115 protein-coding genes, 1 pseudogene and 1 riboswitch (2 of these 117 cut by a window edge) are annotated in these 114646 nt (G+C 69.5%); of the genes and pseudogenes, 73 read left to right on the forward strand and 43 right to left on the reverse strand.

The genetic code is table 11. From position 1 onward, the window contains the following. The 4 genes in view from LOK44_RS00540 to LOK44_RS00555 are tightly spaced (at most 15 nt apart) and all read left to right on the forward strand, a layout consistent with a single transcriptional unit that may run on beyond the window. Positions 1-519, forward strand: the 3' portion of a protein-coding gene (locus LOK44_RS00540) for an alpha/beta fold hydrolase (RefSeq protein ID WP_237568038.1). The gene continues 318 nt to the left of window position 1, outside the view; only the last 519 of its 837 coding nucleotides appear in the window; the start codon falls outside the window, past its left edge; it ends in the stop codon at positions 517-519. A 15-nt stretch (positions 520-534) separates the two neighbouring features. Then, positions 535-1623: an NADH:flavin oxidoreductase/NADH oxidase gene (locus tag LOK44_RS00545; RefSeq protein WP_237568039.1), complete on the forward strand. Its 1089-nt coding sequence runs from the start codon at positions 535-537 to the stop codon at positions 1621-1623. Next, positions 1620-2777, forward strand: a complete 1158-nt coding sequence (locus LOK44_RS00550) for an FAD binding domain-containing protein (protein ID WP_237568040.1) — start codon at positions 1620-1622, stop codon at positions 2775-2777. Before LOK44_RS00545 ends, LOK44_RS00550 begins: the two co-directional genes overlap by 4 nt. Further along, positions 2777-3391 carry a hypothetical protein gene (locus LOK44_RS00555; protein ID WP_237568041.1) on the forward strand — a complete coding sequence of 205 codons (615 nt, stop codon included), beginning with the start codon at positions 2777-2779 and terminating at the stop codon, positions 3389-3391. Before LOK44_RS00550 ends, LOK44_RS00555 begins: the two co-directional genes overlap by 1 nt. A 19-nt stretch (positions 3392-3410) precedes the next feature. Here the strand turns inward: LOK44_RS00555 and LOK44_RS00560 are convergent, their stop codons facing one another. Then, positions 3411-5132: a helix-turn-helix domain-containing protein gene (locus LOK44_RS00560; RefSeq protein WP_237568042.1), complete on the reverse strand. Its 1722-nt coding sequence runs from the start codon at positions 5130-5132 to the stop codon at positions 3411-3413. Positions 5133-5237: 105 nt separating this feature from the next. Here LOK44_RS00560 and LOK44_RS00565 point away from each other — a divergent pair, with 105 nt between their 5' ends. The 15 genes from LOK44_RS00565 to LOK44_RS00635 all read left to right on the forward strand — a co-directional run bounded on the left by LOK44_RS00565 (position 5238) and on the right by LOK44_RS00635 (position 17497). Next, positions 5238-6281, forward strand: a complete 1044-nt coding sequence (locus tag LOK44_RS00565) for an ABC transporter substrate-binding protein (RefSeq protein WP_237568043.1) — start codon at positions 5238-5240, stop codon at positions 6279-6281. Then, entirely contained in the window at positions 6278-7114 is an 837-nt protein-coding gene (locus LOK44_RS29645) for an ABC transporter permease (protein WP_237568044.1), read from the forward strand. The genes LOK44_RS00565 and LOK44_RS29645 overlap by 4 nt, the downstream gene beginning before the upstream one ends. Beyond that, entirely contained in the window at positions 7111-7908 is a 798-nt protein-coding gene (locus LOK44_RS00575; RefSeq protein ID WP_237568045.1) for an ABC transporter permease, read from the forward strand. The genes LOK44_RS29645 and LOK44_RS00575 overlap by 4 nt, the downstream gene beginning before the upstream one ends. A gap of 47 nt (positions 7909-7955) precedes the next feature. Beyond that, a complete protein-coding gene (locus LOK44_RS00580) occupies positions 7956-8699 on the forward strand; it encodes an ABC transporter ATP-binding protein (RefSeq protein WP_237568046.1) in 744 nt (247 codons plus the stop codon). Further along, positions 8696-9688 carry an amidohydrolase family protein gene (locus tag LOK44_RS00585; protein WP_237568047.1) on the forward strand — a complete coding sequence of 331 codons (993 nt, stop codon included), beginning with the start codon at positions 8696-8698 and terminating at the stop codon, positions 9686-9688. The genes LOK44_RS00580 and LOK44_RS00585 overlap by 4 nt, the downstream gene beginning before the upstream one ends. Beyond that, positions 9681-10892 carry an FAD binding domain-containing protein gene (locus tag LOK44_RS00590; protein WP_237568048.1) on the forward strand — a complete coding sequence of 404 codons (1212 nt, stop codon included), beginning with the start codon at positions 9681-9683 and terminating at the stop codon, positions 10890-10892. The genes LOK44_RS00585 and LOK44_RS00590 overlap by 8 nt, the downstream gene beginning before the upstream one ends. A gap of 11 nt (positions 10893-10903) precedes the next feature. Next, positions 10904-11338: a cupin domain-containing protein gene (locus LOK44_RS00595; protein ID WP_237568049.1), complete on the forward strand. Its 435-nt coding sequence runs from the start codon at positions 10904-10906 to the stop codon at positions 11336-11338. 81 nt (positions 11339-11419) lie between these two features. Continuing rightward, a complete protein-coding gene (locus tag LOK44_RS00600; RefSeq protein WP_237568050.1) occupies positions 11420-11812 on the forward strand; it encodes an ester cyclase in 393 nt (130 codons plus the stop codon). 52 nt (positions 11813-11864) lie between these two features. After that, positions 11865-12575 carry a hypothetical protein gene (locus LOK44_RS00605; protein WP_237568051.1) on the forward strand — a complete coding sequence of 237 codons (711 nt, stop codon included), beginning with the start codon at positions 11865-11867 and terminating at the stop codon, positions 12573-12575. Beyond that, positions 12533-12979, forward strand: coding sequence for a hypothetical protein (locus LOK44_RS00610; RefSeq protein ID WP_237568052.1), 447 nt, complete (start codon positions 12533-12535; stop codon positions 12977-12979). Before LOK44_RS00605 ends, LOK44_RS00610 begins: the two co-directional genes overlap by 43 nt. A gap of 65 nt (positions 12980-13044) precedes the next feature. After that, the gene (locus tag LOK44_RS00615; RefSeq protein ID WP_237568053.1) at positions 13045-14010 is read left to right on the forward strand and encodes a tripartite tricarboxylate transporter substrate binding protein; all 966 of its coding nucleotides are present in this window, start codon (positions 13045-13047) and stop codon (positions 14008-14010) included. A gap of 119 nt (positions 14011-14129) precedes the next feature. Then, positions 14130-14990 carry an SDR family oxidoreductase gene (locus tag LOK44_RS00620; RefSeq protein WP_308192684.1) on the forward strand — a complete coding sequence of 287 codons (861 nt, stop codon included), beginning with the start codon at positions 14130-14132 and terminating at the stop codon, positions 14988-14990. Beyond that, on the forward strand, positions 14987-15886 hold the full coding sequence (locus LOK44_RS00625) for a DMT family transporter (protein WP_237568054.1): 900 nt from the start codon (positions 14987-14989) through the stop codon (positions 15884-15886). The genes LOK44_RS00620 and LOK44_RS00625 overlap by 4 nt, the downstream gene beginning before the upstream one ends. Then, entirely contained in the window at positions 15883-16767 is an 885-nt protein-coding gene (locus LOK44_RS00630; protein WP_237568055.1) for a DUF8686 domain-containing protein, read from the forward strand. The genes LOK44_RS00625 and LOK44_RS00630 overlap by 4 nt, the downstream gene beginning before the upstream one ends. Before the next feature lie 91 nt (positions 16768-16858). Further along, positions 16859-17497, forward strand: a complete 639-nt coding sequence (locus tag LOK44_RS00635) for a GPR1/FUN34/YaaH family transporter (protein ID WP_237568056.1) — start codon at positions 16859-16861, stop codon at positions 17495-17497. A gap of 3 nt (positions 17498-17500) precedes the next feature. On the opposite strand, the gene LOK44_RS00640 is transcribed toward LOK44_RS00635, so the two are convergent. Beyond that, on the reverse strand, positions 17501-18421 hold the full coding sequence (locus LOK44_RS00640; RefSeq protein WP_237568057.1) for a hypothetical protein: 921 nt from the start codon (positions 18419-18421) through the stop codon (positions 17501-17503). A 100-nt stretch (positions 18422-18521) separates the two neighbouring features. On the opposite strand from LOK44_RS00640, the gene LOK44_RS00645 reads away from it, so the two are divergent. Further along, the gene (locus tag LOK44_RS00645; RefSeq protein ID WP_237568058.1) at positions 18522-19856 is read left to right on the forward strand and encodes an acyltransferase family protein; all 1335 of its coding nucleotides are present in this window, start codon (positions 18522-18524) and stop codon (positions 19854-19856) included. On the opposite strand, the gene LOK44_RS00650 is transcribed toward LOK44_RS00645, so the two are convergent. The 3 genes from LOK44_RS00650 to LOK44_RS00660 all read right to left on the reverse strand — a co-directional run bounded on the left by LOK44_RS00650 (position 19817) and on the right by LOK44_RS00660 (position 21793). Next, positions 19817-20098, reverse strand: a complete 282-nt coding sequence (locus tag LOK44_RS00650) for a thiocyanate hydrolase (protein ID WP_237568905.1) — start codon at positions 20096-20098, stop codon at positions 19817-19819. The genes LOK44_RS00645 and LOK44_RS00650 overlap by 40 nt on opposite strands. Positions 20099-20195: 97 nt before the next feature. Continuing rightward, positions 20196-20858 (reverse strand): thiocyanate hydrolase subunit gamma, encoded by a 663-nt coding sequence (scnC, locus tag LOK44_RS00655; RefSeq protein ID WP_237568906.1) that lies wholly within the window; start codon positions 20856-20858, stop codon positions 20196-20198. Positions 20859-20956: 98 nt separating this feature from the next. After that, positions 20957-21793 (reverse strand): SH3-like domain-containing protein, encoded by an 837-nt coding sequence (locus LOK44_RS00660; protein WP_237568059.1) that lies wholly within the window; start codon positions 21791-21793, stop codon positions 20957-20959. Positions 21794-21948: 155 nt separating this feature from the next. On the opposite strand from LOK44_RS00660, the gene LOK44_RS00665 reads away from it, so the two are divergent. Next, positions 21949-24306, forward strand: coding sequence for a Tex family protein (locus tag LOK44_RS00665; protein ID WP_237568060.1), 2358 nt, complete (start codon positions 21949-21951; stop codon positions 24304-24306). 4 nt (positions 24307-24310) lie between these two features. Here LOK44_RS00665 and LOK44_RS00670 read toward each other — a convergent pair whose 3' ends face one another. Beyond that, on the reverse strand, positions 24311-27163 hold the full coding sequence (locus LOK44_RS00670) for an MMPL/RND family transporter (RefSeq protein WP_237568061.1): 2853 nt from the start codon (positions 27161-27163) through the stop codon (positions 24311-24313). Between the two features lie 172 nt (positions 27164-27335). On the opposite strand from LOK44_RS00670, the gene LOK44_RS00675 reads away from it, so the two are divergent. Together LOK44_RS00675 and LOK44_RS00680 are read left to right on the forward strand one after the other, a co-directional pair. After that, the gene (locus LOK44_RS00675) at positions 27336-27719 is read left to right on the forward strand and encodes a DUF4267 domain-containing protein (RefSeq protein ID WP_237568062.1); all 384 of its coding nucleotides are present in this window, start codon (positions 27336-27338) and stop codon (positions 27717-27719) included. 9 nt (positions 27720-27728) lie between these two features. Next, entirely contained in the window at positions 27729-27917 is a 189-nt protein-coding gene (locus tag LOK44_RS00680; RefSeq protein ID WP_163917490.1) for a hypothetical protein, read from the forward strand. On the opposite strand, the gene LOK44_RS00685 is transcribed toward LOK44_RS00680, so the two are convergent. From LOK44_RS00685 to LOK44_RS00715, 7 genes are all read right to left on the reverse strand, one after another. After that, complete coding sequence (locus LOK44_RS00685) at positions 27914-28573, reverse strand: TetR/AcrR family transcriptional regulator (protein ID WP_237568063.1); 660 nt, start codon at positions 28571-28573, stop codon at positions 27914-27916. The two genes, LOK44_RS00680 and LOK44_RS00685, sit on opposite strands and share 4 nt — an antisense overlap. A gap of 69 nt (positions 28574-28642) precedes the next feature. After that, on the reverse strand, positions 28643-29605 hold the full coding sequence (locus tag LOK44_RS00690; protein WP_237568064.1) for a glycine betaine ABC transporter substrate-binding protein: 963 nt from the start codon (positions 29603-29605) through the stop codon (positions 28643-28645). Positions 29606-29610: 5 nt separating this feature from the next. Next, positions 29611-30369 carry an ABC transporter permease gene (locus LOK44_RS00695; RefSeq protein WP_237568907.1) on the reverse strand — a complete coding sequence of 253 codons (759 nt, stop codon included), beginning with the start codon at positions 30367-30369 and terminating at the stop codon, positions 29611-29613. A 17-nt stretch (positions 30370-30386) separates the two neighbouring features. Continuing rightward, a complete protein-coding gene (locus LOK44_RS00700) occupies positions 30387-31580 on the reverse strand; it encodes an ABC transporter ATP-binding protein (protein ID WP_283817702.1) in 1194 nt (397 codons plus the stop codon). Next, positions 31573-32220 carry an ABC transporter permease gene (locus tag LOK44_RS00705; RefSeq protein WP_237568909.1) on the reverse strand — a complete coding sequence of 216 codons (648 nt, stop codon included), beginning with the start codon at positions 32218-32220 and terminating at the stop codon, positions 31573-31575. Before LOK44_RS00705 ends, LOK44_RS00700 begins: the two co-directional genes overlap by 8 nt. A 129-nt stretch (positions 32221-32349) precedes the next feature. Continuing rightward, positions 32350-32982 (reverse strand): C40 family peptidase, encoded by a 633-nt coding sequence (locus LOK44_RS00710; protein ID WP_237568065.1) that lies wholly within the window; start codon positions 32980-32982, stop codon positions 32350-32352. A gap of 286 nt (positions 32983-33268) precedes the next feature. Continuing rightward, a complete protein-coding gene (locus LOK44_RS00715; protein ID WP_237568066.1) occupies positions 33269-34048 on the reverse strand; it encodes an SDR family NAD(P)-dependent oxidoreductase in 780 nt (259 codons plus the stop codon). A 38-nt stretch (positions 34049-34086) separates the two neighbouring features. On the opposite strand from LOK44_RS00715, the gene LOK44_RS00720 reads away from it, so the two are divergent. Continuing rightward, positions 34087-34566: an SRPBCC family protein gene (locus LOK44_RS00720; RefSeq protein WP_237568067.1), complete on the forward strand. Its 480-nt coding sequence runs from the start codon at positions 34087-34089 to the stop codon at positions 34564-34566. Positions 34567-34713: 147 nt separating this feature from the next. Next, positions 34714-35298: a hypothetical protein gene (locus LOK44_RS00725; protein WP_237568068.1), complete on the forward strand. Its 585-nt coding sequence runs from the start codon at positions 34714-34716 to the stop codon at positions 35296-35298. Here the strand turns inward: LOK44_RS00725 and LOK44_RS00730 are convergent. The 3 genes from LOK44_RS00730 to LOK44_RS00740 all read right to left on the reverse strand — a co-directional run bounded on the left by LOK44_RS00730 (position 35250) and on the right by LOK44_RS00740 (position 37893). Next, a complete protein-coding gene (locus LOK44_RS00730) occupies positions 35250-36914 on the reverse strand; it encodes an acyl-CoA synthetase (protein ID WP_237568069.1) in 1665 nt (554 codons plus the stop codon). The genes LOK44_RS00725 and LOK44_RS00730 overlap by 49 nt on opposite strands. 79 nt (positions 36915-36993) lie before the next feature. Then, entirely contained in the window at positions 36994-37416 is a 423-nt protein-coding gene (locus tag LOK44_RS00735) for a hypothetical protein (RefSeq protein ID WP_237568070.1), read from the reverse strand. A gap of 114 nt (positions 37417-37530) precedes the next feature. Continuing rightward, positions 37531-37893: an Rv0313 family protein gene (locus tag LOK44_RS00740; protein WP_237568071.1), complete on the reverse strand. Its 363-nt coding sequence runs from the start codon at positions 37891-37893 to the stop codon at positions 37531-37533. Between the two features lie 122 nt (positions 37894-38015). Between LOK44_RS00740 and LOK44_RS00745 the strand changes: the two genes are divergently transcribed. The 3 genes from LOK44_RS00745 to LOK44_RS00755 are packed head-to-tail and all read left to right on the forward strand — an operon-like array spanning position 38016 to position 39882. After that, complete coding sequence (locus LOK44_RS00745; RefSeq protein WP_237568072.1) at positions 38016-38849, forward strand: nuclear transport factor 2 family protein; 834 nt, start codon at positions 38016-38018, stop codon at positions 38847-38849. A gap of 54 nt (positions 38850-38903) precedes the next feature. Further along, positions 38904-39467, forward strand: coding sequence for a hypothetical protein (locus LOK44_RS00750; protein WP_163917480.1), 564 nt, complete (start codon positions 38904-38906; stop codon positions 39465-39467). A 37-nt stretch (positions 39468-39504) separates the two neighbouring features. Next, a complete protein-coding gene (locus LOK44_RS00755; protein WP_237568073.1) occupies positions 39505-39882 on the forward strand; it encodes a DUF732 domain-containing protein in 378 nt (125 codons plus the stop codon). On the opposite strand, the gene LOK44_RS00760 is transcribed toward LOK44_RS00755, so the two are convergent. Together LOK44_RS00760 and LOK44_RS00765 are read right to left on the reverse strand one after the other, a co-directional pair. After that, on the reverse strand, positions 39868-40689 hold the full coding sequence (locus LOK44_RS00760) for an SGNH/GDSL hydrolase family protein (RefSeq protein WP_237568074.1): 822 nt from the start codon (positions 40687-40689) through the stop codon (positions 39868-39870). The two genes, LOK44_RS00755 and LOK44_RS00760, sit on opposite strands and share 15 nt — an antisense overlap. A 24-nt stretch (positions 40690-40713) precedes the next feature. Continuing rightward, positions 40714-41490, reverse strand: a complete 777-nt coding sequence (locus LOK44_RS00765; RefSeq protein WP_237568075.1) for an LmeA family phospholipid-binding protein — start codon at positions 41488-41490, stop codon at positions 40714-40716. 87 nt (positions 41491-41577) lie between these two features. Here LOK44_RS00765 and LOK44_RS00770 point away from each other — a divergent pair, with 87 nt between their 5' ends. Then, positions 41578-42045 (forward strand): NUDIX hydrolase, encoded by a 468-nt coding sequence (locus tag LOK44_RS00770; RefSeq protein WP_237568076.1) that lies wholly within the window; start codon positions 41578-41580, stop codon positions 42043-42045. Between the two features lie 46 nt (positions 42046-42091). Here the strand turns inward: LOK44_RS00770 and LOK44_RS00775 are convergent. From LOK44_RS00775 to lysA, 7 genes and pseudogenes are all read right to left on the reverse strand, one after another. Next, a pseudogene (locus LOK44_RS00775) lies at positions 42092-42511 on the reverse strand (nuclear transport factor 2 family protein); the annotation flags it as partial. Continuing rightward, entirely contained in the window at positions 42475-43380 is a 906-nt protein-coding gene (locus LOK44_RS00780) for an LLM class F420-dependent oxidoreductase (protein WP_237568077.1), read from the reverse strand. The pseudogene LOK44_RS00775 and the gene LOK44_RS00780, both read right to left, overlap by 37 nt. A 27-nt stretch (positions 43381-43407) precedes the next feature. Further along, entirely contained in the window at positions 43408-44514 is a 1107-nt protein-coding gene (locus tag LOK44_RS00785; RefSeq protein ID WP_237568078.1) for a PDR/VanB family oxidoreductase, read from the reverse strand. Beyond that, entirely contained in the window at positions 44514-45413 is a 900-nt protein-coding gene (locus tag LOK44_RS00790) for a metal-dependent hydrolase (protein ID WP_237568079.1), read from the reverse strand. The genes LOK44_RS00785 and LOK44_RS00790 overlap by 1 nt, the downstream gene beginning before the upstream one ends. Before the next feature lie 82 nt (positions 45414-45495). Next, on the reverse strand, positions 45496-45912 hold the full coding sequence (locus LOK44_RS00795) for a hypothetical protein (RefSeq protein ID WP_163917475.1): 417 nt from the start codon (positions 45910-45912) through the stop codon (positions 45496-45498). A 65-nt stretch (positions 45913-45977) separates the two neighbouring features. Continuing rightward, positions 45978-48125, reverse strand: coding sequence for a 4-alpha-glucanotransferase (gene malQ, locus LOK44_RS00800; protein ID WP_237568080.1), 2148 nt, complete (start codon positions 48123-48125; stop codon positions 45978-45980). Between the two features lie 51 nt (positions 48126-48176). Beyond that, positions 48177-49472 carry a diaminopimelate decarboxylase gene (gene lysA / locus LOK44_RS00805; RefSeq protein WP_237568081.1) on the reverse strand — a complete coding sequence of 432 codons (1296 nt, stop codon included), beginning with the start codon at positions 49470-49472 and terminating at the stop codon, positions 48177-48179. 21 nt (positions 49473-49493) lie between these two features. On the opposite strand from lysA, the gene LOK44_RS00810 reads away from it, so the two are divergent. Next, the gene (locus tag LOK44_RS00810; protein ID WP_237568082.1) at positions 49494-50693 is read left to right on the forward strand and encodes an MFS transporter; all 1200 of its coding nucleotides are present in this window, start codon (positions 49494-49496) and stop codon (positions 50691-50693) included. On the opposite strand, the gene LOK44_RS00815 is transcribed toward LOK44_RS00810, so the two are convergent. After that, a complete protein-coding gene (locus LOK44_RS00815) occupies positions 50662-50988 on the reverse strand; it encodes a DMT family transporter (protein ID WP_237568083.1) in 327 nt (108 codons plus the stop codon). The genes LOK44_RS00810 and LOK44_RS00815 overlap by 32 nt on opposite strands. Beyond that, a complete protein-coding gene (locus LOK44_RS00820) occupies positions 50985-51326 on the reverse strand; it encodes a DMT family transporter (protein ID WP_237568084.1) in 342 nt (113 codons plus the stop codon). Before LOK44_RS00820 ends, LOK44_RS00815 begins: the two co-directional genes overlap by 4 nt. 173 nt (positions 51327-51499) lie before the next feature. Here LOK44_RS00820 and LOK44_RS00825 point away from each other — a divergent pair, with 173 nt between their 5' ends. The 6 genes from LOK44_RS00825 to LOK44_RS00850 all read left to right on the forward strand — a co-directional run bounded on the left by LOK44_RS00825 (position 51500) and on the right by LOK44_RS00850 (position 57666). Beyond that, a complete protein-coding gene (locus tag LOK44_RS00825) occupies positions 51500-52147 on the forward strand; it encodes a vWA domain-containing protein (protein WP_237568085.1) in 648 nt (215 codons plus the stop codon). Continuing rightward, positions 52144-53727, forward strand: a complete 1584-nt coding sequence (locus tag LOK44_RS00830) for a carboxylesterase/lipase family protein (protein WP_237568086.1) — start codon at positions 52144-52146, stop codon at positions 53725-53727. Before LOK44_RS00825 ends, LOK44_RS00830 begins: the two co-directional genes overlap by 4 nt. A 46-nt stretch (positions 53728-53773) precedes the next feature. After that, entirely contained in the window at positions 53774-54733 is a 960-nt protein-coding gene (locus LOK44_RS00835; RefSeq protein ID WP_237568910.1) for a sterol desaturase family protein, read from the forward strand. Between the two features lie 42 nt (positions 54734-54775). Beyond that, positions 54776-56182: an NAD(P)/FAD-dependent oxidoreductase gene (locus LOK44_RS00840; RefSeq protein WP_237568087.1), complete on the forward strand. Its 1407-nt coding sequence runs from the start codon at positions 54776-54778 to the stop codon at positions 56180-56182. An 81-nt stretch (positions 56183-56263) separates the two neighbouring features. Next, entirely contained in the window at positions 56264-57001 is a 738-nt protein-coding gene (locus tag LOK44_RS00845) for an Rv1815 family serine proteinase (protein WP_372481145.1), read from the forward strand. Positions 57002-57057: 56 nt separating this feature from the next. Next, entirely contained in the window at positions 57058-57666 is a 609-nt protein-coding gene (locus LOK44_RS00850) for a SecDF P1 head subdomain-containing protein (RefSeq protein ID WP_237568088.1), read from the forward strand. Position 57667: 1 nt separating this feature from the next. Here LOK44_RS00850 and LOK44_RS00855 read toward each other — a convergent pair whose 3' ends face one another. Next, complete coding sequence (locus LOK44_RS00855) at positions 57668-58108, reverse strand: nitroreductase/quinone reductase family protein (RefSeq protein WP_237568089.1); 441 nt, start codon at positions 58106-58108, stop codon at positions 57668-57670. A 107-nt stretch (positions 58109-58215) separates the two neighbouring features. On the opposite strand from LOK44_RS00855, the gene LOK44_RS00860 reads away from it, so the two are divergent. From LOK44_RS00860 to LOK44_RS00870, 3 genes are read left to right on the forward strand one after another with little or no spacing between them, the layout of a single operon-like run. Further along, positions 58216-58893, forward strand: coding sequence for a TetR/AcrR family transcriptional regulator (locus LOK44_RS00860; RefSeq protein ID WP_237568090.1), 678 nt, complete (start codon positions 58216-58218; stop codon positions 58891-58893). 55 nt (positions 58894-58948) lie between these two features. Then, positions 58949-59446, forward strand: a complete 498-nt coding sequence (locus LOK44_RS00865; protein ID WP_237568091.1) for a VOC family protein — start codon at positions 58949-58951, stop codon at positions 59444-59446. 28 nt (positions 59447-59474) lie between these two features. Next, on the forward strand, positions 59475-60962 hold the full coding sequence (locus tag LOK44_RS00870) for an FAD-binding protein (protein WP_237568092.1): 1488 nt from the start codon (positions 59475-59477) through the stop codon (positions 60960-60962). On the opposite strand, the gene LOK44_RS00875 is transcribed toward LOK44_RS00870, so the two are convergent. Further along, entirely contained in the window at positions 60959-62884 is a 1926-nt protein-coding gene (locus tag LOK44_RS00875) for an ABC transporter ATP-binding protein/permease (RefSeq protein ID WP_237568093.1), read from the reverse strand. The two genes, LOK44_RS00870 and LOK44_RS00875, sit on opposite strands and share 4 nt — an antisense overlap. A 173-nt stretch (positions 62885-63057) precedes the next feature. Between LOK44_RS00875 and LOK44_RS00880 the strand changes: the two genes are divergently transcribed. The 12 genes from LOK44_RS00880 (at position 63058) to gcvP (ending at position 75423) form a co-directional block, all read left to right on the forward strand. Next, on the forward strand, positions 63058-63897 hold the full coding sequence (locus LOK44_RS00880) for a GNAT family N-acetyltransferase (protein ID WP_237568094.1): 840 nt from the start codon (positions 63058-63060) through the stop codon (positions 63895-63897). Positions 63898-63931: 34 nt separating this feature from the next. Further along, a complete protein-coding gene (gene secA2, locus LOK44_RS00885) occupies positions 63932-66298 on the forward strand; it encodes an accessory Sec system translocase SecA2 (protein WP_308192686.1) in 2367 nt (788 codons plus the stop codon). Between the two features lie 10 nt (positions 66299-66308). Then, positions 66309-66959, forward strand: coding sequence for a CDP-alcohol phosphatidyltransferase family protein (locus LOK44_RS00890; protein ID WP_372481176.1), 651 nt, complete (start codon positions 66309-66311; stop codon positions 66957-66959). A gap of 4 nt (positions 66960-66963) precedes the next feature. Next, positions 66964-67872, forward strand: a complete 909-nt coding sequence (locus tag LOK44_RS00895; protein WP_237568096.1) for a DUF881 domain-containing protein — start codon at positions 66964-66966, stop codon at positions 67870-67872. Between the two features lie 10 nt (positions 67873-67882). Then, on the forward strand, positions 67883-68215 hold the full coding sequence (locus tag LOK44_RS00900) for a small basic family protein (protein WP_237568097.1): 333 nt from the start codon (positions 67883-67885) through the stop codon (positions 68213-68215). A 1-nt stretch (position 68216) separates the two neighbouring features. Then, entirely contained in the window at positions 68217-69011 is a 795-nt protein-coding gene (locus LOK44_RS00905) for a DUF881 domain-containing protein (protein ID WP_372481146.1), read from the forward strand. 49 nt (positions 69012-69060) lie between these two features. Next, positions 69061-69456, forward strand: coding sequence for a glycine cleavage system protein GcvH (gene gcvH / locus LOK44_RS00910; protein WP_163917456.1), 396 nt, complete (start codon positions 69061-69063; stop codon positions 69454-69456). Positions 69457-69628: 172 nt separating this feature from the next. Next, complete coding sequence (garA, locus tag LOK44_RS00915; protein ID WP_237568914.1) at positions 69629-70060, forward strand: glycogen accumulation regulator GarA; 432 nt, start codon at positions 69629-69631, stop codon at positions 70058-70060. After that, complete coding sequence (gene ftsR, locus LOK44_RS00920) at positions 70060-70803, forward strand: transcriptional regulator FtsR (protein ID WP_237568098.1); 744 nt, start codon at positions 70060-70062, stop codon at positions 70801-70803. The genes garA and ftsR overlap by 1 nt, the downstream gene beginning before the upstream one ends. Positions 70804-70850: 47 nt before the next feature. Beyond that, on the forward strand, positions 70851-71345 hold the full coding sequence (locus LOK44_RS00925) for a bifunctional nuclease family protein (protein ID WP_163917454.1): 495 nt from the start codon (positions 70851-70853) through the stop codon (positions 71343-71345). Between the two features lie 223 nt (positions 71346-71568). Beyond that, positions 71569-72192, forward strand: a complete 624-nt coding sequence (locus LOK44_RS00930; RefSeq protein WP_308192688.1) for a MerR family transcriptional regulator — start codon at positions 71569-71571, stop codon at positions 72190-72192. A gap of 71 nt (positions 72193-72263) precedes the next feature. After that, positions 72264-72361: riboswitch (glycine riboswitch) on the forward strand. Between the two features lie 230 nt (positions 72362-72591). Continuing rightward, positions 72592-75423 (forward strand): aminomethyl-transferring glycine dehydrogenase, encoded by a 2832-nt coding sequence (gcvP, locus tag LOK44_RS00935; protein WP_308192689.1) that lies wholly within the window; start codon positions 72592-72594, stop codon positions 75421-75423. A gap of 84 nt (positions 75424-75507) precedes the next feature. On the opposite strand, the gene LOK44_RS00940 is transcribed toward gcvP, so the two are convergent. From LOK44_RS00940 to LOK44_RS00980, 9 genes are all read right to left on the reverse strand, one after another. Continuing rightward, the gene (locus LOK44_RS00940) at positions 75508-77610 is read right to left on the reverse strand and encodes a substrate-binding domain-containing protein (protein WP_237568099.1); all 2103 of its coding nucleotides are present in this window, start codon (positions 77608-77610) and stop codon (positions 75508-75510) included. 118 nt (positions 77611-77728) lie between these two features. Then, positions 77729-79948 (reverse strand): malate synthase G, encoded by a 2220-nt coding sequence (locus LOK44_RS00945; RefSeq protein ID WP_237568100.1) that lies wholly within the window; start codon positions 79946-79948, stop codon positions 77729-77731. 48 nt (positions 79949-79996) lie between these two features. After that, complete coding sequence (locus LOK44_RS00950) at positions 79997-80893, reverse strand: 3-methyladenine DNA glycosylase (RefSeq protein WP_237568101.1); 897 nt, start codon at positions 80891-80893, stop codon at positions 79997-79999. Further along, positions 80886-81938, reverse strand: coding sequence for a hemolysin family protein (locus tag LOK44_RS00955; protein ID WP_237568102.1), 1053 nt, complete (start codon positions 81936-81938; stop codon positions 80886-80888). The genes LOK44_RS00950 and LOK44_RS00955 overlap by 8 nt, the downstream gene beginning before the upstream one ends. Further along, positions 81938-83302 carry a hemolysin family protein gene (locus tag LOK44_RS00960; protein ID WP_237568103.1) on the reverse strand — a complete coding sequence of 455 codons (1365 nt, stop codon included), beginning with the start codon at positions 83300-83302 and terminating at the stop codon, positions 81938-81940. The genes LOK44_RS00955 and LOK44_RS00960 overlap by 1 nt, the downstream gene beginning before the upstream one ends. A gap of 233 nt (positions 83303-83535) precedes the next feature. Next, positions 83536-84972, reverse strand: a complete 1437-nt coding sequence (locus LOK44_RS00965) for a GuaB1 family IMP dehydrogenase-related protein (RefSeq protein ID WP_237568104.1) — start codon at positions 84970-84972, stop codon at positions 83536-83538. Positions 84973-85010: 38 nt separating this feature from the next. Then, positions 85011-86465, reverse strand: a complete 1455-nt coding sequence (gene gnd, locus LOK44_RS00970) for an NADP-dependent phosphogluconate dehydrogenase (RefSeq protein WP_237568105.1) — start codon at positions 86463-86465, stop codon at positions 85011-85013. A 67-nt stretch (positions 86466-86532) separates the two neighbouring features. Further along, a complete protein-coding gene (locus tag LOK44_RS00975) occupies positions 86533-87486 on the reverse strand; it encodes a M56 family metallopeptidase (protein WP_237568106.1) in 954 nt (317 codons plus the stop codon). Between the two features lie 14 nt (positions 87487-87500). Further along, positions 87501-87914: a BlaI/MecI/CopY family transcriptional regulator gene (locus LOK44_RS00980; protein ID WP_163917443.1), complete on the reverse strand. Its 414-nt coding sequence runs from the start codon at positions 87912-87914 to the stop codon at positions 87501-87503. 229 nt (positions 87915-88143) lie between these two features. Here LOK44_RS00980 and LOK44_RS00985 point away from each other — a divergent pair, with 229 nt between their 5' ends. The 8 genes from LOK44_RS00985 to LOK44_RS01020 all read left to right on the forward strand — a co-directional run bounded on the left by LOK44_RS00985 (position 88144) and on the right by LOK44_RS01020 (position 94038). Further along, the gene (locus tag LOK44_RS00985) at positions 88144-88923 is read left to right on the forward strand and encodes an iron reductase (RefSeq protein ID WP_237568107.1); all 780 of its coding nucleotides are present in this window, start codon (positions 88144-88146) and stop codon (positions 88921-88923) included. A 191-nt stretch (positions 88924-89114) separates the two neighbouring features. Then, entirely contained in the window at positions 89115-89537 is a 423-nt protein-coding gene (locus LOK44_RS00990; protein ID WP_235887408.1) for a PaaI family thioesterase, read from the forward strand. 157 nt (positions 89538-89694) lie between these two features. Beyond that, a complete protein-coding gene (locus LOK44_RS00995; RefSeq protein WP_237568108.1) occupies positions 89695-89997 on the forward strand; it encodes an urease subunit gamma in 303 nt (100 codons plus the stop codon). A 7-nt stretch (positions 89998-90004) separates the two neighbouring features. Next, positions 90005-90352 carry an urease subunit beta gene (locus LOK44_RS01000; protein ID WP_237568109.1) on the forward strand — a complete coding sequence of 116 codons (348 nt, stop codon included), beginning with the start codon at positions 90005-90007 and terminating at the stop codon, positions 90350-90352. Further along, the gene (locus LOK44_RS01005) at positions 90349-92070 is read left to right on the forward strand and encodes an urease subunit alpha (protein WP_237568110.1); all 1722 of its coding nucleotides are present in this window, start codon (positions 90349-90351) and stop codon (positions 92068-92070) included. Before LOK44_RS01000 ends, LOK44_RS01005 begins: the two co-directional genes overlap by 4 nt. 14 nt (positions 92071-92084) lie before the next feature. Next, positions 92085-92720: an urease accessory protein UreF gene (locus LOK44_RS01010; RefSeq protein WP_237568111.1), complete on the forward strand. Its 636-nt coding sequence runs from the start codon at positions 92085-92087 to the stop codon at positions 92718-92720. Between the two features lie 10 nt (positions 92721-92730). Further along, a complete protein-coding gene (ureG, locus tag LOK44_RS01015) occupies positions 92731-93405 on the forward strand; it encodes an urease accessory protein UreG (protein WP_237568112.1) in 675 nt (224 codons plus the stop codon). A gap of 6 nt (positions 93406-93411) precedes the next feature. Further along, positions 93412-94038 carry an urease accessory protein UreD gene (locus LOK44_RS01020; protein WP_237568113.1) on the forward strand — a complete coding sequence of 209 codons (627 nt, stop codon included), beginning with the start codon at positions 93412-93414 and terminating at the stop codon, positions 94036-94038. 34 nt (positions 94039-94072) lie between these two features. Here the strand turns inward: LOK44_RS01020 and LOK44_RS01025 are convergent, their stop codons facing one another. The 3 genes from LOK44_RS01025 to LOK44_RS01035 all read right to left on the reverse strand — a co-directional run bounded on the left by LOK44_RS01025 (position 94073) and on the right by LOK44_RS01035 (position 97275). After that, a complete protein-coding gene (locus LOK44_RS01025; protein ID WP_237568114.1) occupies positions 94073-95458 on the reverse strand; it encodes a type II NADH:quinone oxidoreductase Ndh in 1386 nt (461 codons plus the stop codon). Between the two features lie 127 nt (positions 95459-95585). Continuing rightward, on the reverse strand, positions 95586-96515 hold the full coding sequence (locus LOK44_RS01030) for an LLM class F420-dependent oxidoreductase (protein ID WP_237568115.1): 930 nt from the start codon (positions 96513-96515) through the stop codon (positions 95586-95588). 85 nt (positions 96516-96600) lie between these two features. Beyond that, the gene (locus LOK44_RS01035) at positions 96601-97275 is read right to left on the reverse strand and encodes an SDR family oxidoreductase (RefSeq protein WP_237568116.1); all 675 of its coding nucleotides are present in this window, start codon (positions 97273-97275) and stop codon (positions 96601-96603) included. Between the two features lie 130 nt (positions 97276-97405). Between LOK44_RS01035 and LOK44_RS01040 the strand changes: the two genes are divergently transcribed. The 4 genes from LOK44_RS01040 (at position 97406) to LOK44_RS01060 (ending at position 100915) form a co-directional block, all read left to right on the forward strand. Further along, positions 97406-98215, forward strand: coding sequence for an ABC transporter permease (locus LOK44_RS01040; protein ID WP_237568117.1), 810 nt, complete (start codon positions 97406-97408; stop codon positions 98213-98215). Further along, on the forward strand, positions 98205-99332 hold the full coding sequence (locus LOK44_RS30045; protein ID WP_372481147.1) for a sulfate/molybdate ABC transporter ATP-binding protein: 1128 nt from the start codon (positions 98205-98207) through the stop codon (positions 99330-99332). Before LOK44_RS01040 ends, LOK44_RS30045 begins: the two co-directional genes overlap by 11 nt. Before the next feature lie 199 nt (positions 99333-99531). Continuing rightward, the gene (locus LOK44_RS01055; RefSeq protein ID WP_237568118.1) at positions 99532-100497 is read left to right on the forward strand and encodes an APA family fibronectin-binding glycoprotein; all 966 of its coding nucleotides are present in this window, start codon (positions 99532-99534) and stop codon (positions 100495-100497) included. A 118-nt stretch (positions 100498-100615) separates the two neighbouring features. Then, positions 100616-100915 (forward strand): GlsB/YeaQ/YmgE family stress response membrane protein, encoded by a 300-nt coding sequence (locus LOK44_RS01060; protein ID WP_163917429.1) that lies wholly within the window; start codon positions 100616-100618, stop codon positions 100913-100915. A 2-nt stretch (positions 100916-100917) separates the two neighbouring features. On the opposite strand, the gene LOK44_RS01065 is transcribed toward LOK44_RS01060, so the two are convergent. Next, entirely contained in the window at positions 100918-101400 is a 483-nt protein-coding gene (locus LOK44_RS01065; RefSeq protein WP_237568119.1) for a hypothetical protein, read from the reverse strand. Between the two features lie 95 nt (positions 101401-101495). Between LOK44_RS01065 and LOK44_RS01070 the strand changes: the two genes are divergently transcribed. Further along, positions 101496-102080: a CGNR zinc finger domain-containing protein gene (locus LOK44_RS01070; RefSeq protein WP_237568120.1), complete on the forward strand. Its 585-nt coding sequence runs from the start codon at positions 101496-101498 to the stop codon at positions 102078-102080. A 6-nt stretch (positions 102081-102086) separates the two neighbouring features. Here the strand turns inward: LOK44_RS01070 and LOK44_RS01075 are convergent, their stop codons facing one another. Next, positions 102087-102857: a CPBP family intramembrane glutamic endopeptidase gene (locus LOK44_RS01075; protein WP_237568121.1), complete on the reverse strand. Its 771-nt coding sequence runs from the start codon at positions 102855-102857 to the stop codon at positions 102087-102089. 104 nt (positions 102858-102961) lie between these two features. On the opposite strand from LOK44_RS01075, the gene LOK44_RS01080 reads away from it, so the two are divergent. The 9 genes from LOK44_RS01080 to LOK44_RS01120 all read left to right on the forward strand — a co-directional run. Further along, on the forward strand, positions 102962-105352 hold the full coding sequence (locus LOK44_RS01080) for a CaiB/BaiF CoA-transferase family protein (protein WP_237568122.1): 2391 nt from the start codon (positions 102962-102964) through the stop codon (positions 105350-105352). Positions 105353-105377: 25 nt separating this feature from the next. After that, complete coding sequence (locus LOK44_RS01085; protein ID WP_237568123.1) at positions 105378-106853, forward strand: acetyl-CoA acetyltransferase; 1476 nt, start codon at positions 105378-105380, stop codon at positions 106851-106853. An 85-nt stretch (positions 106854-106938) separates the two neighbouring features. Further along, positions 106939-107277 carry an L-rhamnose mutarotase gene (locus LOK44_RS01090; RefSeq protein WP_237568124.1) on the forward strand — a complete coding sequence of 113 codons (339 nt, stop codon included), beginning with the start codon at positions 106939-106941 and terminating at the stop codon, positions 107275-107277. A gap of 38 nt (positions 107278-107315) precedes the next feature. Then, positions 107316-108695, forward strand: a complete 1380-nt coding sequence (locus LOK44_RS01095) for an MFS transporter (protein ID WP_237568125.1) — start codon at positions 107316-107318, stop codon at positions 108693-108695. Then, complete coding sequence (gene rhaI / locus LOK44_RS01100) at positions 108692-109840, forward strand: L-rhamnose isomerase (protein ID WP_237568126.1); 1149 nt, start codon at positions 108692-108694, stop codon at positions 109838-109840. The genes LOK44_RS01095 and rhaI overlap by 4 nt, the downstream gene beginning before the upstream one ends. A gap of 10 nt (positions 109841-109850) precedes the next feature. Continuing rightward, positions 109851-111893 carry a bifunctional aldolase/short-chain dehydrogenase gene (locus LOK44_RS01105; protein WP_237568127.1) on the forward strand — a complete coding sequence of 681 codons (2043 nt, stop codon included), beginning with the start codon at positions 109851-109853 and terminating at the stop codon, positions 111891-111893. Continuing rightward, positions 111890-113341 carry a rhamnulokinase gene (locus LOK44_RS01110; RefSeq protein WP_237568128.1) on the forward strand — a complete coding sequence of 484 codons (1452 nt, stop codon included), beginning with the start codon at positions 111890-111892 and terminating at the stop codon, positions 113339-113341. The genes LOK44_RS01105 and LOK44_RS01110 overlap by 4 nt, the downstream gene beginning before the upstream one ends. A gap of 5 nt (positions 113342-113346) precedes the next feature. Continuing rightward, positions 113347-114600: an alpha-hydroxy acid oxidase gene (locus tag LOK44_RS01115; protein ID WP_237568129.1), complete on the forward strand. Its 1254-nt coding sequence runs from the start codon at positions 113347-113349 to the stop codon at positions 114598-114600. Positions 114601-114627: 27 nt separating this feature from the next. After that, a protein-coding gene (locus LOK44_RS01120) for a LacI family DNA-binding transcriptional regulator (protein ID WP_237568918.1) crosses the window boundary here: on the forward strand, positions 114628-114646 show its start. 986 nt of this gene lie beyond the right edge of the window; the window shows 19 of its 1005 coding nt (coding positions 1-19); the start codon lies at positions 114628-114630; its stop codon lies off the right edge, out of view.

A 114646-nucleotide genomic window follows, 5' to 3' on the forward strand; every position in this document is an offset into this window, starting at 1 on the left:
CGCCACGGCCAGACCCGCGCCGCCAAAGCCGTGCTCATCAGTGCCGTCCCCCCGCTGATGGTCCAGACCGACGCCAACCCCGACGGCCTGCCCAAGAGCGTGTTCGACGACCTGCAGGCCCAGTTGGCCGCCAACCGCTCGGTGTTCTACCGCGCGCTGCCCGCGGGCCCGTTCTACAACTTCGACCAACCCGGCGCCGAACCCGCCGAGGACCAGCGCGAAGCGATCATCGCCAACTGGTGGCGCCAGGGAATGATGGGCGACGCCCTGTCGCACTACGACGGCATCGTCGCGTTCTCCCAGACCGACTTCACCGACGACTTGAAGGCGATCACGCTGCCCACCCTGGTCATGCACAGCCAGGGCGACCAGATCGTCCCCTACGTGGCCTCGGGTCCCAAGTCCGCCGAACTGCTCGCCAACGGCACGCTGAAGACCTACCAGGACTTCCCGCACGGCATGCCCACCACCCACGCGCAAGAAATCAACGCCGACATCCTGGCATTCCTGCAGTCCTGACCGAACGGTTCTCCGATGCCACATCTGTTCACTCCCTTGACCTTGCGCGACGTGACGTTCGCCCACCGCGCATGGATGTCCCCGATGATGCAGTTCGCCGCGGTACCTGCAGGCGACGACACCGGCACGCCCACCGACTGGCATCTGCAGCACCTGGGCTCGCGCGCCGTCGCAGGCGCGGCGCTGACGATGGTCGAAGCCACCGCCATCGACCCCACCGGCCGCAGCAGCGACTACGACCTGGGGCTGTGGAACGACAGGCAGGCCCAGGCGTTCTCCCGCCTGACCGCGTTCACGAGTTCGCAGGGCGCCGTGCCGGGGATCCAACTGGTTCATGCCGGGCGCAAGGGTTCCACCGGCCGCCCATGGCCCGACCCGGAACGCGAGCAAGGGTTCTGGCCGACGGTGGGGCCGAGCGAGCTGGCGTTCGGCCGGCTGCCCAGCCCCGCGGAACTCAGCGTCGACGACATCGGCCGCATCGTCACGTCATTCGGCGACGCTGCCGGGCGCGCTGCAGTAGCCGGCTTCCGCGTCCTCGAAATCCACGGTGCGCACGGCTATCTCATCCATCAGTTCCTGTCACCGCACTCGAACGACCGCACCGACCACTACGGCGGGTCGTTCGAGCACCGGATCCGGTTCGCACTCGAGGTCGTCGACGCGGTGCGTGCCGCCTGGCCGGCCGAGTTGCCACTGTTCTTCCGCGTCTCGGCGACCGACTGGCTCGGCGGGGACACCGATGACGTCAGGCCTGGATGGACGGTCGCGGACACCATCGACCTCGCCGCGCATCTCAAGCGTCGCGGTGTCGACCTCGTCGACGTCTCGTCCGGCGGGTCGGCACCCGACGCCGCGATCCCGGTCGGCCCCAGCTATCAGGTGCCGTTCTCGGCTCGCGTGCGCAAGGAAGTCGAGATCCCGACCGCCGCAGTCGGATTGATCACCGAGCCGCAGCAGGCCGACGGCATCATCGCCGAGGGGGAGGCCGACGCCGTGTTCCTCGCGCGGGTCCTGCTGCGCAACCCGAACTGGATCCGCCAGGCCGCCGACGAACTCGGCCATTCGCTGCCGCACCCGGTGCAGTACTCCCGGGCCTTCCGGTGACGGGTTCCGACAAGGCGGTCCCGGTGTTGCGGGCCGCCGTCGTCGGTGGCTCGCTCGGCGGGCTGGCCGCGGCCCACGAATTGCGTTCGATCGGTGCCGAGGTCGCCGTATACGAGCGGTCCGTGGGACGCACTGATCCGCGCGGTGCGGGCATCGTCATGCAGCCCGAGGTCGCGTCGCTGCTCGCGCGGCTCGACAGGACCGTACCCTCGGTCAGCGTCCAGCTGATGGAACGTCAACAGCTGCATCGCAGTTCACATCCGACGCGGCACTACGCCCCGCAGTGGATGTCGGCATGGGACACTCTCTACGAGGCACTGCGGGCCCCGCTCGGCGACGTCTGCATGCGTCTGGACAGCACGCTGACCGACCTCCGGGCCGGCGCAGACGGCGTGACCGCCGAGTTCGGCGACGGCTACACCACCACGGCCGACCTGGTGGTGGGAGCCGACGGCATCGGCTCGGCCACCAGGCGGATTCTCACCGGCCGCGACGACCTGCAGTACTCCGGTTACGTTGCGTTTCGCGGACTCGAGCCGGAATCGACTCTGCCTGGGCACCTCCGGGACCTGCTCGCGGAACGCTTCACGTCCTTCGCCGTGCCGGGGATGCAAATGCTGTGCTACCTCGTGCCCGGCGAGCGTGGCGCGACCGAGCGACGGGTCAACTGGGTCTGGTACGTCAACACTGCAGCGGCGCGACTGCCCGGACTGCTCACCGGGAGGTCCGGCCATCGCTTCGACTTCTTCCTGCCCCCTGGCGAACTCGACGCCGAGTCGCGTGACGCGCTGATGGATCTGGTCGACCGCACGCTGCCCGAACCGTTCGCCGAGCTGGTGCGGCTCTCGGCAGTGTTCATGCAGCCGGTGTTCGACCTGCCGCCCACCGGCATGGTCGGCGACCGGGTCGTGCTGCTCGGCGATGCGGCGGGAACGGTCCGGCCGCACACCGCGTCCGGAACGTCGAAGGCTCTCGGTGACGCCGCAGAACTGGCCGACGCTCTCCGAGGCTGGCGGCGGGACGAGCCGCTGCCGCGCGAACGTCTGCAGGCGTGGGAGGCCGACCGGCTCGGCCATCTGCGCGCGGTGGCCGACGTCGGCGTGCGGCTGGCCGCCCATTCGTCGCTGGGCGTCGACGCGCCCGCGTTCCTGTGATGGTCCGCGCCGGCCTGGCCGCCGCGCTGGCGGGAGTGCTGCTCACCGGCTGCGGGGGACCGGGCGCCGTGCTGGAACCGATGTCGATACCCGGGGGGACCGAGACGACGCCGTCGACCGCTTCCCCGACGACGAGTCCGACGGCAGCCGCACCGGTCGACTTCACCCCGCTCTTGCTCGCACCCGGCGACGTATACGTACCGGGCGACGGGTATTCGGCGCCACCGCCCATCCGGGATCCCGACGGGGTGCACGGCGCCGAGGAGCTGATGACCAACGGGGACCAGACCCGGGCGATCGGCATCACGATCGTGGTGCTGCCCGACGTCGCCACGGCGTCGGCCGAATTGACCCGGGCACAGCAGACGCTGTCCACGGTGGTCCCGACGCAGCCGTCGCAGCCCGTGCCGGTCGGCACCGGCGCCGTTGCGGTGACGGGCCAGTCGCACGATTCGTCGAAGGCCGTGACCGCGCTGGTCTTCGGCGAGGGTCGCGCGATCGTGCGCATCGACTTCTACAGTGCCGTCGGCCAACCCACGCCCGTGGACTTCGCGATCGGCGTCGGCAAGATGCAGGCGCTCGCGCTGCGGGTCGGCCTGACCCGGCCCGACTAGGTGCCCGCTCTTGGTCGTGTCATCCGAGGCCCGCAACCCGGGCCACCGTCAGCGCCGACGTGAGCCGCAGCAGGTCGCGGGGCCGGCTCAGGTGCAGACCGGTCAGCGCCTCGAGGCGGCGCATCCGTTGCGCCACGGTGTTGGGGTGCAGGTGCAGCGCATCGGCCGTCGACCGGCGGTCCATGTCGCGGTCGAGCAGCACCCGCGCCGTCCGCAACAGCTCGCTGGAGTGGTCGCGGTCGTAGTCCAGCGCCGGGCCCAACACGGATACCGCGAAGGCGCGCAACCTCTCCGGGTCGTCGAGCTGCAGGAGCAGATGGTCGATCGCGACGTCGCGCAGGTCGATCACCGCGTCGCCCGCCCCGTCCGCCGCAAGATCGAGCGCACCGCGCAAGGTGCGGAACAGGTCGGGAAGTTCGCGGACCGCAACGGCGGGCGTCACCCCTGCCACCGCCTTCCCGACCTCCCTCGCGTCGGTCAGATACTCGACCAGACGACGCGCAATCGCCGCCGCACCGCTGACCCGCCCCCCAGCAGTCGCGCCCGGCGCGGCGATCAACAGCAGATCGCCCCGGTACACGGCGACCAGCGGGCGGGGCGTGATGGTCGACGCGAACCGGTCGGCGCCTGCCAGCAGCCGGTCGGTAGCGGGCCTGGAGTCGCCGGCCGTGGGGGCGATGCTCCGCACCGAGATCAACGACTGGTCGCCCGACAGGTCCCAGCCGAGCCGCCGGGCGCGATCGAGCAGTGCGGGCATGTCGGCGCCGTCGGTGCTCAGCAGGTCGGCGACGAGCGAACCACGAAGGCGCTGTTCGACTTCCGCTGCGGTCCGGTCGCGCATCAGCTCGAGCGCCGTCACCACCGTTGCGTGTTCGACGGCGCGTATGTCGAGCCGCGACAGCGTGTCGTCGGTGGCATCGACGCGGACGTGGGCGACCACCTCGCCGCCGAGCGTGACGTCCGCCGACACACCGTCGTCTCGCGACTCGACGCGTCCATCCGATCCGCCCGGCGCCCAGTCCACGGCTGCGAGGGCGTTGCCGTAGACGTCCTCGATCAGCACGGGCCGGGCGAGCAGTTCCGCCAGCGCCGCGGCCACCCCAGAGACGCCCTCGCCGCGCAATGCGGTAGCCGTCAACAGTCCGTGCACCTCTTCGGCGCGGCGCAGCTCCCGGATCGTGTCCTGCTCGCGGGACCGCAGTTGGGCCGTACGCAGCGCGACGGCGACCTGGGAACCCAGCGTCGTCACCAATCCGACCTCCACGGCGTCGAACCGGTGGGGCTCGGTGCGGTAGCCGTTGAGCGCTCCGACGATCGACCCGGCACGACGCAGCGGCACCGACACCAGTGCGCGGTAGCCCTGCTCGTGGGCGACCCCACCCCACGGTCCGATCCCCGGCATCGTCTCGATGTCCTCGAGCGTGACCACCTCGCCGGTGCGGAAGGCCACGCTGGTGGGCGCCTCCTCGGCGCCGCTGACGTCGAGCAGGATCGGCCGGTCCGCGTTGACCTGCGCGATGTAGTCGGGCGACAGGCCGTGCGATCCGACGATCACGAGCGCCCGGCCGTCCTCGGTGGGAAGGAACACCGCGCAGAAGTCGTAGTCGAGCAGGTCGCACGCGGTACGAGCGACGCGGTCGACGAGGTCGGCGACGGGCTCGTCGCCACCCACCGCCTCGCCGATGTCGGCCAGCGCGTCGAGCCAGCGCTCGAGGTCGGGCCTCAGTGTCTGCGGTGACATGGAAGAGAGCATAAGTGTGTGTCGGGAGACATTGCCGCGTTTGGCCCGCTGCCTCAGGCTGAATCTCGACGGTGACAGCCGTCACATGACATCGAGGAGGTTCCCGTGCGACGTAGCACTCGGGTGATGCGCAACGCGGTGGCCGTCGCGGCGGCGGCGATGATGACGTTGACGGCGGGATGCTCGGCCGGCCTTGGCGGGCCCGCGTCGTCCCGGGCGGCCCGCGACGGCGTCATCCGGTTCACATTCGCTCCGGACCCCATCTGGGACTACATGAACGAGACGGGCATCGTCGACGAGTGGCAGCGCGAGTCCGGCTACTCCATCGAGACCAGCGCGACGTGGGACGAGTTCGGCCTCTTCGCCGGCGGCCACGCCGACATCATCTCCACGGCCTCGTTCGAGGTGCCGGGCCTCGAGGAGCAGACGCAGCGTGAAACGGTCATCATCGGCCGGTACAACGCCGAGCGCAGTCGCATCCTGGTGCGCACCGACGACCCCGCACAGACCCTGGCCGACATGAAGGGCAAGCGACTCGGGGTCTTCACCACCGTGTCCGGCACCCTGGTGTGGAGCGCCCTGCTCAAGCAGATGCACGACGTGGATCTCGCTGGCGACTACGAGGTGGTGGTCGCAGACATCCAGAACCTCTCGAACCTGTTGGCACGCGGTGAAATCGACGCCTGCATCTGCTACCCCGACCTCTCGGCCCGCGATCTGCGCCAGGGCACAGTCCGCCCACTGTACGACGGCAAGTCGTCGGCGGAGATCTTCGCCGAACTCGACGCCCCCGGGCACGACGGCCCGATGGGCAACGTCTTCGTCGCCCGCAAGGACTGGGTCGACGGTCATCCAGGCGAGGTCTCGGCATTCCTGGACCTGTGGGAACGCGGTCTCGGCGAATGGCAACGGCACCGCGACGAGATGATCGAACGCTACCCACAGCACTTCGCGGTCGACACTCCCGAGGACATCGCGTTCATGAAGGCCTATGTCGCCGAACACGACTGGGTCGTCGGCGACGTGCGATTCGACCAGAAGTGGGCCGACGACGAGAGCTCGATCTTCGACCTCATGCGCGAGACCGGCGTCATCGGTGACGACGTCGATGACCCACAGTTCCTCCCCACCGAAGGAGTCCGTCAGTGACGCAGACCATTACGCCGCCGGACGCAGATCCGGCGCGGCGGGATCCGGCCCCACGCTCCCGCCGGAACCGCTCGGGAACCCTCGGCCCACGCAGGTGGCTGGTGTCGGGCATCGCGCTCGTCCTCGCGATCGGGGCGTGGGCCGTGCTCGCCGCAGTGGTCGACGATCCGATCCTGCCCAAGCCGCTGCAGGTGTTCGAGCGGGTCGTCGCGATCGTCGTGTCGGGGGAGGCGTTCACCAACTTCGCCTCCAGCATCGGCAAGATCGCGGCAGGCTTCGCCCTGGCGATGATCGGTGGCCTGGTCATCGGATTCGCCATGGGCCGCTCACGATTCGCGTCGAGCTACTTCTCGCTGCCGCTGTTCGTTCTCGGCAACATGCCCGGCCTGACCTACGCGGTGTTCGGACTGCTCATCTTCGGCGTAGGGGCAGGTGGACCCATCGTCGTCTCGGCGCTGGTCGCGCTGCCCTTCATCGCGATGAACGTCGCCGAGGGGGTGCGCTCGGTGGACGGGAACCTACTCGCCATGTGCCGTGCCTTCGAACGCAACCGGCGCGACGTACTGCAGCACCTGTACCTGCCCGCGCTCGTGACGTTCGTCTTCGCCGGCGTGCGCTACGGCTTCGCCATGGCCTGGAAGGTCGAGGCGCTCACCGAGGTGTTCGGCGCCAGCGACGGCGTCGGATTCATGATTCGAAAGGCCTACCAGGAGTTCCAGGTAGGCGACATGTTGGCCTGGACCACGCTCTTCATCGTCGCCATGGTCTTCATCGAACGCGGCCTCGCCTACCTGGAGAACCGCTTCTTCGCCTGGCGGAAGGAAATCGCATGACCATCGAGGCACTCTCGGCACCCGCGCCCGCATGGCGCCGCCAGCTCCGCGGACAGACGTCCTCGGCGGTCGCCATCGCCGCCGCACTTCTCACCATCGTCGGCGCCTGGCAACTGGCCGTCGTGATCGGCGACCGCATCCCGTCGCCTGCGCAGACCCTCGACAGCTTGTTCGCCGAGGCCGCGATCGGCGAACTGTGGCAGAACCTGGCCATCAGCATGAACCGCTTCGCGCTCGGCCTGGTGCTCGCACTGGTGGTCGGCGCGGCAATCGGGGTGTGGATGGGCTCGTCGCGGTGGGCCGACCTGGCGTTCTCGGACCTCACTGCCGCCGGACTCGCGATCCCCGCCGTCATCTGGGCGCTGCTCACCACCATGTGGTTCGGCTTCGGCTGGCTCACCCCGGTCGTGACGGTGTTCCTGTCCGGCCTGCCGTTCGTGGTGGTCAACATCGCCAAGGCCACCCGCGCGGTGCCCGCCGACCTGGTGCTGATGGCGGGGGCCTTCGGAGTGCCGAGGCGAAACGTGCTGCGGCACATTGTCGCTCCCGCGGTGGCCGGCTCGACGGTGGCCGCCGTGCGCTTCGCGATCATGAGCGCGTGGAACGGCCTGCTGCTGGCCGAGTGGTTCGGCGCGACCTCGGGCGTCGGCTGGCGGTCACGCTACTGGTACGACGCCAACCAACTCGACGGTTTCTTCGCCTGGGTGCTGGTGTTCATCGTCGTGCTGGTCATCGCCGACCTGCTGCTCCTCGGCCCCATCGAGCGGTACGTGACCCGTTGGCGCACCGCCTGATCCGCCCGGCCTGAACCCAACCCCCTCTACCTCGAAAGCGAGACATCATGGCCTCCATCGAAATCCGCGACCTGGTCAAGGACTTCCACGACCGCAGCGGCAACCGCACCCGCGTCATCGACGGCATCGACCTCACCATCTCCGGCGAAACCTTCGTATCGGTCGTCGGACCGTCGGGGAGCGGCAAGACCACACTGCTCAACATCGTCTCCGGCATCGAGACGCACAGCTCCGGCACCGTCGACCTCGTCGGCAAGGACGGCAGCGACGCCCGCGTCGGATACGTCTTCCAAGACCCGCGGCTGCTGCCGTGGCGCACCGTCATGGCCAATCTCGGCTTCGTACAACACGAACGACCCGGCTGGGAGGACCGCGCCCGGCACTACCTCGACCTGGTCGGGCTCAGCCACTGCGCCGACCGCTACCCGGCCCAGCTGTCCGGCGGTCAGCAGCAGCGCATCGGCATCGCCCGAGCGTTCGCCGTCGAGCCCGACATCCTGCTCATGGACGAGCCGTTCAGCCACCTCGACGCCATGACGTCACGCACGCTGCGGGAGCACCTCGAGCGCATCTGGCTGGAGTCCCGGCGCACCGTGATGTTCGTGACGCACGACGTAACCGAGGCCGTGCAGCTGTCCGACCGCATCGTCGTGCTGGCACCCGGCGGGACGGTGCACGAGATCATCGACGTCGACCTGCCCCGTCCCAGAAGGGCTTCCGACCCGGCCGTGGCCGTGCTGCAGGCCGAGATCCTGGCCCGGTTCGAGGCTCTCGAGGCGGCGGCGGCATGACCTCCACCATTCGGTCGGGGCCCATCGACGTCCACGCCCACTGGCTCCCCGAAGACCTATTCGGACTGCCACCGGGTTCCCCGGTGCCCCCGCTCAACGGACGCGACGGCCAGCTGCACCTCGGGGATCTCCCGCTGTCGATCGAGACCGCAGCGATGAGTGACCCCGCCCGCGTGCTGGCCGACACGGACGCCGCCGGGCTCGGGGCGCGCGTGATCTCGGCACCCCCGTTCGCCTTCCCGGTCGCCGACGCCCCCGGCGTCGACGACTACGTGGGTGCGTTCAACGACGAACTGGCCAAGGTGTGCCGCGACAGTGGCGGCAGGTTGCTCGGACTGGGGCTGGTGTCACTGCACGATCCGGATGCGGCCCGCAAGCAGATCGAGGCCATGGCCTCGACGGGCGTGGTGCGCGGCATCGCGGTTCCACCGCTGCTGGGACACACCTCGTTGGACGTGGCGCCGATGCGCGACGTGGTGGCCATCGCGGCGGAGAACGACGCGGCGGTGCTGGTGCACCCCATGCAGCTGCCGCGGCCGGAGTGGTCGTCGTACTACCTGACCAACCTCATCGGAAACCCCGTCGAAACGGCAACCGCCGCGGCGTCGTTGGTGCTCGGCGGCGTGCTCGAGGAACTGCCGTCGCTACGCATCTGCATGCTGCACGGCGGAGGTTGCGCTCCTGCGCTGGTGGGCCGGTGGCAGCACGGCTGGTCGCAGCGCGCCGACGTGCGCAGTGCCCAGACCCGGTCGCCGCGCGAGGGTTTCGCCGGCCTGTGGTTCGACACCCTCACCCACGACGGCCCGGCGCTCGACCTACTGCGCGCGCACGCCGATCCGGGACAGCTGATGTGCGGCAGCGACTATCCGTTCGACATGGGCGTCGAGCTTCCGCTCGATTTACCGCACTCGGTCGGCATCGACGACGCCGCCCTCGAAGACAACGCCCGACGCTTCCTAGGGCTTGATGAAGGAGAGAACCGTGTCTGAACGTCTCGACACCCGCCATGACTGGAGTGGTCACCGCGCGTTGGTGATCGGTGGCTCCATCGGTGGCTTGACGACGGCGCTGCTGCTGCGCCGGCTCGGATTCGACGTGTCGGTCTTCGAGCGCACGCCGACCAACCTGGACGGTCGCGGCGGCGGCATCGTGCTCCAGCCCGACACGCTGCGCTGGTTCGTCGAGTGCAGTGACCAGCACCCCGAACAGGTCAGCACTTCAACGCACTACGTGCAGTACCTCGGGCCGGGCAACGCCGTCGTGCACCGCGAGAACGCGCCATGGAGCTACACGTCGTGGGGCACCTTCTACCGGGCACTGCTTGCCGACTTCGGCACCGACGACTACCACCTCGGCGAGTACGCGGCAGGCTTCGACGAGGACGCCGACGGGGTCGAGGTGCGCTTCACCTCCGGCCGCCGGGAACGCGCCGATCTCGTCGTGTTCGCCGACGGCATCGGATCGCCCAGCAGGCGGCGCATCTCGCCGGACACCAAACTCGAGTACTCCGGCTACGTCGGGTGGCGCGGCACCGTGCCCGAGCGCGAGGTGTCCCCGGAGACGTTCGAGCTGCTGCACGACTCGATCACCTACAGCGTCGCGCCGCACACCCACATCAACGTCTATCCGATCCCGTCGACGGACGGCGGCCTCGCCGTGGGGGAGCGGCTGCTCAATTACGTCTGGTACCGCAACGTGCCGGAGGGACACGAACTCGACGAGCTCATGACCGACAAGCGCGGCTTCCTCGCGGGCGTATCGCTGCACCCGGGGGCGGTGCAGGACCGCTTCGTCGAGGAAATGCGCTCGGCAGCAACCGAACTGCTCGCACCCGCGGCCGCAGAGGTGGTGTTGCGCACCGAACAGCCGTATCTGCAGGCGGTGTACGACGCGGTGACCAACCGGATGGCGATGGGGCGCGTGGCTCTCGTCGGGGACGCTGCCAGCGCCGCCCGACCGCACGCCGCGGCGGGGACCGCCAAGGCCGCGGCCAACGCTTGGGCGCTGTACGACGCACTGTCGGACAGCGGCGACATCGCCGAGGCCCTCGCCAAGTGGGAGCCCGGCCAACTCGAACTCGGGCAGCGGCTGATGCGCCGCGTCAAGGAGATGGGCGCCCGTTCCCAGTTCGACTGCACCTGGGTCCCCGGCGACCCGGACAACCGCTTCGGCCTCTACGGCCCCGGACACTAGGAGATTCTCACATGACCCAGAACGCCGAATTCCTAACCGACGCCCCCCTCGCAGGCACGCTCGTCGGCACCGACTTCGACGGCTGGAGCGACGATCTGCGCGCCGAGTTCGACGCGCATGCCCACGACGGGCACGTCGGTTCGCGGCTGCTCAGCCAGAACGAGCGAGTACGGGTGTGGGAGATCCGCCTCGCCCCCGGCGACCGCTTCCACGCCCACCGGCACGTGCTCGACTACTTCTGGACCGCGGTCGTCGCAGGCACCAGCCGCCAGCACACGGCCGACGGCACCACCCGCGAGGTGTCCTACTCGGCGGGGGAGACGCGACACTTCACCTTCGCCGCGGGTGAATTCCTACTGCACGACATCGAGAACGCCGGTGACGACGAGTTGATCTTCACCACGGTGGAACACCTCGACTCGGCGAACCCGCCGCTCGAGCTGTAGGGATACCGGCTCGTTCTCGATCGCGCCGTGGATCGACCAAGATGAGCGGGGCAAGCGACGACACGTGAGGCGGCGACCACCATGACCCTGCACGACGACTACCGAGCCCCGTACCAGTCCTACCTCGGGTACTGCAACGCGCACGACTTCGATTCGATGGCCGCGTTCTACGCGCCGGGCATCACCGTCAATGGGTCACCGATGGACCCGGGCGCCGTCACGGCGCAGTTCGAGCCGCTCATCTCCGCGTTCCCCGACTGGCACTGGGACGTCGCCCACCTCGTCGTGGACGACGAGAACATCGTGGTGCACTTCTCGGTCACGGGCACCCACCGCGGCGCGTTCGCAGGGATCGAGGCGACCGGACGCCGGGTGGACGTCTCGGAGTTCACGCTGTACCACCTGGAGGACGGCAAGTTCGCCGCCGTCTGGGATCTGCTCGACATGGACTCGTTGATCAGACAGATCAGCTAGCTCGCGTCTAGTGTTCCTGCATCGACCGCCCTTCGAGACCACCCGCCGCACCGTGACTGCAGGAGACGGTGATCGCGACGCTGCGCAGGCCTGGTTCCTCGAGCGGGGCCTGCCCGCGGCGCTGACGGCACGCAACCGCTCCCGGCACGTGCTGCCCCGATCGGCGCCCGGGCTGGCCGGATACGCGACGATCGTCGTGGCGCTGCTGGTGATCTTCCTCGTCACCGGTTCCAGCGACGTCTACGTCGACGGCGCGCCGACCCCGGCCGAGACGGTCGTGCTGGGCGTGATCGTCCTGCTCGTCCCGCTGGCGCTGGTCGTCGGCCGCGTGGTCTCCAGGATCCAGAGCCGCCGCACCCAAGCAATCGTGTCCGTCGTCTCCGTCGCGGTGGCCGCGTGCGCCAGCGTGATTCAGGACGGGCTCGCCGAACTACCCGCCACGGTCGTCGTCGTGGTGATCGTCCTCATCGCCACCGCCACGGGGGTCGGCGCGGTACTCGGATGGGCGTTGCGATTGACCGTCACCCAGCTCGCGGCGATGGGCGCCCTCTTCGTCAGCGCGCTCCCGGTGATGCTGCTGACCGTCGTGGTGTTCTTCAACGGCTACGTGTGGATGCTGTCCTCGACCATCAGCCAGTCCCGCCTGTTCCTCGCGCTGTCGTTCCTGTTCTCCGTCACCGCGGCGTTCATCGTCTCCAGTAGCCGGTCGGGGTGCGCCCCATGCTCGAGTCGATCGGCAGGCCCGGCGGCGCCGACGACCTGAGCGGTACGCCGTTCGCCGCCATGCCCGAACGGCCGACCCCCGAACCGCTGACCCGAGCGGAACGCGTCAACGTCGTCCTAGTGATGGCAGCCACGCAGATCGCACACCTGCTCGTGGTCGCGATCTGCACCGCATCGATCTTCTTCACCCTTGGCCTCATCGTGCTGAGTCCCGAACTCCTGGCCAAGTGGAGCGGTGGTGGCCCCAGCGACGGAACCATCTTCGGCGTCACCCTTCCGGTGCCGCAGTCGCTCATCCACATGACCCTCGTACTGTGCGCGCTGACGTTCATGTACGTCAGCGCCCGCTCGGTCGGCGACGACGAGTACAAGCGAGACTTCCTCGACCCGCTCATCGAGGACCTGCACACCACGCTCGTCGCCCGCAACCGATACCGGGTGTGACGTTCCCGCGAGTCTTCCCGGAACCGGGACGCGAACGCCGCCGTGCGTGTACTCCTTCTCCAGTGATGAAAACCGCCGTCGGCGCCGTGCTGGCCGCCTCCCTGGTGCTCACCGGATGTCAGTCCTCCGAGCCGGCCGCCGAGGCGCCGAGCTACCCCGCCGGGCCCATCACGATGACGGCGGGCGCCAACCCGGGTAGCGGATTCGACATCACCATCCGATCGGTCGTCGAAGCCCTCGAGCAGGAGGGCATCGTGAAAGTGCCGCTGCCCGTGCAGAACAAGCCGGGTGGCAGCGGAGCAGACTTCCTGGCCACCATGGTCGAGCAGTACGAGGGCGCCGACGATCAGGTGTCGGTGACGTCCCTGGCGATGATGATCAACGAGCTGCGCGGCGCGTCGAAGTACGGCTACGACGACGTCACCATGATCGCCCGGCTGGTGACGGAGTACTTCGTCGTCGTCACCGCGCCCGGCGCGCCCTACACGAACCTCACCGATGTCATGACCGGGATCGAGAATGGCCCCGGACAGGTCGCCGTCGCCGCCGCGAACGACGATCAGGCGCCCTTCGACCTCCTGGTGACCGCGGCCGGCGGCGATGCCTCATCGGTGAACTACGTCCCGTTCGAAGGCGGAGGAGACCAGATCACTGCGCTTCGCAGTGGTGACGTCGACGTCGCGATCGGCGGAGTCAGTGAGTTCGTCGACCTCATCGACGGGGGAGAACTGAAGGCACTGGGCGTGTTGTCGGAGGACCGCCTCCCGGGGCTCGCCGCTGCGACGGCCAAGGAGCAGGGATTCGACGTCACGCTGTCGAACTGGCGTGGGCTCTACGGGCCGCCGGGCATGCCGGAGGTTGCGGTCGCGTACTGGCAGCAGGCACTCGGCGAGATGGTGAAGACGCCGGCATGGGAGCAGATCGCGCAGCGGCACCACTTCACGACGACCTTCGCCACCGGCGACGAGTTCCAGACCTTCCTCGCCGACACCCAGGCGGACGTCAAGGCGGCGTTGGACGAGCAGGGCTGACAGGGCCCTCACCGTTTGCTGACGATTGGGTAGATTCCGCCGCGTCCGAACCGTCCGCACCCTAGATTGACTGACCGGAGCGGTCACCCCAGGTACCGACGCGAACGAAGGTGCAGGCCGTGATCCCCAACATCCGCAAGACGCTGCGGCTGGCGGGAATGCGTCCGATGCCCCGATGGCCCGCCCGCGCGTCGATTGACCTGCGAGGCAAGCGAATTCTGCTGACCGGCGCGTCGTCGGGCATCGGTGCGGTCGCCGCGGAGCGACTCGCCGCGGAGGGGGCGACGGTGATCGCGGTCGCGCGCCGGGAGAACCTCCTCGCCGAACTCGTCGACCGCATCACAGCCGCAGGCGGCACTGCGACCGCCGTACCGGCCGACCTCTCCGACCTGGCCCGGATCGACGAATTGGTGGAGGAGGTCGGGCCCGTCGACGTGCTCATCAACAACGCTGCCAGGTCCATCCGCAGGCCCCTGATCGACTCGCTGGAACGGTGGCACGACGTCGAACGCGTCATGGCGCTCAACTACTTCGCCCCGCTGCGGCTCATCCGGGGCGTTGCGCCGGGCATGATCGAACGCGGCGACGGACACATCGTCAACATCGCCACCTGGCGCGTGCTGCCGGAAGCCTCGCCGCTGTTCGCCGCCTACAACGCGTCGAAGGCGGCGCTCAGCGCCGTCAGCCGTGTCATCGACACCGAACTCGGCACGGCCGGTGTGCACTCCACCACCATCTACTATCCGTTGGTCGCGACGCCGATGATCGCGCCCACCCGCGCCTACGACGGGGTGACGGCACTCTCGTCGGCCGAAGCGGCCGAATGGATGGTGACGGCGGTGCGCACCCGGCCGATCCGCATCGCACCGCGAAAGGCGCTGGCTCTTCGCGCCGTCGACGTCGTGGCGCCTCGCAGACTCAACCGCATCCTCGAGGCCGAGACCGACCGCATGAACGCCAGAGCGTACGCGCTGCCGTGACCGGCGCCGTCACGGGCCACCGGCCCGAGAACCTGCCGTTGGCAGCGGGTCTCACGACCGCAGCGTTCTTCTGCGTCGCTCTCGTCGGTGCCCTGGCGAAGGTCTCGGGGCAGTACACGTCGACCGGCGTCCTGCTGCTGTTCCAGAACCTGATCTGCTTCCTCTTCATCGTGCCCGTCGTCCTGCGGAACGGACCGTCGTCGCTGCGGACTTCCAAGATCGGGCTGCACGTGCTGCGCGCCGTCGCGGGCACCGCCTGCTGGTACGCACTGTTCTTCGCCATCGCCCGCATTCCGCTCGCGAACGCGACCCTGCTGACCTACAGCGCGCCACTGTGGATGCCGCTCGTCGCGTGGCTCGTCACGCGGCAGAAGGCGTCGACGGCAACCTGGGCAGGCGCCGTCCTCGGCTTCGCCGGTGTCGTGCTGGTGTTGCAGCCTCAGGGGCACAGCTTCGACGTCGGCGAACTATCCGCTTTCGCCGGAGCGATTCTGCTTGCCGTGGCGATGATGTCGGTCCGCTGGCTGGGCGCGACCGAACCCATCACCCGTGTCCTGTTCTACTACTTCCTGCTGTCGACCGTCCTGTCCGTCCCGATCGCGGTCGTCGACTGGGAGCCGATCCCCCCGCAGGCCCTCGGTTGGTTGATCGGGCTCGGCTTCGCCCAGCTGTCGTCGCAGATCCTCATCGTGCTGGCCTACCGCTACGCCTCGGCGGAGAAGGTCGGCCCGTTCATCTACAGCGTGATCGTGTTCACCGCGGTACTCGACTGGATCGTATGGGGCCAAGTACCCTCGGCCACCACGTATTTCGGCATGGTCCTGGTGATCGGTGGCGGCCTGGTCGCCGTCCGGGCGAGGCGCGCGCCGACGGCTCCGGAGGAGGCAACTCGATGACGGCCAACCCGACGATGCGCAACGGACGGCGTTGGATCGCCAGAGGACTGGCCCTATGCCTGGCGGTGATCCTGACGATCGCACTGAGCCTCGGCGGCTATCTCGCGAGTCGCGAGGCCACCGAGCAGCCCTCGATCATCTTCGGCGAAGACGAGACCAACGCCGATCGCGTCGACGTCGCGGCATGGGTGACCCGGGTCGACGTCGAGAGTCAGACCGTCGCCATCACGGTGGCCGACGTGCGGCCCCAGGGCTCACTGGCCCGACCCGACGGGACGTTCGCCGAAGGCGCGAGGCTCGAGACCAACGCGGTGCGCAACGAACCCGTCGACGTGGCAGCCGGTGACTGGGTGCCGAACCTGGAGCAGTCCTTCGCCATGAACGGGACCGTCACCGACTTTCCGTTCGACCGGTACACGTCGTACCTGTCCTTCCGCATGACCGGGGCGGACGGCAGCGAGATCCCACTGGCGGTGACCATCTGGAGCACCGACGCGTTCTTCGTCATCTCCCCGGACTACGACCCAGAACAAGACGACTGGCTCAACATCGACCTCGACGTCAAACGCAGCTCGCCCACGATGATCTTCGGCGTCTTCATCATGGTGCTCATGCTGGGGCTGTCCTTCGCCGCCGCGCTTGCCGCCTACTACGTGATCCGCCACCGCCAGGGCTTCGACTTCAACGCCTACGGGGTGATGGCTGCCCTGCTCTTCGCAATGGTGCCGCTGCGCAACGCGATACCGGGAGACCCGCCGATCGGCTCGGTGATCGACTTCATGGCCTTCTTCATCGCCGAGGCCATCATCTCCATCTCCCTGATCACCAGCGTCGTGGTCGGCTACCGGCATCAGATGCAGATCGACCGCACGGTCCGGTGACCGGCGGCGCGCCCCGTGCCCCCGAGTCGACTTCCACTGACGCCGATTACAACTGTGGGCCGGGCGGCCGAGGCGCTCCTACTGTGCGGACATGACCAGTGTCGTGGACCGAATCGAAGCCCCATTCACAGCCGACCACCCCGTCGAGCCACCGAAACCCGAGGGCAACCCAGGGCTCATCGGTCTACCGCTCATCATCCCGGGCGCCATCGGGCTGGGTGCGACGAACACCGGTCTCGTAAGTGTCTCTGCGGCAGCGATACCCGTCCTCGTCTCCGCGACGGCGATCGGCCTGCTGGTCACCACCATCTGGTCGGCGGCCCTACGTCAGAACGTCAACGCGACGATCTACGGCACGTTCTTCGGCTTCTACGGCAGCTACGGCGTTCTGGCACTTGGCTTCGCCCACGACTGGTTCGGCATCGCCGAGGCTGACGTCCGTCAGACCACCGCGCTGTGGCTGGCCAGCTGGCTGCTGTCGATCGGCCTGCTGACCGCCCTGACGATCCGGCTGCCGTGGCTCTACCCGGCCGTTCTGGCGATCGTGGACCTGGCGCTGGTGCTGCTCCTGATCGGCAACCAGACCGGGAGCACCGTGGCGAACCAGGCCGCAGGCTGGCTGATCTTCGCCTTCGCGGGCATCGTCGTCTACTTCTACTTCGCCGCGCTGTGGGAGGAACTGGGGGGCACGGCGCTGCCGCTCGGCCGCGTCCTGGTCGGCTCGGACTGACCGCTAGCCGCCGAACGTCGTGGTTCCCTCCGGACCCACCTGGAAGCCTTGGGTGGCGCCTGCCAACGTCCCGTAGCAGGCGACTCCGCCGGTCACGGCCATGCAGGTGGAGCCCGACCCGTTGACGCGGTAGCCGACCGGCAGCTGGCGTACGTTGCCCGGGTAGGCCGGCTGGTCGAACTTCGGGTCGTCAGTCCGGCGGATCCCCGCGCTGCCGGGCAGCTGCGCGAACACCTCGTTCTCGCCGGCCGCCACACCGGGAAGGGCTCCGTTGCAACCGATCTCGCCGCCGCTGAACACGACGATCGAACACGTCAGGCCGCCGTCGACGGTGAACACCGGGAACAGGTTCTTGGCTCCGGTGCCGACGATGTAGGTGTCGTCGCCCACGACGAAGTCGTTGGGGTCCGGAAATCCCTGGGGCAGACCGTCGGTCGCCGGGCCGATGCCGGTGCGGCCGGGGGAGACGATCATCCACTGGGCAGCCGGGCTGCCCTTCGTGCACGCCGTACGCGGTCCCGGGCCAACGGCGCACTCGAAGTCGCCGAACACGAGTTTCTGACCGTCGTGCAGCACCGGGGCGGCGTCACCGGACGCCTTGACGAAACGGGGATTGGACGTGGCACGAAGTCCGCGGGCATTGACGTCGGCAGCCAGGACGATCTCGTTGACGCCGATCAGCGTCGCAGGCAGCTTGCCGTCGCAGCCTGCGGTTCCGCGAGAAGGCTGTATCGAGCACAGCAGCCCGTCCGGGGTCTGGAAGTAGGCCTCACCGTCGGCGACGAACGCATCTGGCGCGACCGTCGCGTAACCACTCAGATCGGGCATCGGAGCCTCGGCCCGGGCGGATGGGGCCATGGACGTGGTGACGGTCGCCGCCGTCATGGCGAGGACCGAGGCCAGGAGTACCAGTGCAGATCGCATTGCCTAGCAATGTAGGCGATGCCGAGCGCCAGCCCGAATTCTCGAAGAACGCGTAGTCCTACTCGTGGGCATCGCCGCGCCGGCCCGGCATGCTGATGTCATGGCCTTCACCAAGCCCGCGTCGGACGTACCCGAGGTCGCAGGCGAGACCAACCCGGGACGCGACCGCGCCGTGGACGTCGCCCGGCTCGGCGCCCTGGTGGTCGTCATGTTCGGGCACTGCGCGCTGCTGCTCGCGACCATCGACACCCGCGGGCTTCGCATCGGCAACCTGCTCGGCGAGATACCCGATCTCGCCCCGCTCACGTGGGTCGCGCAGATCATGCCGCTGTTCTTCCTCGCAGGTGGCGCTGCCGGCGCCTACGGGTGGCGGCCCGGTACGCCCTGGGGTGCCTGGCTGTTCACCCGCGCTCAACGCCTGTGCCGACCCGCGTTCTGGTACCTGGCGGCCTGGACGGTGGGCGTGCTCGTCGTCCGCGTCGTGCTCGGCCCGGCATCCGCGGCAGGCATCGGGCGCGAATCCGTGGCGCTGCTGTGGTTCCTCGGCGTCTACCTGGTCGCCCTGGCGTTCGTACCGGCGCTGATGCGCCTCGGATCGTGGCGCGGCGTCGCCGCCGTGGTCGTGGGTCTCATCGCAGCCGCGGCGGTCGTCGACGGGATCCGCATCGCGGTCGGCACACCGTGGGCCGGCGCGGCCAACCTGCTGATCGTCTGGCTGATCCCCGTGGTCATCGGCGTGGGCTACGCCAAGAAGCTGGTGCTGCCGCGCCCGGCGCTGGCGGTGGCGGCCGCCGCGCTGGCCGCCCAGGTGGTCGTCGCGCTGGCGGGACCCTACGAGGTTGCCCTGGTGGTGACCGGCGCCGAGCGGATGTCCAACGTGTCACCCCCCACGCTGCTGCTCGCGCTGCACTGCACCTGGATGTCATGCGCCTTCGTCGCCGCGTCCGGCCCGATCCGGCGATGGGCGAGCCGGCCGCGGGTCTGGCGGGTGGTCGCCACGGGCAACGGCGGAGCGATGACCATCTACCTCTGGCACATTCCGGCGATCGCCGCCGCCACCTTCGCGCTACACGCCTTCGGCCTCGACGCCTACGAGGTCGACGCCCCGGGGTTCTGGGGCCTGCTCGCCTTGCGGGCCGTGGTGTTCGCAGTGGTCATGGCAACCGCGTTCTGGCTGCTCTCGCCGCTGGAACACCTTCGATTGCCATGGTGGGATGCCACCAGCAGCGCAACCGGGGTCAGGTCGACCGTTGGCGGTGTGCTGGTCTGCGTGGCGGGTGTCGCGCTGGTGCTGATGGCGAAGAACGGGCTGACCGGCGTCGACGGCTGGGCCACGCTGGGGTGCTTCCTCGCAGCCGCGGTGGCAGCCCGGGTCAGCATCGGGTCGTCGGCGACTCAGGACTCCAGCCGCGCCCGCACCGCAGCCAGCCGCTGACGGAGTTCCGGCTCGGTGATGATCCCGCGGACCATCAGTGAATGGGCCAGCGACATCAACTGGCTCTCCGGGTAGGGCAGCGCGGAGTACACGCTCGCCGACAGCGCATCCTCCTCGTCGCGGCGCGCGGTGAAGTCGGGAGCGATCGATCCGCACGACGACTGGTCGAGGGCATCGCAGAGCCCGTCGAGACTGGTCTTCCAGGGCGGTACCGGGTTCTCGACGCCGTACTTGGCCGCCATCTTCGGCCACACCTGGCCGCGCTCGACGATGCTCTGCAACGTCTCGCTCTCGACGGGCCCGATCTCGCGGGATGTGCTCACGATGTGCTCCCGGCGGTCATTCGGCGGCGGGGTGGACGGCGGGACGGGTGTCGACGATCACGTTCGACGTGACGCCGGGCTTCGGCAGGGCAACGCCGATGAGACTGTCCCGGGTGACGATCTCGGCGAGCTGGTCCTCGGACCAGCCGTCGGTGCCGTCGGGACGCATCGGCATCACCATGAAGCGGTGCTTCTGGTTCGAGTCCTGGACGCGCACCTCGACGTCGTCGGGCAGGTAGAGGCCGAACTCGGCGAGCACCTGCCGCGGCCACCGGACGAGGCGACGGCGGTAGTTCGGCGTGCGGTACCACTCCGGCGAGTTGCCGAGGATGGGCCGGGGGTAGCACGAACACAGAGCGCAGACGATGACGTTGTGCACCGTCGGGGTGTCCTCCAGGATCGAGAACGCCGTGAAGTCGCTGGGCGTGCCGAAGCCGGTCGGCTCCATCCAGTCGACGCCCACCTCCTTGCTGGCCGTCATCGGCTCCGCCAGGGCGAGGGCCTTGAAGTCGGGGTCGAGCCACGCGCGGGCAACCAGGCGGGCGGCCGGTGCGGGCCCGATCTGTTCGGCGAACTCGGTGAAACGGCGGTGCTCCTCGGCGGTGAAGATGCCCTTCTCGATGCACAGTTCGCGCAGCGCGATCTCGAGCACTTCGAAGTCGGTGATCTCGTCGACCATCGGTTTCACGGTCCGGTCGTGGTCGTGGTCGTGATCGTGGCCGTGGCCGTGGCCGTGATCGTGTGTCACGTGCTCTCCTCGGTGTTGCGGTGGCGCGCTCAGGCCGGCCGCAGCCAGCGTTCGGGAATCTCGGTGCGTAGGGAGTCGGTAGCCGTGCCCGTGTAGCCGTGCCACAGGTCGGCCATGGTGAAGCGCACGACGTAGAACCACTCGGGTTGGGCGTCGGGGCGGTCCCACGTCTCGTCCTCGGCTGCCGGGCTCTCATAGGCGACCGCTGCGATCTCGCCGGTGGCGCCGCGGACGTACTCCGGGGTGCGGGTGTAGAACAGCACCGGCAGTTCGCGCACGACGACGGCGTCGCCGACGGCGAAGCGGGGTTCACCGGCCTTGCCGGCGTAGACCTGTGGGTCGCCCTTGCCGACGGCGTGCAGGTGGTGTGCGTTGCGCTTCACCGCCGAGCCGTCGCCCTCGAACTTGGGCCGGGCCTCGGGGCGTCGGCCGTCGAGCCCGCCCGCGTAGCGGTCGGCCACCTCGGCCATGCGTTCGCTCAGCTCGGTCAACCCGATGTGATGCTTCTCGACGAGGATCCGCGCCACCGAGAGCAACCAGCGCCCGTAGTACGGCAGGCCCAGGTAGACCGCGCGGCCCACGTCGACGTTGCCCATCCGCCGGCGCTCCTCGGAGAGCCAGATGCCCCGCCAGGCCAGCACCTCGCAGATGACGTAGGTCATGTGCTCCCACAGTTCGTACTGCTTGTTCTCGTACTTCATGGGAGCGTCGGGTTCCCCGCCGACGTCGTGCACCGGCTTCAGGTACGCGGTGAGTCGTGCGTGGTCGAGCAGATCGGGCGTGGGAGCGTCGGGGAGTTCGGGATAGGCGGACTCGAGCCGGGCGACCAGGTCGAGTTGAGCGGCACGTTCTGCGGCAGTACTCATGGCGTCCCCGGCCTCTCCCCGGTCGCTTCGCTCGCCCCGGGTGTTTCAACACTGGCTAGCGGGCCAAATCTAGATCAACCAAGGGCCGAGGCGGCAGGAATCGGCCGAATCCGTACCCGCGCGGACCCGTCGGAGTCGTTCGGTAGGGTCGCCGCGTGACTTCGACCCCGCCCGTCAAGACCGTAAACGCCCGTCTCGCTGCGGAACTCGCCGTGGGGGAGGCCCAGGTGGCAGCCGCGGTCCGGCTGCTCGACGAGGGTTCGACCGTCCCGTTCATCGCGCGCTACCGCAAGGAGGTCACCGGCAGCCTCGACGACGGCCAGCTGCGCACGCTGGAGGAACGTCTCGGCTATCTGCGCGAACTCGACGCCCGCCGGGTCGCGGTGCTGGCGTCGATCGAGGAGCAGGGCAAGCTCACCGACGAGCTGCGGACGGCGCTTTTGACTGCCGACACGAAGTCGCGGGTGGAGGACATCTACCTGCCGTACAAGCCCAAGCGAAGGACGAAGGCCCAGATCGCGCGCGAGGCCGGTCTCGAGCCGCTGGCCGACCGCCTGCTCGCCGACCCGACGCTGGTCCCGGACGACGTGGCGGCAGAGTTCCTCAACGACGACGTGGCCGACGCCGCGGCGGCGCTCGACGGGGCGCGGCAGATCGTCATCGAGCGTGCCGCCGAGAACGCCGAGCTGGTCGGTGCGGTCCGCGCGAAGTTCTGGGCGGACGGCACGTTGCGCACGGCGCCGTCGTCGGAGGAGGTGGGTAGGAGCGCCGCGGCGCAGAAGTTCCGCGACTACTTCGACTACTCCGAGCCGTTGGAGAAGATGCCGTCGCACCGCGTGCTCGCCGTGATGCGCGGCGAGAAGGAGCAGGTGCTGGCGCTGACGTTCGACGGCGGCGACGACGAGCCCTACCAGGTGCTGGTGGCCCAGGCGCTCGGCGTCGACCTCAGTGCGCCGGGCGCCGCGACGCCGTGGTTGGCCACCACCGTGCGCTTCGCGTGGCGGGTCAAGCTCATGGTCTCGGCCTCGGTCGACGCGCGAATCAAGCTGCGGCAGCGAGCCGAGCTGGACGCGGTGGCGGTCTTCGCCCGCAACCTGAAGGACCTGTTGCTCGCCGCGCCGGCAGGCACTCGCACGACGCTGGGTCTGGACCCCGGTTTCCGGACCGGAGTGAAGGTCGCCGTCGTCGACGGCACCGGCAAGGTGGTCGACACGTGTGCGGTGTTCCCCCACCAGCCGCAGAAGCAGTGGGACGCCGCGAAGGCAACGCTCGCCGCGCTCGTCGCGCGCCACGGCGTCGAGCTGATCGCCATCGGCAACGGCACGGCGTCGCGCGAGACCGACGCGCTGGCAACGGAACTCATCACCGACATCCGGTCGGCCGGTGCCGCTGCGCCCGCGAAGGCCATCGTCAGCGAGGCCGGAGCCTCGGTGTACTCCGCATCGTCGTATGCCGCACACGAACTGCCCGACCTCGACGTCACCATCCGCGGGGCGGTGTCGATCGCGCGCCGCCTGCAGGACCCGCTCGCCGAACTCGTCAAGATCGATCCGAAGTCCATCGGCGTCGGTCAGTATCAGCACGACGTGACGCCCGGCATCCTGGCCCGCAGCCTCGACGCGGTCGTCGAGGACGCCGTCAACGCGGTCGGAGTCGACCTCAACACCGCGTCGGTGCCGCTGCTGGCCCGGGTCTCCGGCGTGACGGACACCCTGGCCGAGGCCATCGTCGCGCACCGGGAGAAGGCGGGGCGATTCGACAGCCGCAAGGCGCTGCTGAAGGTTCCGCGGCTGGGGCCCAAGGCATTCGAGCAGTGCGCGGGCTTCCTGCGGATCAACGGCGGCACCGACCCCCTGGACGCCTCCGGCGTACACCCCGAGGCGTACCCGGTGGTGCGGCGCATCCTGGACCGCTCGGGCGTGACGCTCGCCGAACTGATCGGTGACGAGCGGTCGCTGCGGTCGCTGCGGCCCGCCGACTTCGCCGACGACCGCTTCGGCATCCCGACGGTCACCGACATTCTCGCCGAACTCGAGAAGCCGGGACGCGACCCGCGACCGGCGTTCACCACGGCCACGTTCGCGGCGGGCGTGGAGAAGGTGTCCGACCTCGAGCCGGGGATGATCCTCGAAGGCGTGGTGACCAACGTCGCGGCCTTCGGCGCGTTCGTCGACGTGGGCGTGCACCAGGACGGCCTCGTCCACGTCTCGGCGATGTCCGACCGCTACGTCTCCGACCCACACGAGGTGGTCAAGTCGGGTCAGGTGGTCAAGGTCAAGGTCCTCGAGGTGGACGTCGACCGGCAACGCATCGGCTTGAGCCTGCGACTCAACGACACACCGCAGCGCGAGCAGGGCAAGCGCACCGACCGCGGTGGCCAGCCCCGTCGCGACCGGCCGCAGGCCGCGGAACAACGCCGCAACCCGAGGGCGGGCAACGACTCTCGCAAGAGTGCGCCCGCCGCATCGGGGGCGATGGCCCAGGCGCTACGCGACGCCGGCTTCGGCCGGTGACCCGCTAGCGGCTGATCGGGGACGCCGACAGCGGGCGCTTGCGCACCACCTGCGGCCACCAGAACCAGCGGCCCAGCAGGGCCGCGATGGCCGGCGTCATGAACGCCCGGATGACCAGGGTGTCGAACAGCAGGCCGAGCCCGATGGTGGTACCCACCTGAGCCACCACGGTCATCTCGCTGACCATCATCGCCATCATGGTGAAGGCGAATACGAGGCCGGCGGCGGTGACCACGGAGCCGGTTCCGCCCATCGCCCGGATGATCCCGGTGTTGATCCCGGCGTGCAGTTCCTCCTTGAGGCGCGCCACCAACAGCAGGTTGTAGTCCGCGCCCACCGCCAACAGCACGATGACCGCCATCGCCATCACCATGAAGTGCAGCGGCACCCCGAGCACGTGCTGCCACACCAGCACCGACAGCCCGAACGACGCGCCGAGCGACACCACGACGGTGCCGACGATGACCGCGGCCGCGACGAGGCTGCGCGTGATCAGCAGCATGATGATGAAGATCAGCGTCAGCGCCGAGATCCCAGCGATCAGCATGTCGTAGCCGTTGCCGTCCCGCATGTCCTTGAACGCCGACGCGGTACCACCGAGGTAGACCTTCGAGCCCTCGAGCGGAGTGCCCTTGATGGCCTCCTTGGCGGCCAGCTTGATCGCATCGATGCGCTCGATGCCGCTGGCCGACAACGGATCACCCTCGTGGGAGATGATGAACCGCACCGACGTGCCATCGGGGGAGATGAAGCTCTCCATGCCGCGCTTGAAGTCATCGTTGTCGAAGATCTCCGGCGGTAGGTAGAAGGTGTCGTCGTTCCAGGAGTCGTTGAACGCGTCGCTCATCGCCGTCTGGTTCTCCGACGCCGCCGCCTGCTGATCCTGCACGCCACTCTGGGTGGCCTGCATCTTCAACATCATGTCGCGCTGGTTGCGCATCGACTCGATCTGTCCGGGCAGCAGCGCCTCGAGTTGTGGCAGCAGAGTCGCGAGCCGCTCGAGCGTGGGCACCAGCATCTGGATGTCCTCGGTCGTGGTGTTCACGCCGTCGAGCAGGTCGAAGATCGACCGCATCGCCCAGCAGACCGGGATGTCGTAGCAGTGCGGTTCCCAGTAGAAGTAGTTGCGGATGGGGCGGAAGAAGTCGTCGAAGTTCGAGATGGAGTCCCGGATCTCGGCGACGTCGACCGCCATCTGCTTGGTCTTGACGACCATCTCCTGGGTCACCGCGTTCATCTGACCCATCAGCGACGCCATCTTGGTCATCGTGTCGATGGTGTTCTGCATCTCGTCGGCCTGAACCAGCATGTCGGCCATCCGGTCCTGGCTGTACTTGCGGTTGAGCTCCTGGCCGATGCCGGACAGACCCATCTGCGCGGGGATGGTGCTGAACTCGATCGGCTTGCCGTCTGGCCGGGTGATCGCCTGGACGCTCCCGATGCCCTCGACGCGGAACACTGCCTTGGCGATCTTGTCGATCACCAGGAAGTCCGCGGAGTTGCGCAGGTCCCGGTCGCTCTCGACCAAGAGCAACTCGGGGTTCATCCGCGCGGGATCGAAGTGTCGTTCGGCGGCGGCGAAGCCCTGGTTCGCCGGCAGATCGGTGGGCAGGTAGTTGCGGTCGTTGTAGTTGGGTTGGTATCCGGGCAGGGTGAGCAGTCCGATCAGGGACAGGGCCACCGTTCCGATCAGCACCGGACCGGGCCACCGGACGATGACCGCGCCGATCTTGCGCCACCCGCGGATGCGCATGGCGCGCTTCGGTTCCAGCCACCCGAACCGGCTGGTGACGGTGATCAGCGCGGGCCCCAGCGTCAACGCGGCCAACACCGCGATCGTCATGCCGACCGCCAGTGGGACGCCGAGCGACTGGAAGTACGGCAAACGGGTGAACGACAGGCAGAACGTCGCGCCGGCGATCGTCATGCCCGACCCGAGCACCACGTGGGCCGTGCCGTGAAACATCGTGTAGTACGCGGACTCCCGGTCCTCGCCCATGGTTCGGGCTTCCTGATATCGGCCGATCAGGAAGATCGCGTAGTCCGTGGTCGCGGCGATCGCCAGCGTCACCAACAACTGGGTGGCGAACGTCGAGAGCCCGATGAGGTCGTGATAGCCGAGGAAGGCCACGACGCCCCGCGATGCCGCCAGGCCCAGCACCACCAGCACCAGCGTCAGGAACACCGTGCGCAGCGACCGGTACACCAGCAGAAGCATCGAGATGATGACGCCGAACGTCGCGAGTTCGATGATGCGCACGCTGCGGTCGCCCGCGATCTGCTGGTCGGCGGCCAACGCCGAGCCGCCGGTGACGTGCACGGTGACGCCCGGCGGGGGAGTGAGCCCGTCGACGATCCCCTGGATCGCCTCGACCGACTCGTTGGCCAGTGCCTCGCCCTGGTTGCCTGCGAGGTACACCTGGACGTAGGCGGCCTTCAGGTCGTCGCTCTGCGCCCCGGCCTCGGTGAGGGGGTCGCCCCAGAAGTCCTGCACGTGTTCGACGTGCTGGTCGTCGGCCTCGAGCCGGTCGACCATGTCGTTGTAGAAGCGGTGTGCCTCGTCGCCGAGCGGCTTGTCGCCCTCGAGCACGATCATGGCGGAGCTGTCGGACTTGAATTCCTCGAACACCGTGCCGACGCGCTTCATCGCGATCACCGACGGTGCGTCGGCCGGGCTCATCGAGACCGACTGCATCTGACCGACGACCTCGAGCTGAGGCACCGTCAGATTCAGTGCGGCGACGAGCAGGACCCAGCCGATGATGATCGGAACGGCCAGCCTGCGGATCCACTTCGCCAGGCCGGAGCGGTGCTGATCGGTGCTCGGCGGGCGCGGGTCGGTGATCCCGGTGGTCATGGGTGCGTCACCGGTCGCGACTCCTCACTCGGCAGCGTTAGGACAGCCTTACTCGATCGCCTTAGTAAAGCAGACTAGGTAACCCGGGTGCGACCGTCGCTGAGCGGCTTCTCAGGTTCCGTGGTCGACCAATCCGCGGTGGCGCCGGGTCGGGGCGACCTAGGCTCCAGCCATGCCGACAGATCGCGCCGCCCTGGTGGCGGGCAGCATCCGCCTCGCGTCCGGAGTGTCCTTCCTCGTCGACCCGCTACGAGCGAACCGGTTGTGGGGTGAGCCCGACGATCCGGGCCCCTCGGCGCGTCTGCTGCTGAGGTCGATGGGCTACCGCGACGCTCTGATCGGCGGCCTGCTGCTGGCCGCGGCGCTGCGCGGTGACGACACCCGCGGGTGGTTCCTCGCCTCCGGCGGCGCGGACGCGGCCGACCTGCTCGGCGGGATGAGCGTGCACCACGACCTCAAGCGCGGCCAGCAGGTCATCGGGCTGGGCGGCGCCATGGTCGGCATCGGCGTCGGCTTGTGGGGCGCGCTGCGCGGCAGGCCGCGTTCGGACGTCTAGGGTCGGGCCATGCGTTTCGCCATCATCTGCGTCGGCGTCGTCGTCGCCCTGTTCGGCCTGCTGTTCACCCTGCAGGGCATCGGCGTGGTCGGCGGCAGCCCCATGAGCAACACGACGACGTGGACGGTCCTCGGCCCGATCATCGCGCTGATCGGCGTCGCGCTGGCCGTGGGCGGCTGGCGCACGCGCCGCAACTAGTCCGCGGCGGTCTGCCGGACATCCATGTCGGCCGCGAACCGCGCCACGTGACCCAGCGACCGGTCCAACCGGTCCATGACGATCTGGGGTCCCAGCGCCGCGTCGTCGCGATCCTCGACCAGGTCGCGGCAGGCAGTCACGATCGTCGTCGAGAACAGGGCGACGGCGAGGTCGAGATCCGCATCGTCGGGTGCGACGCCCATCTTGCGGGCCAGCGCCTCGATCGCGGCCGGGCAGCGGTAGTCGATCGCGGCCTGCCGCAGCGTGTCCGAGGAGTTGACGATGCGCAGGATCAGTGCGATGCGGTCGGTGGTCAGTCCCTGCGGCGAGCGGCGCGACACCCCGTCCAGCACCGCCATGTGCGCCGCCCGCAACGCCTCCATCGGGCTGAGGTCGTCGGGCAGCGCCTCCAGTTGCACGACGATCTCGTTGGCGAGGTCGTCGAGCACCGCGATGAACACGGCGTCCTTGGTCGCGAAGTACCGGCTGAAGGTTCGGGTCGAGATCTCAGCGGCCGCCGAGATCTGCTCGACCGTGGTGTTCTCGTAGCCCTGTTCCAGGCAGAGGCTCACCGCCGCGTCGACGAGCATGCGGCGGGTGTTCTGCTTCTTCCGCTCGCGCAAGCTCGGCCGTAACCCTGCGGACCAATCGGACACGCCGGGGAGCTTACCGGCCCGCACGACGGTTGCTGGCGATCGTGAACGATCCGTCACGGATCGGTCCGGCTAGGTCAGCAGACCCTGCTCGATCAGCCAGTCCCTGGCGACCAGCGCCGGATCCTCGCCGTCGTTGTCGACCTTCGCGTTCAGGGTCAACATCACCTCGTTGGTCACCAGCGGATTGAGCTGGCCGAAGATCTCCGCGAGTTCGGGATGCGCCTCGAGCACTTCGGTCCGGATCACCTCGGTGAGGTTGTACAGCGGAAAGAACTGCCGGTCGTCTTCGAGCACCCGTAGGTTCAGCGCGGGAATCCGGCCATCGGTGGTGAACACCTCGCCGAAGTTGCAGTCTCCATTGGCCGTTGCGGTGTAGATGACGCCGGTGTCGAGGTTGGTCACCCGGCCGAGATCTTCGCGCGTCAAGCCGTAGGTGGCCAGCATGGGGACGAAACCGTCGTTGCGGCTGGCGAACTCACTCTCGACGCAGAACGTCAACTCCTGCTTGGGAAGTCGCTCGAGATCGGACAGCTTGGTCACCCCGAGCCGCTCCGCCTCGGACTCGCGGATCGCGAACGCGTAGGTGTTGTTCATCGGCGCAGGCGGCAGCCAGGTGAGGTCGTTCGCCCGGTCCGCCTCGTTGACCGCCTGCCACTGGGCCTGCGCGCCCTTCACGGGCTGCTCGTTGCCGAGATAGTTGATCCAGCCCGTGCCGGTGTACTCGGGCGAGACGTCGGCGTTGCCGTCGAGCATCGCTTGCCGGACGCCGAAGCTGCCCGGCGTGTTCGTCAGGTTGGTGACCTCCGCGCCCGCCGCCGCAAGGACGATCGACACCATGTTGCCGAGGATGAGCTGCTCGGTGAAGTCCTTGGCGATGACGGTGATCTTCGCCCCGTCGAGCGAGTCGTAGTGCGCGATGGCGCCAGGGCGCGCCTCGAGTACGGCGCCGCTGGCCGAGCGCAGGCCGCACCCCGCAAGGGCGGTCGACGCGATGGCCAGCCCCGCGAGCACGGCGGTGGTGCGACGCAACATGATCCCTACACTCCCTTCGGCGACGCGACCATCTCGACCACGCGCGCCAGCCAGTCGATGGCCAGCGCCAGCGCGGCGACGAGGATGGCACCGACGATCAGCGTGGTGCTCTGCTGCAGTTTGATGCCCGTGGTGATCAGTTGACCGAGTCCGCCCGCACCGGTGAAGGACGCCAACGCCGCGGTGCCGACGATGAGCACCAGCGCGGTGCGCACACCCGCGATGATCACGGGCAGGGCCAGCGGGAGCTCGACCCGCCGCAGCGTGGAGAACGCCGACATTCCCATGCCGCGCGCGGCCTCGACCAGCTTGCGGTCGACGCCGTCGAGACCGACCACGGTGTTGGCGATGATCGGCAGCGCGCCGTAGATGGTGAGAGCGGCCACGGCGCCGGTGGCGCCGATGCCGAATAGGACCGCGCCCAACGCGATCAGACCGATCGCCGGCGCGGCCTGGCCGAAGCCTGCGACGGTGATGATGGGCTTGGAGAACCGCCGCATCGCGCCGCGGGTCAGCAAGACGCCGAGCGGGATGGCGATCAGGCACGTCAGCACCGTGGCGGCCAGGCTCACCCCCATGTGCTGGCGCAGCAGCGTCAGGAGCGCGGGGACGGCCAGCGAGCGCTTCTCCGACTCCGACACGTCGGCGGCGTTCACGTACAGCAGCGCGCCGACGACTGCGATCACGCACAGTGTCGGCTGCAGGATCCAGCGGAGCCGGCCCGGCCGGGCGATGCCGGCGGTCGGGACGTCGTTGGTGACGATCGCGGGAAGCGCCGACGTCACGAGCCCTCCCGCGCCGGCGCACCGCGCAGGTCGGCCATGGCGTCCATGATCGTCTCGACGCGGATCGCGCCCTGGTAGACGTTGCGCCGGCCCGTGACCACGACGACGCCGTGTGAGGACGTCAGCATCAGGTCGAGCGCGTCGTTCAGCGTCGAGGCGAGGCTGACGACTTCCAGGCCCTCGTCGCGGGACACATTGTCCAGCGCGTCCGGTGCGGCGAGCTCCTCAAGTGACAGCCACCGCTGCGGGCGATCCTGCTCGTCGAGCACGATGACGTGCTGACGGTTGATCGCCTCCGCGGCACGTATCGCCGCGGTGGGATCGCCGCCGACGTGGGCGACCGCCGCCTCGTGCAGGTCGACGTCGCGGACCCGGGTCAACGTCAGTTGCTTGAGCGCTGCGCCATGACCGACGAAGCCGCGCACGAAGTCGTTGGCCGGGTTGCCGAGGATCTCCTCGGGTGTGTCGTACTGAACGATCTTGGAGCCCTGGTCGAGGATCGCGATCTTGTCGCCGAGCTTCACTGCCTCGTCGAAGTCGTGCGTGACGAACACGATCGTCTTGCGGAGTTCTTCCTGCAGGCGCAACAGCTCGTCCTGCAGCCGCTGGCGGGTGATCGGGTCGACCGCGCCGAACGGCTCGTCCATGAGCAGGACCGGCGGGTCCGCGGCGAGCGCCCGGGCCACGCCGACGCGCTGCTGCTGGCCGCCGGAGAGTTCGCGGGGATAGCGGTCGCGGTACTTGGCCGGTTCGAGGTTGACCAGGTCGAGCAGTTCGTCGATGCGCGCCGAGATCCGCTTCTTGTCCCACTTGAGCAGACGCGGAACGATCGCGATGTTGTCGCCGACGGTCAGGTGCGGGAACAGGCCTGCACCCTGAATGACGTACCCGATGTGCCTGCGCAGCTCGTCGGGGTTGCGCTGGGTGACGTCGTCATCGCCGATGAAGATGCGTCCACTGGTGGGCTCGATGAGGCGATTGATCATCTTCATCGTCGTGGTCTTGCCGCAACCCGATGGGCCGACCAGCATCACGATCTCGCCGGCCGGGATCTCCAAGGTGACGTTGTCCACCGCCGCGGCGCTCTTGGCGTCGTAGCGCTTGGTGACGCCGTCGAGCAGGATGCGCGCCCCGCCGGAGCGGCCGGCGTCCTGCGTGGCGTCGGAGTCGATGGTCGCTGAATCAGACAAGGATTCCCCTAGGGGTGGTGAGCCGGGTGACGACGTTCAGGACGGTGTCGAGGACGACGGCGAGGATCAGGATGCCGACGGTGCCTGCGACGATCGAGTTCGTGGCGTTGGCGCCGCCGGTGCGGGAGATACCCGAGAAGATGTAGCCGCCGAGGCCGGGACCCAGCGCGTAGGCGGCGATCGCGGCGATGCCCATCAGCATCTGTGCCGAGATCCGGACGCCAGTCATGATGACCGGCCACGCCAGCGGGAGTTCGAGCCGAAGCAGCGTGGTCGCCCGGCTCATGCCCATGCCCCTGGCCGACTCGATCAGGGTGCGGTCGACGCCGTTGAGTCCGACCAGAACGTTGCGAAGTATCGGCAGGAACCCGAAGAACACCAGCATGATCACCGAGGGCAATACGCCGATCCCCACGATTCCGACCAGAACGCCCAGCAGAGCGTAGGACGGGATGGTCAGGCCGACCGAGGTGAAGGAGTTACCGACGGCCAGACCCCATCTGGAGCGGTAGATCAGGACGCCGACCAGGACTGCGGCCAGGGTCGCCAGTAGCAGCGTCTGCACCACCAGGCTCATGTGTTGGTAGGCGAGAAAGGACAGCACTGACCAGCGGTCTCGCACGAAGTCCACGAACCCGATCAACTGTCACGCCTCTCCGCACCGGCTGCTTCGATGCCCGCGGAATGTACCCCGGCTGAACGGTCGGCAAACAGGAGTGCGCCGGGCGCAGCAAATCGCAGGGGGAGGCGGGTGCCGGGCGGGTGCCGGCTAGATCGCGGCGGGAGGCGGTGCGGGGACCAGGTCTGGGGCGGGTGCGGGGACCGCTCCGGGTGGGGCGGGGGGAAGGTTCACCGGTGGGGCGGCGGGCACGTTGATGGGCGGAGCGGTCAGCGGGTCCGGGGCAGGCGGCACGAACCCCACGTTCACCACGTCACCCGGTGGGGGCGGCGGAGGTGGCGGCGGAGCGAACGGGTCGAGCGGCGGGGGCGGCGGTGCGTCCGGCGGCGCCGGAGGTCCGGCGAGTGCTTCGGCGGGCAGGTACATGTGCTTGGTGAACTGGGACTGGAAGGCGCCGCCGCCGCCGACCTTGACGCCGCCGCCCTCTCCGCTGGAAACCGGTGTGCCGTCGGGCAGCGTCACCGCGGTGTGGCCGGAGTTCCAGCCGATGTTCAGTGCTCCCGGTTCGGTGCCGTACCGGAACCCACGGGCCAGCAGAGCAGATTCCTGGTTGCCGGTGTTGAACCGATCGCCGTAGACGGGCCGGCCGGTTGCCGCGTTGGACACCCAGGACGCCAGTCCGGAGCAATCCGTGCCTGCGGGCGAGTCGCCACCCGTCACGTACGGCGTCCCCGAGACCTGATTGACGAGTGTCAACAGCGTTGCGGTCGCGAATCCAATCATGGCGTCGGACGCTAGCAACGGGTTTCGGCCAGTGCCAAGATATGTGGCAGCGGTCACGTTTGGCCGGAGGCATGGCGTGGGTCTCAGAACGCGTTGAGCGCGTTGCGATTTCACAAATGCCCGAGGACGTGCATGCGGGTCGTGTTCGCCAGGGCTGGATTCGACGTCAGTCGAGTCCTACGAGACGCGAGATGGCTTGCGGCACGGATTGTTTGAGCTTTCGATACTCGAGCTTGACTCCAGCGTCACGCTCGCGCCCGAGATCCGTTACGTGGGAACGGCTGCCTCAGCGGTAGACGCCCATGCCCCCATCGACGTGGATGGTCTGCGCGGTGAGGTAGCCGGCGTCGTCACTGATGAGGAATGCGACCACCGCGCCGATGTCCTCGCAGGTACGACCGACGCGTCGCAGGGGCACCGAGCGAACGGCACGCTCGAAGTCCTTGGGCGCCAATTGTTCCCAGGCCTGCACGCCCTCGGAGTCCGCGAACGGGCAGACGACGTTGACCCTGATGTCGTCACGCCCCCACTCCAGGGCGGCGGCCTTCGACATGCCGCGCACCGCTTCCTTCGCACCGGCGTAGGCAGCGAACCTGGCTTGTCCGCCGGTGCCGGATGCCGATCCGAGGTTGACGATCGACCCGCCGCCGGCAGCGGCCATCACGGGATGCACGGCCTGCATGAGGAAGAAGGTGGCCCGCGGCGCGGTGTCGAACACCAGGTCGTAGTCGTCGGCGGTGACGTCGACGAGCGCCTTGGGTTCATTGGTGGCCACGGCGTTGTTGATCAGCGCGTCGATGCGGCCGTGTGCCGCGAGCGCGGCCTCGACGACGAGCCGGGGACTATCCGGATCGCGGAGGTCGATCACGGCCGACTCCATGTGCAACCCGTCGGCCGCGAACCCGTCGGACGTGGCCGCGAGCCCGTCGCCGTCGCGGTCGACGCCGAGTACGCGTGCGCCACGGCTGAGCAGGGCGCGTGCGATGCCCCGCCCGACGCCGCGGGCAGCGCCGGTGACGATGGCCGTCTTGCCGTCCAGGGAGAGTGGGTGCGAGAAGCCCGTCATGGCGACAAGCTACCCGGCCGACCGGCTAGATTCGGCGGGTGACGCGCGGCCGCACGTGGTGGACCCGCAGTGCCGACTGCGTGCTCGCAGAGGACGTGCCCGCACCGCCGGAAGCCGTCCGCGACTTCTACGTCGACCTCCGCAACATCCGTGAGGTCCACCCGCTGGTCGTGTCGGTCCGCCCGGCGGATCGGGTTCGGCACTGCGACGGCTACGTGCAGAGCTACCGGGTGCGCGACCGCATCCGGCTGGGTCGCCTCACCGTGGGGGTCACCTACACCGCCACCCTGACCGTTCCCGACGCCGGCGACGTGCTCACCGAGGCGCGCCAGTTTCCCCACGTCCGCCTCGACGGCGTCGTGTCGTTCGAGCCCAACGCCGGCGGCACCCGGGTCACCGAGCGTCTTCGCGTGGTGGCGCCCGCACCGTTGGCCTCGGCCACCGTCCGTCAGGCCACCGCAGCCCACGTCGAGATGCTCGCCGGCATCCGGCGTCGCTTCGCTCAGCCGACCGGGTGATGGGCCCGGTGGCGCGGAACCGCTGCGAGCCAGTTCCTTTCAAGATTGGCCCGACGACGCCGGGCCGCAGAGGTTCTTTACAGATCGTCTTGCGAATGTCACGCTCTTGGTAGTGTCGGGAAGCCCACGACAACCCCGGGAGCGAATGTGGCGAGCACTGGAACGTACGGCGTCGGTAGTGCACGGGCGGGTGCCCCGGTCACCAGCAGGCTGGGCAAGTACCAGCTCCGGGTGACCGCGCGCGACGCCACCGAGGTGGTGGCCCACGCGGGCGGATGGCTCGTCGACCGCGCCATGGCGGGCTGGGACGTCTCGGTCGTGCTGACCGAGGACTGCGACGCGGCGCCCCTGCGGATCCTCGGCGTGCACGCCGACCATCGAGACGCCGACGACGACTCGACCGCGCCGCTGCGATCGCAGTCGATCGCGGTGTCGGCCGGGGCCATCGCGACCGACGAGGAGCTGCGCAGCGCCGTAACCCGCACCGCCAAGCGAGGCCTCGCCGAGGTGATCGTCTGGGGCGACGCGGACGCCGCACTGGTGCCGGGACTCGAACCCGTCGTGCACGTCCTGAGTTCTGCGGCGCGCGCCTTCAAGGCACGCGCCCTGATGGCGGCCGGGACGTGCCTCGACATCGCACCGACCGAGACCTTCCGATACCGCACCACCGCGGTACTGGCCGACTACCGAGACCTCACGCCCTCGGCCGCGACGCTCTTGGCCCAGCGGTAGTCGGCCTTGCCCGCGGGCGACCGGACGATGGCCTCGGCCCGGACGAACGCCTTCGGGATCTTGTAGCGCGCGATCGACGTGCGGCAGGTTTCGACGAGCTCCTCGTCGGTGGCCGAAGCGCCCTCGGCGAACTGCACGACCGCGACCACCTCGCTGCCCCAACGCTCCGAGGGCCTTCCGACGACCACCACGTCGTACACGGCCGGGTGCGCCGCGATGGCCCGCTCGACCTCCTCGACGAAGATCTTCTCGCCGCCGGAGTTGATGGTCACCGAGTCGCGGCCAAGCAGTTCGATGCGCCCGTCGTCGAGCACGTTGGCGCGGTCACCGGGCACCGACCAGCGCACGCCGTCGATGGTGGGGAAGGTGCGGGCGGTCTTCTCGGCGTCGCCGAGGTAGCCGAGCGGGATCAGATCCCGGCGGGCCAGCCAGCCCTTGCCCTCACCCGGCCGGAGTACGCGGTCGAGGTCGGCGGACACGACGGCGGTGTCGAACTGCGGGGTGAAGGTCGCAGGCGTCGCCTCGGCGCCCGCGGCGTTGAACGTGCTCATCTGCGCGCCCGACTCCGACGCCCCGACGGCGTCCATCACCATGATGTTCGGCAGGGCGGCCAGGATGCGCGCACGGACCGTCGGCGACATCGGCGCACCGCCGTTGGAGATGGTCACCAATCCCGACAGGTCGTAGTCGCCCGCCTCGATCTCCTCGACGAGGGGTCGCGCGATCGCGTCGCCCACCACGGGGATGCTCAGCACCCGCTCCCGCTCGGCCAACCGGAGCACCTCGGCGGGTCGCATGCGCTCGACGTCGTCGGGGATCACGACGCGTCCGCCCATCGTGACCATGTTGAACGTCGCCCACTGGGCGGCACCGTGCATCAGCGGCGGAATCATCAGGATCGACATCGCCCCGGGTGATGCGCTGGCCTTGGCGGCGAGTTCGTCGTAGGACGCGAGCGCCTGATCGCTGCCCCACGGCCGTCCGCCCATCGAGGACAGGAAGATGTCGTGCTGGCGCCACAGCACGCCTTTCGGCATGCCCGTGGTTCCGCCGGTGTAGAGGATGTAGAGGTCGTCGCCCGTGGGCTTGGGCATGCCACTCGCCGGCGGCGGTGTCGTGACGACGGACTCGAAGTCGACTGCGCCGGGCAGCAATTCGTGTCCGGAGTCGTCGGCGACCTGGATCAGCACCGTCAGGTGGGGCAGCCGGTCCCGGATGGCGGCGACCCGCGGTGCGAACTCCGAGGGGTAGACCAGCGCACGCGACTTCGAGTCGGTGAGCAGGTAGAGCAATTCCTCCTCGACGTAGCGGTAGCTGACGTTGAACGGTGCGACCCGGGCGCGGAACCCGCCGATCATCGCTTCGAGGTACTCGTTGCCGTTGCGCAGATAGATGCCGAGGTGGTCCTGACCGGACTCGTGACCGGCCAGGCCGTCGCGTTCGGTGTGGCAGCCCAACCCGACGGACGCCAGGTAGTTGGCGAAGCCATCGACGCGGGCGTCGACCTCGGCGTAGGTCATCCGGCGGTCGCGCCACACCAGGAAGGTCTCGTCCGGGATGGACTTCGCGACCGCACCGAAGACGTCGGACAGATTGAACTTCACGTCAACGCTCACAGCCCATGACCATACAGCTCAATCCCGTCCGTATGGTCGAAGTCGGCGGCACTGATCGGTGGGACCCGAGGCGTCGGGATCAGCCCGGGAAGAACCCGGCACCCGTCAGTGTGCCGGGCTGCCAGCCCCGCGCACCGAGGCACACCATTGGTCGACCGTCGGGCGACTGCGCGGCCGACTTCGGCCCTGGGCACGGTGCGCCGATGTCCTGCTGCCCGTGCAACGGGTACGACGCCACCCAGAACCCGGTGTAGACCGGCGGCCACTGATTCGGGATGTAGTGACACACCAGCGGCTGCCCACCGCGACCGCGGCCGAAGGTGAACAGCTGGTAGTTGGTGCACGGACCGTTCAGCGCGGCGTCGTACACCATTCCGGGAACGTCGGTGGGGTAGCGGCCCGGCTCATCGGAGAAGTCGTTGGTCGGGTCGGCGCCCGCGGATGGAGCCAGCCCGATCGCTGCAGCCACCACGGCGGCGGCAATCGTCAGTTCGCGAAACAATGTGGTGCCCTCCTCGACGTCGTGGCAAAGCCTAACGGGTTCGCCTCGGGCGTCGAGTCGTTTCGCTCCGGTCAGGCCGGTGTCGATGGCGGCCGGATCACTCGGAGGCCTGTATTACTCGGAGGTGGCGTCGAGCACGCTCACCGCGATGCCGTACGGCAGGAAGCGGACCCGCCGTGTCGGGTCGGTGTTGTTCTTGTTGGCGCGCAACGCGTCCAGTTCGGTCGGGTAGACCTCTTCGATGTGCGCGCCGCCCTCGGCGTCGACGGTGTAGATCGACCACACCCCGTCACCCTTCTCACCGGTCGTCTCCGGTTCGGCCTTCGGCCGCGACGTCTGGGTGAGGTCGCCGAGCAGCGTCGCCCAGCCGGCGCCCCTGCTGATCTTGTCGACCGCGTCGCGCAAACCCTCGCCGGCCTCGCGAATGGCCCGGTCGAAGTCCTCGGGGTCGATTCCGAACGGTCCGTTCTGGCTCATCGCCATCCTCCTCGTGCTGGTCGACCCCGGCTGGTGCGGGCGACCTCACCAGTGTGCGCGTGATCCGGACGGTTCGCCACGATCGGCCGTCGGACCCCACCTGGCTGAGCGACGATGTGTGGGTGTCAGAACCCCCTGCCCCGGCTGCTGGACCCCCCGCCCCCGCGCGCGGCGACCTGCTGGCCGCCGTCGAACGCTCACCCGAGGCCGCGGCAGCCCACGAACGTTCGGCATGGGTGGGGCTCTTCGCGGCCGACGGGCAGATCGAAGATCCCGTCGGATCGGCGCCGCACCGCGGCCACGACCGCATCGGGCGGTTCTACGACACGTTCATCGGCCCCCGCGACATCGCGTTCGGCCCTGGCGTCGACGTCGTCCACGGCTGCACCGTGGTGCGCGACCTGACGCTGCACGTCACGATGGGCGCGTCGCTGACCATGGCCATTCCCGCCTACCTGCGCTACGACCTGACGCCCGTTCGGCACGGCTACGCGATCACCCGGCTGCGGGCGCACTGGGAACTGCCCTCGATGGTCCTCGAGTTCGCGCGCAGCGGCATCGCGTCGGTGCGGCCGGGCCTCGGCCTCGGGCTGGGGTTGCTGCGCAACCAGGGTCTCGCCGGCGCCGTGGGATTCGCCTCGGGGTTCCGGCGCGCGGGCGCCGGTCGGCGCCGCAAGGTCACCGACCTGCTCGACGACGCGTGCGCGGGCAACGAGGTCGCGGTCCGGCGACGGCTGTCCGGCGACGTGCCCGTCACGGTCGGCGACGGAGACCGGATCAGCGCGTCGGATCTGGCGGCCCGGTTGCGCGGCGGACGGTGGCGAAAGGCCATCACCGCGGGCAACACCGTCACCGCTGGCGTCGAGGTCGACGGGCAGCGGGGCGTGCTGTTCACCGACGTGGGTTCCGGGCCCGGCGCGGTCACTGCCGTACGCCTGTTCATCGAGGACCGGTGAGATTCGGGCGGGTCGGGTTGACTGCGCCTGCGGACGTGAGAACGTAGCAGGACCATGCCTGACCACCAGTATCTGACATACGAGGAATTCGGCCGCCGGTTCTTCGAGGTCGCAGTGTCCGAGGAGCGCGTCGGCGACGCCATCGCATCGATCGCCGGCGACGAGTTCACCATCGGCCCGATCGCCCAGGGTCCAGGCAAGCTCGCCAAGGTCACGGCCAAGGTCAACGTGCAGACCCCGCAGGTCACCAGGCACGTCGGGGACTCGATCACGTTCTCGATCCGGATCCCGCTCGAGATCGACATGGTCGTGGACCTGCGCATCGACAAGCCGCGCTTCGTCGTGTTCGGCGAGATCTCGCTGCGGGCCGAGGCGATGGCCGCCGAACCACTGCTGCTGATCCTCGACGTGCACAAGCCCCGCGCAGCCGACATCGCCATTCACGTGACGTCGAAGACGTTGCGGGCCGAGGTCGTCCGGATCGTCGGTGGCGTCGACGCCGAGATCAAGCGATTCATCGCCGCCCACGTGGCAGGGGAGATCGACAGCCCGGAATCGGTGAAGGCCAAGGTCATCGACGTGGCCCAGCAACTCGACGAGACCTGGACCGGCGTCTGAGTTGGGCCCGTCACCGCCTGCGCCGTACGCTTCGGGCGTGCATCGTAGATTCCAGGCTGCTCGCGTGGCCGCCCTCGTCGCAGGCATCGCCACCACGACCGTGCTGGCCGCCGCACCCGCTCACGCGGACCCGGTCGACGACGCCTTCCTCAACGCACTCGACAACGCGGGCGTCGCCATGACGGCGACCAACCCGGCCGACGCGGTGGCCATGGGACAGTCGGTCTGCCCGATGCTCTCGGAGCCCGGCCAGACCGCCGCCGACGCCGCCGCGAAGGTCGCCGACGGCGCAGGCATGTCCCTGGGACCCGCAACCATGTTCACCGGCCTGGCCATCTCGATGTTCTGCCCCGGCGCCATCGCGTCGATCGGCAACGGGCAGAACCCGATTCCCTTCGGGCTACTCGGCTTCTGAGCGTTCGGCGACATCGCCGACAGAGCCGACGTAGCCGAGTTCGGGTCGCTTCGGCCCACGGCCATTCGCACTCGAGAGCCCACGCAGGTTCCGCCACACCCACGGCATCAGCAGATTCTGGGCCCACAGCGCCTGCGAGTACATCCTCGAGTTGAGCCCAGGCATGACGACGTTAGGCCGCATCGTCGCCCAATCATGGCTGCTGTCAGGCAGATCGAGGGCCTCCGCCGCTGCGGCCTCGAACAGGGCGTGCCCCGCGGGTGAGCCGTGCACGCGGTCGTCACTCCACGTCTGCGGGTCACTCATCGACGGCGCACCGTACAGATCCACCAGCCGGAAGTCGTGCCGGGCCGCCGCCGCGCGAATGACGCCATTGATCTCCACGACCCGGCCGGCGATCAGCCTGCCGACCGGCAGGATGCGCGCGAGGTCGGGGAACGTCGTGGTGACCACCGTCGCGCCCGACTCCGCGAGCCGGTCGTGTAGGAGGTCGAGGTCGGCCAGCGCGCGGTCGAAGGTGCGGCCGGGGCGCGTGACGTCGTTCATCCCGATGCACGTGGTGATCAGGTCCGGCGCCATGGCCAGCGCCGCGGGCAGCTGCTCGTCGAGCACGTTCCGGATCCGCCTGCCGCGCACCGCCAGATTGGCGTACCGCAGACCGGGATGCAACGCGTCGAGGTGCGCTGCGAGACGGTCGGCGAAACCGGCCACGCCGGTGGCATCGGTGCCGTCCCACAAACCCTCGGTCTGGCTGTCGCCGAGTGCGACGTAGCGCTGAAATCCGTGGGGTGGGGGGCGCTTCGGCACGGCCGAAACTCTAGCGAAGGAACCTCAACGGTCCCTGCCGGGCCAGATCACCTGCAACGGCCCACTCACCGAGCTCAGCTGCGCGACGACGTCCTCCAGGCGGGTGCGCGGCACGTCGGCCCGCCATTCGTCCAGCGTGCCGCTGATGCGAACCACACCGGGGGCGAAGTCCACCTCGGTGATGCGGAACCCGTGTGGAAGGTCGGGCAGCTGGATCCGGTAGCCGGGCGTGCGATGCGGCAGCGACCAACGGCGGCGGCGCACCACCGCCTGCGGCACCAGCCACAGCGTGGAGCCCTCGAGCCGTGCCGTCACCTCGAGCGATCCCGCGCCCTCCCTACGTGCGACGTGGAGCCGGGCGACGCCGTCGCCGTCGACGCGGCCGCCCAGCCTGGGCGCGCCTGCCCGGAACAGGTGGTCGAGCGTCGCCGCGGGCAGGTCGACGCTCACGTCGACGGGTGCGGCGACGAGCACGGGCGGCACCGTCGGGGTGACGTGGACACCGTGCAGCACGGCAGTCGCTCGATCCAGGGCGTGGCCGTTCCACCGCACGTCACGCGCGGTGAGCCGAATGTCGTCGAGTCGCCCGGCGCTCACGCTGCGCAGATCCAACCGGGACACCAGGTCGTCGACGGTGAGCTCCAGGCGGCCACCGCCCGTCTGCACCGCCAGTCGTCTGCCCCTGATCAGCCCGCGGATGGTGATGAACGTGCTCAGATACGCCGCCGTCACCCCGGTATTGGCCAGCACGTCGAGTGAACGACGGGGATCCCAGTGGCGGAGCGGCCAGGGACGCGTCACCGTTCCAGCATCGTGCATCCCCGGATGCGCGCCAACCGCAGGGGGCCGCAGCGAGGGCGCCCCACCGGCCCTCCGTAGGCTCGTCGCGTGCCCAAGCTCAGCGCCGGACTGCTGCTGTACCGCATCACCGACGACGGGATCGAGGTGCTGCTCGGCCATCCCGGTGGCCCGTTCTGGGCCCGTAAGGACGACGGCGCCTGGTCGATTCCCAAGGGCGAGTACACGACCGACGAGGACCCGTGGTCGGCCGCGCGGCGGGAGTTCCGCGAGGAGATCGGGTTCGACGCCCCCGACGGCCCGCGGCTGGACCTGCCACCGGTCAAGCAGGCAGGCGGCAAGGTGGTCACGGCGTTCGCGGTCCAGGGTGACCTCGACGTCACCGACAGCGTGAGCAACACGTTCGAGCTGGAGTGGCCGAAGGGGTCGGGCCGCGTCAGGGAGTACCCGGAGGTGGATCGGGTGGCATGGCTGCCCGTCGAGGAGGCCCGGGTGAAGCTCTTGAAGGGTCAGTTGCCGCTGCTGGATTCGCTGCTCGAGCGTCTCGCAGCCGACTGACCGGCTTGCTCTCGATGGCGTTGATGGTCAGCGCCCTGCCGTGGATGCGCCACCCGAGCGCGGTCCAGGCGTACTCGTCGTCGTAGCGCAGGTGCCACGCCACGTCGTGCGCCATCCCGTCGCGACGGGTCCAGTGGTGCGCCACGCACGTGATGCGGCCCAGCGCATGACCCGGTCCGGTGCCCGCGGCGTACACCTCGCCGACGATGGCGTGCTCGGTGCGCTCCACGTCGGCGAGTGCGGCCAGCGTCGCGCGGACGCCGCTCCTGCCGTGATGGACGCGGACCGGCTCCAGCGCTCGCGGCGGGTCCGGCAGGTGCAGTTCTGCTGTCTGGGTGAACAATTCGGCGACGTCGTCGAACCGGCGGTCGTCGACGGCCGCGGCGTACAGGTGGACCAGGTCGGCCAGCGCCAGGCGGTCGGCGGTGGTCAGGCCCACGGCGTCAGCCCCAGCCGCTCCGCGCACGCCGACACGACGTCCTTGGCCTCCTCGAGCTCCGCCGTCGGCGGCATCGCCAGCACGAGCCGATCGGCGCCCAGGTCGGCCAGCCGCCCTGCCCGTTCGGCGTCCACCTTGGTGACCAGGTGGCCCAGCGACAGTTCGAGCGCGTCCGAGTCGCGGCCGGACCGTTCGGCCTCCTCGCGCATCAGCGCGACGAGGTCGGCGAGCGCGGCACCGGTGACGCCGAGTGGCTGCAGCCCGTCGCCGCGCCGACCCGCACGGCGGGCGGCGGCCCTGCTGTGCCCGCCGACGTGGATCGGCACCTGGCGCGTCGGCTTCGGATGGCACGCCACGTGGTCGAAGTCGAAGAACTCGCCGTGATGACTCGCCCCGTCGGGCTGGTCGGACCACAGCAGCCGCAGCACGTCGATCTGCTCGTCGGCGCGGCGGCCACGCTCATCGAACGGAGCATCACAGGCCTCGAGTTCTTCACGCAGCCAACCCATTCCAATGCCGAGCCGCAGCCGGCCCGACGACAGTACGTCGACGGTGGCCACCCGCTTGGCCAGCGCGACGGGATGGTGGTTCGGCAGCACCAGCACACCGGTCGCCAGGCCCAGCCGCGTCGTCCGTCCCGCGAGGAAAGCCAGGAGGTCGAGCGGGTCCGGTACGGGACAGTCGGACGGGATGTCGACGCGCCCGGACGGGTCGTAGGGGTAGACGCTTTCGTACCGGGTCAGCAGGACGGTGTGCTCGACGACCACGATCGACTCGAACCCGCAGTCCTCGAGGTGGCGGGCGAAGGCCGACATCCACACGGGATCGGCGGTGACGCCTGCGACGACGGGCGCGACGACGGCGCACTTCGGCAAGCACCCATCAGCCTGCGACATGGGCGAATAGTAGACCGATCGCGGACCTCAGAGGTCCAGGACGAGCCCCTCGTCCCCGGCGGCCCGGGATACGCAGACCAGCATCATGCCCGCCTCCCGTTCCGGCTCGGTCAGCAGCGTGTCGCGGTGGTCCACGGCCCCGGCGAGCACGCGCGTCCGGCACGTACCGCAGAAACCCTGCTGACACGAATACGGCACGTGCACCCCCGAACTCACGAGCGCCGACAGCACCGTCGTCGTCTCTCCGACCCGGACCACGTCATCCGTGCCCGCGACCCGGACGCTGAACTCGCGGCCGTCGACCACCGGCGGCGCAGCGAAGCGCTCGAAGTGCAACTCAACGTCGTCACGGCCGACGAGATGCGTGCGCACCGACGTCAACAGCGCCGCGGGGCCGCACGCGTACACCGTGGTGCCCGCCGCGCACTCTCCGACCAGGTCGGCCGCGGTCGGCAGCCCGTATCTGTCGTCGGTCCGGATCGTCACGCGCCCGCCGAAGCGGGCGACCTCGTCGAGGAACGGCAGGCTGTCGGCGCTGCGTCCGACGTAGACCATCGACCAGCCGACGCCGAGCCGTTGCGCGGCGGCCAGCATCGGCAGGATCGGCGTGATGCCGATGCCGCCTGCGATAAACCGGACGCGGCGGGCGGGGGAGCCGTAGCCGGGCACGGTCAGGGGAAAGGCGTTGCGCGGGCCGCTCGTGGTGACCAGCGAGCCGACGCGAAGGTCGTCGTGCACCTCGACCGATCCACCGCCGCCGCCCGGGATGCGGCGCACGGCGATGCGGTACGCGGACTCGTCGTCGGGGTCACCACACAGCGAGTATTGGCGCAGCCTGCCGCTCGGGAGGCGGATGTCGATGTGCGATCCGGGATGCCAGCGCGGGAGTGACCCGCCGCCGGGAGCGGTCAGCCGCAGGGCGATCACGTCCTGGTCGTGCGCGACCACCGTGCGGTCGGCCACCACCAGCGTGACGGCGCGGTCGACCTCGGGCACCGGCGCCACCTTGCGCACGGCGGCCGACAGGGCGAACAGGCCGCTCAACGCGGCGTCGGCGATGCCGAGGCTCCAGTCGTGGCGCAGCCGGCCCGACGCGCTCGGTGGCGCCTGCCGGATCCGGGCGACGATGCCCATCAAAGATGCGCCGCGCGGGCGGCCGGCGACGTGGCCAGATACGACACGGCCTGGGCCGTCGAGCCCATCACCTCGGGCGTGAAACCCGGCTTGAAGTACACGAAGGTGTTGGCGCCGAACAACTTTCGATACAGCGGCAGCAGTCCCGCCTTGGAGTCGCGCATGCGCATGCGCTGCATCTGCCACCACGAGACGTCGAGGCTGGGATCGGACTTCGTCAGGTACCACGCGCCGCGCTGGAAGAACGTGGCAATCATGACGATCGACACCGCCATCGCTCGGATCCGGTCGAGGTAGCTGTCGTGGAAGTACATCGCGACGTCATGCGCCACCATGCGATGCTCGACCTCTTCGGCGCCGTGCCAGCGGAACAGGTCGACCATGGTCGGGTCCGCGCCGTGCTCGTCCCACGCACAGTTCAGCGCGAAGTCACCCATCACCGCGGTGTAGTGCTCGATGGCGGCGATCAGCCACAACCGGTCGCACAGGTGGTTGAGCCGCTTCGCCGGGTCGGACGACTTGCTGGGTGCGAGCACCTTCTCGAAGACGTACTCGATCTGGTCCAGGATCGGTCCGACGTCGACGCCGTGGTGGACCATGTACTCGCGCAACACCTTGTCGTGGACGTCGGCGTGCGTGGCCTCCTGGCCGATGAAGCCGCGGATGTCCTCCGCGAGCTTCGGGTCCTTCACGAGCGGGAGCGCCTCGTTGTAGGTCTCGACGAACCACCGCTCGGCCGCGGGCAGCACGACGTTGAGCAGGCTGATGACGTTGGACGCCACGGGGTGCTTCGGTATCCACTGCAGCGGGATGTCCCCGACGTCGAAGTGGACCTTGCGGGCCTGGATCTGAACCGGCCCGGGATCGATCTCGGTGATGGTTCGCTGCGGATGCGACATGTGGCCCCCTCCTCTGGACGTGGCAAGGGGAGTCTACGACGCTACGTGGGACCGCCGGTAGCGCCTAGGTGCGGTGACGAGGTCAGCCGACGGGCACCGGCACGCCGACGGGGCCGCCGTAGGTGCCCTGACCCGCGCCGGGCGCGGGAGCGTTCCCACCGGGGCCCGGCTTGGCCTGGCCCGCGCCTGCCGGGGTGTTGGCCGTCGCGTTGAGCACGGCTTCCTCGGTGCAGTCGACGTTGAGGTACATCCGGCCACCGCCGGTGACCTTCTGCTGGGAGACGATGCACTCGGCCTGCGGGTAGTCGCTGCCGACCGCTCCACCGAAGAAGGCCTTGACGTTCTGGCTCTTCAGGATCGCCAGGGCACGTGCGTAGGGCTCGCCGACGACGTTCAGCGAGCTGGCGCTGGCGGGTTCCGCGTAGGCGACACCCGGGCTGATGAGAGCGATCGTGGCGGCGGCGATGGCGCCGGCGCCCAGAACGGCGAATTTCTTCACGTGACCTCCGTGTGTCGCGGTGCGGCTGCGAACATATCGCAGTTCAGTCCCATGAGAAACTTCGGTCACTCATCCCCGGGCGTTACCTGATCGTGCATCACCTGGGCCAAAGCCGCAGCGCGGGCGTCGGCGAACACGTCCTCCAGCAGCATCACACGGCCATCCGGACCTGCGAGCGGAACGCGCCAGTTGGGATATTCGTCGACGGTGCCTGGCTGATTCTGGGTGCGAACGTCGCCCACCGCATCCGGCAGGGCCAGCGCCAGCAGGCGCGACGGCGTCCGACCCAGGTACTCGTACAGCGCGCGCACCACGTCGTCCACCGAGTCGTCCACCTCGGCGTCCTGGGCGAGCAGGCCGAGCCTGCGGAGTTCGGCCAACCACGCCTCCTGCTCGGCACGGTCGGCGGCCAGCTCCTCCTCGGTGGACCGGGTGAGCAGACCGAGTTCGCTGCGGATCCGGACGTGTTCGCCTGCCAGGTAACCGGCGGTCGGCGGCAGGTCGTGGGTCGTGACCGCGGACAGGCAGTACTCCCTCCACCGGCTGGCAGGGAGCGGCCCGCCGGTCTCCCCGTCCGATTCGAACCACAGAATCGAGGTCCCCAGCAGGCCGCGCTCCAGCAGGTACTCGCGCACCCACGGCTCGACCACGCCGAGATCCTCACCCACCACGACCGCCCCGGCCCGGTAGGCCTCCAGCGCGACGATCCCGACCATCGCCTCGTGGTCGTAGCGCACGTAGGTGCCCTCGGTGGGTGCGGTCCCACGCGGGATCCACCACAGCCGGAACAGGCCGATGATGTGGTCGATCCGCACGCCGCCGGAGTGGCGCAGCGCCGCCCCGACGACGGCGCGGAACGGCTCGTAGGCGGTGTCGACGAGCCGGTCCGGCCGCCACGGCGGCTGCGACCAGTCCTGGCCGAGCTGGTTGAACTCGTCGGGCGGCGCGCCAGCGGCCACCCCCAGCGCCAGCACGTCCTGCATGGCCCAGGCATCGGCGCCGTTGGGGTCGACGCCGACCGCGAGGTCGTGCATGACGCCCAGCGGCATGCCCGCCGCGACCGCGGTCGCCTGCGCGCCGGTCAGCTGATCGTCGAGCTGCCATTGCAGCCACCGGTGGAAGTCGACCGCGTCGGCATGCTTCGCCGCGAACTTGGTCACCGCGGGATTCGACGGGTGCTGCAACGCCTCGGGCCACGCGTGCCAGTCGTTGCCGTGCACCTCCGCCAGCGCACACCACGTCGCGAAGGAGTCGAGGCTCGCGCCCTCTCTGGCGCGGTATCCGGCGTACGCCAGCTCCCGACCCGCCGAGCGGGGCACCCGGTAGAGGTGCTTCAGCGCAGCGCGCTTGCTCTTCCATGCGGCGTCGCGGTCGACGAGTTCGCTTGCCGCAGCGCGTGACTGGGCCGAACTGCGTGCCTTGCGCATGCGGCCGCGATCGCGCGCGTAGGCATACTCGGCAACCGCCTCCACCCGCAGATAGATCGGGTTGACGAACCTGCGCGACGTCGGCAGGTACGGCGAGGGTTCCATCGGGGCGGTGGGCGCCGCGGCGTGCAGGGGGTTCACCAGGATGAAGCCGGCGCCGTGCACGCTTGCCGACCACACCGCCAGATCGGTCAGGTCCGTGAGATCGCCGATGCCCCACGACCGGTCCGAGCGCACGCTGTAGAGCTGGGTGGCCAGGCCCCAACTGCGCCCGACGGCAAGCCGTGCGGGCAGGGGCAGCGTGGTGGGGGTGACGATGACCGTGGCCGTGTCCTCCCGGGAGCCGGCTCGCACGTGCAGCCGGTGGTACCCGAGGGGCAGGTGCGCGGGCAGCTCGAACGTGGCCTCGCCGATCAGCTGACCGTCGAGGTCGAACGGCGGCGCGTTGTTCTCCAGTTGGCGCAGACCCGTGCGCACCGAGCCGTCCTCGAGGCGGATCCACGGCTCGACGGGCGCACCGTGTTCGACGTGCACCCAGAACGTCGCCGACCGGTCGGTGCGGGTGACGATCGTCGGCGTCACGCAGCGCTGCCAGTGCCTGCGGTCGTGCTCGGCCAGGGACGCCGCGCGCTGCTCGTCGTCGGTGGCGGGCACGCCCAGCGCCTCGAGCACCGCGACCAGGGTCGACTCCGCGGCCGGTCGATACCGTCCGCTCCAATCGTCGAAGCCGGTGGCCACGCCATGACGACGAGCCAGGTCGACCAGGGACGGGGGAAGCTCGCTCATGGCCGCAATACTGCCGAACCCCGGCGCACCGCGCGCACCACCCCGACCGGACTACGGGTCGACGTCGCGGGCCAGCAGATCGGCCCAGGTGTCGCGTCGGACCACCAGCCGGGCCACCCCGTCCTCGACGAACACCACTGGCACCCGCCGGGCCCCGTTGTACTGGTTCGACATCGTGAAGCAGTACGCGCCGGTGACCGGAACCGCCAGCAGATCGCCCACCGCGGGCCCAGGTAGGGAGATCCGGTCGATCAGCTGGTCGCCGGACTCGCAGTGCCTGCCGACGACCGTCACCGGCTCGCCGCCCGACCCGAACCGGGTCGCGATCGCCGCCTCGAAGCGCTGCCCGGTCAACGACACCTCGAGGTTGTCGCCCATGCCCCCGTCGACGGCGACGTGGGTGACGGTCCCGCGTTTGACGGTCGTGACGCGATACAGCGTGCACGCAGCCGCGGCGACCATGCTGCGACCGGGTTCGACGATGAGCCGGCAACCCGCGGGCAGCAGCTCGCGGGCGCGACCCACCAGGGCGTCGGCGTAGGCGTCGAGATCCGGCGCGCGCTCGCCGTAGGTGTACCGCACGCCGAGTCCACCGCCCAGGTCGTAGGTGTCGAACGTGCCCAGCGCGGCGATGGGTGCCACGGCCGCGGCGAGTTCGTCGACGTCGAGCAGCTGGGAACCGACGTGGGTGTGCAGCCCGTCGAGCCGCAGCACGGGACTGCGTTCGATGCGGGCGATCGCCTCGCGGGCTTGGGCGGGCGACAGCCCGAACTTCGACCCCGTGTGGCCGGTGGCCTGCGAGGCATGCGTGCTCGCCGTCACGCCGGGGATGACGCGGACCAGGCAGGGCTGCGGTCTGCCGCCCGCGGTGCCCAGCCGGGCCGCCGACTCCAACGGGTCGATGTCGTCGAAGTTGTCGACCACGACGAGCCCGACGCCGTGATCGAGCGCCATCGCGATCTCCTCGTCGGACTTGGCGTTGCCGTGCATGACCAGTGCGGCTGGATCGGCGCCCGCCTTGAGCGCGCCGAGGATCTCGCCGCCGCCTGCCACGTCGAGGTGCAACCCGTTGGCGACCATCACGCGCTGCACGGCGGTGCACGGGAACGACTTCGACGCGAACGCGACGTCGGTGCGCGGCCAGCGGCTCCGGAAGGCCGACAGGTAGTCGCGGGCCCGGCGCGCCAGGGCGCCCGCGTCGACGACGATCGCCGGGGTCCCGAACTCCTCGGCGACGTCGTCGAGCCGGCACCCTCCGACCACCAGCGTGCCGTCGTCGCCGACGCGGGCGCCCGGCGGGAAGAGGCCCAACAGGTCGGCTGCGGCCGGCTCGATCGATGTCGTCACCGGGCCAGTATCGTCGCCGGAATGGTCGCGGGCCCGGTGGATTCGATGCACGCCCAGACGGCCCGACGCGCCAGGTTCGCCACCGCCGCACTGTTCCTCACCAACGGGGCTCTGTTCGCCAACCTCGCGCCGCGGTTGCCCGAGATCAAGACCGATCTGGGCCTCGACAACACCACCTACGGGCTCGTGGTCGCGGCGTTCCCCACCGGTGCGCTGGCAGCGGGCCTCTTGGCAGGCACGCTGATCCGCAGGTTCACCTCCGCACGGATGGCCGTGGTGGGCACCGCGGGCATCGCCGTGCTCACGGCGGTGGCCGCATCGTCGCCGACCGCCGTCCTCGTCGCCCTGGCACTGTTCGTCGGTGGTGCGAGCGACGCCATCACCGACGTCGCTCAGAACACGCACGGGCTGCGGGTACAACGCGTCTACGGCAGGTCGATCATCAACTCGCTGCACGCGATCTGGTCGATCGGCGCGGTGCTGGGCAGCGCCATGGCCGCCGCGGCGATCGCGACCGACGTGCCGCGGCAACTGCACCTCGTCGTCACCGCGGTCGTGTTCACCTCGGTGACGCTGATCGCGTACCGCTTCCTGCTGCGCGGGCCCGACACCGACCCGGAGGAATCGGCACCGGGCGGCTTCCGCGGCGCGGGACGCCGGATCTACGGGGCGCTGATGCTGCTGGTGCTGATCGCGGTGGCGGGCGCGGTGGTCGAGGACGCGGGCAGCACGTGGGCGACGCTGTATCTGCGCGACGAACTGGGCGCCGCGGGTGCGATCGCGGTGTTCGGCTACATCGCCCTGCTGGGCTTCCAGTTCATCGGACGCGTCCTCGGTGACCGGCTGGTGGACCGCTTCGGTGAGCGTGCCGTCGCGCGCACCGGGGGCTTGGTCACGGCGGCAGGCATGGGAGCCGCACTGTGGGCGCCGAGCGTTCCCGCCACGATCGCCGGATTCGCCGCGGCGGGCATCGGCATCGCCACGGCCATTCCGGCGGCCATGCACTGCGCCGACCGGCTGCCGGGTCTACGCCCCGGGGCCGGGCTGACCGCGGTCGCCTGGTTGATGCGCGTCGGGTTCGTCGGGGCTCCGCCGTTGGTCGGCGCCGTCGCCGATGCGACCAGCCTGCGGGTAGGACTGCTGATCGTCCCGATCGCCGGGGTCGTGGTGTTCGCCGCGGCGGGGGTGCTCAGTGGACGGCGCTCGCCAACTCGATCGTGAGAACGCCTGCGACGATGAACGCGATGCCGATGATCATCTTGCGGGTCAACGGATCACCGAAGAGGTAGCGGGCGACGACCGCCACCAGCGCCACGCCGCACGCCGTCCAGATCCCGTAGGCGATGCCGACCGGGACGCCGAGCGACAACGTCAGCCACAGCAGGTAGAACGACGTCAGATACCCCAGGACCACGGGGGCGATCCACGCCTTCTTGCGGAAGCCGTCCGATGCCCGCAGGCCCAGCGTTGCGCCGACCTCGATGACGATCGCGGTGACCAGCACCAGCCACGTCACGACGCCGGCTCCTCTGCCGCCGGGTGCGAGCCGAACTCGACGAACAGCACCCCGACGATGATCAGGCCGATACCCGCCGCGATCTGCCAGGTGAACGGATCACGGAAGATCGCAGCCGCCAGCACCGCCGTACTCGCGGTGCCCACGGCGCCCCAGATGCCGTAGGCGACGCCGACCGGAACGCCTGCCCGCAGGACGAGGGTGAGGAGCACGAACGAGCCGAGGTAGCCGCCCACCACCAGCACCAGCCAGGCGCCGTCGTCCTGGGCTGCCCGCAGTGACAGCGTGGCGGCGACCTCGCTGAGGATGGCCGCGGTCAACAGTCCCCACTTCTGCACCCCGTCAACGTAGACCGTTGCCCGAGGGCGACTTCCGGGACCCGAGAATCGATCGGTCTGACCTTTTCCAGCGGGCCTGCCGCGAACGTGCTGGTCAGGCCGTTCGTCGGAGGGCGCGGGTAACCTGGATGCATCAGGGCGGCCCACCGCCCGAGCGACACAAGGAGTCATCGATGACCGATCCTCAGCGCACCCTCATCGCCGTACTGCTCGACCGTTCCGGCTCCATGCAGGCCATCAAGGACGACACCGAAGGCGGCTTCAACGCGTTCGTCGAACAGCAGCGCAACGAGCCGGGGGAGGCGAGAGTGACTCTGGCACAATTCGATACGCACTACGACGTGGTGTACGCCGATCGGCCGATCGCCGACGTGCCGCCGCTGGACCTGCAGCCGCGTGGCATGACGGCGCTGTACGACGCGCTCGGTCGGCTGATCACCGACGTCGGGACCGACCTGGCGAGCCTGCCGGAGGCGCAGCGCCCCGGCCACGTGATCGTCGTCGTGATGACCGACGGGCTCGAGAACTCCAGCCGGGAGTGGACGCACGAGGCCGTCAGCGCGGCGATCAAACGGCAGGAGAGCGAATACTCCTGGTACTTCGTATTCCTGGGCGCCAACATGGACGCGGTCGCCGTCGCGGCGCAGATGGGCTTCGACCAGTCCCGTTCCATGACCTACGGCGCGAACGACCAGGGCGTGGCGTCGGCGATGAGCGCCACCACCGCCTATGTGTCGCGGCAGCGGCGCGCCCGCATGGGATCCGCGGCGCCGGGCTTCTCACCGGAGGAACGAGAGGCGTCGTTGGGCGGCAACCGGTGACGGCCCGGTCCGACCCCGCCGGGTCCGACTCGCGAAGCCTTCGTAGCAACCCGATCGTCGACACCGCGTACGGACCCGTACGCGGTGTCGACGACGGATCGGTGAAGGTGTGGCGGGGCGTCCGCTACGCGGCGCCGCCTTCCGGCGAATTCCGTTGGCGTGCACCGCGCCCACCCGAACGATGGACCGAGCCCGCGGACGCGACCCGGGTTGGACCCGCGTGTCCCCAACCCACCGATCCGCGCATCCCCGTCGACCTGGGGGCGCCGCAGGGCGAGGACTGTCTGACGCTCAACGTGTGGGCGTCGTCGGACACCCAACCCGGCGACGGCAAGCCGGTGCTGGTGTGGGTGCACGGCGGGGCGTACATCCTTGGCTCGGCCGCTCAGCCGCTGTACCGCGGCAGTGTGCTGGCCGGCACGGGTGACGCCGTGATCGTGACGCTCAACTACCGGCTCGGCGCGTTCGGGTTCATGGACCTGTCGTCGTTCAGCACGCCACGCACCCGCTTCGAGGGCAATCTCGGGTTGCGCGACGTCCTGTTCGCCCTGCAGTGGGTGCGCGACAACGTCGCCGCGTTCGGTGGCGACCCGGGACGGGTGACCCTGTTCGGCGAGTCGGCCGGCGGCGGGATCGTGACGACCCTGCTCGCCAGCCCCGACGCCGCCGGGCTGTTCACCGGTGCGATCGCGCAGAGTTCGCCCGTGACCTCGGTGTACGACGCAGGCCGTGCGCGCAGGGTCGCCGAGCAGTTCCTCGACGTCCTCGGAGTCGACGCGAGCGACGCCGACCGGTTGGCCACGGCGCCGACAGGTGAGCTGCTGACCGCGTCCAAGCGTCTGTTCGACGACGTGCCGGTACGTACGCCGGGCACGTTGGGGTTCGCACCGATCGTCGACGGGGACCTGGTGCCCGACTATCCCGTGGACGTGGCCCGCGCGGGCAACACTCACCCCGTCCCGCTGATCATCGGCACCAACCGGCACGAGGCGGCCCTGTTCCGCTTCATGAAGTCACCGCTGATGCCGATCACGCCCGAGGCGATCAAGGCGATGTTCTCCGAGATCGCGGCCGAGCAGCCCGATCTGCGGCTGCCGACCGAGGCGGAGTTGCAGGCCGCCTACCGGGGACGCGGCAAGACGCCCGGGATGGGCGTCGCCCGCGACATCGGGTTCCGCATGCCGTCGATCTGGTTCGCCGAAGGTCACGGCCAGGTGGCGCCGGTGTTCGCCTACCGGTTCGACTGGGCCACGCCGATGCTGCGGATGCTCCGCCTCGGCGCGGCACATGCCACCGAACTGCCATACGTGTGGGGCAATCTGGTCATGGGACCGAGGGACCCGACGTTCAAGTTGGGCGGGCTCAAGACCGGTACCGCCGTGTCCGAGCGGGTGCGCACCCGGTGGCTGAACTTCGCCGCCCACGGCGAACCGGATGGGCTGCCCGGCGAACCACGGTGGCGGCCGTACCGCGAATCGGATCGCGCGACGCTGGTCATCGACAAGCGCGATGCGGTGCTCGACGACCCCGACCGGGACATGCGCGCGGCATGGGGTGACTCCGTTCTGAGCTTCCGGTGACGGCCGCTGGCTAAGCTTTCGGCTCGGAGGTGACGACGTGACGGTGCTGGCCGAGATCCGCGCGTTCCTTGACGTGCTCCCGCCGCAGATGCGGGATCCGGTGCTGTTCGCGATCCCGTTCTTCCTGCTGTTGCTGATCGTCGAGTGGACCGCTGCGCGCAAGCTCGAGCACCTCGAGGACGCCGACCGCGCGCCGGCCGGCGCCTATCAGCGCCGCGACGCCTGGGCGAGCATCTCGATGGGCCTGGTGTCGGTGGCGACCACTGGGGCGTGGAAGTTCGGCGCACTGCTCGGCTACGCCGCGCTCTACGCCTACGTCGCACCGTGGCACCTGCCGTCGAGCGCCTGGTACACGTGGGCGATCGCGATACTCGGCGTCGACCTGCTGTTCTACGCCTACCACCGGATGGCCCACCGGGTCCGGCTGGTCTGGGCCACCCACCAGGCGCACCACTCCAGCCGGTACTTCAACTTCGCGACCGCACTACGGCAGAAGTGGAACAACAGCGGAGAGATCCTGCTCTGGGTGCCGCTGCCGCTGCTCGGCGTGCCGCCGTGGATGGTGTTCGCCAGTTTCTCGCTGAACCTGATCTACCAGTTCTGGGTCCACACCGAGCGCATCGACAGGCTGTGGCGGCCAATCGAATTCGTGTTCAACACACCGTCGCACCATCGCGTGCACCACGGGATGGACGCCGAGTACCTCGACAAGAACTACGGCGGCATCCTGATCCTGTGGGACCGGTTGTTCGGCAGCTACGCCGACGAGACGTTCCGCCCGCACTACGGGCTGACCAAGCAGGTCGACACGTTCAACATCTGGACGCTGCAGACGCACGAGTACGCCGCCATCGCCCGCGACGTCCGGCGGGCCACACGGTGGCGGCACCGGTTCGGTTACGCGTTCGGCCCGCCAGGCTGGGCACCGCCCGCCACGGTGCAGCCCGACATCCCCGAGCCGCTGACGGCGACGCGATCTGCCGCCCCCTCGCCCGTTCGCAACTGATTCCGCACCGTCGAACGGCGGCGGACCCCGTACTGTCGCAGTGTGAAGACGGTCTTCGACGATGACGTCGATCCAGCTCTGGTCGAACGCTCGCTGGCGGGCAGCGTGCACGGATCGATGTGGCTCGACGTCGAACGCCCGCACCACCCGACCTTGCCGGGGTCGATCACCTGCGACCTGGTGGTGGTGGGCGGCGGGTACACCGGGCTGTGGACCGCGCTGCACGCCGCGCGCCGCCATCCCGATCAGCGCATCGTGCTGCTCGAGGCGAACCGCATCGGCTGGGCGGCGTCGGGGCGCAACGGCGGGTTCGTCGAGGCGAGCCTGACCCACGGCGCCGAGAACGGGAAGAGCCGCTGGCCCGACGAGTTCAACACGCTCGTGGCGATGGGCCTGGAGAACCTCGATGGCATGCAGGCCGAGATCGCAGACCTCGGCCTCGACGTCGAATGGCAGCGCTCCGGGATGCTGGCGGTGGCCACCGAGCCGCATCAGGTGCCGTGGCTCGAGGAGGCCGCCGAAGCCGGCGAGGGCCGCTTCCTCGAGCAGGCCGAGATTCAAGACGAAGTCCACTCGCCGACCTACCGCGCCGCGCTCTTCGAGCCCGACACCTGCGCGATCGTGCATCCGGCGAAGCTGGCGCTGGAACTCGCGCGCGCCTGCCGGGAGGCCGGTGTGCAGATCTTCGAGCACACCAACGCCGTCGCGCTCGACTCGGGTGGCGCCGCCGTGCGGATCGACACCGGCGGCGCGGTGGTGACCGCCCGCCACGCCGTGCTGGCCACCAACGTCTTTCATCACCTGTTGCGGCGCAACAGATTGCGCACCGTTCCTGTGTACGACTACGTGCTGTCCACCGAACCGCTGACCGACGAGCAGATGGATCGCGTCGGATGGGCCGGCAGGCAGGGGATCGGTGACTCCGCCAACCAGTTCCACTACTACCGCCGCACGGCGGACAACCGGATCGTGTGGGGCGGCTATGACGCCGTCTACCACTTCGGGCGCAGGGTCGACCCGGCATACGAGGACCGCCCGGAGAGCTACCGCAGACTCGCGCAGCACTTCTTCCTCACCTTCCCTCAGCTCGACGACGTGCGGTTCAGCCACCGCTGGGCAGGTGCCATCGACACCAACACCCGCTTCTGCGCGCACTGGGGCCTGGCTCGGGCCGGCCGGGTGGCCTACGTGAACGGCTTCACCGGACTCGGCGTCGGCGCTGCCAGGTTCGCCGCCGACGTCTGTCTCGACCTGCTCGACGGCGTACCCACACCCCGCACCGAGTTGGAGATGGTCCGTCGCAGGCCAATGCCGTTCCCGCCGGAGCCGTTGGCCAGCATCGGCATTCAGGCGACCAGATGGTCGCTCGACCGTGCCGACCACTCGGCGGGGCGGCGCAACCTGTTGCTGCGCACGCTCGACGCGGTGGGGCTCGGCTTCGACTCGTGATCCGCACTTTGTAACGAGCAGGCCACGATCGCATATGGGTAGGGTGAAGACCCCGTCTACCCACATGGATCGGAGCCGGCGATGCGGCAGCAGTGTTTGCGGGCGATCGTATTCGCCAGTGCCGTCCTGACTGCCGCCGCGACGGCGGTCATGGGTGCGCCGGCGCCCAGCGCCACGGCGGATCCTGGCCTGGTCGTGTCACCGGGCATGGAGATCCGGCAGGACCTCAACGTCTGCACGCTGGGTTTCGTCGACCTTCAGACCCGAACCGGGTACGCCGCGGGGCACTGCAGGGGCAGCGGCGTGGTCAGCGATCGCAACGGCGTGTTCGTCGGCAGCCAGACGATGTTCCGCGACAACACCCCCGACGGGGCGACGGTCGCCACCGACTATCAGATCTCGGACTGGCAGACGATCGCGCTGGCACCCGAGGTCGTGATCAACGACGTGCTGCCCGGGGGTCGCCCGTTGGTCGCCGACCCGTCCGTGGTCCCCACGCAGGGCCAGCGCGTCTGCCACTTCGGCATCGTCACGGGCGAGAGCTGCGGAACCATCGAGTCGGTCAACAACGGCTGGTTCACGATGACCAACGGCGTGGTGAGCAAGAAGGGTGACTCCGGCGGCCCGGTGTACGTGCCGACCGACGATGGTCGCGCGGTCATCATCGGCATGTTCAACAGCACGTGGGGGAGCCTGCCCGCCGCAGTGTCGTGGCAGTCGATCAACCAGCAGATCCGCGAGGAAGTCGTGACGTCGGCGGCGGGCACCGTCGGCGGCCCCATCGCGCCTCCCGCACCCGCGGTGCCGCCTGCGGCCTGACGCCGGTCGCCGTGTCGACGCGAAATGCCAAGCGGCTCACGTCCTAGGATGCGTGGGTGAGGCTCTCGACCGGTCGCTGGACGCGCCGCAAGATCACGATCGCGGTGCTGGCGTCCATCGGCATCCTGGCGATGGTCGGGACCACGCTCGCGTCGATCGTGATGCCCTTCCTGCAGGCCGATCCCGATGACCTTCCGGCGCGCGCGCAACCGACGCCGACGTCGACCGAGCCGCGCCTGGTGATCAAACCACTCGCCGTGCGCCCCGTCGTCGAGGCGTTCCAGGCGCAACCCGGCCAGTGCGAGCCGCCGCCGCCCCCGACGCCGCCGTCCGACCCGCAGCCTGCATGCGACGTGGAACGCAAGGCGCACTACCAGTTGCAGCCGGTGGCGATCGAACTCGGCCTGACCAACGCGAAGACCATCAAGCTGCCGACGTCGGAGTTCTACAGCGTGCAGATCGTGATGGACACCCGCAGCAGCGCTGCCTTCGCCCAGTACACGACGGCCCACGTCGGCACGCAGGTCGCGTTCGTGCGCGACGGTCTGGTGCTGGCCGCCCCCGCCATCACGCAGCCGATCGACGGTCAGTCCATTCAGCTCTCCGGCGACTTGACCCAGCAGACCGCCGACACGATCGCCAGGATGATCCGCGACGGCTCCTGAGTCACCGACCGAGTTCGAACACCGGGATCGCGGGCGCGGCCGCGCGCATCTGATCGTCGCTGGAATCCGGGGTGAGTCCGCCGACGTGACCCTTGACCTCCCAGAACCACCGCTGCAGATAGGGCCGCAGGATCGCGGGCTTGGCCTCGTCGGGTAGCTCGGTCACCGTGACGCGCCGACCACGCCAGCGCGGTCCGAGCTCGACCTCGCCGGCCGCGCATGCGTTGCGCGCCCACTGGGTGTTGCCGCGCGGGGAGACCAGGAACCGTCTGCCGTCGACCTCGAGCAGGTTGACGACGACGCCGCGCACCTTGCCCGTCTTGCGGCCGCGCACGCGCAGTGCGCTGGTCCCCGCGATGCTGACGCCGGCCTCGGCGAGCACTCGGAACACCTCGTTCAACGTCCGTGCTGCGGCACCGGGCTCGTCGTATCTGGCGGTCATCTCGGTCCCTTCGGTTCGGTTTCGAGAGCGATGCTCTCGAATCCCAATCTGCCACGCCGCCCTGGCGATTGCAAGAGCAGTGCTCTCGAATGTGCGACACTGCGACGGTGGGCAAGCGGCAGGATGCGCGGGACCGCATCGAGCGACGGATCATCGAGCTGGCGCGCCGGCAACTCGCGACCGACGGCGCCGCGGGACTCTCCGTGCGCGCGATCGCCCGCGACCTCGGCATGGTGTCCTCGGCGGTGTATCGCTACGTCGCGAGCCGCGACGAGTTGCTGACGATGCTGCTGATCGACGCCTACACCGAACTGGCCGACGCCGTCGACGCCGCACGCACGCCCGCCGCGGAATGGGACGAGCAGATCCTCGCGATGGCCCACGCTGCGCGCACCTGGGCGGTCGCCGATCCGGCAAGGTGGGCGCTCCTGTACGGCAGCCCCGTACCCGGCTACCACGCTCCCGCCGATCAGACCGTCGGGCCCGGCACCCGCGTCGTCGGCTCGCTGCTCGCCGCCGTCGACGCGGGCATCGAAGCGGGCCGGGTGCCGCAGCGGAACACCCCGGTGCCACCCGCCACCGCACGCGACTTCGAGGGCCTGCGCGAGGAGTTCGGCTTCTCCGGCGACGACGCCTCGCTGCTCGGCTGCCTGACGCTGTGGGCCGGGCTGATCGGCGCGATCAGCCTCGAGGTCTTCGGTCAGTACGGGCCCGACACGTTCGGCAACGCCTCGCCGCTGTTCGACGGCCAGGTGCGCCTCCTCACGGGCCTGCTCGCCGCCTGAGTCAAACTAGAACACGTTCTAGCCAGCGGCCGGAGCGAGCGATATCCTCGGTGCGATGCTTGCCCAGACACCTGTCCAGATCGCGTGGGTGACGCGTGACCTGGCGGCCACCGAGACGGCGCTGACCGCCGTGCTCGGCGCCACCACCTGGCTGCGCATGCCCGACGTTCACTTCGCGCCCGACACGTGCACCTACCGCGGCCAGCCCGCCGACTTCACCGCGCACGTGTCGTTCTCCTACTCCGGGGACACCCAGCTCGAACTGATCGAGCCGGTCTCGGGAGTCGGGCCGTACTCCGAGTTCCTCGACGCGTCCGGGCCCGGGCTGCACCACGTGTGCACGACCGCACCGGGCGTCGACGCCTTCGACGCGATGGTGGCCGAGGCTTCGGCTGCCGACGGCGTCGAGGTCGTCGGACGCGGCGTGATGCCCGGCGGCATGCACTTCGCCTATCTGTCCGCACCGGACGCGGGCGTGCCCTACCTGGAGATCGCGTACGTCCCGCCCGACATTCAGGCCTTCTTCGACCACGTCAAGCGGCAACAGACATGACCACCGAGCGCTCGCCCGAGGAGCAACCATGACAGACATCCCACAGACCGTCGCCGCGTCCGACGTGACGGATTGGGACGACGACGAATTCGACGTGATCGTCGTCGGATTCGGCATCGCGGGTGGCTGTGCCGCCGTCAGCGCCGCGGCCGCCGGGGCCAAGGTGCTGGTGCTCGAGAAGGCCGCCGCCGCGGGCGGCACCACCTCGATGGCGGGTGGCCACTTCTACCTCGGCGGCGGTACCGCCGTGCAGCAGGCCACGGGCCACGACGACACCGCCGAGGCCATGTACGACTACCTGGTCGCGGTGTCCGAGGACCCCGACCTCGACAAGATCCGCGCCTACTGCGAGCAGAGCGTCGAGCACTTCGACTGGCTGGAATCGCTCGGCTTCCAGTTCGAGCGCAGCTACTGGAAGGGCAAGGTCGTGGTGCCGCCCGGCACCGAAGGCCTGTCCTACACCGGCAACGAGAAGGTGTGGCCGTTCTCCGAGCAGGCCAAGCCCGCTCCGCGCGGCCACTCCGTGCCCGTCCCCGGTGAACTGGGCGGAGCCGACATGGTCATCCAGCTGCTGCTCAAGCGCGCCGCCGAACTCGGCGTCTCGATCCGCTACGAGACCGGCGTGACCAACCTGATCACCGCCGACGACGGAGCCGTCACCGGTGTGCGGTGGAAGAACTTCGGCGTCACCGGCTCGATCCGAGCCAGGTCCGTCGTCATCGCGGCAGGCGGGTTCGCGATGAACCCGGACATGGTGGCCAAGCACACGCCCGCGCTGGCCCAGAAGCGAAAGACCAAGCACCACGGCGACGTCGAGCCCTACATCCTCGGCAACCCGCACGACGACGGGTTGGGCATCCGGCTCGGCATGTCGGCAGGTGGCGAGGTGAAGAACCTCGACGGGCTGTTCATCACGGCCGCCGCCTATCCGCCCGAGATCCTGCTCACCGGCGTCATCGTCAACAACCAGGGCCAGCGGTTCGTCGCCGAGGACTCGTACCACTCGCGGACGTCGGCGTTCGTCCTCGAACAGCCCGACCAGCAGGCGTACCTGATCGTCGACGAGGCGCACATGCAGATGCCGGAAATGCCGCTGATCAAGTTCATCGACGGCTGGGAGACCGTCGCGGAGATGGAGGCCGCGCTCGGCATCCCCGAGGGGAAGCTGGCCGCCACGCTCGAGCGCTACAACGACCATGCCGCCAAGGGCGAGGACCCGGACTTCCACAAGCATCCGGACTACGTCGCAGCCCAGGATCAGGGACCGTGGGCGGCGTTCGACCTGTCACTGGGGGTCGCGATGTACTCGGGCTTCACCATGGGCGGGCTCACCGTCAGCATCGACGGCGAGGTCCAACGGGCCGACGACTCAGTCGTTCCCGGCCTCTACGCCGCGGGCGCCTGCGCCTCGAACATCGCGCACGACGGCAAGGGGTACGCCAGCGGCACCCAGCTCGGCGAGGGCTCGTTCTTCGGCAGGCGGGCCGGCACCCACGCCGCCGGGCACCGCTCCTAGCCTGCGCCCGCCGGGGTCGGCGTCACGACGTCACCCAGCAGCCACTCGCCGTTGCCGACGAGGTGCAGCTGCAGATCGTGGTGCTGCTCGACGGTGCTGCGGTGGCTGACGCTGACCATGATCGTGCGCGGCAACTCGCTGCGCACCAGTTGGTACAGCGTCATCTCCAGCCCCTCGTCAAGCGCGGATGTCGACTCGTCGAGGAACACCGCCTTGGGCTTGGTCAGCAGGATGCGCGCGAACGCGATGCGCTGCTGCTCGCCCGGTGAGAGCACCTTGGCCCAGTCGAGCACCTCGTCGAGGCGGTCGCTCAGATGCGGCAGGGCGACCTTTGCCAACACTGCGTGCAGCTCGTCGTCGGTGAGCTCGCCCTCCTTGCACGGGTAGGACACGACGGTCCGCAGATCGCCGAGCGGCACGTAGGGCAGCTGCGACAGGAACATCGTCGAGTTCTCCTCGTCGGGGCACTTCATCCTGCCGCTGGCGTACGGCCACAGCTGCGCCAAGCTGCGCAGCAGCGTCGTCTTGCCGGCGCCCGACGGGCCCGTCACCACCAGCGTGTCGCCGGGGTCGAGGTGCAGGTCGAGTGGCTTGACCAGTTGCCTGCCGTCGGGCGTGCGCACCTCGACGTCGTCGAGCTGGACCGTGCCGTCGCCGCAGCCCTCCATCTGCAGTTCGGGCAGCGCGCGCGCCTCCTCGTTGGCGATGACCAGGCCGTGCAGACGGATGATCGCCGCGCGGTACCCGGCGAACTGGTCGTAGCTGTTGCGGAAGAACGACAAGCCGTCCTGGATGCTGCCGAACGCCGATGCCGACTGCGTCATCTGCCCGAGCACGATCTCGCCGGAGAAGAACCGAGGGAACTGCAGGGCGTAGGGCAGCAGGACGATCGCCTGGTCCATCGACAGGTTCCAGCCGTAGAAGCCGATCATCCGGTTGATGTAGCGCTTGTAGTTGGACACGATCGGCGCGAAGCGCTGCCGCAGCCCGGTGCGCTCGGCCAGTTCGCCGCGGTAGAACGCCACGGCCTCCGACGCGTCGCGCAGGCGCACCAGGGCATAGCGGAACGCGGCGTTGAACTTCTCGTTGTCGAACGACAGCCAGATGATCGGACGACCGATCCAGAACGCGAAGATCGTGGCGACCAAGACGTACAGCAGCAGGATGCAGAACATCGCCTTGGGCAACTCGGTGCCGATGATCGGGACGGTCAGCGTGCCCGACAGGTTCCACAGGATTGCGGTGAACGAGATCATCGACGCGATCGCGTTGATCGCACCGAAGAGCAGCGTCGCCCCCGAGGTGTTGTTCGGCGTGTTGGGCAACGGCCCGACGCCAGCGGTGAAGATGTCGATGTCGGCCTGGATGCGCTGGTCCGGATTGTCGATCGTGTCGTCGATGAACCGTCCGCGGTAGTAGGCCTTGCCGTCCAGCCAGTCACCGGTCAGGCGGTCGGTGAGCCAGGCCCGCCAGGCCAGCATGAACCGTTGGGTCATGAACAGGTCCAACATGATTCGGGAGATGTGGATCACGGCCAGCACCGCGAACACGCCCATCGACATCCAGAAGCCGTCGCGCCCGGAGTTCCGGATGGTGGCGTCACCATCACCCAGCCCGGCGGCGACCACCTGGAAGCTGGTCATCATGTCGTTGCCCTGATAGCTGAACAACACGGTGAAGCGGACACCTGCGATCACCGACAGCAGCAGTGCCGCGAGCCACAGCCACACCCTGACGCTGTCGGGGCCCTTGAAGTAGTCACCGGTGATCCGCCAGAACTGCCGCCCCCACGCCGTGTACCGGCCGATCAGGAAGAGGACCGCCATCGTGCACGCCGCAGCGATCGCCCACCCCTTGGCGATCCAGATCAGCGACGTCCACAGCTCATTGCCCCAGTCCAGCGACGGGGTGAACATCTCCATGCAGGGCAAGGTACCCGCACATTCCGGCAGGAGCCCTGCCGAGGGCTCAACTGGCAGTGGCGGTCGAGATGCCGCCGAATTCGGATCACGGCACGAGGTAAGTCGGGCTCCGGAAACGGTTGCCGGCGGGGTAATCGGTCGACGGGCCGGGCCGTGCACGCCAAGCTGAACCCGTGCAGGTGCGGACACACGACTCGGCCGACGAATTCCGCGTATTGGCCGGGCCGGTCTACCGCCGCGACCCGATCGGCTCCACCGTCGAACTCGCCGGGCTCGCCGCGCCCGCGCTGCCGGCCGACGCGGTGCTGCTGACCGCGTGGGACGCCGGGCGCGTGGTCGGCGCCGCCGTCCAGACGCCGCCATATCCGCTCGCCTGCGGAGGACTACCGGACGGGGCCGTGGCGCCCGCGGTCGACGCGCTGGCCGACCGGACGCCGCGGTTGACGGCCACGCGCGGCCCGCTCGAGGTGGCCACCCGGTTCGCCGCGGCGTGGACGCAGCGCACCGGGGCGGTGGTCGCCGAGCGCACCGAGGAGCGCCTGCACGCCCTCGACCGGCTCGAGGCGCCGACCGTGGCGGGGGAGCACCGGACCCATCGGGCCTCGGACACCGACCTGCTCGCCGACTGGTCGGGCCGCTTCTTCGTCGAGGCGTTCGGCGTCGCGCCGCGGCCGATCGCCGACCACCGGGCGTTCGTCACCGCGCAGACGCGGGCGGGCGCGCGCTTCGTGCTCTGGCTGCGCGACGACCGGCCGGTCAGCATGGCCATGCTGCGGCCCACGGTGGCGGGCGTCGCACGCATCGGTCCGGTGTACACGCCCGACGCGGACCGTGGGCACGGCCACGGCTCGGCGGTGACGGCCGCGGCCGCTGCCATCGCCCTGGCGGGAGGCGCAGGGGACGTCGTGCTGTTCACCGACCTCGCCAACCCGGTGTCGAACGCGATCTACCGACGGATCGGCTTCCGCCCCGTCGGGGACTGGCTGGCGATCGAGTTCACGACGCGCCGGTGATGACCGGGCCCTCGCGCCGCGTATTTTGAAGCACGTGGCCAAGACTGCCGGCAAGACATCGCCAAAGACATCGCCCAAGACCCGTTCGTCGGGCCGCCTGAGCAACCGCTTCTGGAAGATGCTCGGCGCAAGCACCGACAAGGACCAAGCCGTTTCCATGGAGCTGGTCACGAAGTCGCTCGACTTCGACGACAAGGCCGCGGCACTCGACGACGAGCAGCTCCGCAAGGCAGCCAAGCTCCTCGAGCTCGGCGACCTGGCCGAGTCGTCCGACATCCCGCAGTTCCTCGCCATCGCCCGCGAGGCGTCGGAGCGGGCGACCACGCTGCGCCCATTCGACGTCCAGCTGCTCGGTGCGCTGCGCATGCTGGCGGGCGACGTGGTCGAGATGGCCACCGGTGAGGGCAAGACGCTCGCCGGGGCGATTGCGGCAGCCGGGTACGCCATCGCGGGCCGCAGCGTGCACGTCATCTCGGTCAACGACTACCTGGCTCGACGCGACGCCGAGTGGATGGGCCCGCTGCTCGAGGCCATGGGACTGACCGTCGGCTGGATCACCGCCGAGTCCACACCGGAGGAGCGGCGCACCGCCTACGGGTGCGACGTGACCTACGCGTCGGTCAACGAAATCGGCTTCGACGTGCTGCGCGATCAGCTGGTCACCGACGTCGCCGACCTGGTGTCGCCGCACCCGGACGTGGCGCTGATCGACGAAGCCGACTCCGTGCTCGTCGACGAGGCACTGGTTCCGCTGGTGCTGGCGGGCACCACGCACCGCGAGACGCCGCGGCTCGAGGTCATCCGGCTGGTCGGGGAGCTCGTCTCCGGCAAGGACTACGACTCCGACGCCGACCGCCGCAACGTGCACCTGACCGACGAGGGCGCCCGCAAGCTGGAGAAGGCGCTCGGCGGCATCGACATCTACTCCGAGGAGCACGTCAGCACGACGCTCACCGAGGTGAACGTGGCGCTGCACGCCCACGTCCTGCTGCAGCGCGACGTGCACTACATCGTGCGCGACGACCGCGTGCAGCTGATCAACGCCTCCCGCGGTCGCATCGCCGCGCTGCAGCGGTGGCCCGACGGGCTGCAGGCGGCCGTCGAGGCCAAGGAGGGCATCGCGCCCACCGAGACCGGCGAGGTCCTCGACACCATCACCGTGCAGGCGCTGATCAACCGGTATCCCCGGGTGTGCGGCATGACGGGCACCGCGCTGGCGGCCGGCGAGCAGCTGCGCCAGTTCTACAAGCTCGGCGTGTCCCCGATCCCGCCGAACACGCCCAACATCCGCGAGGACGACGACGACCGGGTGTACATCACCGCGGCCGCCCGCAACGCGGCCGTGGCCGAGCACATCGCGACCGTGCACGAGACCGGTCAGCCCGTGCTGGTCGGCACCCGCGACGTCGCCGAGTCCGAGGAACTCCACGAGCGTCTGGTCAAGCGCGGCATCCCTGCCGTGGTGCTCAACGCCAAGAACGATGCCGAGGAAGCCGCCGTCATCGCCGAGGCAGGGACGCTGGGCAAGGTCACCGTCTCGACGCAGATGGCGGGCCGCGGCACCGACATCCGGCTCGGCGGGTCCGATGTAGACGGCCACTCCGCCCTGAAGGGAGAGGTGGCGGAGCTCGGCGGCCTGCACGTCATCGGCACCGGACGCCATCACACCGAGCGGCTGGACAATCAGCTGCGCGGTCGTGCCGGGCGCCAAGGCGACCCCGGCTCGTCGGTGTTCTTCGCCAGCTGGGAGGACGACGTCGTCGTCGCCAATCTCGAGCAGCAGAAACTGCCGATGCAGACCGACGAGGACGGCCGGATCGTGCACGAGAAGGCGGCCCAGCTGCTCGGTCACGCGCAGCGCGTCGCCGAGGGCAAGCTGCTCGACGTGCACGCCAACACCTGGCGGTACAACCAGCTGGTGGCCCAGCAGCGGTCGATCATCTCGGAGCGGCGGGAGAAGCTGCTGCGCACCGACACCGCGCGTCAGGAACTCGCGGAGCGTTCCCCGAAGCGCTACGAACTGCTGCTCGAGGAGATCGGCGAGGAGCGGCTGGAGCGCATCTGCCGGCTGATCATGCTCTACCACCTGGACCGCGGCTGGGCCGATCACCAGGCGTACCTGTCCGACGTCCGGGAGAGCATCCACCTTCGCGCACTCGGTCGGCAGAATCCGCTCGACGAGTTCCATCGCCTGGCCGTCGATGCGTTCGGCTCGCTGGCTGCCGACGCGATCGAGGCCGCTCAGCAGACGTTCGAGACCGCGAACGTCACCGAGGACGAGCCCGGCCTGGACCTGTCGAAGCTGGCGCGGCCCACGTCGACGTGGACGTACATGATTCACGACAACCCGTTGGCGGACGACTCGATGTCGGCGCTGAGCCTGCCGGGAGTGTTCCGCTAGGTTCATGGCCATGGGTCCGGCGGGCAGGAGCGAAGCGACCGGGGGATCGGGTCCGGCGGGCAGGAACGCGAGGATCGGCGATCGCATCCTGACGATCCCGAACGTGCTCAGCGTCGTCCGTCTGATCCTGGTCCCGGTCTTCCTGTACCTGCTGCTGGTCGCACACTCATACGCGCCCGCGGTGGCGGTGCTGATGTTCAGCGGCGCCTCCGACTGGGCCGACGGCAAGATCGCACGGCTCTACGACAACCAGTCCTCGCGGCTCGGGGAGCTCCTCGACCCGGCGGTCGACCGGATCTACATGTTCGCCGTGCCGGTGGCGTTCGCGGCGGCGCACATCGTCCCGTGGTGGCTGGTGCTGGTGCTGATCGGTCGAGACGCCGTGCTGGCCACGACGCTGCCGATGCTGCGGACCCGCGGGCTGACCGCGCTGCCGGTGACCTACCTCGGCAAGGCCGCGACGTTCGCGCTGATGTCCGGCTTCCCGCTGATTCTGCTGGGCCAGTGGGACGCGCTGTGGAGTCGCGTGGTGCTGGCCGTCGGGTCGGCGTTCGTGATCTGGGGGCTGGCGCTGTACCTGTGGTCGGGGGTGCTGTACCTGATCCAGGTCGGCATGGTGATGCGTCGGCTGCCGCGCCATTCGGTGCCGGGGAAAGCCTGACCTGATGTCCGGCGACGAGCGTGCGCTCGGCGGCTTCAGTCGCGACGCCGGCCGAAATGCCCACGAGGCCGACGCCCCGACGCTGCTCCCGGTGCCGTCACTGCTGCGCTCACTGCTCTCCGACCACCTCGACCCCGGCTATGCGGCCGCGGCCGAGAAGTCGGGCGGCCGCCCGCGGCGCCGCGGCGTCGAGTGGGCCTGGCAGCTCGCCGCCGGGCTGGCGGTCGCCGCCGTGCTCGCGACTGCCGCGGCACAGGCCCAGTCGGTGGCACCTGCGACCCGCGAGACGCAGCACGTGCTGGCCGACGGCGTGCGGACCGCCCAGGAGTCGACGAACGCGGTCGCCGCCCAGCGCTCGTCGTTGGCCGCCCGGGTCGAGGACGAACGGCGCACGCGCCTCGAGGGTGACGAACAGGGCCGCGTGCTGCTCGACCGCCTCGACGACGCCGAGTTCGCGGCCGCTGCCACGCCCGTACACGGTCCGGGGCTCACCGTCACCGCGACCGAACCCGGTACCTCGCGCGACCTCTCCGACGTGTCCAAGCAGCGCATCCCGGGCGGCAGGCAGGCGATCCTCGACCGGGATCTGCAGCTGGTGGTGAACTCGCTGTGGGCCAGTGGCGCGGAGGCGATCGCGGTCGGTGGGATCCGGATCGGGCCCAACGTGACGATTCGGCAGGCGGGCGGCGGCATCCTCGTCGACAATCAGCCGATCAGCAGCCCGTACGAGGTCAACGCGATCGGGCCGCCGCACGCAATGCAGGACGTCTTCGACCGCAGCCCGGGTCTGCAGCGCCTGCGGCTGCTGGAGGCGTCCTACGGGGTCGGCGTCAACGTGAGCGCCGCCGACGACCTGACCGTCGAGCCGGGTGCCGTGCGCGACCTCGGCTTCGCCAAACCGGTGGGCCAGTGATCGGAGTCGAATGATCGGAATCGCCGCACTCGTCATCGGGATCGTGCTCGGGCTGGTCTTCCACCCGAGCGTGCCCGACGTCATCCAGCCGTACCTGCCGATCGCGGTGGTCGCCGCCCTCGATGCGGTGTTCGGCGGTCTGCGGGCGTACCTGGAGCGCATCTTCGACTCCAAGGTGTTCGTGATCTCGTTCGTGTTCAACGTCCTGGTCGCGGCGATCATCGTGTTCGTCGGCGACCAACTCGGCGTGGGCACGCAGCTGTCGACGGCGATCATCGTCGTGCTCGGCATCCGGATCTTCGGCAACGCCGCCGCCCTGCGGCGCAGGTTGTTCGGGGCGTGACGTGAACGAGCATCACGGCAAGCACGAGCTGCCGCCGCACCACGCGTCCCCGCCGATCGGGGATCTGCAACCGGCGGGCGTGGCAGGCGTGCTCCGGCGGGGGAGGTCGCAGCTCCTGTTCGGGACGCTGGCGGTGCTGCTGTGCCTGCTGCTCGGCATCGCGATCGCCACGCAGGCCCACCAGACCGACTCGGGTGACTCGCTGGAGAACGCCAGGCCCGCCGATCTGCTGGTGCTGCTGGACTCGCTGCAGCAGCGCGAGGCCGCGCTCAACACCGAGGTCGCCGATCTGCAGCGCACGCTGACGGCGCTGGAGACGTCCGGCAGCGACGACGCCGCCGCGATCGCCAACGCCCGCGACCGCCTGGCCGCGCTGTCGATCCTGATCGGCACGGTCGCGGCCACCGGGCCGGGGGTCACGCTGACCATCGAGGACGACGCACCTGGGGTGTCGCCGGAGACGATGCTCGACGTCGTCAACGAGCTGCGCGCCGCGGGTGCGGAGGCGATGGAGATAGCAACGCCCGCGGGCACGAAGATCAGGGTGGGCGTGGACACCTGGGTGGTCGGCGTGCCGGGCGCGCTGGTGGTCGACGGCATCACGATCAATCCGCCGTATACGGTTCTCGCGATTGGCGATCCGGCGACGCTGGCCGCCGCGATGAACATCCCCGGCGGGGCGATGGACAGCGTCGAACGGGTCGGCGGCACAATGACCGTGCAGCAGACCGACACGGTCGACGTGACCGCCTTGCGGCAACCGAAACCCCGCCAATACGCTCAGCCGGTCAAGTGAGGCCCGACGGCCTCGCCGGTGACACCGAGCGACGAGAACAAGGAGCGCCGTGAGCGAGACCCCGTCCGACCTGTCCTACACCTCCGACCACGAGTGGGTCCGACTCACCGGGGACGACACCGTACGGGTGGGCATCACCGACTACGCGCAGTCCGCGCTGGGCGACGTGGTGTTCGTCGACCTCCCGGCGGTCGGCGACGAGGTCACGGCGGGCAACGAGTTCGGCAACGTCGAGTCGACCAAGTCGCAGTCGGAGCTCTACGCGCCCATCACCGCCAAAGTGGTTGCGGTGAACGAGGATCTGGCCGACTCCCCGGAACTGGTCAATTCCGACCCGTACGGCGGTGGTTGGCTCATCGACCTGCAGGTCGACCCGGACGCCATCGAGGAGGCCATGTCGGCTTTGCTCGACGCCGACGGGTACCGTGCCACTCTCGACGAATGAGGAATTCCGGCGGTGGTGGACCCACCGGCATACGCCTCACGGTACGGTCGAGTACGTCCCATTACGGTCGCCCGCAGTACGGGGTGGCCAGGCAGACATCGCCACAGCAGCCAGTTAGGAGCAGCGCGTGACGGATAACAGCACCAGTTCGGGAGCCGACTCCAACGAGGAAATGACGGTCGAGACGACCTCGGTCTTCCGGGCCGACTTCCTCAACGAGTTGGACGCCCCGGCCTCGTCGGGCACCGAGGGTTCGGTCTCTGGGGTCGAAGGGTTGCCGACGGGCTCGGCGTTGCTGGTCGTCAAGCGCGGCCCGAATGCGGGATCTCGATTCCTGCTCGACCAGGCGACCACGTCGGCGGGCCGGCATCCAGACAGCGACATCTTCCTCGACGACGTGACGGTGAGCCGCAGGCACGCCGAGTTCCGTCTCGAGACCGGCGAGTTCCAGGTCGTCGACGTCGGCAGCCTCAACGGCACCTACGTCAACCGCGAACCCGTCGACTCGGCGGTGCTCTCCAACGGCGACGAGGTGCAGATCGGCAAGTTCCGGTTGGTCTTCCTGACCGGGCCCAAGAGCGACGACGGCAGCTCGAGCGGCTAGTGACCGCCCCCGACACCCCTGCGTTCGCCGGGATGTCGATCGGGGCGGTCCTCGACCTGCTGCGACCCGACTTCCCGGATGTGACCATCTCCAAGATCCGGTTCTTGGAGGCCGAAGGGTTGGTCACGCCGGAACGCACTCCGTCGGGGTATCGGCGCTTCACCGCCTATGACTGCGCGCGGCTGCGGTTCGTCCTGACAGCTCAGCGCGATCACTATCTGCCGCTGAAGGTCATCAAGGCGCAACTCGACGAGCAACCCGACGGCGAACTGCCCACGGTCGGTTCGGCTTACGCCGCGCCACGCCTGGTTCCCGTGTCGAACGCTCGCGCCGACGGGATGGGTACCGACGCGGCGTCGGTCGCGCGTACTCCTGCCCGGCTCAGCCGCGAGGACCTGCTCGCGCGGTCCGGCGTCGACGAGGCCCTGCTCGGATCGCTAGTGAAGGCCGGCGTCATCAAGCCGGGCGCGGCGGGGTTCTTCGACGAGTACGCGGTGGTGACGGCGCAGTGCGCCAAGGCCCTCGCCGAGTACGGCGTGGAACCGCGGCACCTACGCGCGTTCCGGTCCGCGGCCGACCGGCAGTCGGACCTGATCGCACAGATTGCGGGACCGGTGGACAAGGCCCGCCGGGAGGGTGCACGAGACCGGGCGGACGATCTGGCGCGTGAGGTGGCTGCTCTGGCGATCACGTTGCACACCTCGCTGATCAAGTCCGCCGTGCGCGACGTTCTGGATCGCTGAGGACTAGACTCGGATCGACGATCTGAGGGTGCGGAGGGCAGGCACAGATGGGCGAGGTTCGCGTGGTCGGCATTCGGATCGAACAGCCGCAGAACCAACCGGTCCTGTTGCTGCGCGAGTCGAATGGCGACCGTTATCTACCGATCTGGATCGGTCAGACCGAGGCCACGGCCATCGCGCTGGAACAGCAGGGCGTGGAACCCGCGCGGCCGCTGACCCACGACCTGATCCGCGATCTGATCACCGCGCTCGGGCATTCGCTCAAGGAGGTGCGGATCGTCGACCTCCAGGAGGGCACGTTCTACGCCGACCTCGTCTTCGACCGCGACATCACGGTGTCGGCGCGGCCGTCGGACTCGGTGGCGATCGCCCTCCGCGTCGGCGTGCCGATCTACGTCGAGGAGGCGGTGCTGGCCGAGGCCGGCCTGCTGATCCCCGACGAGGACGACGAAGAGGGCACCGGCGCCGTCCGCGAGGACGAGGTGGAGAAGTTCAAGGAGTTCCTGGATTCGGTGTCACCCGACGACTTCAAGGCCACCTGACGCCCGTTGGTCACGGATGCGTCTCATCTGGCCGACGAGCTTCGACACGCGGCGCATGTTTCCAGAATCCACGTGCCGGGCAGCCATACTCGGATCAGACTTCAGTCATTCAAGGGCCCGGCCGGGAGCGTATGCTCGACACACTCGAGCTTGAGCAACCGTGCTGCGTCGGAGTTCCGGCTGCGGCGCACGAAGCGGGTTCGATTCGGCGAGAGGATGGGCAGTGGGCGACACGCCACGTCAAGGAGAGTTGGATTCGACTTCCGATGGCGCGCACACGCAGGCCCCACCGGCCGTCGTGAACGAACCCGTGCAGGGTCGCCTCTTCCCGGATGACTCGGTGCCCGACGAACTCGTCGGCTACCGCGGACCCAGCGCATGCCAGATCGCGGGCATCACCTACCGCCAGCTGGACTACTGGGCAAGGACGTCGCTGGTAGTGCCGTCGATCCGCAGCGCAGCAGGCTCGGGCAGCCAGCGCCTGTATTCGTTCAAGGACATCCTGGTCCTCAAGATCGTGAAGCGACTGCTCGACACCGGCATCTCGCTGCACAACATCCGCGTCGCGGTCGACCACCTGCGTCAGCGCGGTGTGCAGGACCTCGCCAACATCACGCTGTTCTCCGACGGCACCACCGTCTACGAGTGCACGTCGGCCGAAGAGGTCGTCGACCTCCTCCAAGGCGGCCAGGGCGTCTTCGGCATCGCCGTCTCGGGCGCCATGCGCGAGCTGACCGGTGCGATCGCGGACTTCCCCGGCGAGCGCGCCGACGGCGGCGAGTCGATCGCCGCACCCGAGGACGAACTGGCCTCGCGCCGCAAGAGCCGCGACCGCAAGATCGGCTGACCGACGCGGCTGCCGTTCACGGCCGCCGCGGACGCGGGCAACCCGACCGTTCGGTAGACTCGACCTGCATCGTCCCCCTTGCGGGAGAGTTCCGTCGTCGCCAGCGACGGGCGCCGAAGGAGCAATACCTCTCCATCAACCTCTCAGGCACAAGGACCGCTTGGGGCCCCGATGCCTCTGGAAAGTGGTGTGCCGGCACGTCCGGCCCGCCCGCCCATGGGGAAAGGCGCCGCAACACCGAGGCAGAGACGCCTCAGACGCCGAATCTCTCAGGCGCCCGGTACGGGTCGACGACAGAGGGGGAGGACCGCGAGCGGTTCTGGGTAGCGCCCTGCGCCCCCGTGTCGAAATGAGGCCCACGTGTCCGGTAGCCATCCCCATCCCTCGAACGAGCATCACGTGCCCCGGTTCGCCGACCGTCACATCGGTCCGGATGCCGACGCGGTCGCGACCATGCTCGACGTCATCGGAGTCGAATCGCTCAGCGAACTCGCCGAGAAGGCACTGCCCGCAGGCATTCTCGATGCGCTGACCACCGAGGGCCTCGCACCTGGCCTCGACGACCTGCCCGCCCCCGCGACCGAGGAGCAGGCGCTGGCCGAACTCCGCGAGCGCGCGGAGTCGAACACCGTCGCGGTGTCGATGATCGGGCAGGGCTACTTCGACACGCTGACCCCGGCCGTGCTGCGCCGCAACATCCTCGAGAACCCCGCCTGGTACACCGCGTACACGCCGTACCAGCCGGAGATCAGTCAGGGCCGCCTCGAGGCGCTGCTGAACTTCCAGACCATGGTCGAGGACCTGACCGGCCTCGAGGTCGCCAACGCGTCGATGCTCGACGAGGCCACCGCGGCCGCCGAGGCGATGACGCTCATGCAGCGAGCGGTGAAGCGTTCGGTCAACCGCCTCGCCGTCGACTCCGACGTCTACCCGCAGACCGCGGCCGTCATCGAGACGCGGGCCAAGCCGCTCGGCATCGAGGTCGTCACGGCCGATCTGCGCAACGGCCTGCCCGATGGCGACTTCTTCGGCGTGATCGTGCAGTCGCCCGGCGCCAGCGGCTGCGTGACCGACTGGAGCGGGCTCGTCGAGCAGGCCCACGAGCGCGGCGCGCTGGTGGCCGTCGGCGCGGACCTGCTGGCGATGACGCTGCTCACCCCGCCCGGTGACATCGGTGCCGACGTCGCGTTCGGCACCACCCAGCGGTTCGGCGTTCCGATGGGCTTCGGCGGCCCGCACGCCGGCTACCTCGCCGTGCACACCAAGCACGCGCGCCAGCTGCCCGGTCGCCTCGTCGGCGTCTCCGTCGACGCCGACGGCTCACCCGCCTACCGCCTGGCTCTGCAGACCCGCGAGCAGCACATCCGCCGCGACAAGGCCACCAGCAACATCTGCACCGCTCAGGTGCTCCTGGCCGTCATGGCCGCGATGTACGCCAGCTACCACGGCTCCGACGGACTGACCGCGATCGCGCACCGCGTGCACGGCCACGCGCTCGGCATCGCGACGGGACTCGAGACGGCGGGCGTGGAGGTCGTGCACGACGCGTTCTTCGACACCGTGCTGGCCCGCGTGCCCGGCCGCGCCGAGCAGGTGCGCGCCGCAGCCAAGGAGCGCGGCATCAACGTGTGGCTGGTCGACGCCGACCACGTCTCCGTGTCGTGTGACGAGGCCACCACCGCCCAGCACGTCGAGCACGTCCTCGAGGCGTTCGGCGCCACCCGCGGCGGACAGCACTGGCGCGGGCCCGCGGTGCACACCCGCTCGTCGGAGTTCCTGACGCATCCCGCGTTCACCCGGTACCGCACGGAGACCGAGATGATGCGGTACCTGCGTTCGCTGTCGGACAAGGACATCGCGTTGGACCGCAGCATGATCCCGCTGGGCTCGTGCACGATGAAGCTCAACGCGGCGGCCGAGATGGAGCCCATCACGTGGCCCGAGTTCGCCCGTCAGCACCCGTTCGCGCCGGCCTCGGACACCCCGGGTCTGCGCTCGATGATCGCCGAACTCGAGACCTGGCTGACCAAGCTGACCGGCTACGACTCGGTGTCGCTGCAACCGAACGCCGGTTCCCAGGGCGAGTACGCCGGCCTGCTGGCCATCCAGGCCTACCACCTCAGCCGGGGTGACGAGCAGCGCAACATCTGCCTGATCCCGTCCAGCGCCCACGGCACCAACGCTGCGTCCGCGGCACTGGCGGGGATGCGGGTCGTGGTCGTCGCGTGCCGGGAGAACGGCGACGTGGACCTCGACGACCTGCGCGCCAAGATCGCCGAGCACGCGGACGCCATTGCAGCGCTGATGATCACGTACCCGTCGACCCACGGCGTGTTCGAACAGGACGTCGAGGCGATCTGCGCCGCAGTGCACGACGTCGGCGGCCAGGTTTACGTCGACGGCGCCAACCTCAACGCACTGGTCGGTCTTGCCCGGCCAGGCAAGTTCGGCGGCGACGTCAGCCACCTCAACCTGCACAAGACGTTCTGCATCCCGCACGGCGGGGGAGGCCCTGGCGTCGGCCCGGTGGCCGTCCGCTCGCATCTGACCCCGTTCCTGCCGGGCCACCCGCTGGCCGAGGAACTCTCCGACACGTACACCGTCTCGGCGGCACCGTACGGGTCGGCGTCGATCCTGCCGATCACCTGGATGTACATCCGCATGATGGGAGCCCCGGGCCTGCGGGCGGCGACGCTGACGGCGATCGCGTCGGCCAACTACGTTGCGCGCCGCCTCGACGAGTACTACCCGGTGCTCTACACCGGCGAGAAGGGCATGGTCGCCCATGAGTGCATCCTCGACCTGCGAGGCATCACGAAGAACACCGGCGTGACGGTCGACGACGTGGCGAAGCGCTTGGCCGACTACGGGTTCCACGCTCCGACGATGAGCTTCCCGGTGGCGGGCACGTTGATGGTAGAGCCCACCGAGAGCGAGAGCCTCAACGAGGTCAACGCGTTCTGCGAGGCGATGATCGCGATCCGCGCCGAGATCGACCAGGTGGGGTCCGGGGCATGGCCGGTGGACGACAACCCGCTGCGCGGCGCCCCGCACACCGCGGAGTCGCTGCTCGTCGACGAGTGGACGCACCCGTACAGCCGCCAGCAGGCCGCCTACCCGCTGGGCAAGGCGTACCGCGCCAAGGTGTGGCCGCCCGTGCGTCGCATCGACAGCGCGTACGGCGACCGCAATCTAGTGTGTTCCTGCCCGCCGGTCGAAGCCTTCGCCTGACCCCCGCGAACGTCGGTTACCGCCACGCCATTCGACAGAAGGCGTGGCGGTAACCGACGTTCGGCGCGAAGTGCGGGAAAGGGGTCAGCCGAGGGCGCCGGTGAGCGCCGAGGCGAGTTCGGGCCCGGTGGAGGCATTCAGGTTGGTGTAGGTGCCGCCGGTGATCTGCGACACCGCCTCCCACGTGGCCCGGTCCGGGTCGGCGCCGAAGTCGACGACGTCCACCGCGACCGGCCGACCCTGCTGGAAGGCGCCACGCACGAAGTCCTGCAGGCCCGCACCGTCGAGTGACTGATCGGTGTGCGGCCCCGAAGTGATCACCAGGATCGAATTCGGTTGTCCCTCGCGGTAGTTCGCCATCGCCTCGTTGAAGACGAGCCGCATCGTCGTGAACGACACCGCACCGCCGTTCGACGCGGACTGGCCGCGCAGGTTGTCGGCCAGCACCGTCGAGCGCGGCTGTCCACCGACCTGGTCGCTCAGCGGTCCGAGCGGAACTTCCGACCGGCCCGCCACGCCGTCGAACGTCCACAGGCCCAGCGCCGCGGTGGGCGGCAGGGCCCGGACGCGCTCCTCTAGCGCGGCGGTGACGTTGTCGAGGCGGCTGCGGCCGCCTTCGTCGGCGCTCATCGACTGGTCGAGCATGATCGTCACGGCCGGGCTCTGGGCGGGCGACGCGACGGCCTCGGCCAGCGTGGCGCGGGTCGCGTTGTCTCCGGTGGCGACGGGTGCGCCCAGCTCACCAAAGTCGACGACGTCACTCGCGGGCGTCTCGCTGCCCTCGGCGCGGAAGCCGGCCTTCGCGAACTCGGCGAGCGCCTCGGGCTTGCGCAGGAAGCGTGCGAATTCGCTGGCCGCACTGACCTGTTCCTGGGAGAGCCAGTCACCCGACATCAGCACGGTGGGGTAGTCGGCGATCGCCGCGGGGCCCGACGGGAGCCAGCCCGTCAGCTTGTCCTTGGCATCGGAGAGGGACGCGCCCCGCTGAAAGAGTTGCTGCTCGGTGACGGCGACCGCGTGCACGGCCGAGGCTGCCGGGTCGCTGCCCGCCAGCAGTGCGTCGAGTGCCGTGGACGCCTTGTCGTCGGCCAGTTCCGGTTGGCCGGCCAACAGCGTGTTGATCGCCGACGCACCTGCGGTGGGTGGGGCGCCGCGCGGCGCAGCGGCCACGGCGACGGCCTCGGACGCGAGGTACGTGGCGTCGGCGTCACCCGACCGCGGCAGGGCCAGGCGAAGCGCACCCCAGCCCGAGAGGTCGAGTCCGTCCAGCGCCGTGGCGTTGCTCTGCAGGCCGGGCAGGGCAGCCCAATTCCGATCTGCGAGAGCGGCCTTCAGCTCGGGACGTACGGCCAGCACTACCGGTGAGGTGACGAGCGACCGGCTGTCGCTGACCGTGGCGGCGCCTGCGGCCGTCTCGAGCCGCGCCTCCGACATCGAACTCGCCGGGATCCACAGCGCAGGCCGCTCACCGAGGTCAGCCGGCCACTCGCCGGTGAAGCCGCCGACCACCTGATCGGAGTCGGCGGGGCGGACGCCGACCTTCACGCATTTGTCGCCCACCGGCGCGGCGGATTCGTTGTACTGGTCGGCGACGGTCTGCACCTGCTCGGCGACGGACGCGTCGGCGATGACCGCGACGGCGACCTCACCCTCGACGCAGCGGGCGGCAGACACCTCCGACCGGTTGGACAGGGCGTCACCGAAGAAGCGCCACATGATGACTCCGGCGACGACGACCACGACGGTCACCAGCGCGACGATCACGCCGACGCTGACGCCGCGCCGCTTCGGGGTGACCGCGCGGTGGCTTCCCGTCCACTCGCCACCGTCCCAGTCGCCGCCGTGCGCGGGGCCGGTCGACGGCGGCCGGGAGGTGGACGCGAACGCGCGCGTCGGCGACTCGTCGCCCGCGGCGTCGAATCTGGTCGTGGTGTCGTCGAAGGTGGCTGCGTCGTCGAAACGGGAGTCGTCGGACTCGGCGTCGCGCTGGGACTGCCAGTACCCGTCGTCGCGGTAGTCGGGTCCCTCGTCGTCCGGGTCGCCATATGGCGGACGGTCGGGCTCCGGCGAATCGAATTCGTCTGCGCCGTAACGGCTTTCGGCGAAGTCGTCAGCCCGATCGCCGGGACGGTCGGCCCCGGGCTGCTGATCCGACTCGTCGGGGTCGGGAATGCTGTGCCTGCCCATTCCTAACCCCTGTGCTCCTTCTGCTCGCGCGTCTTCTGCTTGCTCGTCATGAGACTCGTTGCACCACCGAACAGGGTCGCGTCGGGGCGACCGGTCACTCGGCTCCGCCGAAGTCTAGTCACACGCCGGCGTGACGTGCCTTGAACTCGCGGCGGCGGCGATGCAGGATCGGCTCGGTGTAGCCGCTGGGCTGCTGGGTACCGGACAGGATCAGCTCCTCGGCCGCCTGGAAGGCGATGCTCGCGTCCGGATCGGCTGCCATCGGCAGGTAGTCGCGGGAGTTGGCGTTCTGCTCGTCGACCACCGCGGCCATCCGGCGCAGGCTGGCCTTGACGTCCTCGGCGGTGATGACGCCGTGGCGCAGCCAGTTGGCCAGCAGTTGGCTGGAGATGCGCAGGGTGGCGCGGTCCTCCATCAGCGCGACGTCGTGGATGTCGGGCACCTTCGAGCAGCCGACGCCCGCCTCGACCCAGCGGACCACGTAGCCGAGGATCGACTGGCAGTTGTTGTCGACCTCCTCGCGGATCTCCTCGGGCGCCCAGGCGAGTTCCTTGGCCAGCGGGATCGTCAGCAGTTCGTCGATGCTGGTGCGGGTCTTGCCTGCCAGTTCCTTCTGCACCGCGAACACGTCCACCTGGTGGTAGTGCATCGCGTGCAGCGTGGCGGCGGTCGGCGACGGCACCCACGCGGTGGTCGCGCCCGCCTTGGGCTGCCCGATCTTCTGTTCGACCATGTCGGCCATGAGTTCGGTCATCGCCCACATGCCCTTGCCGATCTGCGCGCGGCCCGAGAGCCCGGTCGCGAGACCGACGTCGACGTTGGCGTCCTCGTAGGCCTTGATCCATGGCTGCGACTTCATCGCGCCCTTGCGGATCATCGGCCCGGCTTCCATCGACGTGTGGATCTCGTCGCCGGTGCGGTCCAGGAAGCCGGTGTTGATGAAGACCACGCGGTCGGCGGCGGCCTTGATGCACGCCTTGAGGTTGAGCGTCGTGCGCCGTTCCTCGTCCATGATGCCGACCTTGAGCGTGCCCTGCGGCAGGTTCAGGACGTCCTCGACGCGGCTGAACAGCTCGCAGGTGAACGCCACCTCGTCGGGCCCGTGCATCTTGGGCTTCACGATGTACACCGATCCGGTGCGGCTGTTGGCGTGCGGGCCGCTGGCGCCGTCGTCGACGGATCCGTCGCGCAGTCCGTGGATGGCGATCAGGCCCGTGAACAGGGCGTCTTGAATGCCCTCGAACACCTCGCGGCCCTCGGCGTCGACGATCGCGTCGTTGGTCATCAGGTGTCCGACATTGCGGACGAAGAGCAGGCTGCGGCCGGGCAGGACCAGCTCACCGCCGTCGGGGGCGGTGTAGGTGCGGTCGTCGTTCAGCACCCGCGTGAACGACTTGTCGCCCTTGCTGACCTCTTCGGACAGGTCGCCGCGGTTCAGGCCGAGCCAGTTGCGGTAGCCGAGCACCTTGTCGTCGGCGTCGACGGCGGCCACGGAATCCTCGAAGTCCATGATCGTCGTGATCGCCGACTCCAGGACGACGTCCTTGATGCCCGCCTGGTCGGTGGAGCCGACGGGGGAGTCGGCGTCGACGAGGATCTCGACGTGCAAGCCGTTGTTGGCCAGCAGGACCGACGTCGGCGCATCGGGTTCGCCGAGGTAGCCGACGAACTGGGCGGGCTCGGCGAGGGCAACCGAGTCGTCGCCCCGGGCGACCGACAGTCGACCGTCGTCGACGGTGAGGGCCGTGATGTCCGACCACGACCCACTGGCAAGCGGAACGGCCTGGTCGAGGAACTCGCGGGCGTAGGCGATCACTTTGTCGCCGCGGACGTGGTTGTAGCTGCTGCCCTTTTCGGCCCCGTCTGCCTCGGGGATGACGTCGGTGCCGTAGAGCGCGTCGTACAGCGAGCCCCACCGCGCGTTGGCGGCGTTGAGCGCGAAGCGGGCGTTGAGGATCGGGACGACGAGCTGCGGCCCGGCGGTCTTGGTGATCTCGTCGTCGACGCCGGAGGTGGTGACGGTGAAGTCCTCGGGCTCGGGCAGCAGGTAGCCGATCTCGGTGAGGAACTGCTTGTAGGCCTCGAGGTTCACCGGCTCGATGACGCGCTGGCGATGCCACTTGTCGATCTGGGCCTGCAGTTCGTCGCGTCGCGACAGGAGGTCCTGGTTCCGAGGGCCAAGGTCGGCGACCACCTTGTCCACGCCTGCCCAGAAGCTGTCGGCGTCCAGACCGGTGCCGGGCAGCGCCTCGTTGGTGATGAAGTCGTACAGCACCTTGGCAACCCGCAGACTGCCGACGGACACGCGTTCGCTGCCGGGCGTGGTGGGCTCACTCATGATTCTCCTCCTGAAGCGTCGATCAAGCTTACCCGCGGGTAATGGCAGCTAACCGCCGTGCGCCGCCCGCCGCAGCAGGTCACACGCGTCGGTCAGCGCTGCCCGCAGTGGCGCCGCCCGGTCGGCGATCGCCTGCTGGGCGCGGACGTACTCGGCGCGACCCGCAGGCGTCTCGATGGCGATCGGCTCGAAACCATAGTCGGTGAGTTCGTAGGGGCTCGCGCGCATGTCGATCTCGCGCGCGTCGGCCGCCAGGGCGAGGCCGTCCATCACCAGCTCGGAGGCGACGAGCGGCCCCAGCTTGTAGGCCCACTTGTACAGGTCCATCGAGGCGTGGATGCAGCCCGGCTGTTCCGTGTTGACCTGCGCGTCGCGGGTCAGGCGCTCGGCGTTGCGGCCGGTGGCGGGTTCGGTGAAGAAGCGGTAGGCGTCGAAGTGGCTGCACCGCAACGGCATCGACTCGACCACCGCGTCGGTGCCGGTGGCGCCGAGGCGCAGCGCAACCTGGTCGTGGCGTGGTTGCGGGTCGCGGTAGACCATCGCCCACTCGTGCAGCCCGAAGCAGTTCAGCCGGGCCGGGCGGGCGGCCGTTGCCCGCAGCAGTTCGAGCACGAACTCCACCGTCGGCAGCCGGGTCAGCAGGTGCTCGCGGGTGACGGCGACGGTGCCGTCGACGCTGCCGTAGCCCGTGCGCCCGAGGAACTTCGACGCAGCCGGACCCGCCAGGCGTACGCCGTAGCCCGGGTGCCACCGGCGCAGCTGGCGCGGCCGCAGGCTGTAGTAGGTGAACAGGAAGTCCCACACCGGGTGCGGCTCGCCCCGGCTCGCGCGGTCCCGGTGCGGTCCGACGAATCGTTCGGCGCGCACCGCGTGTCGTTGCTCACGCCGCGTCCACTCGGATTCGGGCAGGAGAACCGCGGTGCCGAGCACTGCGACGTCAGACACGGTGGGTCCCGTCGCGCACCGTCCCCACCAGGTCTTCGACGAGGTCTTCCAGCGCGACCATCGCCGTGACGCGTCCCTCGGTGGTGACGAGCGCGAGGTGGCTGTTGTCGCGGCGCAACCGGGACAGCGCCACCGGGAGCGGTAGCGACGACGACACGGTCGGCAGCGGCCGAACCATCGACGCCTCGACGACGGCCTCCGGGTCGTTGATCAGCGCCAGCACGTCCTTGATGTGCACGTAGCCGGTGTAGGAGCCTGCGTCGTCGGTGACGGGGAAGCGCGAGTAGCCGGTGTCGGCCAGCGCGGATTCGATGGCGGCTACGGTCGGACCGCGGCCCGGCGCGGCGACCGGCACGGCGCGGATGTCCGCGACGGGGATCGACACGTCGCTGACGACGCGGTTGCGGATCTGCAGAGCCCTGGTGAGGCGTCCGTGCTCCTCGGGGTCGAGCAGCCCCTCCGACAGCGACTCGGCGATCATCTCGGACAGCTCCACCGTCGAGACGGTGACGTCGAGTTCGTCCTTGGGTTCGACGCCGAACGCGCGCAGCGTCGTGTTCGCGCACCAGTTGTAGAACGCGATGAACGGCTTCGCGAGCCGCATGTAGACCAGATAGACGGGGATGAGCAGCATCGCCGCCGACTCGGGCCCGGCGATCGCGATGTTCTTCGGGACCATCTCGCCGAGCAGCACGTGCAGTGTCACGACGAGGCCAAGCGCGATGACGAACGACACCGTGTGCAGCAGCGAGTCCGGGATGCCGAGCGCGCCGAACGGCATCTCGAGCAGATGCGCCACGGCGGGTTCGCCGACGCGGCCGAGCAGGATCGAGCAGATCGTGATGCCGAGCTGCGCGCCCGCCAGCATCAGCGACAGGTGTTCACCGGCCCTGATCACGGTGACGGCGCTCTTCTTGCCCTGTTCGGCCAGCGCCTCGAGGCGGTCGCGCCGCGCCGAGATCAGTGCGAACTCCGAGCCGACGAAGAATGCGTTGAGACCGAGGAGCACCACGGTCAGCAGTACGCCGAAGACGTCCGAGCCCATCAGTTCTCTCCGTCTTCGTCGTCGCCGCGGCGGCCCAGTTCGGTGAGCTCCAGCACGTCGATGCGCCGTCCGTCCATCTGAATCACCCTGGCCTGCCAGCGGATCGGGTCGTCGAGCGGGCCGTCCGGGTCGAACTCGGTCAGCTCGACGGTCTCTCCGGGCTCGGGGACGTGGCCGAGTTCCTGCATGACGAGACCGCCGATTGTCTCGTACTCGCCCTCCGCAGGCCGGAACGGCGTCTCGGTGCTGACCTCGTCGATTCGCAGCAGACCGGACACCTGCCAGCCGTTGCGCATCTCCACGACGTCCGGTGTGGCGTCGTCGTGCTCGTCACGGACGTCGCCGACGATCTCCTCGATGAGGTCCTCGACGGTGACCATGCCCGCGGTGCCGCCGTATTCGTCGACCACCAGGGCGGTCTGCAGGCCGTTGGCGCGTATCTCGGTCATGACCGAGTCACCGTCGAGTGACGACGGGACGGTGGCCACGGGAAGCGCGACCGTCGAGAGGCGGGTCCGGGAGCGTTGGTCGACCGGTACCGAGAACACCTGCTTGACGTGCACGATGCCGACGGTCTCGTCGAGGTCGCCCCGGATGATCGGGAAGCGGGAGTACCCGGTCTCCATGGCCTTGACCAGTAGGTCGGCGACGGTCTCGTCGGTCGCCAGCGATTCGATCTTCGACCGGGGGGTCATCAGCTCCTCGGCCGTGCGCTCGCCGAACTTCAGCGAGCGGTCCACCAGATCGGCGGTGCCTGCATCCAGCGAACCGCTCTGCTTGGAGTTGCGCACCAGCGACACCAACTCCTGCGGGGAACGCGCCGACCGAAGTTCCTCGGCCGGTTCGATGCCCAGCCTGCGCAGGATCCAGTTGGCCGTGCCGTTGGTGACGTTGATGGCCGGGGTGAGCATCTTCGAGAACCACCACTGCACCGGCGCGGCCCAGCGCGCGGTCGCGGTGGGCTTGGCCACCGCGAGGTTCTTCGGAACCAGTTCACCGAACACCATCGACAGCGAGGTGGCGATCAGCAGCGCCAGCACCAGCGCGACGCCGTCGACCCATCCCTCCGGCAGGCCGACTGCGGTGAGCGGCTTCATGAGCAGCCGCGCGACCACCGGTTCGGCGAGATAGCCCGTCGCCAGCGTCGTGATCGAGATGCCTAGTTGCGCCCCGGAGAGCTGGAAGGACAGCGACTTGTGCGCCTTCTGGACGATGCCGTCACGCCAGCCGCCGTCTCTGGCGTTGGAGTCGACGGTGCTGCGCTCGAGTGCGGTGAGGGAGAACTCGGCGGCGACGAACACCGCGGTTCCGGCGGTGAGGACGATGATCGCGAGCACGCTGAGCAGCGTGACGGTCAGGCTCATCGGAGGCCCGCCCGTGGGGCGCCGGACACGTGGTCCGGCTTGCTACTGGAGGGCTCGGCGTCAGCCGGTTCCTGGGCGGGCCGCTCGCCGTCGGCGCCCGTCCCAATACCGGGGGCCTCGGCAGGTGCCTGCGGCACGGGATCCCTTTCGTTCGGTGACATTCGAGGTACATGTTAGCCGCAGCGACGACGCGCAAACCCGTCGAGCGGCAGCGAAGTGGAGCCGGCGGGTGCTCACCAGCCTGTCGGCAGTGGATGCCCTTCGGCGAAGCCCGCGGCGGACTGCACGCCGAGCACCACCTTGTCGTGGAGTTCGGGCAGCGTGGCCGCGCCGACGTAGGTGCAGGTGCTGCGGACACCCGAGGTGATGTGGTCCAGCAAGTCCTCGACGCCGCCGCGGGCGGGGTCGAGACGCATCCGCGACGTGGAGATGCCTTCCTCGAACAGACCCTTGCGGGCGCGGTCGAACGAGCTGTCCGATGCGGTCCTGGCGGCGACGGCTCGCTTGGAGGCCATGCCGTAGCTCTCCTTGTAGACCAGGCCGTCCCGGTCGTACAGCAGGTCGCCTGGCGATTCGTAGGTGCCTGCGAACCAGGACCCGATCATCACGTTCGATGCGCCAGCGGCCAGGGCGAGCGCGACGTCGCGGGGGTGCCGGACCCCGCCGTCGGCCCACACGTGGGCACCCAGTTGCCGTGCGGCAGACGAGCATTCGAGGACCGCCGAGAACTGCGGCCTGCCCACGCCGGTCATCATCCGGGTGGTGCACATGGCACCGGGTCCGACGCCGACCTTGACGATCGTGGCGCCGGCGCTGATCAGGTCCCGCGTTCCCTCGGCCGAGACCACGTTGCCCGCGGCGAGCGGAAGCCCGAGGCCCAGCGATGCGATGGCCTTGATCGCGTCGAGCATCTTCTCCTGGTGGCCGTGCGCGGTGTCGACGACGAGGACGTCGGCGCCGGCGTCGGCCAGTGCCCGGGCCTTGGCGGCCACGTCGCCGTTGATGCCGACCGCCGCGGCGATGCGCAGTCGGCCCGAGTCGTCGACCGCGGGGCGGTAGATGCCCGCGCGGATGGCGCCGGTGCGGGTGAGCACGCCTGCGACGCTGCCGTCGGGCCTGGTGAGCACCGCGACGTCGACGGGCGCGTGCTCGAGCAGGTCGAAGACCTCACGCGGTGCGGTGCCGACCGGCGCGGTCACGAAGTCCGTCAGCGCCACGTCGCGGACGCGGGCGAAGCGGTCGACGCCCGCGCACGACGCCTCGGTGACCAGTCCCACCGGGCGGTCGTCGGCGACGACCACCGCGGCGCCGTGAGCGCGCTTGTGGATCAGCGCGGTCGCGTCGGACACCGAGTCGTCCGGCGCGAGCAGTACCGGGGTGTCGGCGACCAGGTCGCGGCTCTTGACGAAGTCGACCGTCGCCTGGACCGCGCTGATCGGCAGGTCCTGCGGCAGCACGACGATGCCGCCGCGGCGCGCGACGGTCTCGGCCATCCGACGGCCCGCCACGGCAGTCATGTTCGCGACCACCACGGGAATCGTCGTGCCCGTGCCGTCGACGGTGGCCAGGTCGACGTCGAACCGCGACGTCACGTCGGAACGTCCCGGTACGACGAAGACGTCGTCGTAGGTCAGGTCATACGGCGGGTTGTGGCCGGCCAGGAACTTCACAGCGGGATCCTCATCGCCTGCGATTCTACGGGGCCGGGTCAGGCCTCGACCTCGCTGCGGTCGCCGCTCCACAGCGTGTGGAAGCGCTTGTCGCGGTCGGCGTCGATGCGACCGTAGGTGTGCGCACCGAAGAAGTCGCGCAACCCCTGGGTGAGGGCGGCGGGCAGGCGCTCGGTGCGCAGCGCGTCGTAGTAGGACAGGGCCGACGCGAAGCCGGGCACCGGGATGCCCAGTTCGGTGGCGGTGACGACGACACGGCGCCAGCTGTCGATGGCGTCCTCGATCGCGCTGCGGAAGTAGGGGGCGACGATCAGCGACGGCAGGTTGGCGTCCTCGTCGAACGCCTCCTTGATGCGGTTGAGGAACTTCGCCCGGATGATGCAGCCGCCGCGCCAGATGGTGGCCATGTCACCGGGCGTGATGTCCCAGCCGTACTCATTGCTGCCTGCCTGGATCTGGTTGAAGCCCTGGGCGTACGCGACGATCTTCGACGCGTACAGCGCCTTGCTGACGTCGTCGGTGAACCGCGCCGCGTCCGACGGCTTCGTCCCCAGGTCACCGGAGGCGAGACCGGTGGTGGCAGTGCGCTGCGCGACCGATCCCGACAGTGCGCGGGCGAACACGGCCTCGGCGATGCCCGTCACCGGGACGCCGAGGTCGAGGGCCGACTTGACCGTCCAGCGGCCGGTGCCCTTCTGCTCGGCCTCGTCGAGGATGAGGTCGACCAGCGGCTTGCCGGTCTTGGCGTCGACCTGGCGGAGCACCTCGGCGGTGATCTCGATCAGGTAGCTGTCCAGGTCGCCGGAGTTCCACTCGGCGAACACCTCGGCGATCTCGCCGGCGGACTTGCCGAGGCCGTCGCGGAGCAACTGGTAGGCCTCGCCGATCAGCTGCATGTCGGAGTACTCGATGCCGTTGTGCACCATCTTCACGAAGTGCCCGGAGCCGTCGGGACCGATGTGGGTGCAGCAGGGGACACCGTCGACGTGGGCCGAGATCTCCTCGAGCAGCGGACCGAGCGACTCGTAGGACTCCTTGGGGCCGCCGGGCATGATCGACGGTCCGTTCAGCGCGCCCTCCTCGCCACCGGAAATGCCGGCGCCGACGTAGTGCAGGCCACGCTCGCGGATCGCCTTCTCGCGGCGGATGGTGTCGGTGAAGAGGGAGTTGCCGCCATCGATGATGATGTCGCCCTCCTCCATCGCGTCGGCGAGCTCGTTGATCACGGCGTCGGTGGGGTCGCCTGCCTTGACCATGATCAGCACGCGGCGCGGCTTCTCGAGCGCGGCGAGGAACTCGGGAATGGTCTCGCTGCGGACGAACTTGCCCTCGGATCCGTGTGCCTCGAGCAGCGCGTCGGTCTTGGACACCGAGCGGTTGTGCAGGGCGACGGTGTAGCCCTTGTGCGCGAAGTTGCGGGCGATGTTGGATCCCATCACCGCGAGGCCGGTGACCCCGATCTGTGCGGTGGCGGTGGTGTCGGACGAAGTCACGGGCAGCCTCTCGTTGTTTGGTCTTGGCGCTTGGTGGAAGCGCTTGAAGTATCCGGCCTGACGAGCGTCAGGGCAGTGCGGCGAACAGACGTTGCAGTTCGTTGAGCCACGGAACGGCGACCGCGATGGTCGGTACGACCAGGACGGCAAGGGCGCTGACGTAGGCGATCGCCGAAAGCGCCGCGCTGTTCGGCTTGCCGCCGAGGCGGCGTACCCGGATGACGGTGGTGGGGCCGCCCGCAGCGAGCGCGCCGGAGGGGGTGCGGCCTGCGGCGCAGGCGACCAGCGCGCGGGCCAGGGGAGTGGGCCCCGCGGTGCGCACGGCAGCGTCGTCGGCGAGCGACTCGATGAGGAGGCGGACGGCGTCGAGCGCGCTGCCGCTGCGGACGAATCGGGGGAAGGCCGCGTGGACGGCGGTGAACATCTCGAGCACCAGGTCGTGGCGGGCGCGCAGATGAGCCTGTTCGTGGCTGATGATGGCGGCGATCTCGGTGTCCGACAGCGTGTTCAGCGTGCCCTGGCTGACCACGACGCGACTGCGGACTCCGGGCAGGCAGTAGGCCAGGGGCTGTTTGACGTCGAGGATGCGCAGCCCGCTGGCCTTCGTACAGACGTGCGGAGCGTCGTGATGCGAGGTGCCGACCAGGTCGACGAGCATGCGGTGATGGGCGCGGCGGCGGCGCGTGGCGATCGCGACCTGCAGGATGGCCACGATGAGCCGGCCGCCGATGACGAGCGTGATCGCGAAGACGGCGACGTAGAGCAACCACAGCGGCCAGCCGAGTGCTTCGATCTCACTGGTGATGGTGGCGGTCGGTCGGCCGTCGGGGCCTGGAACGAAGAGCCTGCTCGCGATCGCGATGCCTGCGCTGAACGCCGAGAGCACCGCGGCCAGGGCGATGGACTGCCAGAGGACGATCGCGGCCCTCGGTGCACGAAGCGGCCAGGATGCCCGCGCCAGCAATGCGGGCACCGGCCCTACCAGGGCCAGTGCCACGAGCGTGAAGGCCAGCGCGGTCACGCCGTCAGTCTTCCCTAGCCGGTACCCGGATTGCTACCCGGCCCGGTGCCGTGTTTGGCCTCGAGTTCGGCGAGCGCGCGGCGCAGGGCGTCGGCCTCGTCGGCATTGACCCGCTCGACGAAGTGCACGAGGGCGGCCTCGCGGCTGCCCGAGTCGGAGACCTGGTCGAGCGCGTCGACCATGAGACCTGCGACCAATTCGTCCCTGCCGTGGGTGGGTGCGTACCTGTGCGCCCTGTCGTCGCGGTGCTGAACCACCAGATTCTTCTTCGCCAGCCGCTGCAGGACCGTCATGATCGTCGTGTAGGCGAGGTCGCGTCGAGCCGCCAGCGCCTCGTGCACCTGGCGCACCGTCTGAGGCTCGTGCGAGGACCACAGATGGTCCATCACCTCGCGTTCGAGTTCTCCGAGTCGCGTCATCTTCGCCATTCTCTTCCCAACAGCCACGGTCCGTTCACTCTCCTGAACAGTGAGATCAGAGTACTACGGCGTACTACGGTGCGTCGTATCCGCGGCGAACGCCAATCGGCGTCGCTACCGGATGCAACGAGTTCGTCAGTGCGCCGCCATCTCCCGATCGTCTGTGAGTCCAGTCACAACGTATTTCGCCGTTCTTCGCCCTCACTATAGTAAGGCTAACCTAACTGAGGGAGGCTCCATGACGATCGTGGTCGACGACCCGCTCATCTCGCGGATGGCGATCGCGCAGACCTTGCCGCTGCACGAATCCAGCCGCAGGCTCCGCGAGCTCTACCCCGAGTGCCCGCGGGTGTACGGCGTGGCGGTGATGGGCGATCTGTCCCGCCGCCGGTGGTGGCCACTGGCCGAGGCACTGACGACCGACCGGCTCGCGCACATGTACGACGCAGCCGTTGCCGAGACCGACAGCCGCGCCGCGGTGTGCCAGCAGCTGGCCGCGACGCTCGCGCACGTGGTGGTCGGCCGCGTGGTCCCGCTCCTCGCGATCGAGGGCCGTGCCTGGGACACCGGGTTGGAGAACCTGTGGGTGCACGTCGACTCCGAGGGCGCGATCGACTGGGTCGGCGTCGTCGACCCGACGCTGCGAGCGCTGCCCGACGATCCGTACTTCGGCGGCCGCCCCGGAATGCGACGCCGGCATGCCGCGCGCGACCGCATCGTCGCGCTGCCCAGTGAGGCCGCCCTGACCACGTGGGTCGCCCACCGCAGTCACCGTGCGCTCGAGCCGCTGTTCGATCGGCTACACGCCGTGAGCGAGGGGGCGCTGTCCGTCGCCGCGATGTGGCACCTCGTCGGAGGCGCCGTGGTGAGCGCGTCGACCCAGGTGCCGCTACTGGCCGGGTCGAGCGAGCTGACCGCCATGCGCCGCGGGCAGGCCGTTCTCGACGCCCTGGTGGGCTTCGGCGCGCCCGTGCGCGGTTCGAGCAGAACGTGCACGACGAAGGTCTTGCTTAATTAGGCAAGCCTTGCCTATGCTTACCTCGAGCGCGACGAACGAACACAACTCCATGAACCACCGGACCGAGCCGGAGTCCTGAGGGCTGCAGAGACCCCCGGTCCATTCGAAGGAAGGACCCCGCACATCACGTGCGGGGTCCTTCCGCATCTCCGGGGTACGACGCGGCAGGCGACCGAGAGCGTGTTAGACCTATGACCGTGACTTCTGACATGTCGGCCTTCGACGGCGGATTCAGTGACGTACTCGGCCTGACCTACCTCGAGGCGACGCCCGATCGCGTCCGCGCCGAGCTGCTCATCGACGACCGCCTGCTGCAGCCGCACGGCATCGTGCACGGCGGCGTGTACTGCTCGGTCGTCGAGAGCGTCGCCAGCGTCTCGGCGGGCGTGTGGCTCGAGTCGACCGGCGGTGGGCGCAACGTCGTCGGCGTCAACAACAACACCGACTTCCTGCGCGCGATCAAGGCCGGTGTCGTGACCGCGACGTCGACGCCGATCCACCGGGGCCGCCGCCAGCAGCTGTGGATGGTCGAGATCGCCGGCGTGGACGGTCGTCTGGTCGCGCGCGGCCAGGTGCGGCTGCAGAACCTGCCCGCCGACGTCCCAGAGGCCTGACGCCTCGCGAGAACTACACCACGGTCGTGGATCCCGGTGGATGCACGACGCTGGTGTAGATCTCGCGAGAACTGGGGTCGACGCACGCACGCTCGCCCGCTCGCTGGCTCGCACGGAGCGCTGCCGACTGCGGCGGGCCGTGGCAGGATCGCGCACTATGCGTTTGAGCCCCCACGAGCAGGAACGTCTGCTCCTGTCCTATGCCGCGGAGTTGGCCCGCCGCCGACAGGCCCGGGGATTGCGGCTCAACCATCCCGAGGCCGTGGCCCTCATCACCGACCACATCCTCGAAGGCGCTCGCGACGGGCGCACGGTCGCCGAGCTGATGGTCAGCGGCCGTGGCGTTCTCGGCCGCGACGACGTCATGGACGGCATCCCCGAGATGCTGCACGACGTCCAGGTCGAGGCGACCTTCCCCGACGGCACCAAGCTCGTCACCGTCCACGACCCGATCGCGTGAGGCGGCCATGACCAGCCAGGAGCCCCAGGCGGATCGAGCACCGGTCGTGCCCGGTGAGGTGTTCTTCGGCGACGGCGACATCGAGCTGAACGCGGGCGCGGCCCGGATCGAACTGGACGTCGTCAACACTGGTGACCGGCCGGTGCAGGTGGGCAGCCACGTCCACCTCCCGCAGGCCAATGCGGCGCTCGACTTCGATCGCGCCGCCGCGCACGGCCACCGCCTCGACATCGCCGCGGGCACCGCCGTGCGCTTCGAACCAGGAGTGGCACAACGGGTGTCACTCGTTCCGCTGAGTGGGACGCGCGAGGTGTACGGACTGTCGCTCACCCCGCCGGGAAGGCTCGATTCATGACCGCACTGTCCCGCGAGCGGTACGCCGCACTGTTCGGCCCGACCACCGGCGACCGCATCCGGCTCGCCGACACCGACCTCGTCATCGAGATCACCGAGGACCGCAGCGGCGGCCCGGGACTCGCTGGCGACGAGGCCGTCTTCGGCGGCGGCAAGGTGCTGCGCGAGTCGATGGGGCAGTCGCGCGCGACCCGCGCCGAGGGAGCGCCCGACACCGTCATCACCGGCGTGGTGATCCTCGATCACTGGGGAATCATCAAGGCGGACATCGGTATTCGCGACGGCCGCATAGTCGGGATCGGCAAGGCGGGCAATCCCGACATCATGTCGGGCGTTCACCCCGACCTCGTCGTCGGACCGTCGACCGAGGTCATCTCGGGCAACGGGCGCATCCTGACCGCAGGCGCCATCGACTGCCACGTCCACCTGATCTGTCCGCAGATCATGGAGGAGGCACTGGGCGGCGGAATCACGACGATCGTCGCGGGCGGCACCGGCCCGGCCGAGGGCAGCAAGGCCACCACGGTGACGCCGGGGGAGTGGCACCTCGCCCGCATGCTCGAAGCCCTGGATACCTGGCCGCTCAACGTCGCCCTGCTCGGCAAGGGCAACACCGTGTCCGCCGACTCGATGTGGGAGCAATTGCGTGGCGGGGCAGCAGGATTCAAGCTGCACGAGGACTGGGGCACCACGCCAGCGGCGATCGATGCCTGCCTGACCGTGGCGGACGCGGCGGGTGTGCAGGTGAACCTGCACAGCGACACGCTGAATGAAGCGGGTTTCGTCGAGGACACCCTCGCGGCGATCAACGGGCGCGCCATTCACGCCTATCACACCGAGGGCGCAGGCGGCGGGCACGCACCCGACATCGTCACCGTCGTCTCGCACGGCAACGTGCTACCCAGCTCCACCAACCCGACCCGTCCGCACACCGTCAACACCCTCGACGAGCACCTCGACATGCTGATGGTGTGTCACCACCTGAACCCCAGCGTGCCAGAGGATCTCGCGTTCGCCGAGAGCCGGATCCGGCCGTCGACCATCGCGGCCGAGGACCTCCTGCACGACATCGGCGCCATCGCGATGATCGGCAGCGACGCCCAGGCGATGGGCCGCATCGGGGAAGTAGTATTGCGCACGTGGCAGACCGCGCACGTGATGAAGCGCAGGCGCGGCGCCCTCGACGGCGACGGACGCGCCGACAACAACCGCGCCCGCCGCTACGTCGCGAAGTACACGATCTGCCCTGCGATCGCGCACGGTCTGGAGACCGAGGTCGGCTCGGTCGAGGTCGGCAAGCTCGCCGACCTGGTGCTATGGGAGCCTGCGTTCTTCGGCGTCCGGCCCCATGCCGTCCTCAAGGGCGGGATGATCGCGTGGGCCGCGATGGGCGACGCGAACGCCTCGATCCCGACGCCGCAGCCGGTCCTGCCACGGCCGATGTTCGGGGCGTCCCCGGCGGCGGCCGCCGCGACGTCGGTGCACTTCGTCTCACCTCAGGCCATCGAGGACGGTCTGGCCGACCGGCTGGCGGTGAATCGGCGCCTCGTTCCCGTCGCTGACGTCCGCAAGGTGGGCAAGGCCGACATGCCGCTCAACGACGCACTGCCCCGCATCGAGGTCGACCCGGACACGTTCACCGTCCGCATCGACGGCGACGTGTGGGCCGAAGAGCCTGCCGCGGAACTGCCGATGGCGCAGCGCTACTTCCTCTTCTAGGCGGGCTGTCGACGATGACCGGACTCGCCACGTTGCTGACGCTGTCGGACGCGCGCCTGCCGACCGGCGGGCACGTGCACTCCGGCGGCGTCGAAGAGGCGGTCACCAGCGGCCTGGTGACCGACCTGCCCGCGTTGCGCGCGTTCCTGGTCCGCCGCATCCGCACCCACGGACTGGTGACCGCCTCGATGGCCGCCGCGGTGCACGGCGGCACGCTCGACCCCGCCCGCGCCGATCTCGAAACCGACGCCCGCACACCGTCCCCGGCCGCGCGCGCGGCGTCCCGGGCGCAGGGCAGGGGACTGCTGCGGCTGGCCCGGCGGGTCTGGCCGGAGCGCGACTGGACCCCGCTCGGCGCGAAGCCGCACCTCGGTGTCGCGGCCGGAGCCGTTGGCGCAGCGAGCGGGTTGTCACCCGAGCAGACCGCGCTGTCGCTGGTGTACACGACGATGACCGGCTCGGCGACGGCAGCCCAGCGCCTCCTCGCCCTCGACCCCGGCGACGTCGCCGCCATCACCTTCGAACTCTCGCAGCTGTGCGAACGCACCGCCGCCGAAGCGGCCAAGGAACTCGCCGACCTGTCCGATCCACTGCTCGACGTGCTCGCCCAGCGTCACGTCGAACGCGAACGACCACTCTTCGTCTCCTGAAAGGCCTGTCATGCCACCGCATCTCATCGACGGCGAGCCGCACACCCACGTCGAGCGCCCGCGCCGCGCCCGCCAGCCGGGGGAACCGCTGCGCATCGGCGTCGGCGGCCCCGTCGGGTCGGGCAAGACCGCGCTGGTCGCCGCACTGTGCCGTCAGCTGCGCGACGAACTGTCACTCGCGGTGCTGACCAACGACATCTACACCACCGAGGACGCCGACTTCCTGCGCAGGCACGCCGTGCTGCCCGACGAGCGCATCACGGCCGTGCAGACCGGCGGCTGCCCGCACACCGCGATCCGCGACGACATCACCGCCAACCTCGACGCCATCGACGACCTGATCGCCGCAAACCCGCGGCTCGACCTGATCCTCGTCGAGTCCGGCGGCGACAACCTCACCGCGACGTTCTCGTCGGGGCTGATCGACGTCCAGGTCTTCGTCGTCGACGTGGCCGGTGGCGACAAGGTGCCCCGCAAGGGCGGGCCGGGCGTGACGTTCTCCGACCTGCTGGTGATCAACAAGACCGACCTGGCGCCGATGGTCGGCGCGGATCTCGACGTCATGCGCCGCGACGCCGCCAAGGCGCGCGACGACCGGCCGTTCGTCCTGGTCTCGCTGACCGACGACCCGACCGCAGGCCCGGTGCTGCAGTGGGTGCGCGAGCAGCTGCGCGTGTCGGTGTAGCGCGTCGTGCTCTCCGAGGTCCTGATCGTCGCGCGCAGAGACCGCCAGCCGCACATCGAGTGTCACGGCGGGCTCGCCGCCCGGCGCACCGAGCGCGACACCGTGCACCTGGTGTCGGCGGCGGCCACACCGCTGGGCGGCGACACGCTCTCGATTCGCATCGTCGTGGAGGCCGGCGCCCGACTGGTCGTGCGCAGTGCCGCGGCGACCATGGCGTTGCCGGGAACCGCGTCGCGGGAATCGCGTTCGACCTGGGATCTGCAGGTGGCGGGCGACCTGGATCTCGACCCGCAGCCGACCATCGTGGCGGGCGACTCCCGCCACGTCACGTCCACCCGGCTGACCGTCTCCGGTGGCGGCACGGCCCGGCTGCGCGAACGCGCGCAGATCGGGCGGTCGTTCGAGCGGCACGGATTCTGGTCGGCGGCACTGCACGCCGACGTCGACGACCTACCGCTGCTGCGCCATCGCATGGAGCTGGGCACCGGGGCGGTCGCCGACGACGCACTGGGCGCGCCACGGGCATGCGTCAGCGAATTGCGTTATCCGGAACCGGCTTTCGAGGCGCGGGGCACGCTGCTCGAACTCGCCGCGGGGGGCTGCCTGGCGACGTGGCAGGGCGACCGGCTGTAACCACCCGGTCGCCCCGTCGCCTCGCTCGCCTCGGCTAACTCGCTGCCTTCTCCTCCTGCTGCACCGAGGCCGCGATCTCCTCGAGTTCCTCGATTCTGGTGCGGGCGTAGGCCTGCTGCTCGGTGATCGTGAGCTGCCCGCGCTGGCGTCCGAGGAACGTCACGGCCCAGGACAGCAGGGTCGCGATCTTCGTCTTGAACCCGACGAGGTAGATGAGGTGCAGGCCGAGCCAGGCGAGCCAGGCCAGGAAGCCGCCGAACTCGAGCTTGCCGACCTGAGCGACGGCGTTGTACTTCGAGACCGTGGCCATGGAGCCCTTGTCGAAGTACTTGAACGGCTCGCGGGGCTTGGGCATGTTGCCGTGCTCGCGCGCCTTGACCTCGTTGTTCACGATCTTCGCGACGTACTTCGCGCCCTGGATGGCGCCCTGGGCCATGCCGGGAACGCCCTCGACCGAGGCCATGTCGCCGACGACGAACACGTTGGGGTGGCCAGGGATCGACAGGTCGGGGTTCACCTTGACGCGGCCGGCGCGGTCGACCTCGGTCTCGGACTGGGCGGCGAGGTCCTTGCCCAACGGGCTGGCGGCCACGCCGGCCGACCACACCTTGCACGCGGACTCGATGCGCCGGCTGGTCCCGTCCTGGTCCTTGACGGTGATGCCGTTGCGGTCGACGTCGGTGACCATGGCGTTCAGCTGAATCTCGACGCCCATCTTCTCCAGCCGGTCCTGCGCCTTCTTGCCCAGCTTGGGGCCCATGGGCGGCAGCACGGCGGGCGCGGCGTCCAACAAAATGACGTGCGCCTCGGTGGGGTCGATGTGCCGGAAGCTGCCCTTGAGCGTCTGGTCGGCGAGCTCCTGGATCTGGCCGGCCATCTCGACGCCGGTCGGGCCTGCGCCGACGACCACGAACGTCAGCAGCTTCCTACGCCGCTCGGGATCGCTGGACCGCTCGGCCTGCTCGAAGGCACCGAGGATGCGAGCCCGAAGCTCGAGGGCGTCGTCGATGGTCTTCATGCCGGGTGCCCACTCGGCGAAGTGATCGTTGCCGAAGTAGGACTGACCCGCACCCGCGGCGAGGATCAGCGTGTCGTACGGCGTCCGGTAGGTGTGCCCCAGCAGCACGGAGTCGACCATCTTGCGCTCGAGGTCGATGTGCGTCACGTCGCCGAGCAACACCTGGGCATTGCGCTGCTTGCGCAGGATCAGGCGCGTCGGGGGAGCGATCTCACCCTCGGAGATGATGCCGGTTGCCACCTGGTACAGCAGCGGCTGGAACAGGTGGTGGGTGGTACGGGCGATCAACTTGATGTCCACGTCGGTGCGCTTGAGCGCCTTGGCGGCATTCAATCCGCCGAACCCCGACCCGATGATGACGACCTTGTGCCGATCCGATGCCGTAGCTCCGGGATGGCTCATTTCTGCTCCTCGACCGATGACCCGCTTCTGACTTTGTGTACAACGACCACGTTAGTCTGCGGGCTTCCCCGTAGCGCGGTGAGATAACCCACCGCGCCACGGCGTCACGAAGTCGGCCGCTACGGCGTCACGCCGAGAGCAGCGGCTTGAGCAGCTCGGCGACCGCGGTGGCCCCACCGGGCTGATAGCCGTTGATGCTGGTCACGGGGCTCAGTATCACGCCGTCGACGCCCGCGTCGAGGACCTTGGTCTTGATCTGGTCGGCGACCTGCTCGGGGCTGCCGAAGACCGCCTGCTGGCGAAAGTCCTCGGGGATGAGGTCGGCGGTGACGTTCTCGTCGATCATGGCGACGACGAGCATGCTGGTCTCCAGGGTGGCCGGATCGCGCCCGATCTCCTCGCAGCGCTCCTTGACGACCTGCAGCTTGCGGGGCAGCTCGTCGAAGCCCGCGATGATGTTGAGGTGGTCGAAGTGCTTGGCGGCCAACGGGATCGTCTTCTTCTCGCCGCTGCCGCCGATCATCAGCGGGATGTGGTCGCGGAAGCGCGGCTCTGCCATGGCCTCCTGGGTCTTGTAGTACTTGCCCGACACCGTCGGGCGTTCCCCTGCGAGCATCGGCAGGATGATGTCGAGGGCCTCGCCGAGCTTGTTGAAGCGGTCGGTGAAGGTGCCGAATTCGTAGCCCAGCGAGTCGTGCTCGAGTTCGAACCAACCCGTGCCGATGCCGAGGACCGCACGGCCCTGGCTGATCACGTCGAGCGTGGTGATGGCCTTGGCCAGCAGCGTGGGCTGGCGGTAGGTGTTGCCCGTGACCAGCGTGCCGAGCTGCACCTTCTCGGTGGCCGCAGCGAGCGCGCCCAGCGCGGTATACGCCTCGAGCATCGGCTGGTCGGGCGTGCCGAGGCCGGGCAGTTGATAGAAGTGGTCCATGAGGAAGACCGAGTCGTAGCCGGCCGCCTCGGCTTCACGCGCCTGAGCGATCACGGTGGGGAACATCTCCTCGACACCGGTGCCGTAGGAGAAGTTCGGGATCTGGAGTCCGAGTCGAATCGTCACGGAAGAGAACCTATCCACGAACTGGGGTGCGCCGTCGGGTGTTTCGCTCGGCGCGAAGCCCGGGAGCTGCGGGAATAAACCGGCGTCAGCCGAAGTTCGCCAGTGCCCCGTGGCTCACGTGCAGCGTCTCGCCGGTGATGTGCCGGGCGGCGGGAGTGGTCAGGAAGAGCGCGAGGCGGGTGATCTCCGCGGCAACCGACGCACTGGTGCTGCCGACGCCGTCGTAACCGGGCTCGGCGCCCTTGCCCGCGGCGACGGTGTTCACGGTGATGCCGCGGATGCCGAAGTGCGTGGCCTGCCCCGCGGTCCAGTTCGACATGGCCGCCTTGACGGCGGCTTCCGGACTGCCTTCGGCCACGGTGCCGGGGACCACGTTGACGATGGACCCACCGGAATTGAGCTGGTCGCCCAGGATCTGCACCGTCAGCACCGCCGAGAGCATGGTGGTGTCGAGAGCGGATCGCCAGGCTGCCGCGCGGTCGGCCAGCGAGTACGTGCGCGGGTCGCCGCCGTTCCAGCGCGCCGAGGGCACGTTCACGATGGTGTCGATGTGATGCGGGAACTCGCCACGCGCGGCCTCGAGGGCAGCGGGTTCGGTGTTGTCGAGGACGATGTAGTCGACGTCGAGTTCCTTTGCGGCCACTTCGAGTTCGTCACGGCGGGCGCCGGCGATCACGACCTGGTGGCCGGCATCGCGAAAACCCTGCGCGATGGCGCGGCCAAGCTCCGTGTCACCGCCGGTGAGAAGCACCTCAGACACCACGACCTCCTCGTGTTCAACGCTGAACCCAGCGAGTCGCCGCCCATGTTACTGGACAGTAGCTACGGCGCGAAATTCGCCACGCCGTCCGTCGCCGAACCGTGGTCGCCCGGTGACCTAGGGTTGGCTCGTGTCCGGAACCAGCCGGCCCGCGGGTCTACCGCGCTGGCTCTTCGTCCCGGCGGCGATCGGCGCGGCGTTCGTGGCGCTGCCGCTCGTCGCGGTGGTCGCAAGGGTCGACTGGCCGCGTTTCGCCAGCCTGGTCACCAGCCCGTCCTCGCTGAGCGCGCTGCGGTTGAGCCTCGAGACCGCGACGGCCAGCACGGTGCTCTGCATCGTGGTCGGCGTGCCGATGGCGCTGGTGCTGGCGCGCAGCGGCTCGCGCATCGTGCGGTGGGCACGGCCACTGATCCTGCTGCCACTGGTGTTGCCACCGGTCGTCGGCGGCATCGCACTGCTGTACGCGTTCGGCAGGCTGGGTCTGCTCGGTCGACACCTGGAGGCGGTCGGCATCGACATCGCGTTCACCACGACCGCGGTCGTGCTCGCGCAGACGTTCGTCTCCCTACCGTTCCTGGTGATTGCGCTCGAGGGGGCAGCGCGCACCGCGGGTACGGACTACGAGATGGTCGCGTCGACGCTGGGCGCCCGGCCGACCACGGTCTGGTGGCGGGTGACGCTGCCGCTGCTGGCGCCGGGCCTGGTGTCGGGCGCCGTGCTCGCCTTCGCCCGCTCGCTCGGCGAATTCGGCGCGACGCTCACCTTCGCCGGTTCCCGAGAAGGCGTGACCCGCACGCTGCCGCTGGAGATCTACCTGCAGCGCGAGTCCGATCCGGAGGCGGCGGTCGCACTGTCGGTGCTGCTGGTCGTGGTGGCCGCGGTGGTCGTCGTCGGCCTCGGCAGCCGCAGGCTCAGGGCGGGCGGCGCCAATGCGTGGTGACGGCAGCGCGCCTACAGGCGGCGGCATCTCGGTGCGCGCCGTGGTTGACGCGCGGGGTCTGGACGTCGAGTTGTCGGTCGCGCCGGGGGAGGTGCTCGCCATGCTGGGACCCAATGGTGCTGGCAAGTCGACGGTGCTGCACGTCATCGCGGGCGTCGTTTCGCCCGATGCGGGCTCGGTGCGGGTCGCCGACCGCACGCTGACCGACACCGCCGGCGGTGTCCAGGTCGCGACGCACGAGCGCCGGGTGGGCTTGCTGCTGCAGGATCCGCTGCTGTTCCCGCACCTTACCGTCGCCGCGAACGTCGCCTTTGGCCCCAGGAGTTCGAAACGCCTCGGCCGCAACGGCTCTCGCGAAGCAGCGCGGCGTTGGCTCGCCGAGGTGGACGCTGCCGACCTGATGGACCGCAGCCCGGCGCGCCTCTCGGGCGGTCAGGCGCAGCGCGTGGCACTGGCGCGGGCGCTGGCGGCCGAACCCGACGCGTTGCTGCTCGACGAACCGCTGGCCGGGCTCGACGTCGCCGTAGCGACCGCGATGCGCAAGGTGTTGCGCAGCGTGCTCACCGCAGGCGGCCGGTCGGCGATCCTGGTCACCCACGAGCTGCTCGACGTCGTCACGCTCGCCGACCGCGTGGTGGTGCTCGAGCAGGGGCGGATCGTGGAGTCCGGCACGGCGAGCGGCGTGCTCGGTGCGCCGCGCAGTTTCTTCGGCGCGCGCTTCGCGGGGGTCAACCTGGTGGCCGGTCGACGGTCGGGCCCGGATTCCCTGGTCACCGAGTGGGGGAGCACCTGGCACGGTGAGGCCTCGACCGCAGATGCGACGGCTCCAGACCCGCCGGCTGCCGAGCCCGTGGTGGCGGTGTTCGCGCCGTCGGCCGTGGCGGTCTACCGCGATGAGCCCCACGGCAGCCCGCGCAACACCGTCGAGGTGGTAGTCGCCGAACTGGACAGCCGCGGTCCGGCGATCCGGGTGCGCGCCGACGAGCAACCGGACGGGGCGCCGGGCCTGGCCGCCGACGTCACCGCGGAGGCGGCCGCCGATCTGAGCCTCGCCCCCGGGGAGCGGGTGTTCTTCACCGTGAAGAGTCAGGCGGTCACGCTTCACTCCCGGCGGTAACGGTCGGCGCGACGGGCGCGATGGACGTCTGTGAGACACCCCAGCACCGGCGTGGCGCGGCCGCCCGGGGCATCGTCATGCCAGCAATCTTCGCGAGGGGTTCTCGGCTGTTGCTTTCCTGTCACAGCAACCTCGCAGTTCGACACTCTAAGAGCAACTCACACTTGCGTCACAGCGGTGACACGGTAGTTTCTTCCCCATGCAACACCCCGACGGACGCTCCCGACGACGCGCAGGTCTCACGACACTGGCGGCTACCAGCGCCACTGCGCTCTCCCTGATCCTGCCGGGCTCCGCCGCGGCCGAGCCGGTTCCGGCGCCCCCGCCGCCGCCTGCGCCCGCCCCCGCGGTTCCGCTGCCTCCGCCGGGCCCTCTGGTCCAGGCGCCTCCGCCTCCGCCGCCTGCCGATCCGAACGCGCCGCCACCACCGCCCGCTGATCCGAACGCACCGCCGGCCCCTGGCGTGCCGCCGCCACCTCCGCCGCCCGAGCCGGGCCGCGTCGAGAACGCGGCCGGCGGGCTGAGCTACGTCGTCCCCGAGGGATGGAAGGTGTCGGAGCAGACGCAGCTGTCGTACGGCCAGGCGCTGCTGACGAAGATCCCGCCCGCAGGTAGCGAGCAGGCGCCGAACGACACCAGCGTCCTGCTGGGCCGCCTCGACCTCAAGCTGTTCGCGGGCGCCGAGGCCGACAACTCGAAGGCCGCCGCTCGGCTCGCGTCGGACATGGGCGAGTTCTTCATGCCGTTCGCAGGCACGCGGCTCAACCAGGAATCGGGTGCGCTCGACGCCGCAGGGATGCCGGGCGCCTTCTCCTCCTACGAGGTGAAGTTCACCGACGCCACGAAGCCGAACGGCCAGATCTGGGCAGGCGTCGTCGGGAACCCGCTGCCGCCGAACGCCCCACGCAGCCAACGCGCGCCGGAACGCTGGTTCGTCGTGTGGCTGGGCACGGCCAACAACCCGGTCGACAAGGGTGCCGCCGTCGCACTCGCACAGTCGATTCGGCCGTACACGCCGCCGCCACCACCGCCGCCGCCGGACCCGAATGCGCCGCCGGACCCGAACGCACCGCCGCCGGATCCGAACGCGCCGCCGGCGCGCCCCGGAGTGGGCGTTCCCGTTCCGGTCACCGATGCGCCGCCCGGAATGATGCCGCCGCCCTGATTCGGGTTAGCGGGTAGCCCCGATCGTGTTGTCTTCGTTCCCCTGATCGTTACCCGCGCTGGGTATACCAGGGAGAGGCCTCGGCATTTCGTCGTGGCCACGAAGGCAGGAGTTCCCGATGGACGTAATGGCTGCTACCGAGTTCCTGGCCCGCTCCACGACGCAGACCAGCGTCGGATGGATCGGCTACATCATCATCGGCGCCATCGCCGGCTGGATCGCGGGCAAGATCGTCAAGGGCGGCGGCTCGGGCATCCTGATGAACATCGTCATCGGCATCATCGGCGCGCTCATCGGCGGGTTCCTGCTGAGCTTCTTCCTCGACACGGCCGGTGGCGGCTGGTGGTTCACCCTGTTCACCGCCATCCTCGGCTCCGTAATCCTGCTGGCGATCGTGGGCGCGGTGCGCAAGCGCTGACGTCAGAGCGCTGCGAGCACGCCGCGCATCGCGGCGGTGACACTGCCGCGATCCGATCGGTACAACGGTCCTTGCCCGTCGGCGAGAAGGATCCGCAGGCGTGCGACGCCGCGTACGCGGGCGGGCGAAGGTGATTCCAACCGATCGATGACGCCCTCGATCAGGTCGGCGGCTCGACGCACTGCGTCGCTGCGTATCGGGACGCGGCCGTGGCGCAGCGAGGTGCCGGTCTCGGCGTCGTAGAGCACGACGCGAAGCGCGTGAGCCAGGTCGGCGCGCTCGGTGTCCGACGACAGTCGCGCGCCGTGCACCTGGAGCGCCGAACCCGGTTCGGGATCCACGCCGGCCTCCAGCTCGCAGTCGTAGCGGTAGGAGAAGACGTGCGCACGCAGTCGCGCGAGGACCGACGGCGCGACGACCGAAGATCGCATCCCGATCCCGTCGGCGACGGGGGCGGGGTTCGGAGCCAATCGTTCTTCTCGCATGTCTGCATCTCCTCGGTGACTAGTGTTCACGCTATAGCGGTCACGCATGACCGGTCAACCGGTTTTACCGGTCATCAAGCGCTATAGTCGACGACGTGACCGCCACGCTCGTCCTCGACGACCCGGACGAGACCAAACCCGCACCCGGCCCGCTGCGTCGGGTGCAGGCGCTGATCAACACCCTCGACCGCGAGACGGACGACGACCGCCTCGCCGACCGCGAGGGCGCCCGGCCGTTGCTGGTGGAACTCGGCCTGCTCGGCTCCGACGCCCCGTTGAGCGCCGCCGATCTCGCTGCCGTGATCGGGGTACGGGAAGCCCTGCACGCACTCGTACTCCACAACTCCGGTGGCCCCGACATCGATGCCCGCGTGCTTCGACCGATTCGCGACCTCGAGGACTACGCGCTGCTCCGGGTCCGGGTGGACGCCGCGGGCGCCGTCGCGGTGGTGCCCGCAGACGATTCGGTGCGCGCTCGGCTCGCCGGGTTGCTGACCGTGGTGTCCGAGGCACAGCGCGCAGGCACCTGGGCGCAGCTCAAGGCGTGCGCCAACGACGAGTGCCTGTGGGCGTTCTACGACCGCTCGCGCAACCACGGGGGCGCGTGGTGCGACATGTCGGGGTGCGGCAACAAGCTCAAGAACCGCGAGTTCCGCGCGCGCAGGCGCTCGACGCGCTGAGCCCGATCAGGTCGAGACGTGCCAGACGAGCGCCGCGGCCAGGGCGCCGAGGCCGTTGAGCGACCAGTGCAGCGCGATCGGCGCGATCAGGCTGCCGCTGCGACCGCGCAACCAGGTGAAGACGAAACCCGCTGCGCCCGTGGCGACCACGGCCAGCACGACGCCCGCGACCATCCCGGCGACGCCGCCACCGAGGATGCGGGTGAAGCCGACGTTGCTGCTCGTCAAACCGAGTGACGTGGCGACGTGCCACAGACCGAACAGCAACGACCCCGCTGCCGCCACGCCGCGGAAGCCCCACGCCCGCGTCATCGCGCCGTGCAGGACGCCGCGGAAGACGAGTTCCTCGGGGATCACCGTCTGCAGCGGAATGATGATCATCGAGGCGAGGAACGCCCCTGACAACGTCGCGTAGTGGTCGTTCATGAACATCGGCCGGGTCCACGGCAGCGCGACCCCGATCGCGATCACCGACGCGACCAACACGACGGCCGCCAGCGCGTAGCCCGCACCAGACCTCCAGTGTTCGCGTCCGAGACCCAGTTCGGCCCACCCCAACCCGCGCGACCGGACCAGCGCCACCAGACCGGCCGCCGCCAGCGGCACGGTGACGACGTTGGCCCACGGCGTGGTGAAGTGCGCGATGAGGTTGGTCAGTGCGAGGACCACCACCACGACGCCGATGTCGACGTAGGTGCGGTAGTGGTTCAGTGCGGACAACTGACCCAGCAGCGGATGCGGGTGGGCATCGGCGGGCAGCACAGTGGTCTCGGACATGACCGGGCAAGTGTATGCGGCAGCGACGTATCGGCAGATCACGAGCCATGCAGCCTCCGCTGGGACACCCGCGGCGCGGGTTCGCGGGGTGCTGAACGATACTGATGCCCGTGCTTGACAGGTGTCAGCTATTGGCCTCGATGCGGGTCCTCGACGTGGGTGGCGCCGAATCCGACGGCGTCGGCAGACTGCTTGCCGATCTGGGCGCCGACGTGCTGAAGGTCGAGCCGCCCGGCGGAGCGGCCGCGCGCACGGCCCGTCCGAGCGTGGCCGGGGTCGGCATCGCGTTCGCCCTCGACAACGCCAACAAACGCTGCACCGTCCTCGACGGCACCAAGGACCGCGACCGGTTCCAGGAGCTGGTCGCCGAGGCCGACGTGCTCGTCGACGGCGGCCGGCCGGGTGGCTGCGCGTCCTTCGGGACCACGCCCGCCGACCTGGCCGAGCGCTTCGGCCACCTCGTCGCGCTGTTGATGACCGACTTCGGGAGCACCGGGCCGTACGCGTCCTGGCGCGCGACCGACGCGGTGCTGTGCGCCATGTCGACCGCCCTGTCGCGCTCAGGTCCGACGGCGGGCCGGCCGGTCCTGCCCCCGCTGGGCATCGCGTCGGCCACGGCCGCGGTGCAGGCCGCGTGGGCCGTGCTCGTCGCCTACCGCCACCGATTGCGCACCGGCACCGGGGAGTACGTCGACTTCTCCCGCTTCGAGGCCGTCGTTCAGTCCCTCGACCCGCCGTTCGGCTCCGAGGGCCAGGCAGCCGTTGGGCAGAAGGCGTCGAACCAGTTGTGGCGTGGCCGTCCGCGCAATCAGCAGATCTATCCGACGTTTCCCTGCCGGGACGGGCACGTCCGCATCTGTCTGCTCTCGCCGAGGCAGTGGCGGGCGATGCGGGAATGGCTCGGCGAGCCAGAGCAGTTCTGCGACCCGAAATTCGACACCATCGGCGCGCGCTACGCGGCGTCGGCGGAAATCAACGCCCTGATCGGGGCGCTGTTCGCCGAGCAGACGATGGGCCACCTGGTCGACGAAGGCCAGGCCCGTGGCGTGCCGATCGCCGCGGTGCTCGACCCGGCCGAGGCGCTGGCCTCCGAACACTTCCGCGCAGTCCGCGCGCTGACGACGGCGGAGTTCGCCGACGGCGTCCGGCTCGACGTGCCGACCGGGGCGTTCGTCGTCGACCGCGCCCGCGCAGGGCTGCGCGAACCGGCACCCGCGGTTGGCTCGGACACCGCTCGGTGGCTCGCTCAGGGGCCCACCGCTGCCTCGCCCGAGGAGCCGGCGGCGCGGCGACCGCTCGACGACCTGCGAATCCTCGACCTCGGCGTCATCGTCGCCGGTGGCGAACTCGGCAGGCTGTTCGCCGACATGGGCGCCGACGTCGTCAAGGTGGAGAGTGCCGCATACCCCGACGGGCTGCGCCAAACGCCGCCCGGCCAGCCGATGAGCCGCTCCTGGGCGTTGACCCACCGCAACGAGCGCAGCCTCGGCATCGACCTGCGCCACGCGGGCGGTGCCGCGGTGTTCCGCGGTCTGGTCGCCTCGGCCGACGCGGTGTTCGCCAACTTCAAACCGGGCACTTTGGACGCGCTCGGCCTGTCCTTCGACGAGCTGCGGGCGCTCAACCCGGACGTCGTGCTGGCCGAGAGCAGCGCTTTCGGCGCCGACGGGCCGTGGAGCGGCCGGATGGGTTACGGCCCCCTGGTACGTGCGACCACCGGTGTCAGCAGGCTGTGGTCGGACCGCACCCCAGGGGGTGCCGGCGGCGCGTTCTTCGACGCGACGACCATCTTCCCCGATCACGTCGCCGCGAAGATCACCGCGATCGCGGCACTGGCGGCGCTGATCGGCCGTCGGGACGGCGCGACGCGCGTGCACGTGTCCCAAGCCGAGGTGGCCATCAACCAACTCGCGGCGGCCTACGTCGTCGATGCCGCTCGCGCGTCGGGCGCCGAACTCGACGACGACGCCGCCGTCCACGCGGTGCTGCCGTGCGCGGGCGACGACGAGTGGTGCGTCGTCTCGGTCACCACCGAGGACCATCGTCGCGCACTGTTGGGCGTCGTGGGTTCGCCCGACGCTGGCGCGGATCTCGTCGAGGCCTTCGTCACCGCGCTGGCATCGTGGACCGCGGACCGGGACAAGGCCGACGTCGCGCGGACGCTGCAGGAGGCCGGCGTGCCCGCGGGCCCGATGTACCGCGCGGCCGACGTGCTTGCCGATCCGCAGATCGTGGCGCGCGCCGTGTTCACCGAGGCGAGCCATCCGCTGTTCCCGGCGCCCATGCCCACCGAGACGCGGCCTGCGCGCTACAGCCACCTGCCCGACGCCGAGCTGCGGCCCGCGCCGATGCCCGGCGAGCACACCCGGGCAATCTGCACCGAGGTCCTCGAGATGCCTGCCGGTGAGATCGACGAATTGATCACCGCGGGCGCGCTGTTCGACTGGATCCGCCCGGACGCCGAACCCGACCCTCGCATCGGCTCCGCCGAGTGAACCGCCACCCCAGAAAGGTGTCCTCGTGACCATCGATCCCCGCACGCCGGTACTCGTCGGCTACGGCCAGGTGAATCAGCGCGAGACCGATCCCACGGTCGAACCCGTCGACCTGATGGAGTCGGCTGCTCGCGCCGCGGCCGACCCGCGCGTGCTGGAGGCGGTGGACTCGGTGCGCATCGTCAACCTGTTGTCGTGGCGCTATCGCAATCCCGGTCTGCTTCTTGCGCAACGCATTCGAGCGTCGAGCGCCGAGGGCAGGTACACCAGCATCGGTGGCAACGTGCCCCAGTCGCTGGTCAATCAGGCGTGCCTGGACATCCAGGGCGGCAAGCTGGACACGGTGCTGATCGCGGGTGCCGAGACGTGGCGGACCAGGACGCGCGCGCGTGCCGCAGGCACCAAGTTGGAGTGGACGAAGCAGGACGACTCGGTGCCGGAGCCGCCCGGTGCCGACGACGAGTTCCAGATGGCAGGCGACGTCGAGATCGCGATCAAGCTGGACCGCCCGGCGTACGTGTACCCGATGTTCGAGCAGGCGGTGCGGATCGACGCCGGGGAGTCGCCCGACGAGCACCGTCGCCGGATCGGCGAACTGTGGGCGCGCTTCAGCGCGGTCGCCGAGGCCAATCCGCATGCGTGGAGCACCGAAGCCGTCGCCGCCGAGGACATCTGGCAACCCAGCCCGACGAACCGCATGGTGTCGTGGCCGTACACCAAGCTGATGAACTCGAACAACATGGTCGACCAGGGCGCGGCGCTGGTACTGATGTCGGCGGAGAAGGCGACGCACCTGCAGATCCCGCGTGACCGCTGGATCTTCCCGTACGCAGGCACCGACGCCCACGACACCTACCTAATCGGCGAACGCGCCGAATTCCACCGCTCGCCCGCGATCAGGATCGCCGGAGCGCGTGCGCTGGAACTCGCGGGCCTCGGCGTCGACGACGTCGACCTCGTCGACGTGTATTCGTGCTTCCCGTCCGCGGTCCAGGTCGCCGCCCGCGAACTCGGCCTCGCGCTCGACGATCCGTCGCGACCGCTGACCGTCACCGGTGGACTGACCTTCGCAGGCGGGCCGTGGAACGACTACGTGTCGCACTCCATCGCCACCATGGCCGAGCGTCTCGCGGCGGCGCCGGACGCCGTCGGGCTGATCACCGCCAACGGCGGCTACCTGACCAAGCACAGCTTCGGCCTCTACGGGGCCAAGCCGCCGGCGCACGAATTCCGTTGGCAGGACGTGCAATCCGAGGTCGATGCCGAGCCGACGCGGGTGGCAGAGGGTGACTGGACCGGTACCGGCACCGTCGAGACGTGGACGACGCCCTTCACCCGCGAGGGCGCGCCGGAGAAGGCGTTCGTGGCCGTCCGCACGCCGTCGGACACGCGCGCACTCGCCGTGCTCACCGATGCCTCCGACGCCCAGGCCAGCGTGGACGGCGACATCGCGGGCGCCAAGGTGCGCGTCGACGCCGGAGGCCGAGCCGCCCTCCTGTAGCCCGGAGGGGTTGACGCCCCCCACGCCGGCTGCCTAATGTGAGGCACACCACGAATTGAAACGTTTCAATACACAGAGGGGCGCGATGAGCGACGCAGCGGCCGACCGGGTGTGCTTCGTACTTCGGCTGAAGCCGGACCGCGTCGACGAGTACGTCGAGGCCCACCGGCACGTCTGGCCGGAGATGCTCGAGGCGCTGAGCGACGCCGGCTGGCGCAACTATTCGCTGTTCGTGCGCCCCGACGACGGCCTGGTGGTCGGCTACCTCGAGACCCACGACTTCGCAGCGGCGCAGACGTCGATGGCCGCCACCGAGGTCAACGCCCGCTGGCAGGCACGCATGGCCGACTTCTTCGACAACCCGCCCGGCGTGGCGCCGGATGAGGCGATGCGACCGCTGACCGAGTACTTCCACCTCGACTGACGACCACCTCCACCGACGACACCGAGACAGGGACGACGATGAACATCGGAGCGCGCAGCACGACCGGGTGGCGGGCGACCATCGCGGTCGCCATGTCCAACTACATCGAGGCGGGGTCGATCATCGCCATCGCGACCAGTCTCGCGTTCTGGCAGGCCGAATTCGACATCAGCGACTTCGCCGTCGGACTGCTCGCCGCCTTGAGCGCCAACGCCTTCGGCGCTGCGATCGGCGCGATACTCGGCGGGCCGCTGTGCGACCGGTTCGGCCGCAAGGCGATCTACACCTACGACCTGTTGGTCTACATGGTCGGCGTGCTGCTCGCGGCCTTCGCCGTGAACTTCACCATGCTGCTGGCCGCGTTCGTGATCACCGGGATCGCCGTCGGCGCAGGCGTACCGGCGTCGTGGACCTACATCGCCGAACAGGCGCCGTCGGAGGGCCGCGCCAAGCACGTCGGCACCGCACAGCTGGCGTGGTCGGTGGGACCGCTGATCGGCTTCGCCCTCGCCGCTGCGCTCGCGCCGCTGGGCCTGCTGGGCTCGAGGCTGATCTTCCTGCATCTGTTCGTCGTCGCGGCGGTCGTCTGGTGGGTCCGTCAGGGCCTCGCCGAGTCCGCGATCTGGACCGAGGAGGGCAAGTCCGGCACCGGCACCCAGGGGAGCGGAGCGACGGCGGGTGGACAAGCCTCGGTGCTCGGAGCCCGTGGGCTGCGGGGCTTGTTCTCGCGGCGGGTCAACATCACCGCGCTGCTGTTCCTCGGCGGCATCTACCTGTTCTGGAACACCGTCGCAGGCCAGGCCGGCATCTTCATGCCGAGGGTGTACGACACCGCGGGCCTGCACAGCGCGATAGCGCAGAACCTGCTGCAGGTCCTGGTGTGGGGCTGCACGGTCGCGGCCACGTACTTCGGCTTCATGCGGTACGCCGACCGGATGTCGCAGCGGCGTCTCTACGTCATCGGCGCCGCACTCGGCATAGTCGGCTGGATCGTGCTGGTGGCCTTCACCGACCGCGGCGTCCCCACGATGCTGGCGTTCGCGGTGCTGTGGGGCGTGTCGGCGGGTATCGGCGCCCAGGCGTTCTACAGCCTGTGGGCCAGCGAGCTGTTCGCCACGCCATACCGGGCCAGCGCGCAGGGCGTGATGTTCTGCGTGGTGCGCAGTTTCACCGGTCTGCTGAGCTACTTCTTCCCGACGCTGCTGGCCGTCACCGGCCTCACCGGGGTGGGCCTGCTGCTGATCGGCCTGCTCACGGTCGCCCTCGTGATCGGCGCGGTGTGGGCGCCGGAGACCCGCGGGAAGACGTTGCGCCAGATCGAGGTCGAGCGCTACGGGAAGGTGGAGAGTGTGGTGGACAGTGCCACCCCGTCGACGGATCCGTCCGGCGGGAACGAGACGGAGGTCGCGGTCCGATGAACGCCCTACTCGACAACCTCGCCATCGAGCTGCCCTCCTGGGCGTTCGGCAACTCCGGCACGCGCTTCAAGGTCTTCGGCACGCCGGGCACGCCGCGCACCATCGAGGAGAAGATCGCCGACGCAGCGATGGTCCACCGCCTGACCGGGATGGCGCCGAGCGTGGCGCTGCACATCCCGTGGGACCGGGTCGACGACTACGGGGCGCTCGGCTCGTACGCCGCCGAGCACGGGGTCCGGTTGGGCACCATCAACTCGAACACCTTCCAGGACGACGACTACAAGTTCGGCAGCCTCACCCACACCGACAAGGCGGTGCGCCAGAAGGCCATCGACCACCACCTGGCCTGCATCGAGATCATGGAGCAGACGGGGTCTCGGGACCTCAAGATCTGGTTGGCCGACGGCACCAACTACCCGGGGCAGGGCGACATCCGTGGCAGGCAGGACCGCCTCGCCGAATCCCTGGCGACGATCTACCAGCACGTCGGACCCGGCCAGCGAATGGTGTTGGAGTACAAGTTCTTCGAGCCGGCCATGTACATGACCGACGTGCCGGACTGGGGCACGTCCTACGCGCACGTCAGTGCGCTCGGGGAGCGGGCGAAGGTGTGCCTGGACACCGGACATCACGCTCCCGGCACCAATATCGAGTTCATCGTCGCCCAGCTGCTGAGGCTGGGAAAGCTGGGGTCGTTCGACTTCAACTCGCGGTTCTACGCCGACGACGACCTCATCGTGGGGGCGGCCGATCCGTTCCAGCTGTTCCGGATCATGTTCGAGGTGATCCGGGGTGGCGGCTTGGATGGAGCCAGCGACCTCGCGCTGATGCTCGACCAGTGCCACAACGTCGAGGCCAAGATTCCCGGTCAGATTCGCTCCGTGCTCAACGTGGCGGAGATGACCGCCCGTGCCCTGCTGGTGAACACCGAGGCGCTGACCGCCGCGCAGGAGAGCGGCGACGTACTGACCGCGAACGCGATCGTGATGGACGCGTTCTACACCGACGTCCGGCCCGCCATGGCGCAGTGGCGCACCGAGCGCGGACTGCCCGCCGACCCGATGCGTGCCTTCGCCGAATCGGGATACCAGAACACCATCGACGCCGAACGCGTCGGCGGCACCCAGTCCAGCTGGGGAGCGTGAGAGGACCACAATGGCCAACCGCAATGACACCGTCACCGAACTGATCGCCCGGTCCAACCGGCTCGGCGCCGATCCGAAGAACACCAACTATGCAGGCGGAAACACCTCCGCCAAGGGGTCCGAGGTCGACCCGGTCACCGGAGCACCCGTCGAGCTCCTGTGGGTCAAGGGGTCCGGGGGAGACCTCGGCACCCTGACCGAGAACGGCCTTGCAGTCCTGCGGCTCGACAGGATGCGCGCGCTCGTCGACGTGTATCCCGGCGTCGAGCGCGAGGACGAGATGGTCGCCGCCTTCGACTACTGCCTGCACGGCCGCGGCGGCGCAGCACCGTCGATCGACACCGCGATGCACGGGCTGGTGGACGCCGCCCACGTCGATCACCTCCATCCCGATTCCGGCATCGCGCTGGCGACCGCCGCCGACGGCGAGGCGCTCACCAAGCAGATCTTCGGCGACCGGGTGATCTGGGTGCCCTGGCGGCGCCCGGGTTTCCAGCTCGGCCTCGACATCTCGGAGATCAAGGCGCGCAACCCCCAGGCGATCGGCACGATCCTGGGCGGGCACGGCATCACCGCGTGGGGCGACACCTCGGCCGAGGCCGAGGCGCACTCGCTGGAGATCATCGACACCGTCGCCCGCTACATCGAGGTCAACGGCCGGCCTGAGCCGTTCGGCGCGCCGCTACCCGGCTACGGGGCGCTGCCCGATGCGCAGCGCCGCACCAAGGCCGCGGAACTCGCGCCGTTCCTGCGTGGCCTGGTGTCGACGGACCGTGCGCAGGTCGGACACTTCACCGACGATCCGCGGGTGCTCGAATTCCTCGGCGCCGCCGAACATCCGAGGCTCGCCGCGCTCGGCACCAGCTGCCCCGACCACTTCCTGCGGACCAAGGTCAAGCCCATGGTGCTCGACCTGCCTGCCGACGCGCCGGTCGAGGAATGCCGCCGCAGGCTGGCGGAGCTGCACGCGACCTACCGCGACGACTACCGGGCGTACTACGAGCGGCACGCCTCGGCTGACAGCCCGGCCATGCGCGGCGCCGACCCCGCGATCGTCCTCGTGCCCGGCGTCGGCATGTTCAGCTACGGCAAGGACAAGCAGACCGCCCGGGTGGCCGGTGAGTTCTACCTCAACGCCATCAACGTGATGCGCGGCGCCGAGGCGATCTCGACCTACGCGCCGATCGACGAAGCGGAGAAGTTCCGCATCGAGTACTGGGCGCTGGAGGAGGCCAAGCTCGCGCGCATGCCCAAGCCCAAGCCGCTGGCCACCCGCATCGCGCTGGTGACCGGGGCTGCGTCGGGCATCGGCAAGGCGATCGCGACGCGTCTGGCCGCCGAGGGGGCATGCGTCGTCATCGCCGATCTGAACGCCGAGAAGGCCGCGGCCGCCGCAGCGGAGATCGGCAGCGCCGACGTCGCGGTCGGCATCGCCGCCGACGTCACCGACGAGACCGCCGTCCAGGAGGCGGTGGACGCCTGCGTGCTGGCGTTCGGTGGCATCGACATCGTCGTGAACAACGCCGGTCTGTCGCTGTCGAAGTCGCTGCTGGAGACCACGGCCGAGGACTGGGATCTGCAACACGACGTGATGGCGCGCGGCTCGTTCCTGGTGTCGAAGGCGGCCGCGCGGGCGTTGATCGACCAGGGTCTCGGCGGCGACATCATCTACATCTCCTCGAAGAACTCGGTGTTCGCCGGCCCCAACAACATCGCGTATTCGGCCGCCAAGGCCGACCAGGCGCACCAGGTGCGATTGCTTGCAGCCGAACTCGGCGAGCACGGCGTCAAGGTCAACGGCATCAACCCCGACGGCGTGGTGCGCGGGTCCGGCATCTTCGCCGGCGGGTGGGGTGCGAAGCGGGCCGCGGTGTACGGGGTGCCGGAGGAAGAACTCGGCGCGTACTATGCCCAGCGCACGCTGCTCAAACGAGAGGTGTTGCCGGAGAACATCGCCAACGCGGCGTTTGCGCTGTGCACGTCGGACTTCTCGCATACGACGGGGTTGCACGTGCCGGTGGATGCGGGCGTGGCAGCAGCGTTTCTCCGATGAGCGGTAGGGCGCGCTTCGTCGCGGTCGACCTCGGCGCGACCAGCGGTCGGGTCATGCTCGCCGACGTCGGCCCGGATTCGTTCGAAATGCGCGCGCTGCACCGGTTCCCGAACGATCCGGTGTACCTGTGGAACGGCGAACGTGCCGCCATGCACTGGGACCTGCCCGGCCTGTTCGCCGGGGTCTGCGCCGGCCTCGCGGAGGCCGGGCGGGAGGCGCCTGACCTCACCAGTGTCGGGGTGGACTCGTGGGCGGTGGACTACGGCTTGCTGCGCGGGGGAAAGCTGCTCGGGCTGCCGTACAACTACCGCGACGCCCGGTGTGCCCGCGGCGTCGACGCCGTGCACGCCACGGTGTCCCAGGACCGGTTGTTCGCCCGAAACGGGTTGCAGTTCCTGCCGTTCAACACCGTATTCCAACTCGCCGCCGACCGCACCGAGGGGCTGCTCGACCAGGCCGACGCCGCACTGCTGGTACCGGACCTGATCGGGTACTGGCTGACCGGTGAGATGTCCACCGAGCGCACCAACGCCTCGACCACGGGGCTGCTGGGCATCGACGGGCAGTGGGACGCGGATCTCGAGTCGATGCTCGGGCTCCCCGTCGGCCTCTTCCCGAGGCTGAGCGAACCCGGCGCGGAGCTGGGCCCGGTGTTGCGCGACCTCGCCGAGCGAGCCGGCCTGCCCGACGGTCTGCGCGTCACCACGGTGGCGTCGCACGACACGGCATCGGCGGTGGTCGCCGTCCCGATGAACGCAGCGTCGGCGGCCTACGTGTCGTGCGGCACGTGGGCGCTGGTGGGCGTCGAGGTGGGCGGGCCCGTCGTCACCGAGGGCGCCCGGGCGGCCAACTTCACCAACGAGGTGGGCGCCGACGGACGAATCCGGCTGTTGCGCAACGTGATGGGCATGTGGCTGCTCAGCGAGAGCGTGCGCCAGTGGCAGCGTGACGGCTCGCACGTCGACCTGCCCCGCCTGCTGGAGCAGGCCGCCGCCTGTCGACCGCCGGTCGAGGTGTTCGACGGCGACGACCCGCGGTTCGTCGAGCCCGGGGACATTCCCGGACGCATCTCCGCCTGGTACAGCGAGCGTGGGCTGCCCGTTCCGCAGGGCCGGCCGGAGATGACGCGCGCCATCGTCGAGTCCCTCGCCGCGGGCTTCGCGCGCGGCGTCGAGGAGGCTGCATCGCTGTCCGGCGTACCCGTCGAGACGGTGCACGTCGTCGGGGGCGGCGCAATGAACCGGCTGCTGTGCCAGTCGGTCGCCGACCGCGTCGATCGGCCGGTCGTCGCCGGGCCGGTGGAGGCGACGGCGATCGGTAACGTTCTGATTCAAGCCCGCGCGCACGGCCTGGTGCGCGGGGACCTCGACGCTCTGCGTGGCACGATCAGCGCCTCGGTGCCCACGGAGCGATACGTACCGCAACGGGCTCCGGCCGGAAGGGTGTGACAGCCATGAACGAGAAGACGAGGCGCCGGCTGCCGAACAGGCACGACCTGGCCCCGCTGATGCAGTTCAAGAAGCCGGAACTCAACGCCACGAAGCGGCGCCTGGACAAGGCACTGACCATCGAGGACCTGCGTCGCATCGCCAAGCGCCGCACGCCGCGGGCCGCGTTCGACTACACCGACGGCTCCGCCGAGGCCGAGCTGTCCATCGGGCGGGCGCGCCAAGCCTTCGCCGACGTCGAGTTCCACCCGGCGATCCTGCGGGACGTGTCCAAGGTCAGCACCGGCTGGGACGTGCTCGGCGCGCCGGTGAGCCTGCCGTTCGGCATCGCGCCGACGGGGTTCACCCGGATGATGCACACCGAGGGCGAGATCGCAGGCGCCCACGCGGCGGCGCGGGCGGGCATTCCGTTCGCACTGTCCACGATGGGCACCACGGCCATCGAGGACGTCAAGGCCGCCAACCCATACGGCCGCAACTGGTTCCAGCTCTACATGTGGAAGGACAGGGACCGCTCGATGGCGCTCGTCGAGCGCGCCGTGGCGGCCGGTTTCGACACGCTGATGGTGACGGTGGACGTGCCGGTGGCCGGTGCGCGGCTGCGGGACAAGCGCAACGGGATGTCGATCCCGCCCGCGCTGACGCTCGGCACCGTGGTCAACGCCATTCCGCGTCCGCAGTGGTGGTTCGACTTCCTGACCACCGAGCCGTTGTCGTTCGCGTCGCTGGATCGATGGTCGGGCACGGTCGCCGAACTGCTCGACACGATGTTCGATCCGACCGTCACGTTCGACGACCTGGCATGGATCAGGTCGCAGTGGCCCGGCAAGTTCGTGGTGAAGGGCATCCAGACGGTCGCCGACGCGCGAGCCGTGACCGACCTCGGCGTCGACGGCGTCCTGCTGTCGAATCACGGTGGCAGGCAGCTCGATCGGGCCCCCATCCCGTTCCACCTGCTGCCGGAGGTGGTCGCCGAGGTGGGCGGCGACGTCGAGATCATGCTCGACACCGGGATCATGTCCGGTGCCGACGTGGTCGCGGCGATCGCGATGGGCGCCCGGTTCACGCTGATCGGCCGCGCCTACCTGTACGGTCTGATGGCCGGCGGCGAGGCGGGGGTGGACCGCGCGATCGCGATCCTGACCGACCAGGTGGAACGCACGATGCGCCTGCTCGGCGTCACGTGCCTGGAGGAGCTGACGCCACAACACGTCACGCAACTGGTGCGCCTGGCTCCTCGGCAGCGCGCGGGGGAGTAGCGCGTGAGCCGGTCGGAGGCCGTGGGGATCCGCGACGTCGCGCTTG

The organism is Mycolicibacterium lacusdiani (genome assembly GCF_021916785.1).
GTDB lineage: Bacteria > Actinomycetota > Actinomycetes > Mycobacteriales > Mycobacteriaceae > Mycobacterium > Mycobacterium lacusdiani.

Bases quoted from the DNA above. Each gene is read 5' to 3' on its own strand.
- LOK44_RS00545 (WP_237568039.1), top strand. From the start codon at position 535: ATGCCACATCTGTTCACTCCCTTGACCTTGCGCGACGTGACGTTCGCC.
- LOK44_RS00555 (WP_237568041.1), top strand. From the start codon at position 2,777: ATGGTCCGCGCCGGCCTGGCCGCCGCGCTGGCGGGAGTGCTGCTCACC.
- LOK44_RS00560 (WP_237568042.1), bottom strand. From the start codon at position 5,132: ATGTCACCGCAGACACTGAGGCCCGACCTCGAGCGCTGGCTCGACGCG.
- LOK44_RS00575 (WP_237568045.1), top strand. From the start codon at position 7,111: ATGACCATCGAGGCACTCTCGGCACCCGCGCCCGCATGGCGCCGCCAG.
- LOK44_RS00580 (WP_237568046.1), top strand. From the start codon at position 7,956: ATGGCCTCCATCGAAATCCGCGACCTGGTCAAGGACTTCCACGACCGC.
- LOK44_RS00585 (WP_237568047.1), top strand. From the start codon at position 8,696: ATGACCTCCACCATTCGGTCGGGGCCCATCGACGTCCACGCCCACTGG.
- LOK44_RS00595 (WP_237568049.1), top strand. From the start codon at position 10,904: ATGACCCAGAACGCCGAATTCCTAACCGACGCCCCCCTCGCAGGCACG.
- LOK44_RS00600 (WP_237568050.1), top strand. From the start codon at position 11,420: ATGACCCTGCACGACGACTACCGAGCCCCGTACCAGTCCTACCTCGGG.
- LOK44_RS00610 (WP_237568052.1), top strand. From the start codon at position 12,533: ATGCTCGAGTCGATCGGCAGGCCCGGCGGCGCCGACGACCTGAGCGGT.
- LOK44_RS00615 (WP_237568053.1), top strand. From the start codon at position 13,045: ATGAAAACCGCCGTCGGCGCCGTGCTGGCCGCCTCCCTGGTGCTCACC.
- LOK44_RS00630 (WP_237568055.1), top strand. From the start codon at position 15,883: ATGACGGCCAACCCGACGATGCGCAACGGACGGCGTTGGATCGCCAGA.
- LOK44_RS00635 (WP_237568056.1), top strand. From the start codon at position 16,859: ATGACCAGTGTCGTGGACCGAATCGAAGCCCCATTCACAGCCGACCAC.
- LOK44_RS00640 (WP_237568057.1), bottom strand. From the start codon at position 18,421: ATGCGATCTGCACTGGTACTCCTGGCCTCGGTCCTCGCCATGACGGCG.
- LOK44_RS00645 (WP_237568058.1), top strand. From the start codon at position 18,522: ATGGCCTTCACCAAGCCCGCGTCGGACGTACCCGAGGTCGCAGGCGAG.
- LOK44_RS00650 (WP_237568905.1), bottom strand. From the start codon at position 20,098: ATGGCGGCCAAGTACGGCGTCGAGAACCCGGTACCGCCCTGGAAGACC.
- scnC (WP_237568906.1), bottom strand. From the start codon at position 20,858: ATGGTCGACGAGATCACCGACTTCGAAGTGCTCGAGATCGCGCTGCGC.
- LOK44_RS00660 (WP_237568059.1), bottom strand. From the start codon at position 21,793: ATGAGTACTGCCGCAGAACGTGCCGCTCAACTCGACCTGGTCGCCCGG.
- LOK44_RS00670 (WP_237568061.1), bottom strand. From the start codon at position 27,163: ATGACCACCGGGATCACCGACCCGCGCCCGCCGAGCACCGATCAGCAC.
- LOK44_RS00675 (WP_237568062.1), top strand. From the start codon at position 27,336: ATGCCGACAGATCGCGCCGCCCTGGTGGCGGGCAGCATCCGCCTCGCG.
- LOK44_RS00680 (WP_163917490.1), top strand. From the start codon at position 27,729: ATGCGTTTCGCCATCATCTGCGTCGGCGTCGTCGTCGCCCTGTTCGGC.
- LOK44_RS00690 (WP_237568064.1), bottom strand. From the start codon at position 29,605: ATGTTGCGTCGCACCACCGCCGTGCTCGCGGGGCTGGCCATCGCGTCG.
- LOK44_RS00710 (WP_237568065.1), bottom strand. From the start codon at position 32,982: ATGATTGGATTCGCGACCGCAACGCTGTTGACACTCGTCAATCAGGTC.
- LOK44_RS00715 (WP_237568066.1), bottom strand. From the start codon at position 34,048: ATGACGGGCTTCTCGCACCCACTCTCCCTGGACGGCAAGACGGCCATC.
- LOK44_RS00740 (WP_237568071.1), bottom strand. From the start codon at position 37,893: ATGAGCCAGAACGGACCGTTCGGAATCGACCCCGAGGACTTCGACCGG.
- LOK44_RS00750 (WP_163917480.1), top strand. From the start codon at position 38,904: ATGCCTGACCACCAGTATCTGACATACGAGGAATTCGGCCGCCGGTTC.
- LOK44_RS00780 (WP_237568077.1), bottom strand. From the start codon at position 43,380: ATGTCGCAGGCTGATGGGTGCTTGCCGAAGTGCGCCGTCGTCGCGCCC.
- LOK44_RS00785 (WP_237568078.1), bottom strand. From the start codon at position 44,514: ATGGGCATCGTCGCCCGGATCCGGCAGGCGCCACCGAGCGCGTCGGGC.
- LOK44_RS00790 (WP_237568079.1), bottom strand. From the start codon at position 45,413: ATGTCGCATCCGCAGCGAACCATCACCGAGATCGATCCCGGGCCGGTT.
- malQ (WP_237568080.1), bottom strand. From the start codon at position 48,125: ATGAGCGAGCTTCCCCCGTCCCTGGTCGACCTGGCTCGTCGTCATGGC.
- LOK44_RS00810 (WP_237568082.1), top strand. From the start codon at position 49,494: ATGGTCGCGGGCCCGGTGGATTCGATGCACGCCCAGACGGCCCGACGC.
- LOK44_RS00825 (WP_237568085.1), top strand. From the start codon at position 51,500: ATGACCGATCCTCAGCGCACCCTCATCGCCGTACTGCTCGACCGTTCC.
- LOK44_RS00845 (WP_372481145.1), top strand. From the start codon at position 56,264: ATGCGGCAGCAGTGTTTGCGGGCGATCGTATTCGCCAGTGCCGTCCTG.
- LOK44_RS00855 (WP_237568089.1), bottom strand. From the start codon at position 58,108: ATGACCGCCAGATACGACGAGCCCGGTGCCGCAGCACGGACGTTGAAC.
- LOK44_RS00865 (WP_237568091.1), top strand. From the start codon at position 58,949: ATGCTTGCCCAGACACCTGTCCAGATCGCGTGGGTGACGCGTGACCTG.
- LOK44_RS00870 (WP_237568092.1), top strand. From the start codon at position 59,475: ATGACAGACATCCCACAGACCGTCGCCGCGTCCGACGTGACGGATTGG.
- LOK44_RS00875 (WP_237568093.1), bottom strand. From the start codon at position 62,884: ATGGAGATGTTCACCCCGTCGCTGGACTGGGGCAATGAGCTGTGGACG.
- LOK44_RS00890 (WP_372481176.1), top strand. From the start codon at position 66,309: ATGGGTCCGGCGGGCAGGAGCGAAGCGACCGGGGGATCGGGTCCGGCG.
- LOK44_RS00895 (WP_237568096.1), top strand. From the start codon at position 66,964: ATGTCCGGCGACGAGCGTGCGCTCGGCGGCTTCAGTCGCGACGCCGGC.
- LOK44_RS00900 (WP_237568097.1), top strand. From the start codon at position 67,883: ATGATCGGAATCGCCGCACTCGTCATCGGGATCGTGCTCGGGCTGGTC.
- garA (WP_237568914.1), top strand. From the start codon at position 69,629: ATGACGGTCGAGACGACCTCGGTCTTCCGGGCCGACTTCCTCAACGAG.
- LOK44_RS00925 (WP_163917454.1), top strand. From the start codon at position 70,851: ATGGGCGAGGTTCGCGTGGTCGGCATTCGGATCGAACAGCCGCAGAAC.
- LOK44_RS00940 (WP_237568099.1), bottom strand. From the start codon at position 77,610: ATGGGCAGGCACAGCATTCCCGACCCCGACGAGTCGGATCAGCAGCCC.
- LOK44_RS00945 (WP_237568100.1), bottom strand. From the start codon at position 79,948: ATGAGTGAGCCCACCACGCCCGGCAGCGAACGCGTGTCCGTCGGCAGT.
- LOK44_RS00955 (WP_237568102.1), bottom strand. From the start codon at position 81,938: ATGGGCTCGGACGTCTTCGGCGTACTGCTGACCGTGGTGCTCCTCGGT.
- LOK44_RS00960 (WP_237568103.1), bottom strand. From the start codon at position 83,302: ATGAGCCTGACCGTCACGCTGCTCAGCGTGCTCGCGATCATCGTCCTC.
- LOK44_RS00980 (WP_163917443.1), bottom strand. From the start codon at position 87,914: ATGGCGAAGATGACGCGACTCGGAGAACTCGAACGCGAGGTGATGGAC.
- LOK44_RS00985 (WP_237568107.1), top strand. From the start codon at position 88,144: ATGACGATCGTGGTCGACGACCCGCTCATCTCGCGGATGGCGATCGCG.
- LOK44_RS00990 (WP_235887408.1), top strand. From the start codon at position 89,115: ATGACCGTGACTTCTGACATGTCGGCCTTCGACGGCGGATTCAGTGAC.
- LOK44_RS00995 (WP_237568108.1), top strand. From the start codon at position 89,695: ATGCGTTTGAGCCCCCACGAGCAGGAACGTCTGCTCCTGTCCTATGCC.
- LOK44_RS01000 (WP_237568109.1), top strand. From the start codon at position 90,005: ATGACCAGCCAGGAGCCCCAGGCGGATCGAGCACCGGTCGTGCCCGGT.
- LOK44_RS01005 (WP_237568110.1), top strand. From the start codon at position 90,349: ATGACCGCACTGTCCCGCGAGCGGTACGCCGCACTGTTCGGCCCGACC.
- LOK44_RS01010 (WP_237568111.1), top strand. From the start codon at position 92,085: ATGACCGGACTCGCCACGTTGCTGACGCTGTCGGACGCGCGCCTGCCG.
- ureG (WP_237568112.1), top strand. From the start codon at position 92,731: ATGCCACCGCATCTCATCGACGGCGAGCCGCACACCCACGTCGAGCGC.
- LOK44_RS01025 (WP_237568114.1), bottom strand. From the start codon at position 95,458: ATGAGCCATCCCGGAGCTACGGCATCGGATCGGCACAAGGTCGTCATC.
- LOK44_RS30045 (WP_372481147.1), top strand. From the start codon at position 98,205: ATGCGTGGTGACGGCAGCGCGCCTACAGGCGGCGGCATCTCGGTGCGC.
- LOK44_RS01055 (WP_237568118.1), top strand. From the start codon at position 99,532: ATGCAACACCCCGACGGACGCTCCCGACGACGCGCAGGTCTCACGACA.
- LOK44_RS01060 (WP_163917429.1), top strand. From the start codon at position 100,616: ATGGACGTAATGGCTGCTACCGAGTTCCTGGCCCGCTCCACGACGCAG.
- LOK44_RS01065 (WP_237568119.1), bottom strand. From the start codon at position 101,400: ATGCGAGAAGAACGATTGGCTCCGAACCCCGCCCCCGTCGCCGACGGG.
- LOK44_RS01075 (WP_237568121.1), bottom strand. From the start codon at position 102,857: ATGTCCGAGACCACTGTGCTGCCCGCCGATGCCCACCCGCATCCGCTG.
- LOK44_RS01080 (WP_237568122.1), top strand. From the start codon at position 102,962: ATGCCCGTGCTTGACAGGTGTCAGCTATTGGCCTCGATGCGGGTCCTC.
- LOK44_RS01090 (WP_237568124.1), top strand. From the start codon at position 106,939: ATGAGCGACGCAGCGGCCGACCGGGTGTGCTTCGTACTTCGGCTGAAG.
- LOK44_RS01095 (WP_237568125.1), top strand. From the start codon at position 107,316: ATGAACATCGGAGCGCGCAGCACGACCGGGTGGCGGGCGACCATCGCG.
- rhaI (WP_237568126.1), top strand. From the start codon at position 108,692: ATGAACGCCCTACTCGACAACCTCGCCATCGAGCTGCCCTCCTGGGCG.
- LOK44_RS01105 (WP_237568127.1), top strand. From the start codon at position 109,851: ATGGCCAACCGCAATGACACCGTCACCGAACTGATCGCCCGGTCCAAC.
- LOK44_RS01110 (WP_237568128.1), top strand. From the start codon at position 111,890: ATGAGCGGTAGGGCGCGCTTCGTCGCGGTCGACCTCGGCGCGACCAGC.
- LOK44_RS01115 (WP_237568129.1), top strand. From the start codon at position 113,347: ATGAACGAGAAGACGAGGCGCCGGCTGCCGAACAGGCACGACCTGGCC.